This window comes from Methylomonas sp. AM2-LC (assembly GCF_039904985.1).
Classification (GTDB): Bacteria; Pseudomonadota; Gammaproteobacteria; order Methylococcales; family Methylomonadaceae; genus Methylomonas.
This window is the reverse complement of sequence record NZ_CP157005.1, coordinates 461,372-576,714: the sequence shown is the minus strand read 5'-3', so window position 1 is coordinate 576,714 and position 115,343 is coordinate 461,372. Positions and strand designations below refer to the sequence as shown.

Annotated in this window: 114 protein-coding genes and 1 other RNA gene (2 of these 115 running past the window's edge); 55 read left to right on the top strand and 60 right to left on the bottom strand. The window is 41.4% G+C overall.

The features are described from left to right. The 3 genes in view from ABH008_RS02720 to ABH008_RS02710 are tightly spaced (each overlapping or abutting the next) and all read left to right on the top strand, a layout consistent with a single transcriptional unit that may run on beyond the window. Window positions 1-746, top strand: the 3' portion of a protein-coding gene (locus tag ABH008_RS02720; protein ID WP_347988336.1) for an adenosylmethionine--8-amino-7-oxononanoate transaminase. The gene continues 625 nt to the left of window position 1, outside the view; the window shows 746 of its 1,371 coding nt (coding positions 626-1,371); its start codon lies beyond the left edge, outside the window; its stop codon occupies window positions 744-746. After that, window positions 746-1,474 (top strand): 16S rRNA (uracil(1498)-N(3))-methyltransferase, encoded by a 729-nt coding sequence (locus ABH008_RS02715; RefSeq protein WP_347988335.1) that lies wholly within the window; start codon window positions 746-748, stop codon window positions 1,472-1,474. Before ABH008_RS02720 ends, ABH008_RS02715 begins: the two co-directional genes overlap by 1 nt. Continuing rightward, window positions 1,474-2,367: a type II CAAX endopeptidase family protein gene (locus ABH008_RS02710; RefSeq protein ID WP_347988334.1), complete on the top strand. Its 894-nt coding sequence runs from the start codon at window positions 1,474-1,476 to the stop codon at window positions 2,365-2,367. Before ABH008_RS02715 ends, ABH008_RS02710 begins: the two co-directional genes overlap by 1 nt. A 14-nt stretch (window positions 2,368-2,381) precedes the next feature. On the opposite strand, the gene ABH008_RS02705 is transcribed toward ABH008_RS02710, so the two are convergent. Beyond that, entirely contained in the window at window positions 2,382-2,837 is a 456-nt protein-coding gene (locus tag ABH008_RS02705) for a GNAT family N-acetyltransferase (RefSeq protein ID WP_347988333.1), read from the bottom strand. A 314-nt stretch (window positions 2,838-3,151) separates the two neighbouring features. Here ABH008_RS02705 and ABH008_RS02700 point away from each other — a divergent pair, with 314 nt between their 5' ends. The 3 genes from ABH008_RS02700 (at window position 3,152) to tadA (ending at window position 5,836) form a co-directional block, all read left to right on the top strand. Then, window positions 3,152-4,165, top strand: a complete 1,014-nt coding sequence (locus tag ABH008_RS02700; protein ID WP_347988332.1) for a putative zinc-binding metallopeptidase — start codon at window positions 3,152-3,154, stop codon at window positions 4,163-4,165. Window positions 4,166-4,395: 230 nt separating this feature from the next. Further along, entirely contained in the window at window positions 4,396-5,364 is a 969-nt protein-coding gene (locus ABH008_RS02695; RefSeq protein ID WP_347988331.1) for an L-threonylcarbamoyladenylate synthase, read from the top strand. 1 nt (window position 5,365) lies between these two features. Then, a complete protein-coding gene (gene tadA, locus ABH008_RS02690; protein ID WP_347988330.1) occupies window positions 5,366-5,836 on the top strand; it encodes a tRNA adenosine(34) deaminase TadA in 471 nt (156 codons plus the stop codon). A 158-nt stretch (window positions 5,837-5,994) separates the two neighbouring features. Here the strand turns inward: tadA and pgi are convergent, their stop codons facing one another. Then, complete coding sequence (gene pgi, locus ABH008_RS02685; protein ID WP_347988329.1) at window positions 5,995-7,632, bottom strand: glucose-6-phosphate isomerase; 1,638 nt, start codon at window positions 7,630-7,632, stop codon at window positions 5,995-5,997. A gap of 309 nt (window positions 7,633-7,941) precedes the next feature. On the opposite strand from pgi, the gene ABH008_RS02680 reads away from it, so the two are divergent. From ABH008_RS02680 to ABH008_RS02660, 5 genes are all read left to right on the top strand, one after another. After that, window positions 7,942-8,535 carry a hypothetical protein gene (locus ABH008_RS02680; protein WP_347988328.1) on the top strand — a complete coding sequence of 198 codons (594 nt, stop codon included), beginning with the start codon at window positions 7,942-7,944 and terminating at the stop codon, window positions 8,533-8,535. Between the two features lie 96 nt (window positions 8,536-8,631). Continuing rightward, window positions 8,632-9,531, top strand: coding sequence for a copper oxidase (locus tag ABH008_RS02675; protein WP_347988327.1), 900 nt, complete (start codon window positions 8,632-8,634; stop codon window positions 9,529-9,531). A 142-nt stretch (window positions 9,532-9,673) separates the two neighbouring features. After that, window positions 9,674-10,099 carry a DedA family protein gene (locus ABH008_RS02670; RefSeq protein ID WP_347988326.1) on the top strand — a complete coding sequence of 142 codons (426 nt, stop codon included), beginning with the start codon at window positions 9,674-9,676 and terminating at the stop codon, window positions 10,097-10,099. A 46-nt stretch (window positions 10,100-10,145) separates the two neighbouring features. Further along, window positions 10,146-10,922: a hypothetical protein gene (locus ABH008_RS02665; RefSeq protein WP_347988325.1), complete on the top strand. Its 777-nt coding sequence runs from the start codon at window positions 10,146-10,148 to the stop codon at window positions 10,920-10,922. Between the two features lie 46 nt (window positions 10,923-10,968). Further along, the gene (locus ABH008_RS02660) at window positions 10,969-13,776 is read left to right on the top strand and encodes a valine--tRNA ligase (RefSeq protein ID WP_347988324.1); all 2,808 of its coding nucleotides are present in this window, start codon (window positions 10,969-10,971) and stop codon (window positions 13,774-13,776) included. 248 nt (window positions 13,777-14,024) lie between these two features. Here the strand turns inward: ABH008_RS02660 and ABH008_RS02655 are convergent, their stop codons facing one another. The 7 genes from ABH008_RS02655 to ABH008_RS02625 form a co-directional block, all read right to left on the bottom strand. Beyond that, window positions 14,025-14,702: a hypothetical protein gene (locus ABH008_RS02655; protein WP_347988323.1), complete on the bottom strand. Its 678-nt coding sequence runs from the start codon at window positions 14,700-14,702 to the stop codon at window positions 14,025-14,027. Window positions 14,703-14,734: 32 nt separating this feature from the next. Next, window positions 14,735-15,112 (bottom strand): copper resistance CopC family protein, encoded by a 378-nt coding sequence (locus tag ABH008_RS02650; protein ID WP_347988322.1) that lies wholly within the window; start codon window positions 15,110-15,112, stop codon window positions 14,735-14,737. A gap of 177 nt (window positions 15,113-15,289) precedes the next feature. After that, on the bottom strand, window positions 15,290-15,688 hold the full coding sequence (locus ABH008_RS02645; RefSeq protein WP_347988321.1) for a hypothetical protein: 399 nt from the start codon (window positions 15,686-15,688) through the stop codon (window positions 15,290-15,292). Window positions 15,689-15,833: 145 nt separating this feature from the next. Then, entirely contained in the window at window positions 15,834-17,078 is a 1,245-nt protein-coding gene (gene amoB / locus ABH008_RS02640; RefSeq protein ID WP_347988320.1) for a bacterial ammonia monooxygenase, subunit AmoB, read from the bottom strand. 92 nt (window positions 17,079-17,170) lie between these two features. Continuing rightward, complete coding sequence (gene amoA, locus ABH008_RS02635; RefSeq protein WP_347988319.1) at window positions 17,171-17,920, bottom strand: bacterial ammonia monooxygenase, subunit AmoA; 750 nt, start codon at window positions 17,918-17,920, stop codon at window positions 17,171-17,173. 116 nt (window positions 17,921-18,036) lie between these two features. Beyond that, window positions 18,037-18,789, bottom strand: coding sequence for a bacterial ammonia monooxygenase, subunit AmoC (gene amoC / locus ABH008_RS02630; protein WP_347988318.1), 753 nt, complete (start codon window positions 18,787-18,789; stop codon window positions 18,037-18,039). A 375-nt stretch (window positions 18,790-19,164) separates the two neighbouring features. After that, window positions 19,165-20,256, bottom strand: a complete 1,092-nt coding sequence (locus ABH008_RS02625) for a glycosyltransferase family 9 protein (RefSeq protein WP_347988317.1) — start codon at window positions 20,254-20,256, stop codon at window positions 19,165-19,167. An 80-nt stretch (window positions 20,257-20,336) separates the two neighbouring features. On the opposite strand from ABH008_RS02625, the gene msbA reads away from it, so the two are divergent. The 6 genes from msbA to ABH008_RS02595 all read left to right on the top strand — a co-directional run bounded on the left by msbA (window position 20,337) and on the right by ABH008_RS02595 (window position 27,625). Beyond that, window positions 20,337-22,103, top strand: a complete 1,767-nt coding sequence (msbA, locus tag ABH008_RS02620; RefSeq protein ID WP_347989943.1) for a lipid A export permease/ATP-binding protein MsbA — start codon at window positions 20,337-20,339, stop codon at window positions 22,101-22,103. 268 nt (window positions 22,104-22,371) lie between these two features. After that, window positions 22,372-22,953, top strand: a complete 582-nt coding sequence (sodB, locus tag ABH008_RS02615; RefSeq protein WP_347988316.1) for a superoxide dismutase [Fe] — start codon at window positions 22,372-22,374, stop codon at window positions 22,951-22,953. Between the two features lie 306 nt (window positions 22,954-23,259). After that, window positions 23,260-24,339: a 3-deoxy-7-phosphoheptulonate synthase AroG gene (aroG, locus tag ABH008_RS02610; RefSeq protein WP_347988315.1), complete on the top strand. Its 1,080-nt coding sequence runs from the start codon at window positions 23,260-23,262 to the stop codon at window positions 24,337-24,339. Window positions 24,340-24,342: 3 nt separating this feature from the next. Beyond that, window positions 24,343-25,320, top strand: coding sequence for a sulfur carrier protein ThiS (gene thiS, locus ABH008_RS02605; RefSeq protein WP_347988314.1), 978 nt, complete (start codon window positions 24,343-24,345; stop codon window positions 25,318-25,320). A gap of 126 nt (window positions 25,321-25,446) precedes the next feature. After that, the gene (gene trmB, locus ABH008_RS02600) at window positions 25,447-26,136 is read left to right on the top strand and encodes a tRNA (guanosine(46)-N7)-methyltransferase TrmB (protein WP_347988313.1); all 690 of its coding nucleotides are present in this window, start codon (window positions 25,447-25,449) and stop codon (window positions 26,134-26,136) included. 16 nt (window positions 26,137-26,152) lie between these two features. Further along, window positions 26,153-27,625, top strand: a complete 1,473-nt coding sequence (locus tag ABH008_RS02595; RefSeq protein WP_347988312.1) for an oligosaccharide flippase family protein — start codon at window positions 26,153-26,155, stop codon at window positions 27,623-27,625. Here ABH008_RS02595 and ABH008_RS02590 read toward each other — a convergent pair. Both ABH008_RS02590 and ribF read right to left on the bottom strand, forming a co-directional pair. Further along, window positions 27,571-27,798, bottom strand: coding sequence for a DUF1289 domain-containing protein (locus ABH008_RS02590; protein WP_347988311.1), 228 nt, complete (start codon window positions 27,796-27,798; stop codon window positions 27,571-27,573). The two genes, ABH008_RS02595 and ABH008_RS02590, sit on opposite strands and share 55 nt — an antisense overlap. Continuing rightward, window positions 27,795-28,733, bottom strand: a complete 939-nt coding sequence (ribF, locus tag ABH008_RS02585; protein WP_347988310.1) for a bifunctional riboflavin kinase/FAD synthetase — start codon at window positions 28,731-28,733, stop codon at window positions 27,795-27,797. The genes ABH008_RS02590 and ribF overlap by 4 nt, the downstream gene beginning before the upstream one ends. Before the next feature lie 271 nt (window positions 28,734-29,004). Here ribF and ABH008_RS02580 point away from each other — a divergent pair, with 271 nt between their 5' ends. The 6 genes from ABH008_RS02580 (at window position 29,005) to ABH008_RS02555 (ending at window position 36,063) form a co-directional block, all read left to right on the top strand. After that, the gene (locus ABH008_RS02580; protein ID WP_347988309.1) at window positions 29,005-29,997 is read left to right on the top strand and encodes a spore photoproduct lyase family protein; all 993 of its coding nucleotides are present in this window, start codon (window positions 29,005-29,007) and stop codon (window positions 29,995-29,997) included. Beyond that, window positions 29,997-30,698, top strand: a complete 702-nt coding sequence (locus ABH008_RS02575) for an SDR family oxidoreductase (protein ID WP_347988308.1) — start codon at window positions 29,997-29,999, stop codon at window positions 30,696-30,698. The genes ABH008_RS02580 and ABH008_RS02575 overlap by 1 nt, the downstream gene beginning before the upstream one ends. A gap of 9 nt (window positions 30,699-30,707) precedes the next feature. Then, window positions 30,708-32,312 (top strand): NAD-binding protein, encoded by a 1,605-nt coding sequence (locus ABH008_RS02570; RefSeq protein ID WP_347988307.1) that lies wholly within the window; start codon window positions 30,708-30,710, stop codon window positions 32,310-32,312. Then, window positions 32,309-33,013, top strand: a complete 705-nt coding sequence (locus tag ABH008_RS02565; RefSeq protein WP_347988306.1) for an NAD-binding protein — start codon at window positions 32,309-32,311, stop codon at window positions 33,011-33,013. Before ABH008_RS02570 ends, ABH008_RS02565 begins: the two co-directional genes overlap by 4 nt. Then, window positions 32,994-33,500: a disulfide bond formation protein B gene (locus ABH008_RS02560; protein ID WP_347988305.1), complete on the top strand. Its 507-nt coding sequence runs from the start codon at window positions 32,994-32,996 to the stop codon at window positions 33,498-33,500. The genes ABH008_RS02565 and ABH008_RS02560 overlap by 20 nt, the downstream gene beginning before the upstream one ends. A gap of 355 nt (window positions 33,501-33,855) precedes the next feature. Then, a complete protein-coding gene (locus ABH008_RS02555) occupies window positions 33,856-36,063 on the top strand; it encodes a primosomal protein N' (protein ID WP_347988304.1) in 2,208 nt (735 codons plus the stop codon). Window positions 36,064-36,128: 65 nt separating this feature from the next. Here the strand turns inward: ABH008_RS02555 and rimK are convergent, their stop codons facing one another. The 5 genes from rimK to rnpB form a co-directional block, all read right to left on the bottom strand. Further along, window positions 36,129-37,022: a 30S ribosomal protein S6--L-glutamate ligase gene (gene rimK / locus ABH008_RS02550; protein WP_347988303.1), complete on the bottom strand. Its 894-nt coding sequence runs from the start codon at window positions 37,020-37,022 to the stop codon at window positions 36,129-36,131. Window positions 37,023-37,038: 16 nt separating this feature from the next. After that, window positions 37,039-37,713 (bottom strand): acireductone synthase, encoded by a 675-nt coding sequence (mtnC, locus tag ABH008_RS02545; protein WP_347988302.1) that lies wholly within the window; start codon window positions 37,711-37,713, stop codon window positions 37,039-37,041. Continuing rightward, entirely contained in the window at window positions 37,710-38,267 is a 558-nt protein-coding gene (locus ABH008_RS02540; RefSeq protein ID WP_347988301.1) for an AraC family ligand binding domain-containing protein, read from the bottom strand. Before ABH008_RS02540 ends, mtnC begins: the two co-directional genes overlap by 4 nt. Further along, window positions 38,264-38,887: a methylthioribulose 1-phosphate dehydratase gene (locus ABH008_RS02535; RefSeq protein WP_347988300.1), complete on the bottom strand. Its 624-nt coding sequence runs from the start codon at window positions 38,885-38,887 to the stop codon at window positions 38,264-38,266. Before ABH008_RS02535 ends, ABH008_RS02540 begins: the two co-directional genes overlap by 4 nt. Window positions 38,888-38,916: 29 nt before the next feature. Further along, window positions 38,917-39,266: RNase P RNA component class A (rnpB, locus tag ABH008_RS02530), an RNA gene on the bottom strand. A gap of 135 nt (window positions 39,267-39,401) precedes the next feature. Here rnpB and ABH008_RS02525 point away from each other — a divergent pair. Continuing rightward, window positions 39,402-40,598: an MFS transporter gene (locus tag ABH008_RS02525; RefSeq protein ID WP_347988299.1), complete on the top strand. Its 1,197-nt coding sequence runs from the start codon at window positions 39,402-39,404 to the stop codon at window positions 40,596-40,598. A gap of 338 nt (window positions 40,599-40,936) precedes the next feature. On the opposite strand, the gene murU is transcribed toward ABH008_RS02525, so the two are convergent. Together murU and ABH008_RS02515 are read right to left on the bottom strand one after the other, a co-directional pair. After that, window positions 40,937-41,608: an N-acetylmuramate alpha-1-phosphate uridylyltransferase MurU gene (gene murU, locus ABH008_RS02520; RefSeq protein ID WP_347988298.1), complete on the bottom strand. Its 672-nt coding sequence runs from the start codon at window positions 41,606-41,608 to the stop codon at window positions 40,937-40,939. Further along, complete coding sequence (locus ABH008_RS02515) at window positions 41,605-42,606, bottom strand: phosphotransferase (protein ID WP_347988297.1); 1,002 nt, start codon at window positions 42,604-42,606, stop codon at window positions 41,605-41,607. Before ABH008_RS02515 ends, murU begins: the two co-directional genes overlap by 4 nt. Before the next feature lie 95 nt (window positions 42,607-42,701). On the opposite strand from ABH008_RS02515, the gene lptD reads away from it, so the two are divergent. The 4 genes from lptD to rnd all read left to right on the top strand — a co-directional run bounded on the left by lptD (window position 42,702) and on the right by rnd (window position 48,760). Then, window positions 42,702-45,677 carry an LPS assembly protein LptD gene (gene lptD / locus ABH008_RS02510; RefSeq protein WP_347988296.1) on the top strand — a complete coding sequence of 992 codons (2,976 nt, stop codon included), beginning with the start codon at window positions 42,702-42,704 and terminating at the stop codon, window positions 45,675-45,677. Window positions 45,678-45,690: 13 nt separating this feature from the next. Beyond that, a complete protein-coding gene (locus tag ABH008_RS02505) occupies window positions 45,691-46,974 on the top strand; it encodes a peptidylprolyl isomerase (protein ID WP_347988295.1) in 1,284 nt (427 codons plus the stop codon). Then, window positions 46,975-47,472 (top strand): DbpA RNA binding domain-containing protein, encoded by a 498-nt coding sequence (locus ABH008_RS02500; RefSeq protein WP_347988294.1) that lies wholly within the window; start codon window positions 46,975-46,977, stop codon window positions 47,470-47,472. It begins immediately after the preceding gene. Between the two features lie 139 nt (window positions 47,473-47,611). Then, the gene (gene rnd / locus ABH008_RS02495; RefSeq protein ID WP_347988293.1) at window positions 47,612-48,760 is read left to right on the top strand and encodes a ribonuclease D; all 1,149 of its coding nucleotides are present in this window, start codon (window positions 47,612-47,614) and stop codon (window positions 48,758-48,760) included. A 50-nt stretch (window positions 48,761-48,810) separates the two neighbouring features. Here rnd and ABH008_RS02490 read toward each other — a convergent pair whose 3' ends face one another. From ABH008_RS02490 to ABH008_RS02475, 4 genes are all read right to left on the bottom strand, one after another. Then, a complete protein-coding gene (locus ABH008_RS02490; protein ID WP_347988292.1) occupies window positions 48,811-49,470 on the bottom strand; it encodes a TMEM165/GDT1 family protein in 660 nt (219 codons plus the stop codon). Window positions 49,471-49,481: 11 nt separating this feature from the next. After that, complete coding sequence (locus tag ABH008_RS02485) at window positions 49,482-50,411, bottom strand: ZIP family metal transporter (RefSeq protein ID WP_347988291.1); 930 nt, start codon at window positions 50,409-50,411, stop codon at window positions 49,482-49,484. 256 nt (window positions 50,412-50,667) lie between these two features. Beyond that, window positions 50,668-51,552 (bottom strand): carbon-nitrogen hydrolase, encoded by an 885-nt coding sequence (locus ABH008_RS02480; protein WP_347988290.1) that lies wholly within the window; start codon window positions 51,550-51,552, stop codon window positions 50,668-50,670. Between the two features lie 31 nt (window positions 51,553-51,583). Further along, window positions 51,584-52,615: an agmatine deiminase family protein gene (locus tag ABH008_RS02475; protein ID WP_347988289.1), complete on the bottom strand. Its 1,032-nt coding sequence runs from the start codon at window positions 52,613-52,615 to the stop codon at window positions 51,584-51,586. A 545-nt stretch (window positions 52,616-53,160) separates the two neighbouring features. Here ABH008_RS02475 and ABH008_RS02470 point away from each other — a divergent pair. Further along, window positions 53,161-54,591 carry an IS66 family transposase gene (locus ABH008_RS02470; RefSeq protein ID WP_347985933.1) on the top strand — a complete coding sequence of 477 codons (1,431 nt, stop codon included), beginning with the start codon at window positions 53,161-53,163 and terminating at the stop codon, window positions 54,589-54,591. 27 nt (window positions 54,592-54,618) lie between these two features. Here the strand turns inward: ABH008_RS02470 and ABH008_RS02465 are convergent, their stop codons facing one another. Further along, window positions 54,619-55,176, bottom strand: coding sequence for a methyltransferase (locus ABH008_RS02465; RefSeq protein ID WP_347988288.1), 558 nt, complete (start codon window positions 55,174-55,176; stop codon window positions 54,619-54,621). A gap of 214 nt (window positions 55,177-55,390) precedes the next feature. Between ABH008_RS02465 and zwf the strand changes: the two genes are divergently transcribed. From zwf to yjgA, 3 genes are all read left to right on the top strand, one after another. Further along, complete coding sequence (gene zwf, locus ABH008_RS02460; protein WP_347988287.1) at window positions 55,391-56,881, top strand: glucose-6-phosphate dehydrogenase; 1,491 nt, start codon at window positions 55,391-55,393, stop codon at window positions 56,879-56,881. 496 nt (window positions 56,882-57,377) lie between these two features. Continuing rightward, window positions 57,378-57,560 carry a hypothetical protein gene (locus ABH008_RS02455; protein WP_347988286.1) on the top strand — a complete coding sequence of 61 codons (183 nt, stop codon included), beginning with the start codon at window positions 57,378-57,380 and terminating at the stop codon, window positions 57,558-57,560. Between the two features lies 1 nt (window position 57,561). Then, entirely contained in the window at window positions 57,562-58,107 is a 546-nt protein-coding gene (yjgA, locus tag ABH008_RS02450; RefSeq protein ID WP_347988285.1) for a ribosome biogenesis factor YjgA, read from the top strand. A 202-nt stretch (window positions 58,108-58,309) separates the two neighbouring features. Here the strand turns inward: yjgA and ABH008_RS02445 are convergent, their stop codons facing one another. From ABH008_RS02445 to ABH008_RS02420, 6 genes are all read right to left on the bottom strand, one after another. Continuing rightward, window positions 58,310-58,831 carry a YcxB family protein gene (locus ABH008_RS02445; RefSeq protein WP_347988284.1) on the bottom strand — a complete coding sequence of 174 codons (522 nt, stop codon included), beginning with the start codon at window positions 58,829-58,831 and terminating at the stop codon, window positions 58,310-58,312. A gap of 17 nt (window positions 58,832-58,848) precedes the next feature. Then, entirely contained in the window at window positions 58,849-60,147 is a 1,299-nt protein-coding gene (locus tag ABH008_RS02440; protein ID WP_347988283.1) for an NAD(P)/FAD-dependent oxidoreductase, read from the bottom strand. Between the two features lie 650 nt (window positions 60,148-60,797). Then, window positions 60,798-62,216 (bottom strand): dihydrolipoyl dehydrogenase, encoded by a 1,419-nt coding sequence (gene lpdA / locus ABH008_RS02435; RefSeq protein WP_347988282.1) that lies wholly within the window; start codon window positions 62,214-62,216, stop codon window positions 60,798-60,800. A 10-nt stretch (window positions 62,217-62,226) separates the two neighbouring features. Next, window positions 62,227-63,531, bottom strand: a complete 1,305-nt coding sequence (locus ABH008_RS02430; protein WP_347988281.1) for a 2-oxo acid dehydrogenase subunit E2 — start codon at window positions 63,529-63,531, stop codon at window positions 62,227-62,229. Between the two features lie 14 nt (window positions 63,532-63,545). Further along, the gene (gene aceE, locus ABH008_RS02425; RefSeq protein WP_347990021.1) at window positions 63,546-66,224 is read right to left on the bottom strand and encodes a pyruvate dehydrogenase (acetyl-transferring), homodimeric type; all 2,679 of its coding nucleotides are present in this window, start codon (window positions 66,222-66,224) and stop codon (window positions 63,546-63,548) included. Window positions 66,225-66,468: 244 nt separating this feature from the next. Then, on the bottom strand, window positions 66,469-66,810 hold the full coding sequence (locus tag ABH008_RS02420) for a zinc ribbon domain-containing protein YjdM (protein WP_347988280.1): 342 nt from the start codon (window positions 66,808-66,810) through the stop codon (window positions 66,469-66,471). Window positions 66,811-67,181: 371 nt separating this feature from the next. Here ABH008_RS02420 and ABH008_RS02415 point away from each other — a divergent pair, with 371 nt between their 5' ends. Further along, entirely contained in the window at window positions 67,182-67,994 is an 813-nt protein-coding gene (locus ABH008_RS02415) for a sulfite exporter TauE/SafE family protein (protein ID WP_347988279.1), read from the top strand. Between the two features lie 74 nt (window positions 67,995-68,068). Here ABH008_RS02415 and typA read toward each other — a convergent pair whose 3' ends face one another. The 4 genes from typA to ABH008_RS02395 form a co-directional block, all read right to left on the bottom strand. Continuing rightward, the gene (gene typA / locus ABH008_RS02410; protein WP_347990020.1) at window positions 68,069-69,886 is read right to left on the bottom strand and encodes a translational GTPase TypA; all 1,818 of its coding nucleotides are present in this window, start codon (window positions 69,884-69,886) and stop codon (window positions 68,069-68,071) included. Window positions 69,887-70,136: 250 nt separating this feature from the next. Beyond that, on the bottom strand, window positions 70,137-70,529 hold the full coding sequence (locus ABH008_RS02405) for a rhodanese-like domain-containing protein (protein WP_347988278.1): 393 nt from the start codon (window positions 70,527-70,529) through the stop codon (window positions 70,137-70,139). Then, complete coding sequence (locus ABH008_RS02400) at window positions 70,530-71,123, bottom strand: methyltransferase domain-containing protein (RefSeq protein WP_347988277.1); 594 nt, start codon at window positions 71,121-71,123, stop codon at window positions 70,530-70,532. Further along, window positions 71,120-72,025, bottom strand: coding sequence for a LysR family transcriptional regulator (locus ABH008_RS02395; protein ID WP_347988276.1), 906 nt, complete (start codon window positions 72,023-72,025; stop codon window positions 71,120-71,122). The genes ABH008_RS02400 and ABH008_RS02395 overlap by 4 nt, the downstream gene beginning before the upstream one ends. 492 nt (window positions 72,026-72,517) lie before the next feature. Here ABH008_RS02395 and ABH008_RS02390 point away from each other — a divergent pair, with 492 nt between their 5' ends. The 7 genes from ABH008_RS02390 (at window position 72,518) to ABH008_RS02360 (ending at window position 77,277) form a co-directional block, all read left to right on the top strand. Next, window positions 72,518-72,841 carry a phosphoribosyl-ATP diphosphatase gene (locus ABH008_RS02390; RefSeq protein ID WP_347988275.1) on the top strand — a complete coding sequence of 108 codons (324 nt, stop codon included), beginning with the start codon at window positions 72,518-72,520 and terminating at the stop codon, window positions 72,839-72,841. A 14-nt stretch (window positions 72,842-72,855) separates the two neighbouring features. After that, on the top strand, window positions 72,856-73,071 hold the full coding sequence (locus tag ABH008_RS02385) for a Sec-independent protein translocase subunit TatA (protein ID WP_347988274.1): 216 nt from the start codon (window positions 72,856-72,858) through the stop codon (window positions 73,069-73,071). Between the two features lie 9 nt (window positions 73,072-73,080). Continuing rightward, on the top strand, window positions 73,081-73,413 hold the full coding sequence (tatB, locus tag ABH008_RS02380; RefSeq protein ID WP_347988273.1) for a Sec-independent protein translocase protein TatB: 333 nt from the start codon (window positions 73,081-73,083) through the stop codon (window positions 73,411-73,413). Beyond that, entirely contained in the window at window positions 73,388-74,128 is a 741-nt protein-coding gene (gene tatC / locus ABH008_RS02375; RefSeq protein WP_347988272.1) for a twin-arginine translocase subunit TatC, read from the top strand. Before tatB ends, tatC begins: the two co-directional genes overlap by 26 nt. Further along, the gene (locus ABH008_RS02370) at window positions 74,121-74,813 is read left to right on the top strand and encodes a YggS family pyridoxal phosphate-dependent enzyme (protein WP_347988271.1); all 693 of its coding nucleotides are present in this window, start codon (window positions 74,121-74,123) and stop codon (window positions 74,811-74,813) included. The genes tatC and ABH008_RS02370 overlap by 8 nt, the downstream gene beginning before the upstream one ends. An 86-nt stretch (window positions 74,814-74,899) precedes the next feature. Then, the gene (gene argS / locus ABH008_RS02365) at window positions 74,900-76,660 is read left to right on the top strand and encodes an arginine--tRNA ligase (protein WP_347988270.1); all 1,761 of its coding nucleotides are present in this window, start codon (window positions 74,900-74,902) and stop codon (window positions 76,658-76,660) included. Beyond that, window positions 76,660-77,277, top strand: coding sequence for an SPOR domain-containing protein (locus ABH008_RS02360; RefSeq protein WP_347988269.1), 618 nt, complete (start codon window positions 76,660-76,662; stop codon window positions 77,275-77,277). The genes argS and ABH008_RS02360 overlap by 1 nt, the downstream gene beginning before the upstream one ends. Window positions 77,278-77,369: 92 nt before the next feature. On the opposite strand, the gene crp is transcribed toward ABH008_RS02360, so the two are convergent. Beyond that, window positions 77,370-78,023 carry a cAMP-activated global transcriptional regulator CRP gene (gene crp / locus ABH008_RS02355; protein WP_347988268.1) on the bottom strand — a complete coding sequence of 218 codons (654 nt, stop codon included), beginning with the start codon at window positions 78,021-78,023 and terminating at the stop codon, window positions 77,370-77,372. Between the two features lie 130 nt (window positions 78,024-78,153). Between crp and ABH008_RS02350 the strand changes: the two genes are divergently transcribed. Beyond that, on the top strand, window positions 78,154-78,573 hold the full coding sequence (locus tag ABH008_RS02350) for an OsmC family protein (protein ID WP_347988267.1): 420 nt from the start codon (window positions 78,154-78,156) through the stop codon (window positions 78,571-78,573). Window positions 78,574-78,577: 4 nt separating this feature from the next. Continuing rightward, complete coding sequence (speD, locus tag ABH008_RS02345) at window positions 78,578-79,357, top strand: adenosylmethionine decarboxylase (RefSeq protein ID WP_347988266.1); 780 nt, start codon at window positions 78,578-78,580, stop codon at window positions 79,355-79,357. A gap of 4 nt (window positions 79,358-79,361) precedes the next feature. On the opposite strand, the gene mtgA is transcribed toward speD, so the two are convergent. The 7 genes from mtgA to ABH008_RS02310 all read right to left on the bottom strand — a co-directional run bounded on the left by mtgA (window position 79,362) and on the right by ABH008_RS02310 (window position 85,539). Further along, window positions 79,362-80,105 carry a monofunctional biosynthetic peptidoglycan transglycosylase gene (mtgA, locus tag ABH008_RS02340; protein ID WP_347988265.1) on the bottom strand — a complete coding sequence of 248 codons (744 nt, stop codon included), beginning with the start codon at window positions 80,103-80,105 and terminating at the stop codon, window positions 79,362-79,364. A gap of 295 nt (window positions 80,106-80,400) precedes the next feature. Further along, window positions 80,401-80,604, bottom strand: coding sequence for a hypothetical protein (locus tag ABH008_RS02335; RefSeq protein ID WP_347988264.1), 204 nt, complete (start codon window positions 80,602-80,604; stop codon window positions 80,401-80,403). A 29-nt stretch (window positions 80,605-80,633) separates the two neighbouring features. Then, a complete protein-coding gene (gene pilQ / locus ABH008_RS02330) occupies window positions 80,634-82,715 on the bottom strand; it encodes a type IV pilus secretin PilQ (protein ID WP_347988263.1) in 2,082 nt (693 codons plus the stop codon). Window positions 82,716-82,731: 16 nt separating this feature from the next. After that, window positions 82,732-83,211, bottom strand: coding sequence for a pilus assembly protein PilP (locus ABH008_RS02325; RefSeq protein ID WP_347990019.1), 480 nt, complete (start codon window positions 83,209-83,211; stop codon window positions 82,732-82,734). A 62-nt stretch (window positions 83,212-83,273) separates the two neighbouring features. Continuing rightward, window positions 83,274-83,906, bottom strand: a complete 633-nt coding sequence (locus tag ABH008_RS02320) for a type 4a pilus biogenesis protein PilO (protein ID WP_347988262.1) — start codon at window positions 83,904-83,906, stop codon at window positions 83,274-83,276. Continuing rightward, entirely contained in the window at window positions 83,903-84,478 is a 576-nt protein-coding gene (locus tag ABH008_RS02315) for a PilN domain-containing protein (protein ID WP_347988261.1), read from the bottom strand. Before ABH008_RS02315 ends, ABH008_RS02320 begins: the two co-directional genes overlap by 4 nt. Beyond that, window positions 84,478-85,539: a pilus assembly protein PilM gene (locus ABH008_RS02310; RefSeq protein ID WP_347988260.1), complete on the bottom strand. Its 1,062-nt coding sequence runs from the start codon at window positions 85,537-85,539 to the stop codon at window positions 84,478-84,480. The genes ABH008_RS02315 and ABH008_RS02310 overlap by 1 nt, the downstream gene beginning before the upstream one ends. 306 nt (window positions 85,540-85,845) lie before the next feature. Between ABH008_RS02310 and ABH008_RS02305 the strand changes: the two genes are divergently transcribed. Then, window positions 85,846-88,107, top strand: a complete 2,262-nt coding sequence (locus ABH008_RS02305; RefSeq protein WP_347988259.1) for a penicillin-binding protein 1A — start codon at window positions 85,846-85,848, stop codon at window positions 88,105-88,107. Window positions 88,108-88,170: 63 nt separating this feature from the next. Here the strand turns inward: ABH008_RS02305 and rpmE are convergent, their stop codons facing one another. Beyond that, complete coding sequence (gene rpmE / locus ABH008_RS02300) at window positions 88,171-88,371, bottom strand: 50S ribosomal protein L31 (RefSeq protein ID WP_347988258.1); 201 nt, start codon at window positions 88,369-88,371, stop codon at window positions 88,171-88,173. A gap of 340 nt (window positions 88,372-88,711) precedes the next feature. Here rpmE and ABH008_RS02295 point away from each other — a divergent pair, with 340 nt between their 5' ends. Then, the gene (locus ABH008_RS02295) at window positions 88,712-89,104 is read left to right on the top strand and encodes a group 1 truncated hemoglobin (protein ID WP_347988257.1); all 393 of its coding nucleotides are present in this window, start codon (window positions 88,712-88,714) and stop codon (window positions 89,102-89,104) included. A gap of 91 nt (window positions 89,105-89,195) precedes the next feature. Here ABH008_RS02295 and ABH008_RS02290 read toward each other — a convergent pair whose 3' ends face one another. Beyond that, window positions 89,196-91,475: a DNA internalization-related competence protein ComEC/Rec2 gene (locus ABH008_RS02290; RefSeq protein ID WP_347988256.1), complete on the bottom strand. Its 2,280-nt coding sequence runs from the start codon at window positions 91,473-91,475 to the stop codon at window positions 89,196-89,198. A 380-nt stretch (window positions 91,476-91,855) separates the two neighbouring features. Between ABH008_RS02290 and ABH008_RS02285 the strand changes: the two genes are divergently transcribed. Continuing rightward, window positions 91,856-92,017, top strand: a complete 162-nt coding sequence (locus ABH008_RS02285; RefSeq protein WP_347988255.1) for a hypothetical protein — start codon at window positions 91,856-91,858, stop codon at window positions 92,015-92,017. A gap of 5 nt (window positions 92,018-92,022) precedes the next feature. On the opposite strand, the gene ABH008_RS02280 is transcribed toward ABH008_RS02285, so the two are convergent. The 5 genes from ABH008_RS02280 to ABH008_RS02260 form a co-directional block, all read right to left on the bottom strand. Continuing rightward, window positions 92,023-92,328, bottom strand: a complete 306-nt coding sequence (locus ABH008_RS02280) for a DUF3240 family protein (protein ID WP_347988254.1) — start codon at window positions 92,326-92,328, stop codon at window positions 92,023-92,025. Continuing rightward, window positions 92,325-95,387 (bottom strand): CusA/CzcA family heavy metal efflux RND transporter, encoded by a 3,063-nt coding sequence (locus tag ABH008_RS02275; RefSeq protein WP_347988253.1) that lies wholly within the window; start codon window positions 95,385-95,387, stop codon window positions 92,325-92,327. The genes ABH008_RS02280 and ABH008_RS02275 overlap by 4 nt, the downstream gene beginning before the upstream one ends. Further along, window positions 95,387-96,481, bottom strand: a complete 1,095-nt coding sequence (locus ABH008_RS02270) for an efflux RND transporter periplasmic adaptor subunit (RefSeq protein WP_347988252.1) — start codon at window positions 96,479-96,481, stop codon at window positions 95,387-95,389. Before ABH008_RS02270 ends, ABH008_RS02275 begins: the two co-directional genes overlap by 1 nt. Continuing rightward, entirely contained in the window at window positions 96,478-97,788 is a 1,311-nt protein-coding gene (locus ABH008_RS02265) for a TolC family protein (RefSeq protein ID WP_347988251.1), read from the bottom strand. Before ABH008_RS02265 ends, ABH008_RS02270 begins: the two co-directional genes overlap by 4 nt. A gap of 85 nt (window positions 97,789-97,873) precedes the next feature. Further along, the gene (locus ABH008_RS02260) at window positions 97,874-98,293 is read right to left on the bottom strand and encodes a hypothetical protein (RefSeq protein ID WP_347988250.1); all 420 of its coding nucleotides are present in this window, start codon (window positions 98,291-98,293) and stop codon (window positions 97,874-97,876) included. A gap of 143 nt (window positions 98,294-98,436) precedes the next feature. On the opposite strand from ABH008_RS02260, the gene ABH008_RS02255 reads away from it, so the two are divergent. Together ABH008_RS02255 and ABH008_RS02250 are read left to right on the top strand one after the other, a co-directional pair. After that, window positions 98,437-99,354: a transporter gene (locus ABH008_RS02255; protein WP_347988249.1), complete on the top strand. Its 918-nt coding sequence runs from the start codon at window positions 98,437-98,439 to the stop codon at window positions 99,352-99,354. A 9-nt stretch (window positions 99,355-99,363) separates the two neighbouring features. Beyond that, complete coding sequence (locus ABH008_RS02250; RefSeq protein WP_347988248.1) at window positions 99,364-99,981, top strand: class I SAM-dependent methyltransferase; 618 nt, start codon at window positions 99,364-99,366, stop codon at window positions 99,979-99,981. Between the two features lie 133 nt (window positions 99,982-100,114). Here ABH008_RS02250 and ABH008_RS02245 read toward each other — a convergent pair whose 3' ends face one another. Continuing rightward, the gene (locus ABH008_RS02245) at window positions 100,115-100,690 is read right to left on the bottom strand and encodes a hypothetical protein (protein ID WP_347988247.1); all 576 of its coding nucleotides are present in this window, start codon (window positions 100,688-100,690) and stop codon (window positions 100,115-100,117) included. Window positions 100,691-101,000: 310 nt separating this feature from the next. Between ABH008_RS02245 and cobT the strand changes: the two genes are divergently transcribed. The 3 genes from cobT to cobC are packed head-to-tail and all read left to right on the top strand — an operon-like array spanning window position 101,001 to window position 103,369. Beyond that, entirely contained in the window at window positions 101,001-102,044 is a 1,044-nt protein-coding gene (cobT, locus tag ABH008_RS02240; protein ID WP_347988246.1) for a nicotinate-nucleotide--dimethylbenzimidazole phosphoribosyltransferase, read from the top strand. After that, window positions 102,041-102,790 carry an adenosylcobinamide-GDP ribazoletransferase gene (locus tag ABH008_RS02235; RefSeq protein WP_347988245.1) on the top strand — a complete coding sequence of 250 codons (750 nt, stop codon included), beginning with the start codon at window positions 102,041-102,043 and terminating at the stop codon, window positions 102,788-102,790. The genes cobT and ABH008_RS02235 overlap by 4 nt, the downstream gene beginning before the upstream one ends. Then, complete coding sequence (gene cobC, locus ABH008_RS02230; protein ID WP_347988244.1) at window positions 102,791-103,369, top strand: alpha-ribazole phosphatase; 579 nt, start codon at window positions 102,791-102,793, stop codon at window positions 103,367-103,369. Window positions 103,370-103,476: 107 nt separating this feature from the next. Here cobC and cobU read toward each other — a convergent pair whose 3' ends face one another. From cobU to apaG, 5 genes are all read right to left on the bottom strand, one after another. Continuing rightward, a complete protein-coding gene (cobU, locus tag ABH008_RS02225; RefSeq protein ID WP_347988243.1) occupies window positions 103,477-104,001 on the bottom strand; it encodes a bifunctional adenosylcobinamide kinase/adenosylcobinamide-phosphate guanylyltransferase in 525 nt (174 codons plus the stop codon). A gap of 140 nt (window positions 104,002-104,141) precedes the next feature. Next, window positions 104,142-104,789: a 5,6-dimethylbenzimidazole synthase gene (bluB, locus tag ABH008_RS02220; protein ID WP_347988242.1), complete on the bottom strand. Its 648-nt coding sequence runs from the start codon at window positions 104,787-104,789 to the stop codon at window positions 104,142-104,144. A 153-nt stretch (window positions 104,790-104,942) separates the two neighbouring features. Next, window positions 104,943-105,953, bottom strand: a complete 1,011-nt coding sequence (locus ABH008_RS02215) for a Gfo/Idh/MocA family oxidoreductase (protein WP_347988241.1) — start codon at window positions 105,951-105,953, stop codon at window positions 104,943-104,945. Between the two features lie 36 nt (window positions 105,954-105,989). Further along, complete coding sequence (locus ABH008_RS02210; protein ID WP_347988240.1) at window positions 105,990-106,811, bottom strand: symmetrical bis(5'-nucleosyl)-tetraphosphatase; 822 nt, start codon at window positions 106,809-106,811, stop codon at window positions 105,990-105,992. Further along, entirely contained in the window at window positions 106,811-107,188 is a 378-nt protein-coding gene (gene apaG, locus ABH008_RS02205; RefSeq protein WP_347988239.1) for a Co2+/Mg2+ efflux protein ApaG, read from the bottom strand. Before apaG ends, ABH008_RS02210 begins: the two co-directional genes overlap by 1 nt. 71 nt (window positions 107,189-107,259) lie before the next feature. Here apaG and ABH008_RS02200 point away from each other — a divergent pair, with 71 nt between their 5' ends. Next, complete coding sequence (locus tag ABH008_RS02200; RefSeq protein ID WP_347988238.1) at window positions 107,260-107,814, top strand: ankyrin repeat domain-containing protein; 555 nt, start codon at window positions 107,260-107,262, stop codon at window positions 107,812-107,814. Then, on the top strand, window positions 107,811-109,181 hold the full coding sequence (gene mpl / locus ABH008_RS02195; RefSeq protein ID WP_347988237.1) for a UDP-N-acetylmuramate:L-alanyl-gamma-D-glutamyl-meso-diaminopimelate ligase: 1,371 nt from the start codon (window positions 107,811-107,813) through the stop codon (window positions 109,179-109,181). The genes ABH008_RS02200 and mpl overlap by 4 nt, the downstream gene beginning before the upstream one ends. A 20-nt stretch (window positions 109,182-109,201) precedes the next feature. On the opposite strand, the gene ABH008_RS02190 is transcribed toward mpl, so the two are convergent. From ABH008_RS02190 to ABH008_RS02180, 3 genes are all read right to left on the bottom strand, one after another. Beyond that, a complete protein-coding gene (locus ABH008_RS02190; RefSeq protein WP_347988236.1) occupies window positions 109,202-109,594 on the bottom strand; it encodes a PIN domain-containing protein in 393 nt (130 codons plus the stop codon). Beyond that, window positions 109,572-109,814: a hypothetical protein gene (locus tag ABH008_RS02185; RefSeq protein ID WP_347988235.1), complete on the bottom strand. Its 243-nt coding sequence runs from the start codon at window positions 109,812-109,814 to the stop codon at window positions 109,572-109,574. The genes ABH008_RS02190 and ABH008_RS02185 overlap by 23 nt, the downstream gene beginning before the upstream one ends. Window positions 109,815-110,111: 297 nt before the next feature. After that, window positions 110,112-110,249, bottom strand: coding sequence for a hypothetical protein (locus tag ABH008_RS02180; RefSeq protein WP_347988234.1), 138 nt, complete (start codon window positions 110,247-110,249; stop codon window positions 110,112-110,114). A gap of 356 nt (window positions 110,250-110,605) precedes the next feature. On the opposite strand from ABH008_RS02180, the gene ABH008_RS02175 reads away from it, so the two are divergent. Together ABH008_RS02175 and ABH008_RS02170 are read left to right on the top strand one after the other, a co-directional pair. Next, window positions 110,606-110,944, top strand: coding sequence for an HNH endonuclease (locus ABH008_RS02175; RefSeq protein WP_347988233.1), 339 nt, complete (start codon window positions 110,606-110,608; stop codon window positions 110,942-110,944). Window positions 110,945-111,106: 162 nt separating this feature from the next. Further along, complete coding sequence (locus ABH008_RS02170) at window positions 111,107-112,462, top strand: alkaline phosphatase family protein (RefSeq protein ID WP_347988232.1); 1,356 nt, start codon at window positions 111,107-111,109, stop codon at window positions 112,460-112,462. A 176-nt stretch (window positions 112,463-112,638) separates the two neighbouring features. On the opposite strand, the gene ABH008_RS02165 is transcribed toward ABH008_RS02170, so the two are convergent. From ABH008_RS02165 to ABH008_RS02155, 3 genes are read right to left on the bottom strand one after another with little or no spacing between them, the layout of a single operon-like run. Next, on the bottom strand, window positions 112,639-113,367 hold the full coding sequence (locus tag ABH008_RS02165) for a dinitrogenase iron-molybdenum cofactor biosynthesis protein (protein ID WP_347988231.1): 729 nt from the start codon (window positions 113,365-113,367) through the stop codon (window positions 112,639-112,641). A 10-nt stretch (window positions 113,368-113,377) separates the two neighbouring features. Then, a complete protein-coding gene (locus tag ABH008_RS02160; protein WP_347988230.1) occupies window positions 113,378-113,686 on the bottom strand; it encodes a rhodanese-like domain-containing protein in 309 nt (102 codons plus the stop codon). Between the two features lie 36 nt (window positions 113,687-113,722). Further along, complete coding sequence (locus tag ABH008_RS02155; protein WP_347988229.1) at window positions 113,723-114,298, bottom strand: hypothetical protein; 576 nt, start codon at window positions 114,296-114,298, stop codon at window positions 113,723-113,725. A gap of 567 nt (window positions 114,299-114,865) precedes the next feature. On the opposite strand from ABH008_RS02155, the gene ABH008_RS02150 reads away from it, so the two are divergent. Beyond that, window positions 114,866-115,343: the beginning of a phosphomannomutase gene (locus ABH008_RS02150; RefSeq protein ID WP_347988228.1), read on the top strand. 959 nt of this gene lie beyond the right edge of the window; 478 of the gene's 1,437 nt are visible here — the first part of the coding sequence; it begins with the start codon at window positions 114,866-114,868; its stop codon lies beyond the right edge, outside the window.

Sequence of the window (115,343 nt, the reverse complement as noted above, 5' to 3'; positions counted from 1 at the left end):
TCATGGAAAAAACTCTGGAACAACACGCTGATTCCGTATGCGCAGTCATTATCGAACCATTGGTACAATGCGCAGGGAATATGCGCATGTATCACCCGGTTTATCTCAAGCTGCTTAAAAAAGCCTGCCTGCACTACAATGTTCATCTGATCGCCGATGAAATTGCGGTAGGCTTTGGTCGCACAGGAACCTTATTTGCTTGCGAACAGGGCAACATCACGCCCGATTTCATGTGTTTATCAAAAGGCTTAACGGGGGGTTATCTACCATTATCGGCAGTCATGACCACCGATGGAATCTATCAGGCTTTTTACGATGATTACCAAAAACTAACGGGTTTTTTACATTCTCACAGTTACACTGGTAACGCCCTAGCTTGTCGAGCCGCCTTAACCACTATCGAAATACTCCAGCAACAAAACGTAATTACAAACAATCAACAACTGGCAAACCTGATGTCAAATGCAACTGCCGAATTTGCATTACATCCCAATATTGCTGAAGTCAGACAAACCGGAATGATTGTTGCCATTGAGCTTATTAAAAACAAACAAAAACGTGAAGCTTATCCTTGGCAGCAGCGCCGTGGCTTAAAAGTCTATCAACATGCATTGAGCCAAGGTGTATTATTACGCCCTTTGGGAAATGTGATTTATTTTATGCCCCCTTATGTCATCAACGAATCGGAAATTGCTTTAATGGCTGAAGTGGCCTGGCAAGGCATACAACTTGCGGTACGTGAATAATGCGAGTATCAAGAGTCTATATTGATACCGCCTTAAATGTAGGACAAGATCTTGCACTTAATGAGGAAGCAAGCCATTATTTGCGTAGTGTTTTACGTCTAAAAGCTGAACAGAGCATCATTCTTTTTAACGGTACAGGGGGAGAGTTTGCTGGCAAACTCACTGAAGTGAGCCGTAAAAGCGTTAGAGTAAAAATTGAAAAACTCCTAGACCGCGATGTTGAATCACCGCTATCAGTACACATCGGAATGGGCATTTCCCGTGGCGATCGCATGGACTGGTCCATACAAAAAGCCGTGGAATTAGGTGTAAATCAATTAACCCCACTAATCACTGAACGTTGCGTTATAAAATTCAATGATGATAAAAAGCTTCAGCGCTGGCAGCATTGGCTGCATATTATTCAACACGCTACAGAACAATCTGGACGTACACGCATACCCGAACTTGGCCAAATATGCCCAATGGCAACATGGGCGCACCAGCAACAGGGCCTAAAGGTATTTCTCGATCCCTTTGCCGAACAAACTTTAACCCAATTACCTGAAAAAACTCAACAAATCACCTTACTTTCTGGACCCGAAGGGGGATTTAGCGATCATGAACGCAAACTAGCCTTAGCCGCTGGCTTTATTCCAGTAAGGCTTGGAGCCCGCATTTTAAGAACAGAAACAGCAATACTGACAGCTCTAGCCGCAGTACAAACCCTATGGGGAGACTTTAATTAATGCGCCCTATTGTCTTTTCTCTATTACCGCTTACTTTACTTTTAACCGTAATTACTGCTGCAAGTTTAATTAGCTACGGTTTGTTGCAATTTACCGGCGACATACAGCCTATAGAAAAAATCATCAGTAAAACCACTGAAGTTTTACTCATACTTAGCATTTTTCCACTCAAAAGAATTCTAAAATTAAGTTGGTTTGATCTTGGCTTCTCTGCAAATCGCATTTTTTTTAAACAATTTTTACAAGGCTTTTTACTATCATTAATCACCTTACTTCCTGTGCTTTTTAGCTTGTATGCACTCGATGTGCATATTTTTGACGATACACGCCAATGGACAGTGGGGAAAGTTACTGGAAAAGTAAGTCTGGCCTTTTTATTGGCGTTATTAATTGCTCTCTCTGAAGAAATTCTGTTTCGTGGCCTGCTATTAAGTGCCTTGCGACAACGATTCAGTATTTTTTTCGCTATTGCTATCAGCTCCCTTTATTACGCAGCATTACATTTTTTGAAAAGTAAAACCAGCATTCCCTTTACTGAGTTATCCATCAACAGTGGCTTTCAGTTAATGCTGGAAGCCTTTGGCAATTGGTTAAATCCAGCAATACTGAGCGCCTTACTCTCTTTATTTGTAGTCGGCGTATTTTTATCTACTATCAGAAGCCTCATACCGCAAAGCTTAGGACTGTGTATTGGCTGTCACTGTGGCTGGGTTTGGCAAATCAAAACCAGCAAAGATTTATTCAATGTTAATCCTCAATCTGATTACCTGTTCCTGGTTAGTAACTACGATGGTGTAGTAGGCCCTATGGTTAGCCTTTGGCTAAGTCTAGCCATAGTTGCTTTTATAGGGTTAAACAAACGATATTTTTGCAAAAAGGAAAAACATCTCTAAAAAACTTAGGATGACTATCCAGCACCTAAATCCAGCCGCATCGGCACCATCCCTGATAATTTAAACCCCTGCCTGGCATAAAACCTCTGCGCATCCTGATTAACCTGATCAGTTAAAAGTGTAATCCGCTGACAGCCCTGTTGTTTTGCGAATAATATTGCCGCCTCAAGCAACTGTGTTCCTAATCCATGATTACGCTCCACTTCAGAAACGACCATATCTTCCAACAATGCCACACGCCCGCCTAAAGCGGTAGATACTGTAAACAACAGATTGACCATTCCAACAATACTATTCTGCCGTTGCGCCAGCAAAATCACCCCTAATTCAGGATTAGCAATTATCTTAGCCAGACCAAGATTTTGTAGAAAATGATCTGGTGTAAATTCTGATTCTAAGCTAAATAAATCATGCAACAAATTACACAGAAAGGGTATGTCAATTAATTGCGCAGGTCTAATCATCAACATTTAATACATTCCTCTATAAATTTCTGTTTCGGTTTCAGTCCAGCTATGCAGTAAACTGTTAACCCTATATAGCATGATCATTTTTAAATACTGTCATTTATTATTGAAACATGCCGTAAAATTAACTCTGACAAATTAGCAAACAATACACACTTCTTATAGAGGCAGATTCGCATCTGCCAGCGAATAAATAATGACTCATCCACCTTACTTATCCAAAATAAGGAGTTTAGATTGACTTTCAACCACTTTTTTTGCCATTTTCTGTTCGCTAAGAAAATAACACTCACCAGTTCATCTTTCTAATTATTGGTATGAAACGTTATTACTGTAATTGTGGCAATGAAATTTTTTTCGAAAACACCTTGTGTAAAGGTTGTAACGGTAGCCTGGGATTTATTCCAGAACTACAATCTTTGGTGCGTCACGAATTTTATGACAATTATCGCCCCTGTCAACATCGTACATTGCTGAATTGTAATTGGTTAATTAAAAACACCGACATGAACCCACAATGCCTGTCCTGTCGGCTAACTCGAACGATTCCAAATTTAAGTATCAACCATAATTTGCAACGCTGGTCAAAATTAGAGGCCACTAAACGGCGTACATTTTACATGTTACTTCGCTTACAACTGCCAATACCTAATCGAGGTATTCAACAAGAACAAATGTTATTATTCGATTTTTTGGAGGACAAACGCAGTAATCGTTTTAGTAAGCTTGACATGGTTTTTACTGGCCATGCCAGCGGCCTTATTACCATAAATGTTGCAGAAGCCGATGATAGCTATCGCAGTGCAGCTCAACAAAAGATGCAAGAAGCTTATCGAACTTTACTAGGGCATTTTCGCCATGAAATGGGACATTTTTACTGGTTACACTTTCAAAATAACAGTACCGGCAAGGCTGATTTAGACCATTTCCGGCAATTATTTGGTGACGAACGCCAAGATTATCAAGCAAATTTAAAATATTTTTATCGACATGGCGCTCCTTGCAACTGGCAAGACCACTATATCAGTGCTTATGCAAGCGCACACCCTTTAGAAGACTGGGCCGAATGCTGGACTCATTACCTGCATATTATTGAGACTTTAGAAACAGCAGCAGCCTTTGGATTAAGTACTACTGATCCTACTACCGACAGTTTTACTGATTGCCTTGCAGTATGGATGCAATTTTCAGTGGTGTTGAACAGCTTAAATCGTAGCATGGGTATTAGCGATCCTTACCCTTTTGTAATTAATACAACTGTGGAAAACAAATTACATTTTATTGCGGATTGGATAAAAAAAGCATTCCCAAATAAATTAAGCTCTAATTGATTGACTTAGCAAGTCATATCCCCCAATACGAGCGGCATACACCACCACTCCAATTTAGATTAATTTTGCACATCAGAGCTGACTAGGTATTGGCGTGCAGACAGAAATTACATTAGTCAGATTTCACTGCCGAAATAACAAATTTTGAGCTATAAAACAGATAAAATATAACAAAAATCTATAGCAATAGGTAAAATTAGCATTATATTTTTTAATTGGTAATTTTAACCTTGACTCCAATACCTGTAACCACAAAATCCATATCCCATGCAGTAGAGCTATTAAAAATAGGTCGTTTGGTGGCTTTTCCAACTGAAACAGTTTATGGCTTGGGTGCAGACGCATCGAATCCAGATGCTGTTGCAAAAATTTTTGCGGCCAAAGGCCGACCTATAGATCATCCAGTCATAGTCCATCTTGCTCGTGCAGCACAAATTTATGACTGGGCAGAATCGGTGCCGGATACGGCATTAATTCTTGCAGAAGCTTTCTGGCCAGGACCTTTAACCATAATTCTTAACAAAAATGCCCAAGTATCTTTAGCAGTCACTGGAGGTCAGAATACCGTCGCTTTACGCATACCTGCCAATCCAGTTGCCTTACAATTGCTGGAAGCTTTTGGCAATGGCATAGCGGCTCCCTCTGCAAACCGATTTGGGCATATCAGCCCAACTCAAGCGGGTCATGTTGCAGAAGAATTAGGTGATAGCGTTGATTGCATTCTGGACGGAGGACCGTGTAGCGTTGGCGTCGAATCGACGATCATCGATTTAACCGACACACATCCAACCCTACTCCGGCCAGGCAGAATTACGCGTAGCCAGCTAAAAAACGTTTTGCATACTGAAATTCGCTTATCCAGTCAAAACAAGATACGTGCACCTGGATTGCTTGCGGTTCACTACGCACCGCATACCATGGCTTTACTTTGCCCAGCGGAAACATTAATTGCCATGGTTGACGAAATGTGTTCCAAAGGCAAAAATATTGGCATTTTAGCTTTTAGCGATGTGATTGCTGCCCTTCCATGCCCTCACCTGATACAGCTACCGGAATGCGCAGAACATTACGAAACTGCGCTCTACAGTGCGTTAAGAGAGTTGGATAATCTTCAGTTGGATACGATTTTGATTGAACAACCACCCGATCATGAAGCTTGGGCTGCGGTTAATGACAGGCTAAACAAGGCTACCGTTTAATATGACAGATGAAGAGTGGATGCAACACGCTATTCGCTTGGCTCAAGAAGCTGAATTACAAGGAGAAGTACCAGTCGGCGCACTAATAGTTTATGCAGAACAATGTATTGCAGAAGGTTGGAATCAATCGATTCAGAACCATGACCCAAGTGCACATGCCGAAATTGTAGCGCTTAGAAAAGCAGGACACTACTTACAAAATTACCGACAACCCCATACAACCTTGTATGTGACTCTGGAACCCTGTGTTATGTGCATGGGAGCCATTGCACAGGCACGTGTTCAACGCTTGGTCTTTGGTGCTTTTGACCCCAAACGGGGCGCAGTATGTAGTGCCATGCAATTGAGTAAGGCTTCATTCCTAAATCATCATATTGATTGGACTGGTGGCATACAGGAACAAGCTTGCTCTGAAATTCTTACCGATTTTTTTAAAGCCAAACGAAAACACAAGAGTTGCGAATGCCATTAATAAATACGAATTTATAACTCAAGCGCGATCTCCAAAACGAGCATCAGCACTTGATCTGGTTTAGACAGCTCATCAGTTTTAACTAAAACACCACTTTACCAGATCTATTTGACCTAACGCCACGCTGAAAAACTGTCACCCAAAAACCCAAATTATTGCTATTTACGTAATCTTTTATAGGCATTTATCAAGCCGTTAGTAGAACTATCATGACTGCTAATAGTGTCTTCGTTCTTTAATTCCGGCAAAATGGCTTTAGCCAAAACTTTACCTAACTCCACACCCATTTGATCAAAAGAATTGATATTCCAGATAACACCTTGTACAAAAATTTTATGTTCGTAAAAAGCAATCAGAGTACCTAAAGTTCTTGGCGTCAGCTTCTTGAACAAAAATGAATTGGAAGGCTTGTTACCTTCAAAAATTTTTGAGGCAATCAATGCATCATCGAGATTAGGTTCATGACTTAAATCAATCCGCACTTCTTCCTCAGTTTTGCCACGCATCAAAGCTTCAGCTTGTGCCAAAAAATTGGATATCAAAATATCATGATGTCCGGGCAAATCATAATGACTTTGGGCTGCCGCCAAAAAGTCACCAGGAATTAATTTTGTACCCTGATGAATTAATTGAAAAAAAGCGTGCTGCCCATTCGTCCCTGGCTGCCCCCAGATGATGGGGCCCGTATTATAATCAACTTTCTCACCACTAATGGTTGCACTTTTTCCATTACTTTCCATATCACCTTGCTGAAAATAATCTGCAAAGTATTGTAAAGACTGCGCATAGGGTAAAATGGCATAGGTTTCGGCTTCGAAGAAATTGTTATACCAAATACCTAACAAGCCCATTATCACGGGTATATTTTGAGTGAAAGGTGTATACCGAAAATGTTCATCCGCTAAATGAGCACCCATTAATAATTCTTCAAAATTATCCATGCCGATGTATAAAGCAATAGACATCCCCACTACCGACCATAAAGAGTAGCGTCCACCCACCCAATCCCAAAATTCAAACATATTTTCAGGATCGATACCAAACTCGCGTACTTTTTCCACATTAGTAGAGATCGCCACAAAATGCTTCGAGATATGTGCGACATCCCCCGCGGCCTCCAAAAACCAGTTACGTGCTGAGTGAGCATTAGTCATGGTTTCTTGAGTAACAAAAGTTTTTGAAGAAATCAAAAACAAGGTCGTTTCAGGATTTAATGGTTTAAGCGTTTCAACTATATCTGTTTGATCGACATTCGAGACAAAATGCGCTTTCAGGGCATCTTTACCATAGGGTTTTAGGGCAGTATCCACCATCTTAGGCCCCAAATCAGAACCACCTATACCAATATTGACAACATCGGTAATTGCTTTCCCGGTGTAACCCGTCCATTCACCTGATCGAACCTGCTCAGTGAACACCCGCATTTTACCGAGTACTTTATTAATTTCGGGCATGACATCCTTACCGCGAAAGTAAACTGGCTTATTGCTTCGATTACGCAAGGCAGTATGCAGTACTGCGCGCTTTTCGGTGGTATTAATGATAGAACCGGAAAACATAGCTTCGGTCTTTTCACTTAGTTGTGCGCGTTCAGCCAAGTTAATCAATAAAGGCAAAGTTTCATGACTGATTAGATTTTTGGAAAAATCGAAAATTAGATCATCAAATGTAAGGGAAAATTTTGCAAAACGTTGCGGATCATTATCAAACGCTTCTTTTATACAATATTTTCTGGCAATTTCTTGATGATGTTGTTTAACGGCGTTCCACTCTATGGAATTGATTAATTTGGACATAATTTTAGTTATAACTGGAAAATGTCTTCAGAAATTCTGAAAAATGACTATGCTTCTGGCAAAAACCACTACACCATTATATGTATTGTAGAGTACCGAAGCCAAAAAATTTAAATTCATTATCATTGATCCCTTGATTGTCAAGCTGATAACAATATCAGTATTCTCTTTATTTGGTTGTGGTGATGTGCTAGAGTTAAGACTTGTTTTAGCCTTATTTCGAAGTATACTGAAGCTATAGCAGAAACAAAGCTTTTTACTAAGTGTATGAAAATAATAATAAATAAGTATTTTTAAGGGGGATGGTTCATGAGAAAAACACACATTTTAAAAAATAGTTTATTGGGTTTATTGGCACTACTTTTTTCAACGGCACTATGGGCTCATGGTGGTGCAGCTGGAACCGACACTGATCAATGTAAATTTGAATTGGAAAAAGATCACTGGCTCCATTACACTGCATACGAACCGAAAGCTTATCCGGCAGAAGAATTTTGCGGTAATTTACCTGATTTAAATACCTTAATTCAATTAGTATTTGACTATCAGGATCAACGCTATCGTAATATGGCAATTGAATTTGAAGTCACCAAAGAACCTGAAGGTAAGCGTGTTTTCTTTGAAGGCGCCAAAAAACATAAATCAGGAACTGTAGTACTTTCTCTAAATGACGGGGTTGCTGAAGCAGGTAAATATCTCATTCATATTACGCTTTTACAAGATAATGGCGAGCGTCTAGATGCACACATGAGCTTTAAAGCGGGTGCAGGTCAGCCTGTCAGTAAAGGAAATCTAGGATTATATGCTCTGGTATTATTAGCTGGTTTATATATAGTTTACTTATCCAATGCTGGCTTCAAACGTAAAGTTGATGAACTTTTGGGTAGAGCGAAAGAGTTTTAATTTAATACATAAAGTGTTATTCAGCTGTACATCATACAGCTGAATAACCCATCATTAGGCATCTTCCATCATTTCAGATACCGAGAAAACATTATAATGGACAAACTAGTAGCAATTGCTGTCATAATCTGCGCACTGTCTGTTAACCCAGTTTCCGCTAAAGAGTTTCAAAACCATACACAAATGATGTCACACGGTGACGGTCATCTGATGGACATGGATGGCGGCATGGTAATGGGGCAAAATACTGACACACTACCCGGTGGTTGTGAGAAAATCGCTGCAACCAAAGAGATAACCGTACGCGCTGGTCATAAATATTCGGAAAAATTTCCGGGTACTATGTACGCTTTTGACCAACAAGAATTTCATTTCGATCCCTGTACTAAATTAACAGTTCATTTTATTAATGAAGACGAGATTCGTCATCAGTGGATGATGCATGGATTACCTAAGTATCTTTACCCGAAAGGCATGTTTCATCTAGAAGTGAGCGGACCTGGCGAAGTATCAGGTACTCTAATCTTGCCACCCGGTGATAAAACCTATTTAGTGCATTGCGATATTGCCCAGCATATGGAAAAAGGCATGAAAGCCCAATTAAAAGTAGGCAAAGGCAGTGAAGAACTTCCTAGCATTCCTGGCTTAACTGCCAGCATATTTCCAGATGATTATAGTGGCAAACCGTATGTTGCAGAAGAATACTCTGCGCCGCTACCAACTCCTACGACCTTAACCGATACAGCTAAATCGGCTCCAGTAACAACGCAATCTCAAACTACCTCCGTTTTTTCTGGTGTCTCAATAATCGGTTTAGCGATAGGCCTTATTATTGCCCCATTGCTAGTGAACAGATTTAAAGGCATGAGCGCAAGTGAAATTGTGGCCAGTATAATAGAGCTTACATCCCATGGTATTGGAGTAATTATTGGACTGATTATGCGCTTGATTAAACAACTTTCAAGCAAAAAAATCATTCCTTTATCGGATAAATAAAAGCTTAACCTATACAGTTATACTTGTAACTCACTATAAATAAAGTTAAGCCGATTTCTATTTCACCCTTACTATTTAAGTTAAGCATTATCTAAAGCCTCTGAAATGCCTAATTCCAGAGGCTTTTTATGAGAAATGAAATATGCAGTTCGAATCATTAGGCTTAACTGGATTATTCTTAAGCGCTTTTATATCCTCCACCATCGCGCCTGGTGGATCGGAAGTTATTTTGGCTTATATGATCAATCGATCAGCAAACTCTATTTATGAACTGGTTATTATTGCTAGTATAGGCAACACATTAGGTGCAATTACTACGTGGGGAATAGGCATCTGGGCAGCAAAAAAATACCCAGCCGAAACTCTGCTTAGTTCTCGACAACAAAAAGCGTTATATACTGTTCGTCACTGGGGCGGTTGGGTATTATTATTCTCATGGCTACCCATAGTCGGCGACGGACTGTGTTTTGCTGGTGGCTGGCTCAAACTACCCCCTATTTCGTCGTTTATCGCTATTTTTTCTGGTAAAGTTTTACGTTATCTGGCAGTTGCATACGCATTCGTATAATATATCAGCGATTATTGTCATGATTTCAGCTTTTTCCAATGCGAAAATGAGTTTTATCTCTTTACCACATTTCCCCCCAAAAGATAGCATTGCCGACCATCGTTCACGCGACTATCGAATTGCTGTATTTACATTTGTAACGGTCACTATCTGCTTAACTACTGATGGATTTGCTCCACAAGCCATGCAGTATGTCTTAGCTTTTTTCGGCTGGGTATTCCTATTAGCCTTTTTACGCAAGGAATGTAAATATGTACGCACACAGGTTGCTGTAGCAGTTACCTTTGCCGTAATTGGTGAATATTTTGCTTCTATCTATATGCACGGCTATATTTACCGCTTTGGTAATTTACCCGCCTATGTTCCTGCTGGGCATGGTTTGGTATATTTAACCGCAGTTGCTTTAGGTCGCTCAGGCTTATTTCAACGCCACGCTCGCTACATTGCCATTTTTGTTGTCTGTATTTGTAGCCTGTGGACTTTGTGGGGTATTAGCAGCTTTAGCCAACGTCAAGACCTGATTGGTGCTGTACTATTCGGCGTATTTTTGCTTTATCTATTTAAAGGCAAATCACCTATGGTTTATTTGGGTGCATTCTTCATCACTTCATGGCTTGAGATAGTAGGTACAAGTGCCGGCACTTGGGCTTGGGCCACTATTGACCCCGCCACTAGGCTACCGCAAGGTAATCCGCCAAGTGGCGTAGCCGCTTGGTATTGTCTGGTGGATGCCGTAGCTATTGCTGGCGCTACCCCAGTTTTGATTGCCATTGAAAAAACGACCTATTATTTGCGTTACGGGCATAGTATGCCTAGCAAATAACGACTCAACCCACTTAAATTAGCTCATCTACCTATCTGATACTGTCATGGAAAAAACCTATTCCCCACATACCATAGAACAACGCTGGTACCATATTTGGGAAGCGAGCGGCTATTTTGCTGCTAATAGACAAGGCCCGTCCTATTGCATAATGATCCCACCACCCAATGTAACTGGCAGCTTACATATGGGCCATGCATTTCAGGATACCATAATGGATGCCCTCAGTCGTTATCATCGTATGAAAGGTTACAATACTTTATGGCAAGCTGGAACGGACCATGCAGGTATTGCTACACAAATGGTTGTTGAGCGCTTAATCAATGCTGAGGGTAAATCACGTCATGACTATGGACGTGAAGCGTTTATTGAAAAAATTTGGGAATGGAAAGAACAATCTGGCGGCACCATCACTAAACAATTACGCCGAATGGGCTCTTCTCTGGATTGGGATCGCGAACGCTTTACCATGGATGAGGGTATGTCCAAAGCTGTACAGGAAGTGTTCATTAAACTGTATGAAGAAGGTTTAATTTATCGTGGTAAACGTTTGGTAAATTGGGACCCTATTTTACATACTGCAGTTTCTGATCTTGAGGTACTTTCTGAAGAAGAAAATGGCTTTATGTGGTATATGCGTTACCCTTTAAGTAATGGAAAGGGCTATCTTCAGGTTGCCACTACTCGACCAGAAACTTTGCTTGGTGATGCTGCTGTTGCGGTTAACCCCAATGATGAGCGCTACCAACATTTACTTGGAGAATTTGTAGACTTACCCCTCACTGGACGACGCATTCCAATTATTGCTGACGAATATGTCGACCCTGAGTTTGGTACTGGTTGCGTCAAAATTACACCGGCTCATGACTTCAATGATTATGAAGTTTGGACAAGACACAAGCATATAAGCGCTATCGTTGATTTACCTCATGGTGGTCTGATTAATATCTTCACCCTCGACGCTGCTATTAGAGACAATAACGATGAATATACGCTTATCCCTGCCACCTATGTAGGTCTGGATCGCTTTGTAGCCAGAAAGCTCATTGTGGCTGATTTAGAGGCCTTAGGATTATTAGAAAAAATTGCCGATCACAAACTGATGGTGCCCCGCGGTGATAGATCTGGAGCCGTCATTGAACCTTTTTTGACTAATCAATGGTATGTTAAAGTTGCTCCTTTAGCCAAACCAGCCATTGATGCAGTTGAATCTGGTGCTATCAAATTTGTACCTGATAATTGGAAGAATACATATTTCGAATGGATGCGTAATATTCAAGACTGGTGTATATCAAGGCAAATTTGGTGGGGACATCGAATTCCTGCTTGGTATGACGATATTGGTAATATTTATGTGGGCGTATCTGAAGCAGACATTCGTATAAAACATGCATTACCAGCTGAGTATGCTTTGACTCAAGATCAGGATGTGCTTGATACTTGGTTTTCTTCCGCTCTTTGGCCATTTTCAACATTAGGTTGGCCAGACAAAACCCCTGAACTAGCTCAACATTACCCAACCAGTGTACTGGTCACTGGCTTTGATATTATTTTCTTCTGGGTAGCCCGCATGATTATGATGGGTTTAAAATTCCAAGGCGAGGTGCCTTTTCGAGAAGTGTACATTCACGGTCTGGTTCGAGATGCTGAAGGCCAAAAAATGTCAAAATCTAAAGGTAATGTCCTTGATCCAATCGATATTATTGATGGAATTGATTTACAGTCTTTAATAGACAAACGAATTTCTGGCATGATGCAACCCCATCTTGCCCAAAAAGTAGAACAGGCTACTCGTAAACAATTTCCTGATGGTATTCCTTCATTTGGTACGGATGCCTTACGTTTCACTTTTGCCTCACTGGCTTCCACAGGCCGTGACATTCGTTTTGATCTTGCGCGTACTGAAGGTTATCGTAACTTCTGTAATAAATTATGGAACGCCGCACGTTTTGTGCTGATGAACACCGAAGAGCAAGACAACGGTCTGGGCTGCATTGATTGTAGCTATAGCGCAGTGGATTTATGGATCATTTCGCGTTTACATCAAGTCATAGCAACCACTACAGATGCTATTGATCATTATCGTTTTGATCTAGCAGCACAATCAATTTATGATTTCACTTGGAATGAATACTGTGATTGGTATCTTGAATTGGCTAAAATTTCTTTACAGTCTGAAGATGAAGCTTTACAACGGGGTACGCGACAAACCTTATTAAAAGTTCTTGAAACGGTTTTACGCCTCGCGCATCCAATTATGCCATTCATTACCGAAGAAATTTGGCAACGTGTTGCCCCTATGACGGGTATTACGGCTGCCACAATTATGCTACAACCCTATCCTGTCAGTGATGCCGATCTCATTAATACAGCGGCCATCAATGAGACTGAATGGTTTATGGCTTTTATTCTTGGCATACGCCGAATCCGTGGAGAAATGAATATTGCGCCTAGTAAACCATTAAATGTACTACTACAAGATGGCTCTGCCAATGATAGACAATGTATATCTAACAGCTTGACTTACCTTTTAAAACTTGGCCGACTAGAAAGCATTACATGGTTAACCAATGAAGATATTGCCCCAGAATCTGCTATTGCTTTAGTTGGTGATTTAAAAATCCTAATTCCTATGGCAGGTCTGATTGACAAATCAGCTGAATTAGCACGTCTAGATAAAGAAATTCAACGTATTGAAAAAGAATTACCTCGTATTGAAGGCAAACTGAATAATCCTGCGTTTGTTGATAAAGCACCACCCGAAGTTATTGTTAAAGAACGAGAAAAACTGGCTGATTATATGTCAACTTTAAATAATCTGATAAACCAACAAACTAAAATAAAATTGCTTTGAATGGTGATAATTAAATAAGATTAGCATCTCTCAGTTATTGTTTTAACACAACGTTTGCGTAGTCCAGTCAATCACTAACTGGACTGCCGCAAATGCTGTTTTGTGCCACGATTAAGCTTTATGCACTTCAATAAAGCTATATTGGGTGCTTAACTAGGACTGAAAATAACAATAATAATGACTGTTTGATTCTCTTTATTTGAAAAACTATTAAAATTTCTTTTTAACACAATCAATAGCGTCTCTATTTACTCAATTTTGTCACTATTTTGCTTATTTTCTATATTAATTGCTTTGTGTTTATTTTTTTTACGATAAATCAAAGTAAAGATTACGATAATTATCAATAAACTAGCACCTGACACTATTATCCAATAGACAGGTAACGCATTTGGATCGACACCAACTTCTAAAGATATTTTAAATTTATCATCATCTTCGATTGCATCTCCAATTAATAAAATCAGTTGGTAATCACCATTCTTATCAATATCAGCTTGTGCTTCTACCGCACCTCTTGGATATAACTTAGCGGGTAAATCTACTACGGTACGTATTACCCGATAGTCATTTGGTGCTTTTTCTGTTGTTTTTTCAACTTCAACTAAGCGAATACCAATAGGCGTTGTACGTATATCTCGATCAATAAGATCAGCAGTAAAAAACATTCTACCGGCGTGAGGTATTTTTTGACAATAGGGCACAAACGCTGCTTTTGTATCTCCCACAGGTTCGCCTTTTACTGGCTGAATATAGGAACTGAAATGTACTGCATAAAAATCGTTTGCAATAATACAATCTAAGTCAGGTCTATTACCAAGGGCATTCGTTTTATTTGTATTGATCCCTAGTTTTTCACATGCGGATAATATTAGTAAGCAACTAATTAATATCTGGATACGCAATAACTTATAATTTATTTTCATATATTAATAACTAATTTGGCCCTTATTGCTGTTTAAGGTTTCACTGTAAAATCAAACTTTCCTGTAACGATATGCGTATCTTCAGATACCACTCTATAACGTACCGTATACACACCTGGGATTAGACTTTGCACTGTAGCATGTATGTTTGAGCCATCAGTTATACTCTGCTCAACATCGTGATTATCAACGCGTTTACCATTACTATCTATTACCGCTAAGGCTTTATATTCACCACGCACTGCATCGTTAAACCATAAATCAATTTGTTTGGGTGCCTGTGCCAACACTTCGTCTTTTGCTGGCTGAGACTTTACCAAAATTGCATGTGCCATGGCCGCAATTGGAGTAAACAACATACACAATATAATAACTGGCTTTATTATTTTTTTTATAGTCAATTTAGACATTTTCACCTCTCGAGTATCAAAATCAATTTAGTAATACGCTAAATAATTCTTTATAGCAAAAATTCATTTTAGCTAGTATTGTTTTATGCTCATAAATTATGGCTTCTTATACGCCATTATGGTTATTTATAATACGTGCTTATCACTAAACCTGCATTGCTCGCACTATTTACAACTTTATTTTACCAATTCTTTTTCATCACTAGTTACTAAGCCTGACATGCAGTTAAGCACACTTTCAGTGTAATTTGCATGTGCATCGGCTAATTTTTTGGCATCTCCGAAATCCGTTCTTAGTTCTTCTAATGTTTTTTTAGGATCGCTACTGCTATTCAGTTTAAGCATTTTTGTATAATTTTTATATGCGTTTAACCTTGTAGGATCAGCCGTAAATAAACCTGGCATATTGTTGGCGGTTGTTTGCACAACGCATTTTGCCATTTCCTCTGGCTCTATTTTATAATCCTTTATATCTTTTTCCTGTTTCATCTGTTCTACAACAGCTTGTTCATATTCTTGTTTTTCTGCACAACCTACTAATATCAATAAGGTGATATAGATTAGAATTTTCTTCATTTTTTTACTCTTCTTTTGATACTAAATTTATAAGCATTTTCTGCTTTTAAAACAATAATCGTAACCTAAAAAAAACCCCCGCTACCTCACGATAGCAGGGGTTTTTAACTCCTTATTCTAAGCTAAAGCGCTTAGAATACTTTCATTAGATGAAAGTTGGAATTAATGGAGCATCAATTGTTACCAATTGACGATTGCCATTAGCATCCCAGAAGAACAACAGACCAGCAAAACGGCTATCTGGATCGTATATCAAGTCAGCAAGACGATATACTTCCCATGCAGCGTCAGAAGCTGTAACTTCAACAGTACGTGACTCACCTGGAGCCAATGGGCTGTTGTCGCTAACAGTTAAACCTTCTTCTGCCAACAAGTCATCTGGGTAACCAGATTCGTCAACATGAACCGCAGGATCCAAGAAACGAACGCCAGCAGTGTTGAACTCGCCCAAACGAACTGGTGAATCACCATTGTTTGTAATAGTCAAGGTCATTTGCATTGCACGGCCTGGTACACGATAAGTTGCATCATCAACTTTAACAGTAACAGTTTGTTCTGGCATTTGATATGTTTTCATACCACGTAACAAACCTGCTTGCAGAGGAGTAGTTACAGGATATTTATCATTGGTTGTGCCCATAGAAGCAGCAACGATTACCAATGTACCAACACCGAACAAAATACCAACTTTTCTGTCAGTTGGAGTGATTAATGTATCAGCTTTACCAGTGCTCACAGCGATGTGACGTGGAACGAACAATGGTTTTTTGATCCAGTAACCCAACCAAGCTAAACCAATTGCATACCACAGAGCATGCCAGAAGTAGACGTTATCCAGACCATAATGTTCCAGATCAATTGTTTGACCTGTCAATGTAGTTACTGGGTTAACGAATTCGCTCATTGAACCAGTAATGGTTACCCATTTACCTGGACCAATAATTGGACCACCGCCTTTGACGTTCATCATAGCGTGAACGTGCCAGTCGCCTGGACGACGTGCTTTCAGCAGAACTTTGAACTCATAAACTTCGCCCAGTTCCAAAGAAACTGAACGTGGTACCAATTGACCACCGATCCAAGAACCGGCACGAATAAACACAGGACCAGGAATACCAACGTTCAAGAACGAGATTTCTGGTTTATCAACAGTTTCAGGCCATCCTGCGAAAACCAGGAATTTGCCGCCAATTGTCATTGTGTCATTAATAGCAACTTCTTCTTTTGACCAGTTCAGGTCAAACCAGTGAATAGTACGCATACGCATAAACGCAGCCTGTGACTTTTCACCATGAGCAGATGCTGTTGGAGCATAGAACATCGCTGCTGTCAAAGTGATCAGCAGTGCGACAAAGGACAGTTTAGCAACTTTGTCTTTTATTATTTTCATATTCCCTCCTCTATTACTAGAGAATCTTGTAATTAAGATCTTCTGGCACTCGTACTGCATATGCCAGCTGTCATTTTCAATCAAACCTTCAACTAGGTTGCATCATCAGAGATGAAATCGGTTTTAGCGAACCATCTGCCGAAGAAATGCCACAAGAAGTAAATGATGATAGAAACGAATCCAGAGAAGAACGCTGATACTGGAGCAACGTCTTTACCGAAAGTTCTTAATGTACCTTTCTCTACCATACGAATGTACTCAGGTGTACCAGTTCTAACATAGTGGTAACCTTGTAAGTCAGCCAGAGTCATCATCATGCCATTGTATTCAACAGGAACATGCAATGGAGCAATGATAGGCCAGTTGCCAGGATAGAACAACAAACCATAAGCCAAACCACCAACAACCGCAGTCAACGTCATGCTGTTACCCAGCATTAAAATAACGTCAAGAACGATAGCACCAGGCCACAGGTTAGATGGGAAGCAGATATTAACTGGGAAATATGTCCAACCCCAGAAGTTCATGTATCTGTTGATCCACTCACCTAACAGAAGACCAGCAACAGCAACACTAGCGCCGATTGGTAATCTGTATCTCCACCACAAGCATGCTTGAACAGCTGCAGGGAATGTAATTGAAACGATAGGTGCTACAGTTACCCATAGACGTCTATCTTTCCAGTCAGTCCAGAAATCCCAGTCACCACCAGTCAACATATAGTGAATGTGATAACCGCCCAGAACCGCTGTGAACAGTGTAAAAAGAATCATCCAGTCAAACGTACGAGAAACTTGTACCGCTTCCGCACGTGAACGTACAGCTGATTGAGATGCGCTCATTAGCTTACCTCCTAAAGAATTAAAATTATATTTTTTTTAAACTTCTCTCTTATCCTACTCTACCTAACAGCAGAGCAGGAAAGGAGATAGTATTTTTACTTTTATAGATTTGCTTATTAAGCTAAATCTTTTTTCAGCAATTTGGTAATTGCCATTACTTCGGTGTTTACCACACCCATTACAGCCAGAGCAGCCCAACCAAAGAATACGAAACCGTAATGCAATGGAGCAACAAACAACTCTTCCATAAACCAGAAAGTGTGACCCCACTCATTCAAACCTACGTTAGGCAGAATCATGAAAGGACCAATAACTGCAATCAGATACATCAGGTGCAAACCTTCATGGTATGTAGGCAGTCTTGTTTTTGCATACATGAATGAAGCTGAACCAGTGATGATGTAGATTGGGTATGACAAATAGAACTCAATGATGTGACTTGGAGTAAAGTCAGTATCACGAACGATCGTTTGGTGCCATGTACCATCTTGCTCTGTGAAGTAAGAAGCACCCCAGTAGATAGCCCAGCCGTAGCAAACCAACCAGATCCAATGTGTGAAATGTCTTCTCAACTCTTCACGTGGAGTGATAGACATCACTTTACGATCACGAGTTTTCCAGATATAACCGTTGATACCTGCAAACAACAGAACTTCAACAACTAGTTCGATGTACAGCATGTTCATCCAGTAAGTTTCAAACTCTGGTGCAAATGAGTCTAAACCAGCTGACCAGCCGTAGACACCTTCATACCAGCGAATGAATGAATAGAAACCCAAATAGAGCAAAATGCCCAATGTCAGGTTTGTTTTGTTTAAAAGCGGTGCTTCCGCAGCATCAGCTTTAACTGATTCAGTTGTAGCAGCCATTTCTACCTCCTAAAAGATTATCTAAAATTCCCAAATAATTGGGAGTTCTTTATTTTTCCCTTGTTTTCATTCTTCATCCGCTTAGCGGACTTCGAACATCGCCTTCCTTATAGGCGGAGGGCAGTGTACCAGCTCGGAAAACCTTGTCAAGACAAATTGTGTTTTTTTTATTCATACAAATGCTAAGCCCTTATCATTCAACATTAACCATTATGTGGACCGTATTTTGCTTAACAAATTGCCTTTTAACCTTACCTCACATTCCTATTCAAAAGTATTTACAGCTTTTGTGTATTGCGCCTATTTTTAACTTGACTTAAGCACCTTTAAGTATTTATAAATTATGATAATTTATTTGTTTAGACACTAATCTCATTACTTTCTTTCTTGCCATTCTTCGATTACTTTAATAACTGTTTGTGCTGATAATGCGTCCAAGCATGCACTAAAACTATGCCTATGCCTTTCACATCCTTCTAGCTGACAAGGAACACAACCACTTTCTGATTCACCCTGTATTAAACACACATTGTTTATTTTTTGTATCCCTTGTGAATTGAACGGCGCTGCATTCTGTGCATAGCCTTGAGGCCAAGGCGCCCATTTCAATGGGTCAGTTGGACCAAAAATAGCCACTGTTCGTACCCCTGTGGCAGCTGCTAAATGAGTGATTCCGGTATCTGGACCAATAAAAATACTCGCATGATTTATAATCTCGGTTAATTCTGCCAAACTTAATTTTCCTGCCAAATTGCAAGCAGAGGGCGGTAAGTAACTAAGCAACTCCTGCACCACATGCAATTCCTCTACCTGCGGACTTCCAGTCAACACTAACTGATACCCTTGTCGCTGTAAATAATATGCGAGCTTGATCCAGCCTAGCTGGTGCCATTGCTTATATTGCCATTGCGGCATGATATGTAGTACTGCATATTTCCCAGAAATGGATTTTAGAAACAGCGGATGCAGGAGTTTGGGTGGCGTCAACTTGTAGCAAGGTGTAATATTTAAGGCCTCACAAAAACGCAAGTTTTCCAACACAGCATGCGAATGTTGATCTGCAAATTCTAAAGCCCTGTCCAATAGTACTCGCTTCCAAAATTGTTTAACTCTACATCCCGAAACGAATCCCATTCGCCACTTTCCAGCAACGATTGCACAAATAATTGGCCTATCACCACCCTGCGTTGAAATTGCTAGATCATATTTCTGAAACAAACCACATAACAATTTTGCAAAGCTTAAAAAACCTTGCTTGCTATAAAACGGTATTAAATGACTAACATCTGTATTTCCCTCCAGCACACCTAGATTAGCAAAAGGCAGTAAAACATCAATTTCAGCCCGAGGATAGGCATTCCGCAAAGAACTGAGTAACGGGGTTACTAATAATGTATCGCCTAAATAACGTAGAGTTATCACCAAAATGCGTTTAGGCTGTATATTGATCGGTTGGTATACTTGCATATATCTGAGAAATTAAAACAGAAAAAACGTTATTTTATAGGTAATCAGCATTGAATACGCCAGCTAATCCTCACAAAATCATGTCTGACAGCGAAGTCTACAAACGCCTGATGCGCTTTGTCATGCCTTATTGGCGACTTTTTATTGTTAGCGCTTTTGGTTTCGCCATCTACGCCGCAACAGAACCCGCCGTGGTAATGATTATACAGCGCATTATTGACAGCTTTAGCAATGAAAATAAAGCCGGTATTGAATACTTGCCTTTATTATTTATTGGGCTATTTCTAGTGCGAGGTTTAGGTGCTTTTTTGGGAAATTACTATCTGGCCCGCATTTCCGGCAATTTGATACACAAATTACGCTGTGAAATTTTCAACCACTACACCCGCTTGTCTGTGCAATATTACGATAATCATAATAGTGGCTATATGATTTCCCGCATCACTAATAATATAGGTGAAGTTACCCGCGCCACTTCAGACTCCATACGCTCTTTTGTAAGAGAGGGTTTAACTGCAGTGGGTTTACTGTGGTACTTAGCCTACACCAATTTGCAATTGTCCCTAATATTTATTGCCATAGCCCCAATTGTAATTTTAATGGTGCGTTACGTTGGTAAACGCTTAAAACGGCTAAGTCGCAACATGCAAGATACTGTCGGCAATTTGACACATATCACATCAGAAATGGTTTCAGGTAACCGTATTGTCAAAAGCTTTGGCGGTGAAAATTATGAACGCGAACGATTTAAACAATGTAGCCTGGAAAATCGTAAACAGTACCGAAAGCTTATCATGACAGTTTCGCTTAATAACCCGATTATGCAAATGGTCATAGCTTTTGCTTTAGCAGGCATGATGTATTTAGCCTTAATCATGATGAAATCTTCTAGCGCGGGCGAATTTGTCGGCTTTTTCACTGCAGCGTTTTTACTACCTAAACCCATTCGCCAATTAAGCGATGCTAATAGCGAAATTCTGCGTGGCATTGCCGCAGCAGAATCACTCTTTGAAGTACTGGATGAACCCGCTGAAACCGACCTTGGCGATTACACAACATCCCGTAGCTTAGGTAAAATTGAATTTAGAAATTTGAGTTTCAATTATCCGAACAGCGAAAAACCGGCGCTACGTAATATTAATCTAACTATACAACCCGGACAGACAGTGGCACTGGTTGGTGCCTCAGGCGGTGGTAAAAGCACACTAATTAACTTGATCCCGCGCTTTTATGATTACGAAGAAGGTGAAATTCTAATTGATGATATTGAACTGAAACGTTATCGATTAACTGACTTAAGAAATCAAATTGCCTTGGTTACCCAAAATATCACTTTGTTTAATACTACTGTAGCGAATAATATCGCTTATGGCAGACTTGAAAATGCCAGCCGCGAACAGATCATTAAGGCGGCTACTGCTGCTTATGCCATGGACTTTATTAACAACCTACCGCAAGGACTGGACACTGACATAGGCGAAAATGGTATTAAGCTATCAGGTGGGCAACGACAAAGACTAGCATTAGCCCGCGCCTTATTAAAAGATGCACCCATTCTAATTTTGGATGAAGCCACCTCAGCTCTGGATACCGAGTCGGAGTACAATATTCAAGAAGCTCTGAATAGCGTCATGAAAGGCAGAACAACACTAGTCATTGCACATCGTTTATCGACTATAGAGAATGCCGATGTAATTCTGGTAATGGATAAAGGACGCATTATCGAACAAGGCTCTCATCAGGAGTTATTTGCCCGTGATAGTGCTTACGCAAGATTACATAAAATGGAATTTCAAGATAATGCTACCGAATTTGAACCCAGTCAAACACTGTCATTGGAGAGTTAACGCTTGCAGATAAAGCACTATCGAAGTTTTTTCTCCAGACATGTAGAGGTGGTTTTTATAATATGCGATGAAAAACTAAGAACATAGACTGGGTCGTTTCTGCATAGCAGAATTATTGACTTCAGTAACCAATTGATTATAAAAGCTTGTATACTAGCCATGCGGTTTCATCTACTGCGACATGGAATTCTTTATTATAATACTAGGTAATTAGGATAGAATCCTAGTACCCCTAAGTATTGCTGTTCACTCACTCTGGAGATTTAAGATGACTTTTGAATTACCTGCTTTACCTTACGCAAAAGACGCATTGGCACCACATATTTCTGTAGAAACCATCGAGTATCACTATGGCAAACACCATCAAACCTATGTTACGAACCTGAATAATCTAGTTCCTGGTACCGAGTTTGAAGGTTTATCTCTAGAAGAGATCGTAAAAAAATCCAGTGGCGGAATTTTTAATAATGCGGCCCAAGTTTGGAATCACACATTCTACTGGCACAGCTTATCGCCAAACGGCGGTGGAGCCCCAACCGGCGCTTTGGCAGAAGCCATAGAAAAGACTTTTGGTTCTTTTGACAAATTTAAAGAAGATTTCACCAAAGCTGCTGTTACAACATTTGGCTCTGGTTGGGCTTGGTTGGTTAAAAATGCAGATGGAACTCTTGCAATTACTAGTACCAGCAATGCCGCCACCCCTTTAACCAGCGGTCAAACGCCGTTATTGACTGTTGACGTTTGGGAACACGCTTATTACATTGATTTCCGTAATTTGCGCCCAAAATACCTAGAAGCATTCTGGGCATTGGTTAACTGGGAATTTGCCAGCGCCAACTTTACTGCTTAAACCTTTTAATATCCTGACAGGCCTATAGTCCTAGAAGGGGTAGCGTTAAACAAACCCTAGAAACTAAAAAACACGTCCCAATTGACAATATATTTTTAGTTATCTAGGCGTTTAAAACCGACCGCTTGGGTTTGATCAATATCCAACCCAAGCAACTAACCCACTATTGAACCCTTTATAACGGCTACCTCTACACCACATCCTCACAAAAATTTACTGTAAAAACATCTGCAGATAACATTAGATAGCTAAATTTGGTTAGAATAGCGGTTTATATCCCTTAATGAAAGCTAACCGCTTAGTGTCATGCCAACAAACTTTAACACCGATGATTTAAGAATTTGTGAAACCAAAGAAGTGGTAGCACCCATTCAGGTGCACGATGAAATTCCGATGACGAATATCGCTGCCACCACAATTTTGCAAAGCAGAGAGGCCATTCACAATATTCTGGCTGGCGTGGATGATCGCTTATTAGTAGTGATTGGCCCTTGTTCCATACATGACCCTGAAGCAGCTGTTGAATATGCTCGGCGCTTAAAATTGATGATGGATAAATTACATAACGAGTTAGTCATTGTGATGCGGGTTTATTTTGAAAAACCTCGTACCACAGTGGGCTGGAAAGGCTTAATTAACGATCCTGATCTAAATTCCAGCTTTAACATTAACAAAGGCCTACGAACAGCCCGGAAATTATTACTGGATGTTAACAATTTGGGTGTTTCTGCGGCCACAGAATATCTCGATTTGATTACACCACAATACGTGTCGGATTTAATTTCCTGGGGAGCCATTGGCGCCAGAACCACCGAAAGTCAAGTACATCGCGAACTTGCTTCAGGTTTATCCTGCCCAGTTGGCTTTAAAAATGCTACGGATGGCGGCATTAAAATCGCTATTGATGCTATCAATGCAGCCATGAGCCCTCATCACTTCCTGTCTTTAACAAAAGAAGGGCGCTCAGCAATATTTTCTACCAGCGGAAATGAAGATGCCCACATTATTCTCAGAGGCGGCAATAATCGCCCCAATTATGACGAAGTCAGCGTTGATCAGGTTGCAGAAGGCTTGCAACAAGCAGGGTTGCGTCAGAATATTATGATCGATTTTAGTCACGCCAATTGCCAGAAAAAATATGAACGACAAATGCATGTAGCACAAGACGTAGCTGGACAAATTGCTGGTGGTGACACTCGTATAATGGGTGCAATGGTAGAAAGCCACCTGGTGGCAGGTCGACAGGATGTCGAAGACAATTGCTCTCTAGTTTTTGGTCAAAGTATTACAGATGCCTGCTTGGGTTGGGATGACAGTGTAAAATTACTCAACGAATTGGCTGAAGCGGTTAAACGCCGCCGTTCCGTTTTACAGAACAAGGTTTAAAGCATGAAAATACAAGTTAATGGCGATACCCGCGAATATGCAGAGCATTGCACCGTGGCTGATGTTATCGCCGATTTGGGATTATCAGGTAAGCGTATTGCCATAGAATTAAATAAAGAAATTTTGCCATTCAACTTGCATAGTACCCAGCTTTTGCATGATGCAGATCGGCTGGAAATCGTACAAGCCATTGGCGGAGGTCAAGACGATTTTTTTACCTTGGCAGGAAAAAACTATCGTTCACGGTTGTTGGTTGGCACGGGCAAATACCGCGATTTAGAAGAAACCCGTTTAGCAATAGCTGCTAGTGGTGCAGAAATTGTAACGGTAGCTATTCGCCGCACCAATATTGGTCAAAATCCTGGCGAACCTAATTTACTGGATGTGATTTCGCCTGAAAAATACACCATTTTACCCAATACTGCTGGCTGTTACACCGCCGAAGAAGCTGTTAGAACCTGTCGTTTAGCGCGTGAATTGCTGGGGGGGCATAAGCTGGTAAAACTGGAAGTATTGGCCGATCAACTAACCTTATTCCCGGATGTTGCGGAAACCTTTGTAGCGGCGGAATTACTGGTCAAAGAAGGCTTCGATGTAATGGTGTACACCAATGATGACCCAATAGCCGCAAAACGTCTTGAGGATATTGGCTGTATTGCAGTCATGCCTCTAGCAGCGCCGATTGGCTCAGGATTAGGTATTCGCAACCCGTATAATATTTTGACTATCGTCGAAAATGCTACAGTACCTATTCTGGTAGATGCCGGGGTAGGAACCGCTTCGGATGCAGCGATAGCTATGGAACTGGGTTGTGATGGAGTTCTAATGAACACAGCCATAGCCGCAGCTAAACACCCAGTATTGATGGCTTCGGCCATGAAAAAAGGTATTGAAGCTGGACGAGAAGCCTTTCTGGCTGGACGCATGCCACGCAAACGTTTTGCCTCAGCATCGTCACCCATTGATGGTTTGTTTTTATAGATTGATTTCTATGTTACCCGTATGCGGCATTAGCCAAATACGGGCGATGAAAGTATCAAACAGACTCACAACCCATAGTCTGTTTACAGTTTCCTGATAACCTAGTCTGCTTTTTTTGCATTATCCATGACCACTTCACTAAAAATTGATCCTGCTAGAATCCGTAGCTATATTCGTCGCCAAGGTCGGGCTACAGCAGGACAAAAGCTGGCATTGGAAAGCCACTGGCAAACCTATTGCTTGCCCCCCCAGAATGAAGCCAATTTTAATCAGATTTTTGGACGACAAGCACCGTTAATTGTTGAGATAGGTTTTGGTAACGGCAGTAGTTTGGCAGATATGGCGGCTGCCAATCCAGATATTAATTATTTAGGTTTAGAAGTACATAAGCCAGGTGTAGGGCATTTAATGATGTTGCTCGCTGAGCGAGGTATCAATAATGTCAGAATCTACCATCACGATGCTATTGAGATTTTGGAGCAAAAAATACCGGATCACAGTTTGGCAGGAGTACATTTATTCTTTCCTGATCCATGGCAAAAGCGCCGCCATCATAAACGCCGAATTGTACGCCCCAGCTTTGTAGAATTACTCACTAAAAAACTAATGCCTGGCGGCTACTTTCATGCCGCTACCGACTGGCAACATTATGCTAAGGATATGCTGGAAATTTTGTCTGCAGGATCAGGCTTGTGTAACAATAGTCCAGATAATACCTATTGCCCTAGGCCGGATTATAGACCTTTAACCAAATTCGAGAACCGGGGACTGGCTTTAGGTCATGGCGTCTGGGATTTAATTTTTCGCAAGCTTTAAAGTAACATCCCAACACTTGAAGCCCTTACGCCAACTTATTTCCCAAACCGCTATTTACGGCCTGAGCAGTATTGTCGGCCGTTTTCTAAATTATTTGCTGGTACCTCTGTATACCTACATCTTTAATACCAGCGAATATGGGGTAGTCTCGGAATTTTATGCTTATGCGGGATTTTTTTCGGTAGTACTTGTCCTTGGTCTTGAGACGGGTTATTTCCGCTTCCGACAGCAACAAAAATTTGCACTGCCTGCTATTTATAGCAGCGCCTTAGGTTTTTTAGTTTTGTTTAATCTGGTTTTTTTAACTTCGGTGGTTATTTGGCAACAACCACTGGCGATCTGGCTAAGTTACCCTCAGCATACTGACTATCTATTGTGTTTTGCAGGCATTCTGGCGCTGGATGCCATTACTGCATTACCTTTCGCTCAATTGCGTGCCGAAAATCGTGCTTGGCGTTTTGCTGGCATCAAAATCACTGAGATTATTATCACCATTCTGCTCAATGTTTTCTTTCTGGTGTGCTGCCCGAAACTCGTGGCGCTATGGCCACAATCTGAATGGTCGTTGCTTTACAACCCCAACCTGGGTGTCACTTATATTTTTCTGGCCAATTTAATCGCCAGCATCATCAAATTATTGCTGTTAACTCCACAGTTTTATGGAATTCGTCTGCAGATTAATCCCATCGTTTTAATGCCCATGCTGCGTTATTCATTACCGATGGTCGTAATTGGCTTTGCTGGTATGATCAATGAAATGCTAGATAGAGCTATTCTTAAAGTATTATTGCCATATGATGTGTTAACCAATTTAAGCCTATTAGGTATTTATGGTGCCTGTTACAAATTATCGATTTTGATGAGTTTGTTTGTCCAAGCTTTTCGTTATGCAGGAGAACCCTTTTTTTTCGCTTACGCCGGTCGAGAAGATGCCAAACGTACATATGCCTTGGTTATGCAGTACTTTGTTATGGCTGGGGTATTCATTTTTCTATTAGTTACCTTATACCTGGACTTTTTTCAATATTTTATAGGCGCCGAATTCCGAGCAGGATTAAGAGTGGTACCCATTTTATTGCTAGCCAATTTGTGTCTAGGTATTTATATCAATTTATCCGTTTGGTACAAACTTAGTGATCGCACGGGTCTGGGTGCATGGGTATCACTGGCGGGCGCAGGGCTAACGATCTTGTTGAATGTGTTATGGATACCCGAATGGGGTTATCTAGGATCAGCCTGGGCAACATTAGCCTGTTATTTTTTCATGGTGTGTGCTTCCTGGCTCCTGGGCCAGATATATTATCCAGTTAAATATCCGCTGGGTAGAATTTGTTTTTATGTAATTCTGGGGGTGGCCCTGTATTTTGCCAAACTCTATCTAGTCACTGAGCAAGGCTGGAATGTCTGGTTGAGCGCCACTTTGTGTTTAATGTTTTATTTATTGATGGTGGGCATTACTGACATTAGACCCTTACTAATTCGTAAGTAATGCATCTTGCGTTGTGCCGCTTGGTTAAGAATTTTCTTGCGCATCTGTGGATCAGCTGCCAGCCATTGACAAATTTCGTCCACATGTCGATAACAGCCGAGACAAATATCCTCTTCATTTAAACAACAATTTCTAACACAAGGTGACTGAATAACCGTTCCAATTTCTGTCATGGTTTTAAATGTTCTAAAAATTGCTTACTCATTTGGATATCTTCCTGAATTTGGCTTTGTAGTGCCTCAAACGATGGAAACTTAAGTTCATTCCGAATTTTCGCTTTAAAATGTACTTCTACATAACGGCCATAAATATCGGCATTAAAGTTAAATAAATGCGTTTCCAGAATTGCTTTAGCACTGCCCTTAAAAGTAGGACGCGTGCCAACATTTGCAACACCCTGATATTCTTTACCATCCAAGCCAGTTAAGCTGACGGCAAATACTCCTGCTATTGGCGCAATTTTGCGAAACATATCTACGTTAGCAGTAGGAAAACCCAATTGTCTGCCACGCTTATCCCCATGTGCAACTCTGCCGCACACTGAATAATCTCGGCCTAACATAATACGCGCTTTATCCATACTACCCTCTTGCAAGGCATCACGAATTAAAGTACTACTAATTCTGAGACCCGCCAATTCGAAAGATTGACTGTTTTCTACCGTAAAGCCGTAATCCTGCCCCTTACTTTGTAATAAGCTAAAATTACCACGCCGTGCTTTACCAAAATGAAAGTCATCGCCAACCACCACATGCTTAACATGCAGGCGCTTAACCAAAATATCATCGATAAATTGTTCAGCATCATAATCAGACAATTGCTGATTAAACGGCAACACCAATAATTGATCTACAGGTAACTTAGCAAACTGGATGACCTTCTCGCGCAAACGAGTCAGACGTGACGGCGCATGCTCCCCCAAAAAATATTCTAAAGGTTGCGGCTCAAACACCATGACCACAACAGGCAAATTTAAACGCTTACCATGCTCTGCCAATTTTTTTATCAACAACTGATGACCTAAATGCAGTCCGTCGAAATTACCAATGGTCAATATACAACCATCGCCAAACGCATCTAGATGATTTAGACCCCTGATTAAACGCATGATGTTAAGCTGACTAAAAAGTGGAAATTCTAACAGTAAGCAGCAGATAGGCCTATGGACATTTCAAAAAAGCACCTAACTTCTGGCACCATTAGAATAGAGATAATTAATTATCAACAGTTTACCTATACAAGCTTATTCGGTCAAAGCATCTCAGAAAATTTTTATGCCTGCCTAAATATAGTCTTAGCACATCAAATATGACCTGCTGTGCGTATAATGCTATTGCTCACAATTGATGTACTCCACTTTCCGGTTCTTAATCTTAAGCATGATAGACACTCTTTACATTGAAACAGCAGTCCAGAATCACCCACAAGTCAAGGCAATATGCAATCGACTGCCAAAAGCAAGAATTATTAATTGTGAGCGTTATAGCGAGGTATTTAATCCCAAAGCGCAGAATTTTCGTTTACAAAAACAGCACCCTGCATTAATTTTAGCTGAAAAGTTTCAAAAGTTTGTATTGCCAGCGCCAAGCGGATATGGTTTGGGTGGAAATCATAATTATTATTTTTCACATATGCTAAATTGCGTATATGATTGCCGATATTGCTTTTTGCAGGGTATGTATCAATCTGCCAATTATGTATTATTTGTAAATTTCGAAGCTTATCAACAGCGCATCAGAGAAATTTGCCAGGAAACACCTGATACGGATATCTATTTCTTCTCAGGTTACGATTGTGATAGTTTGGCTTTTGAACCCATTACCGGTTTTGCCGAACAGTTTCTTCCTGTCTTTTCTGAATTGCCAAATGCCTGGCTTGAGTTACGCACCAAAAGCACACAGATTCGTAGCCTGTTACAAAGACCACCGCTGCCTAAATGCATTGTAGCATTCAGTTTATCTCCAGAAGGAGTGGCTGAGAAAGTTGAAGCCAAGGCACCCACTGTTTTGAAACGTATTGAAGCGGCAGCAAAATTACAACAACTAGGCTGGCCTATTGGTTTACGCTTCGACCCTCTGATTTATCAAACAGATTATCGGCAACAATACCAGAAATTATTTGCACAGGTATTTGCAGCGATTAATGCTGAAACCTTACATTCTGTCAGTCTTGGCGTATTTAGATTGCCTGAGCAATATTTTAAAAAAATGCATAAACTTTATCCCGATGCAAAATTGTTTGCCAGTCCACTGCAAACAACCAACGGTATGGTGTCTTATCATACAGAACTCGAACAACGCATGATGGCTGATTGCCAGGCCATGTTGTTCGACTATATTCCACCTAACAAATTTTTTCCATGCAGTTTCTAATGCGCACGGTACTGGTAAGTGGTGCCAGTTCAGGCATAGGCCGTGCAATTGCCATACGTTTGCTCAAGGAGGGTCATCGGGTTATTGGTATTAGCCGGGATAGTCAGCGTTTTAGTCATACCCACCCAAATTTCAGCAGTTTGAGTATGGACTTTGCAAAATTGAAAGATATTCCCCCCATAGCCAAACAGCTACAACACGATTTTCCAATGCTGGATACGGTGGTTTTTGCTGCAGGGTTTGGACAGTTTTCCCACCTGGAACAGTTTTCATATCAGCAAATTGAAACTTTGCTGACGGTTAACTTTACCGGACAAGTATTTTTAACACGTGCACTACTAGCAAAATTAAAACAAAAGTCTCTTAGTAATCTAATATATATAGGTTCTGAAGCCGCACTAAAAGGCAGCCGTCAAGGATCTATTTATTGTGCTAGCAAATTTGCTTTGCGAGGATTTACTCAGGCTTTACGTGACGAGTGTGGCAAAAGCTCTGTGCGGGTATCTTTAATCAATCCAGGCATGGTGAACACGGATTTTTTTACTGATCTGGCATTTGCCCCCGGCAAACAAACCAGTCAGGCATTGCAAGCCGATGATATTGCCGATGCAGTTGCTTATATTTTACAAGCTGGCGCTTTTTGCGCCATTGATGAAATTAATATTAGCCCTCCTAATAAAGTGATTGAATTTAAAAAATGACTTATAAACATGCTATCTAAATTCATTGTTTATTCCTGCTATTATCTAAAAGCCTCTCCGGATTATAAAAACCGAAAGCTATTTTTTTATAATTTATTGGAAAATCCGAAAAGTCCGTTAAAAAAATATTTCGACAGACTAATGATGAGCCTCATAGTATTAAGTATTTTCTTCTTACTATATGATGTTGAGCATGAAACCGGTGTTACAGACTATTATTTGGAAAAAACCATTCTGATTATTTTTGTTTGTGAATACCTATTAAGACTATGGCTATATTCAGATACACATATCATTCTTTTGGAAGACCATGAAAAAGCATTATATTTAAATATAAAATTCAGCCTGTTTCAGTCAATTAAAAAATCCGTTGCCAAAAAAATAGAATATATACTCTCGCCATTTGCCATAATTGATTTACTGGCAATATTACCCAGCTATGACCCCTTAAGTATTTTGCGGGTATTTCTTATTTTCAGGTTATTTAAATTATTCAGATATTCAAATAGCGCCAAACTATTCTCAGATATTCTGGCAAGTAAGCGTTTTGAATTGTTAACATTGATGATTTTCACCTTTTTATTGGTGTTTATTGCCAGTATATCTGTCTATATTTTTGAGTATCCAGAACCGAATAGTCAAATCAGAAATTTGTTTGATGCCTTTTATTGGGCTATTGTCACTATGGCCACGGTAGGTTATGGCGATATTGTACCCCTCACAACTGGCGGTCGCTTAGTTACCATTATGCTAATATTGACCAGTTTGGGTGTCTTGTCATTTTTTACCTCTATTTTAATTGCTGCTTTCAATGAAAAAATACCGCTTCTACGTGAAAATAAAACGTATGCCGAATTAGATAATTATAAAAATTTTATCATTATTTGTGGTTACGGCCGAGTTGGTCAGGAAATTGCAAAGCAATTAAGTAAGGATAAAAAAAAGTTTATCGTCATTGATAAAAAAGAAGCGAATGTTGAATTGGCAAAGCAGAATAACTTTTTGGTCATTCAAAATGATGCCAGTAAAAATGATGTATTGCTAGCCGCAGGCATTTGCCGGGGAGCTTCAGCCGTTCTATGTATTACAGGGGATGACGTCACCAATGTCTATGTCACATTAACCAGTCGACGTTTGAACAAAGATGTTCGTATTATTTCCAGAGCCAATAGGCATGACAATTATAATAAACTGTATCAGGCCGGAGCTGATCATGTCATTAGACCTTTTGAAATTGCAGGCATGCTGGTCGCTGAATTTTTAGGACAACCAGTTGCTTTTGAAGCCATCGCAGGCATTTTGCAAAATCGATCCGACATAGTCATGGAAACAATTTTAATTAGCGAAGGTTGTTCGCTTGAGCATAAAGAAGTCCTGCAATTAGAACTGTCGCAAAAAAAACTAACTTTGTTAGGCGTAATCAGCGCCAACCCCATACACCTTAAGCATAAAAACAAATATCAAGTAAAACAACAACATTTTTACTTTAATCCTGACCCCAAATTTATTCTACGCTTTGAAGATATTTTGGTAGTGTTTGGGAGAAAATATAGTATTGACCATTTTCGTGACCAAATCGAACAGCATCGTTTATTAAACAGGAAAATGTTATGAAACAGGTAGCTATATTTGGGTATAACCGTTTATCTTTTGAGGCTGCCAGCCGTTTAGACCAGAATGTATATAAAATTACCATTATTGATCACAACCCCGTCCAAATTGCACTAGCTCGCGACAACGGTTTTGACATTAGCATTATCGACTTTCGTAGTGATGACGATTTAAAATCTGTTGGCATTGGTTCCTATATTGATATTTTGTTATGTTTTTTTGACCAGGACTCGGAAAATGTGTTTTTAACACTATCTGCCAGAGCTCTGGATAAGGAACTAAATATTATTTCTATCGTCGATAGTCCTGAATCTGCGGAAAAACTACTGGCTGCGGGAGCTAATAAAATTATTGATCCCTACGAAATTTGTGGTCGCAAGATTCATGACATGTTGAAACGACCTGACATAACCGATATTTTTGACCATACCGTTTTTGGCAACCACGATCTGAATCTAGCTGAAGTTGTGGTTCCAGAAAAAAGCTATTTGGTAAACAGTTATGCCAGCCAGTTGGAATTAAGCTCTCATTACAATCTAATTTTAATAGGGGTTGTGAATAAACACATTAGTGGTGATCTTAATTTTGTTGCCGAAGAATTTGATCGCCTCTTAAATGTTGGTGATATTCTGGTTATATTGGGCCCCTCACGGGAAATTAGAGCTTTCAAAAAAGATGTAGAAAATGTATTTTGTAAAAATTAGTCCCCGTCTAAGTTTTTTTCTTGGTTTTGTTGCTTGTGTACTGTTATTGTCAGTAGGCGCGTATTTACAATTTGTAGAAGAACTGGAACCATGCCCACTATGCATCTCGCAACGCTTGGCGATTTTGGCTACTGGATTGAGTTTTTTAATAGCCGCTATCCATAACCGTGGACATAAAATTTATGCTGTTGTGACGAGTATGACAGCAATCGTTGGTGCATGTATTTCGGCGCGGCATATCTGGATACAGCATCTGCCACCCGATGAAGTACCAGAATGTAGCCCTGGACTTGAGTATGTGTTTCAGCATTTTCCTTTAGCCGATACCATTAAACTAATGCTGACCGGAACAGGAGAGTGTGCAAAAGTTGATTGGACTTTACTAGGATTTAGTATTCCAGAATGGACTTTAGTCGCATTTTTATCGCTAGCCGGTTTTGCCCTGTTACAATACTTCAATGCAAAGAATTACCAATCTATCGATTAAACTATAACTAATTACAACAGACTTACATCTTGACTAATTACATGCACTATTTTAAGCATTAATGGCACCATGATTAAACAATTTATGCACAAAATTGGTTCGCATTTTCCTGTAAGCAGCCTTTACAGTGATTAATGATACACACAACCTAAACACAAGACCAAGCCATTGATAAATAAGTAAATATTTAGTTGCATGAATTTTGTTCAATTTAACAAAACTGTAACAAAAACCGTCACTAAGCACAGTTCTACAAATACAATCCACAGAGTTATCCACAGATTTTGTGGGTAACTCAAATTTCTTAACGCTCGTAAAGACTTAGCAGCGCAACATCAAAAACACATCACAAGGCATGGCTAAATGCGACACACCTCACAGTCTTTTTCTGCAAGTAGCAATTGCTGTTCCGCTGGATCGTTTATTTGATTACTTGGCACCCGATAATTGCGATGCAACTACTTTACAACCTGGAGTACGTGTTTTAGTCCCTTTTGGAAAAAGTCATAAAATTGGGATTTTGCTGGCAATCAATGAACATTCTGAGTTTGATAAGCAACGACTTAAACAGGTTGAACAAATACTGGATAACGAACCGCTTTTATCAACCGCAGATCTTAAGCTATTGCAATGGGCCAGTCATTATTATCATCACCCTCTTGGCGAAGTACTCGCTTGCGCTTTTCCTGTTGCACTTAGACAGGGAAAACCTGCCGTTTTAGAACATGCTTTAAGTTATTCGCTCACTGCATTAGGACGCGAAACCCAACCAGAAATGCTAAAACGTGCACCCAAGCAATTAAAACTAATGAGTCTGTTCCATGCACAATCAGAAGCACTTAGCCAAACTGATCTGCTTGAGCATAAATCGGCATTAAAACTATTACTCCAAAAAGCAATGGTTGAGGAGCACAAAACACCCACAGCGACCAAGAATATTATTCGAGGCTCCCTCCTAGAGGCTAACAATGAACAAAAACAAGCCATTTCCGCCATTAGTGCCAATTTAGGCCGCTTTTCAGTTTCGCTATTGGAAGGCGTTACTGGCAGTGGTAAAACTGAAGTGTACATGCAAGTAATCACCACTGCGCTAATTAAAGGCTTGCAGATATTGGTATTGTTGCCAGAAATTAGTTTAACTCCGCAACTTGAGCAACGCTTTCGGAAACGATTTTCGGTACCCATCGTCACTTTTCATTCCAAACTAACTGATAAGCAACGCCTTAACGCTTGGCTAAGCATGCAACAGGGTCATGCATCTATCATGCTAGGCACACGCTCTGCCTTATTTACTCCTTTGCACAAACCCGGTTTAATCATTCTTGATGAAGAACACGATACTTCTTTCAAGCAACAAGAAGGATTTAGATTCTCGGCACGAGATGTCGCTATAATCCGTGCCAAACATTTATCCATTCCAGTGGTATTAGGCAGCGCCACCCCATCGCTGGAAAGCTTGTTCAATGTCGACCAGAAACGTTATCAGCTATTGACTCTCGCAAATCGCGCAGGAAATGCATTGGCACCCGAATTTAGGGTACTTGATATTCGTAACAAAAAAATGCACAGTGGCCTTTCTGACCCATTGATTAATGAGATACATGCCACACTAGCACAAGGTCAGCAGGTTTTATTATTTTTAAATAGGCGTGGTTTTGCACCTGTACAAATTTGCCATCAATGCGGGGGAATATCACGTTGTCAGCGTTGTGATGCTAATTTGGTGATTCATGTACAAGAAAACGTATTACGCTGCCATCATTGCTACTCTGAACAGCAACTGACAAAGCAGTGTAAAGCGTGTAAAACGGGTGAATTACAAGCGCTTGGTTTAGGCACTGAGCGTATAGAACACATCCTGACTAGCTTGTTTGCCGGAAAAAAACTGGTCAGATTAGATAAAGATACTACGCAACGAAAAGGCTCTCTGGAAAGTTATTTAGAGCAAATTAATCGAGGTGAAGTTGATATTATTCTTGGCACACAAATGCTGGCTAAAGGCCACCATTTCCCCAACGTAACCTTGGTTGCAATTTTGGATATTGATAGCGGTTTATTCAGTATTGATTTTAGAGCGGGTGAAAAACTAGCGCAAATGATTGTACAGGTAGCGGGTCGAGCTGGTCGGGCAGATAAACCCGGTAAGGTAATATTACAAACACGCCAACCCCAACATCCCTTATTAATGACTTTATTGAAGCAAGGTTACCGAGCTTTTGCACAGGCTGTATTACAGGAACGTCACCAGGCCTCACTCCCACCTTTTAGTTATCAAGCACTGTTTCGGGTACACGCCACTAATCAGGAAGCACCACTGGCATTTTTAACAGCATTATGTCGCTTACTTAAGCAAAACAATGATGGGAAAATCCAGATTTTGGGGCCTGTAGCCGCGCCCATGCTGAAGCGGGCAGGGCAATTTCGCTTTCAACTTTTATTACAAAGCTCTAAACGGCAAGACCTGCACAGCTTGTTGGATACCATTTTACCTGGCATACCCAAGCTGAAAGAAGCTAAAGGAGTGCGCTGGACATTGGATGTTGATCCAGTGGATTTGTATTGAAACAAATGACGAGTTACTAACTCCGACAAAAATCAAATCGCAAAAAGTATGGCTGTTAATCCGTTCTACAGACCACAACTTACCTTATTTATATTTTTCTCTATGAATTCAATCATTAGACTGGCTATATCTTTGCCACACACTTTTTCTATGCCTTCAAGTCCAGGTGAGGAATTGACTTCCATGACCAATGGACCACGATTGGAACGCAGCATATCTACACCACAAACACTCAAACCCATAATTTTGGCGGCCTGTACAGCAGCTGCTCGTTCTTGCGGACTCAAGCGAACTTGAGTTGCGGTGCCACCGCGATGTAAATTAGACCGGAATTCACCCTCTCGACCTTGCCGCTTCATAGCTGCGACCACTTTATCGCCCAATACAAAACAGCGGATATCACTACCCTCTGCTTCTTTAATAAATTCCTGAACCATTATATTGGCGTTTAACCCCATAAAAGCTTGGATGACACTATGTGCAGCATTATGCGTTTCAGCCAGAACCACACCGACTCCTTGAGACCCTTCTACTAGTTTAATAACTAATGGCGCACCACCTACCTCATCAATCAAATCTTCAATATTATCCGGGTTATGAGCAAAAGCAGTAATGGGCAAATCGATACCTTTACGGGCCAATAATTGACTGGAAGCCAATTTGTCACGCGAACGACTGATTGCTGCAGAATTATTAAGCACAAAAGTATTCATTACTTCAAACTGCCGTAATACCGCCGTTCCGTAAAAGGTAATGGAAGCACCAATGCGCGGAATTACCGCATCGTAACCCAATAAGTTTTCACCCTGATAATGGATTGACGGTTTCATTGAAGTAATATTCATATAACAATGGGTTGGATCAAGGACACTGACATCATGCCCACGCGCGGTGGCGGCTTCTACCAATCGAACACTGGAATATAAGGTACTATCGCGAGAAAGAATGGCGATTTTCATGCACTAAATACTGTCATCAAAGTTTAATTTCTTTAAAATCGGCTACTTGTCTATGGCTTGCTTGCGGATCGGGAATTTGCCCTCGTACTAGCCAATAAGTGGCAAAACCTGCTTGTTGAGCTGCATCCAGCTCTTCTTTGATGTCTGACAAAAACAGGATTTCTAAAGGAGCACACTGAATTTGTTCAGCAATACGCTGATAGGAGGCTACTTCACGTTTATTTCCAATATTGGTATCGAAATAACCAGAAAACAAGGGTGTTAAATCGCCAAATTCGCTTTGAGAAAACAGCAGCTTTTGCGCGTATACTGAGCCAGAAGAGTATATAAAAAGTTCGTAACCGCTGTCTTTAAACAACTTTAACTGCTCAGCCGCATCAGCATAAATATGGCCTTTAAAATCACCTTGTAGATAACCTGCTTTCCAAATTAAGCCTTGCAGGGCTTTTAAGGGTGTAATTTTCTGATCGGCATCCAACCAATCCAGAAACTGATTGATCAGTTGTTCAATATTAAGCTCTGCACCGGCGATTTTCTTAGCGTCCGCTAACAGAGCAACCATTTCATCATCATGCTGTCGGGTACGGATATAATCCGGTAGGTGGCAACGTGCATAAGGGAACAATATATCCTTAACAAAAGATAAAGATGACGTTGTCCCCTCAATATCCGTAACTATGGCTTTAATCATATTGATTGCTTATATTGTTCCAGGGTGGGGAAACTTTCCCCAATTTTATTGCCAGTAAATTCTGCCAACCAACCTTCTTCAGTCGTAAAAAAACGAATACATTTAAAATCGGGTTCGGCGCCCATATCAAACCAATGCCGAGTATGTGCAGGAACACTGATCAAATCGCCCTGTTCACAAAGTACAGCATAAACCTGATTTTCTAGATGTAAATAAAATAACCCCTGTCCTTCTACAAAAAATCTAATTTCAAAATCGTCGTGTACATGTTCGGAGAGAAATTTTTGTCGTAATTGCTCTTTATTAGGATGATCGGGTTTTACGTTTATGACATCCACCGATTGAAATCCATAGCTTTGTTTAAGCTGGTTAATAGGTGCTTGATAAGCATCTAGCACTGTTTGCGCATCGGCATCTGCGGCAAATGCAAAATCCGCGGTCCAACGCTCGAACTGCACACCTACCGCCTTTAAGGAAGTGTTAATCGTTGCAAAATCTTGGCTAATGGTAGGGTTTAGGGCTTGTTCGGCAGGATAGATACTTAAAACACTCATAATGATTTGATTCCGTATAGTCGTATTTCACATTCAAATAAAAACTCCAACGCTTCCAAATGACGCAAGGCGTCTGCAACCGTTGGCCCCCAAGTATAAAAACCATGACTGGCAATAATATAAGCGTAGATATCCTGATTTTTATCCAAATATTGATCGACTTGTGCGCTTAGACGCGGAATGTCCTGATCATTGGCAAAAATTGGTATCTTAATACGTGTTTCGTGAGTAGTGATACCCACTAAAGCTTTCAGTAATTCGTAATTTTCCAATACAATCTGATGTTTAAATAATCGAGCAGCAAGTGTGGCATTTATAGAATGCGGATGCAGTACGGCGTTAATCTGGGGGAAGCGCTCATAAATTGCAGTATGCAAGAGAGTTTCTGCCGAGGGCTGCTTACCATCAAGAGATAACCCCTTGTCATCGATTAACATAATGTCATCGCGCTGCAAAGAGCCTTTATGCCGACCTGATACAGTAATTGCAATGGTGCCGTTGTTAAGGCGTGCTGAAAAATTGCCACTGGTAGCTGGCACCCAGCCTTTACTGTCAATAAATCGACCCGCTGCAATCAGCTCATCGGCTTTGGTATAAAATTCGTTGGAATATAAAGTCATCTGGATACGCTTTGCGGATAGCAAAAAGAAGAAAGAGTTGGCCTGTAAGCCGGGTTCTGTCGAGAACAGCCATTCATCTAGGCGACAGGTCACCCTGTCGCTCAAGCAATCTACCCAGGAGCCGCGCGGGCCACGCGTATGCTCCTCTATTTGATCTTGCTCCGGGTGGGGTTTTCCATGCCACGCCTGTTACCAGCCGCGCGGTGCGCTCTTACCGCACCATTTCACCCTTACCGAATTTCGAAAAACCAGGCGGTATATTTTCTGCGGCACTTTCCGTAGGCTCACGCCCCCCAGGCATTACCTGGCACCCTGCCCTGTGGAGCCCGGACTTTCCTCCCTTTTATTTACATAAAACGGCGGCTGCTCGGCCAACTCTGCAGATGATTATACAGAACTTTTTTTGTACTTGTGTGCTATAAAATCAGTTACAAGAGATTTTGCTGCCATTCAGGTCGTAGAAGTTGTTAGATTAACGCACATAAATAATATTGAATCCTTCAAAGAATAAGCAATGAATAACAGTAGCGATAAGCCCCTATCACAGCCCGTCTGGCGGCAAATTCCCAAAGGGGTTTGGGCTCTGGGTTTTGTTAGTTTATTAATGGATATTTCTTCGGAAATGATACATAGCTTACTGCCATTATTCATGGTTACGACCTTGGGTGCCAGTGCGGTAAGTATTGGTTTAATTGAAGGCGTAGCCGAAGCAACAGCCCTAATAGTAAAAGTTTTTTCGGGTGTCATTAGCGACTATCTTGGCAAGCGTAAAACCTTGGCTTTATTGGGTTATACGCTAGGAGCAATAACTAAACCGTTATTTGCCATAGCTACCGGTAGTGGCATGGTATTAGGCGCCAGACTGATCGATCGAGTAGGCAAGGGTATACGTGGAGCTCCACGCGATGCACTGGTAGCTGATATTACCCCTGCTGAAATTCGTGGCGCAGCTTTTGGTTTACGCCAATCACTTGATACTATCGGAGCGTTTTTAGGGCCGTTATTGGCCGTTGGTTTAATGCTACTGTGGCAAAATGATTTTCGGTCGATATTTTGGGTGGCGCTAATACCTGGAGTTCTCGCGGTATTAGTATTGCTGGTGGGCGTAAAAGAACCACTGACGCCGACCACCCAAAAGCGTAGCAATCCTATCAGCAGTGTAAATTTGCAACGCCTAAAGGGCGCTTACTGGCGGGTAGTTGGAATAGGTGCAATTTTTACCCTTGCCCGCTTCAGCGAAGCTTTTTTAGTATTAAGGGCTCAACAAAGTGGTATCCCTATGGCTTTGGTGCCACTAGTGATGGTAGCCATGAATGTGGTTTATGCTGCCAGTGCTTATCCCTTTGGCAAATTGTCAGATAACATTTGCCCACGTAAATTACTGGCCTGGGGATTATGCCTGTTATGCAGCGCCGACCTAGTTCTGGCAAATAGTCATAATTGGGGATTAATAATCGTCGGAGTAATGCTCTGGGGCATACATATGGGCTTGACCCAAGGCCTGTTAGCGAAAATGGTTGCGGACACCAGTCCAAACGATTTACGTGGTACCGCTTACGGCTTTTTCAATCTGGTCAGCGGCATTGCCATGTTGATAGCCAGTATATTGGCTGGCGTATTATGGGAATTCTATGGAGCTGCCGTTACCTTTTATGCTGGCGCTGGATTTTGTGTTTTAACCTTGATGTTATTGCTAATAGGTCGACGATAATAATTTCATCGCGTCCTACCATTTCTTTTAGTCAATTTGACCATCAGGCTTCGCTTTCATAATAATTGTCTGCTTTTTGTGTTTAAACTATATGCACCCAATGCCGCCGAGTAGTTTAATAGACTGGTGAGTACACTGGATTTGGCACTTAATAACGCTTTTTAAATATACGTCAAAAATGACGTATATTGAAGAGCCTGAAAATTAGCGCATTTTTTACACCTAAGCCATTGATTCAGGATACTGGATTGCATTCGTACAACGAAAAATACACTAGAGAACTAACCCTCAGCAGTTAAATTCCTCTGCCAAACCACATCAATCTGAATTGCTTATATTCATTTGCTTACGCGTAACAGATTATCAATTTCTGTCAAACGTTGCGGGGTACCAATATCCATCCAAATGCCTAAATATTTTTCACCGCTAATGCGATTTTTCTGAATAGCTTGATCTAAAACCGGACGCAACTTCAAGGGCCCGACTGGCAGATTTTGAAACATATCAGGATGATATACACCAATGCCACTAAAGGTAAATTTCTCGCGCCCATCTGCACTTAATAAACCATCGCTAGTCAGACTAAAATCACCTTGTGGATGATGTACTGGATTTTCGATTAATACCAAATGCGCTAAATCGATTTTGCGATTACGCAGTGTAACCAAGGGATAATCGCAAATAATATCGGCATTAACGACCAAAAAAGGTTTTTCACCCAATAACGGCAATGCATTGGCAATACCACCGGCGGTTTCCAGTGCGGCATCACCTTCATCTGTATAATCGATACTGACATTCCAGCGCTCACCATTGCCACAATACTCTCTAATTTGTTGCCCCAAATGAGCCAGATTAATCACAATCTGTTTAAATCCGGCTAGCTGTAAATTTTCAATTGTGTGCTGAATGAGAGGTTTACCACCTACTTTCAACAGAGGTTTAGGGATAGTATCAGTTAATGGCCGCATACGTTCGCCTCGACCAGCAGCGAGTATCATCGCTTTCATAAAGCCGACCGGTAAATTGGTGCTATTTGTTGCTGCAAATAACGGTTAAATTCTGATAATTCAGCATAGTTTGCACAGACTTCACTGATATAACTCAGAGTACGTGGAATATCATCCAGATAAGCCGATTTACCGTCGCGTAAATGTAATCGGGAAAAAATGCCAATAGCTTTTAAATGTCTCTGCAAACCCATCAGGTCAAACCAACGTTTAAATTGTCCAAAATCAACTGCTAATAGTTGCGTCTGGATGAGTTGCAGATAATATTGGTAAATCCAGTTATCAACCTGTTCAGTTGGCCAGCGAATATAACAATCGCGTAGTAAGGATGCTGCGTCGTAACTAATGGGGCCAATAACCGCATCCTGAAAATCAATGATACCTAGCTCACACGAATTAATTAGCATTAGATTACGGGAATGATAATCGCGATGCACACAAACTTGCGGCTGCGCTAAGGCTGACTGGATTAAAATATCGTGGAGATCGTTTTTTATGCCGACAGGCAAAACTAAACCTAACAGGTTTTCTAAAAACCAGTCGTGAAAAACACCTAATTCTCTTTCCAGTAACAATGTATCGTATGTCGGTAATGCACACTTATTGATATCTATACTCGTTTGTAATTGTAATAAACTTTGTAATGCCTGCTGATAAAGCTGATCGACATTTTTGGCTGCCAAACAATCCAACAAGCTGCTTGAGCCAAAGTCTTCCAATGCGATAAATCCCTGTTCAATATTGGTGAAATAAATGTCGGGAACGCGCAAATTTGCCGCTTTAAAAAGCGCTGCGATTCGCAGGAATGGCTCAGTATTTTCTTTATCAGGGGGGGCGTCCATAACAATATGACAGCCCGATGGACATTTAACGCGAAAATAACGCCGGAAACTGGCATCACTAGAGGCAATTTCAAGCTGTTGAATATCAAGCGAAAGACTGTTGGATAACCAATTAATCAACGCAGAAACACGTAAATCTGAATGAGGTAAAGACATTATTTGATAAAGCAAGCCAAGCTTAAGGTAAAATAGTTTTCATATTTTATTCGATTTCCATCCTGCTAAGTCAATTTAGCCGCTATTACTTATACATGAATTTTCGGTTTTATTATATTTGGTTAGCCTTTTCATCTGTTTCTGTAGAAGCCCATGCTGCTGGCAACGGTGCGTGGAATTGCGAGCAGAGCAAAAACGGCGAATGGACTTGTTTAAATCAAGATGCTGCTGCTGCGAACAGTACCAGCACGCCTCCCGTTATCAAAACGCCGAATGCACAAACGGCTCCACAAGCTTCGACACCAAACAGTCAGACACAACCCACTTTAACGCCACAGACGACAATACCCACTGCCAGCACCTCACCAGTAATCAGTGTACCGCAACCAATGACCTCGGAAACGGCTGCGCAACCCGCGGCTAAATTACCGGCTATTCCATTACCGACAGCGTCATCGCCCCCCGCTGTCGTCAGGTCAACTACTGACAATACAGCGACTGAATCGACTCATTTGATCGAACCAGTGCTCAGTGAACAGCCAAAACCACAGGTGCATGTAACGGAAACCAAGCATCCTCAGTTACAAAAAGTTGATCCAGCACCTGAACAGACTGCCAGCTCTCCAAAACAACCCGGTTGGACATGTCAATCAGGTACCGAAAAGCAAAATTGGAATTGTAATCTGGTTGGCGCCGACCCCAAAGGAGAGGCTCAACCTCTAGCAAATGTAGAAAAGAGTTCATTTTCTTTACCGCCTGCATTCACAAATAACCAGGAAAGAACCTTTCAGACACTACGCGCAAATTATGCACAAGACCCATGGCTAAATTGTGAAAATTGGGCTATCAAAAAACCCAAAAACAAAGCACCGTCTATGGCAGACCGCGAAAATGCAGTAACTGATGTAATGGCTGATTTCTCGGAATCCTACCAGGGCGAAGTGCTTAGTTTTGCCGGAAATGTGGATCTAACCAGAGCTGATCAGCATCTACTCGCTGAAAAAGCCAGTTATGATACCGCTGCGGGCAATATGGATGCTCAGGGCAATGTAATGTATAGCGAAAGCTCTATGGCTTTGGCCAGTCAGAGTTTATCCATGAATTTAAACAGTGATGAAGCCAGAATCCGTCAAGCCATGTTTATTGCTGGCGACGGACCCTTACGCGGTAATGCAGAAACCATTTATCGCGACAATAAATATTTAACTCGCTATAACGACACTTCTTTTACAAGTTGTCCACCCGGCAATCAAGATTGGGTAATGCATGCCTCTCGCTTAAAAATCAATCGGGATACAGGCCAAGGTTCAGCCAAAAATGCCTGGTTAGAATTTAAAGGCGAGCCCATTTTTTATACACCCTATATCTCCTTTCCTACCGATAATCGGCGATTATCAGGGTTTTTAGCGCCTACTTGGGGAAGCACCCAGCAAGCAGGTTTTTATGTCGCGGCGCCTTTTTATTGGAATATTGCCCCTAACATGGACTCGACTATCACCCCGCGTTATTTCTCTGGGCGTGGTGAAATGTTAAGCGATCAATTCCGCTATTTGACCGACATATCGAAAGGCAGTATCGGCGCAGAATATATGCCTAACGATAGAATTTTTAATAAACCACGTTACTCATTCGGTATAAAAGATAATACGACTTTTACCTCGACTTTAAAGTCACAAGTAGATCTTAATCTGGTTTCTGACAAAACGTATTTCAACGATTTAAACAACGCCTTGGGATTTCAACGTAACAGTTATCTGCCTAGTAAGGCCACTATCAATTATAATCCAAACTCTGACGTTACTTTTTCTGCCGGCATGCAGCATTATCAATCAGTAGATCCTACGATACTGAAAACATCCATGCCCTATGACTTGTTGCCAAGAGTTGACTTTAATGTCTCACATGATTTTTCTGGCATGCCTTTAAAGCTAAGTATGAATAGTCAATACAGCGACTTTTCACACCCGACTTTGGTAAACGGTCAACGTTTGATGATATGGCCATCAATTTCTACCCCTTTCGAATCGACCGCAGGCTTTTTTATTCCCAAGTTATCGGTTCAATCCACCCAGTATCAATTGAGCAATCAAAGTGTTGGCGGATTACCAGAAAGTGTTAATCGCACCTTACCCATTTTTTCCGTGGATAGTGGTATGAGTGTGGAAAAACAAATGGCGTTTAATGATAATGCCTATAACAACATTATTGAGCCTCGCTTGTTTTATCTCTATATCCCCAGAAAGAATCAAACCGCGATTCCTGTCTTCGACACATCTGCTTACGATATCAATTTCAATAGTTTATTTCGTGAAAACAGCTATAGTGGATATGATCGCTTACAGGATGCCAATCAGCTTTCTTTGGCTGCTACTTCAAGGTACATTGATGCTAAAACAGGCCTGGAACCCCTTAAAGCCAGTTTTGGTGAAATCATGTATTTTCAAGACCGCACAGTAACACTGACATCCACCAATCAACCGCTACAAGTTCCGGTACCTGTACAAACCAGTAAAACATCGAACTTGATTGGCGATATAAGCGGACAAATCAATCAAAACTTGTCCTATGTTACTGGTGCACAATGGAATACTGAGCACAATAGTTTTGCGCGTGGGCAAGTAGGTCTAAAATACAGAGACCAGCCTGACCGTATTTTCGATATTGGTTACCGTTACCGCAGTGCAACAGCTAACCCATTGGTTGCCCCCAGCCTTGTTCCAGGAACTACAACTACACCAGCAACCATCTCAATGACCGATGTATCATTTCGCTGGCCTTTGTTTTACGAATGGTATGCATTAGGACGTTGGCAATATTCTTTGAATTTCAATAAAACTCTGGAAAGCTTTATTGGTCTAGAAAAAGAAAACTGCTGCTGGCGAGTGCGGCTCATCGCCCGACGCTACATCAATGGCGCAACCACTAGCTCTACTGGTATTGCTGAAAATCTTGATCCAGTAAACGCCTATTTTGTGCAATTGGAACTTAAGGGGCTATCTGGACTAGGCGACGATGTTGACACTTTCTTACAGACTTCTCTGAACGGCTACCGTAAAGCCGGTAACTATTAATATCTAAAGCATAATGAAGATTTTTTTTATTGTTATATGGCTTTTTGTCGTGTTATTTAACTCTGAAGCTCAGGCACGGGTTCTAGATAGAATAGTGGCTGTAGTTGAAGATGATGTTATTTTGGCACACGAACTTAATCAAGAAGTAGCGGCCATTACCGCCAAGCTGAAAAGCACCAATGTCATGATGCCACCTGAACAAATATTGCGTAAACAGGTCATTGAACGCATGATTATTGATAAATTACAGCGCCAATTAGCCGCCCGCTCAGGCATACAAGTGAGTGATGAAATGCTGCGTAACTCTGTCAGTGACATTGCCTCCCGAAATGGTTTAAGCGTGGAAGCTTTTCATAAAGAATTAACCAAACAAGGCATGGATTACAAAGGTTTTGAAGAAAATCTGCGTAATGAAATCATAATCAATCAACTGAGAGGCAGGGAAATTGGTAGCCGCATAAAAGTGACCGACGCCGAAGTTGAACACTATATGGAAACACAAAGTAAGGCGGGCCTGAGCAACTCCCAATACCATCTTGGTCATATTCTTATTTCTGTTTCCGAGGCTGCATCCTCTTCTGCCATACAAAAAGCCAAAGATAAAGCTGACCAAGTTGTCAGCGAGTTACGCTCAGGCAAGGATTTTAATCAAATGGCGGTGAGCGTTTCAAACGATGATAATGCGCTTAAAGGCGGTGATTTAGGGTGGCGTAACCTTGGCCAAATTCCAACTTTATTCGCAGACTCAGTGACCAGCATGGGACGCGGCGATGTTTCTGACCCTATCCGCAGTCCCAGCGGTTTTCATATCATAAAAATACTGGACATTGAGGGCGCTGGTCAGCATATCGTCACTAAAACCAAAGTTCGGCATATATTATTAAAAACAAATGAATTGATAGACGATTCGGATGCGCAAAAGCGCTTACAAGCATTACGTGACAGAGTAATAAATGGCGATGATTTTGCAACGCTTGCTCGCGCTCATTCCGATGATAAAGGATCAGCCATTAATGGCGGCTCACTGGATTGGGTAGTTCCAGGAGCCTTGGTGCCGCCATTCGAAGAGGCCATGAATAAACTCGCTATTAATGAAATCAGTCAACCCGTACAAACTCAGTTTGGTTGGCACATAATTCAGGTTCTTGATAGAGAAAATCAGGATAACAGCGAACAATTTAAAAAAGATAAAGTTAAAGAAGAAATTAGAAAACGCAAAATAGAGGAAGAAACCGAATTATGGTTGAGACGTTTACGGGATGAAGCTTATGTTGAAATCGATATGGATAAACTGTAAATGCATACTGACAACTCTGCCAGCGATGACTTGATACATTGCCTTGATTTGCACTTACAACAGATTATTGATACACAAAATCTGGATACAGAACGCAAGGCGATAAACGCTATGGCAATTCGCATCAATAGAGACGTATTGGATTGCGCAGCAGCATTACTGTTTAGACAACAGTCACAAATTGCATCACCACCCTTAATTGTAGCCAGCTCCGTTCCTGAATCTGTTAAAGCAAGATATCGTTTTGTACGCTATCGACTGGATGTAGGCAGTCAGCATCAAGTCGAAAAAGAACAAATTGAAACAGTGTTGATACAAGAGTCAGGTGTTGATAAAAAAAGAATAGGTAAAATAGATATTCGACATAATTACACACTGGTAGAATTGCCGGATGGGATGCCAGCCGACATTTTCCAGCTACTTTCAGAAGCCAAACTTGGCGAACGAAAACTAGCTATCAAACGCGTTAAATCCAACCGCAAAACAAACAAAACTTAGCAAAGCAAGCTCTGGTTGCTCTGCAAAATTAAAAAAGCAGTTCACATCAAGAGCCTGAAAATTAACCAACTACCCGATCAGTAGTAGAATGCCTTGTTAAGCTGGTGAACCGATCAGCCTCCCTTTTTTACCATTTACTATGACCATTCAATATATAAACAATCCCGACCAACTTGATGCACTTTGTCAACTGATTAGTCAGCAGCCGTGGATAGCACTAGACACTGAATTTCTGAGAGAAAAGACCTATTATCCCAAGTTTTGCCTATTGCAAATTGCCTCACCCGATTGGGTAGCTTGTGTAGATCCTTTAGCCATTAGTGATTTAACACCATTACTGGAAGCAATATACAATCCGAAGATTGTTAAAGTACTCCATGCATGTCGACAGGACTTAGAAATTTTTTATCAAATTACTGGCAAAATTCCCGGACCAATATTTGACACTCAAATTGCTGCACCTTTACTTGGTTTTCAGGAAAATCCTGGCTACGCCATGCTGGTATCCAGTTTTCTGAATATTAATTTAAACAAAGCCCATACCCGTACCGATTGGTCGGAAAGACCATTAAGCGCCGATCAGATTCAATATGCCGCAGATGATGTAATTTATTTATGTAAAATTTATACATTGATGTGTGAACAACTGGAAAAACTGGGACGTCTTGATTGGTTAAACAGTGATTTCGAATTATTAAATAACTCAGAGCTGTATCAAATTTCGCCAGAAAATGCATGGTTGAAAATTCGCGGCAAAAATAAATTGACTGGCAAGCAATTGTCTATTATGCAAGCCTTAACAGAATGGCGAGAACAGACTGCACAAGAAGAAAATAAGCCACGTAACTGGTTGCTGCAAGATGATTTTCTACTGGAACTGGCAAAACTACAACCGATAACACTGGGTGAGTTGTCCAAAATACGCAATATGAGCGAACGTACGGTAAATCGCTACGGAAAAGTCTTGTGTGAATTGGTAGCAACCGCTAGACAACGCCCGCCTAAACCTTTTTCTGAAAAAGAGCGATCAAGTAAAAAAACTCAGCAACATGAAGCGATATTGGATGTATTAAGTGCTGTTGTCCGCATACGCGCGGAAGAAAACTCTTTAAATCCAGTGATTCTGGCTACGCGAAAAGATTTAGAGGCGCTTTTATTCGATGATGAAGATTGCCTGCTATTACAGGGTTGGCGCTATAACATGGCTGGACGTGAATTACAGGGGTTATTACAAGGAGAGTTTGTATTGAGCCTAAAACCGGATACAGTTGTCATTAGTAAAGTGTAAAACCAAATACCTAGAATTGTCAACGCTTTAACTCTGGTAAGCGTTGACATCTAAAACAGCCAAGCAGATAGCAACTTGGCTTCCAGCAAGCCGGTATAGGTTTTATAAACAGCGACACAAGCTAAAAGCAGAAAAATGCCACCACTCATTTTATGTAATAAGCTTAGCGGTATTTTTTGTAAAAATTTACGACCGGCAACAATCCCCAGCATTGCGCCTGAAATGAGCGCCAGAGAGGATCCTAGCCAAATGGCCAGCGGTTGAGCCGTACTGCTCAGTGCAACTACGGCCAATTGGGTTTTATCGCCAAACTCAGCAACAGTGATCAACAAAAACGTACTAAAGAAAATATTGTGATTACTTTTTTCGGGCAAACTAGGATCGTCTTCCCCGTCATCTTGCCACAGTGCATGCAAACCAAACACTATAAACAATAATGCAATGCATGCAGCTACAATGTAGTCTGGTAACCAATTGGCAATTGCAGTGCCAAATATTACGGCCAAACTATTTAAAAACAGAAAAGCGGCACTTGCACCACTAATTACGGGTAGGGTTCGATAGCGTGATGCCAGCATCACGCACATTAACTGACTTTTATCACCCATTTCTGCCGCTGAAATCAACGCAAAACTACTGCACGTCGACACAAAAAACTCTTTGATATCGGTATGCAAGAAAGGTTTTATTATTTCACTGAAAGCATCCATTGTTTATATCACTAGGTCAAAATCCGATCCAAAATCATCATAATAATAAAACCGATCATTAACGAGAAGGTAGCAATACGCGAGCGCCCATTGACATGTGTTTCAGGAATGATTTCTTCGGTAATAACAAAGAGCATGGCTCCTCCGGCAAAACCTAACGCAACAGGTAAAATTGAAGAGAACAGCGTAACCATGGTGATACCCAGGAATCCACCAACAGGCTCCACCAAGCCTGTCAGCGTTGCCAGACCAACGGCACGCCATTTGTTATAGCCCAGCCCCACCAGTGGCAAGGCAACAGCCAAACCTTCTGGTATATTTTGCAAGGCAACCGCAATAGCAAGTACCAACCCATTTTTAATTTCACCCGAACCAAAACTTACACCAACAGCCATACCTTCTGGAAAGTTGTGGATAGTAATGGCAATGATAAATAAAGAAATTTTTTGTAAAGATTCTAAGTGATGATTAGGTACACTATCAAAATGTAAATGCGGTAAACGTTTATCGGCAAAATGCAAAAAAGCCGCGCCCAGTAGCATACCCAAAGAAACTACCCACAAACCTTTTTGCGGCCAGATCTGATTGCCATATTCGATACCGGGCAATAATAAAGAAAATGCGGTAGCGGCCAACATGACACCTGCCGCCATGCCTAACATACTGGCAAACAAACGTTCAGAAATCTGTTTAAAAAACAAAGCGGGCAGAGCACCAACACCCGTTGCTAAGCCGGCCAAAATACTGGCGATAAAACCAATAACTACAGTTTTACCGAACAACAGATACAACAATCCAAAAAATAGCAACTGTGACAACAAAAACACACCGACTATCACCGCCCAGCGCTTTAAAGGTGGCAATTCCATGAGTGTCTGATACTGTGGCATTGCTACCAACCGCTGATACTGTTCTACAATGTATGACTCAATCACCTGCATGTTGCTCTCCCCATCTTATTATTATAAAAGCTTGAGAGGCAATTATACTGAAGCTGCACAAATATACGCTGATAAGTTTGCGAAGGCTGGCAATTAAAGGTTTCTTACAACGGGTAACCTCATTTGTAATACCTTAATGATAACTATTCATTGTAAAGGCAAGTTTTTATAGAATGGATGACCGATCAGGTCAGACACTCCGCAGTTGCTTCAACACAGCCCACTAGCTGTACAAATTTAGACTGAATAGCGACTCTTAATCTATATAACGCCTGACTAAATCTGCATAATTATCGATACGTCTATCACGTAAAAATGGCCAGATTTGCCGAACTTGTTCACTGCGAGAGGCTGTCAAAGTGGCAAACAACAAAGTGTCTTGCATATGATCAGCGCTGGTGATAATTTCACCCTGTGGACCCGCAATAAAACTATTTCCCCAGAAATCGATACCACTACCCTGATCTGGTGCTGATTCAAAACCAATGCGATTACAGGAAATAACGGGAATGCCATTCGCTACTGCATGACTACGCTGAATAGTAATCCAGGCATCCAACTGTCGCTGTTTTTCTAATGGGTCATCGTAGGGATTCCAGCCGATCGCAGTTGGATAAATCAATAGCTCTGCTCCGGCCAAAGCCATTAATCGTGCTGCTTCTGGATACCATTGATCCCAACAAATTAACACTCCCAACTTACCAATTGAAGTCGAAATAGGCGTAAATCCCAAATCCCCAGGGGTGAAATAGAATTTTTCGTAAAACCCCGGATCATCTGGGATATGCATTTTTCGAAAAGTACCGGCAATACTACCGTCTTTATCAAATACTACCGCCGTATTGTGATACAGGCCTGGCGCTCTTTTTTCAAAAATAGTGGCAACAATAACAATGTTATGTGTTTTAGCTGCCTCAGCCAACACAAAACTACTGGGGCCTGGAATGCTTTGCGCAAGATCAAAACAAGCAGTATCTTCACTTTGACAAAAATAATGGTCAAGATGTAATTCCGGCAAAACCACCAAGTCTGCTTGTTGTTGTGCTGCCAACTCAATCTGCTGGAGTGAATAAGCAAGATTACGTTCCCGACCACTATTGCAACTTTGTTGCACTGCGCAGGCAATAAGAGAGTTTTTCATAAAAAACGAGCCTATCTATAATATCTTCGACTTAAAAGTTTAAGGTTACAAAAGCCGGAATCTGCATGCTGGCGCAATGCAAACTGCCATACTGATGGACTAAAGCCCGACAGGGTATAGGAATGATTTCATGCGAGGGAAAACAGGCACTTAAACGCTCCACAGCCACTTTATCCATATCATCCTCATAAACAGGCACCAACACCGCACCATTTATAATTAAAAAGTTAGCATAATTAGCCGGTAAAGGTGCGCCTTGCTCATCGACAATGGGCTTAGGCAAAGGTAAAGGGACCAATTGATAGGCTTCCCCATCGCAAGTGGTAAAAGCTTTTAATTGTGCTTCCATGCTTTTAAGCCCCAAGTAATGCGGATCGTTCTCATCATCACAACAGGTATAAGCAATGGTATGGCTATCGACAAAACGTGCTAGCGTGTCGATGTGCGCATCGGTATCATCACCCGCCAGATTATTCTGTTCTAACCATAAAATACGTTTAGCTCCCAGATAATTCTGCACTTGACTGCTTATCGATTCTGCCGATAAGGAGGGATTACGGTTAGGATTGAACAGGCAGTTTTTGGTAGTCAATAGTGTTCCCGCACCATCCGACTCGATACTACCTCCCTCCAAAACCAAATTAACTGTCGCAGTAGGATGCCCCTTAAAAAGGGGATGGGCAAACAATGTCAGATTTAAGGCATTATCTGCTTCATGAGGATATTTATTACCCCAGCCGTTAAATCTAAAGTTAAGCAATTGCAACTTAGCTTTGGGATGCTGCCATTCCATACTTAAAAACACGGTATCCCGCAACCATATATCATTATATTCAGCATGAATATAATGAATAACCGGATTATTACCTAACTGGGCTTGAATGTGCTCTTGATGCTCACCATTTTTGCACAAAATAAGCAAGGGCTGAAAGCGGCTGATGGTGGTGGCTATCAACTGATAATTGCTTTCTACCGCCGACAGATTAGTAAAGTCGCCGCTTGTATGCGGCCAAGCGATAATGACTGCAGATTGCGGTTCCCATTCAGCTGGAAAACGGATCATGTGTGACTCCCTGAATATAATTAGTTATAGTGGCATATTGTACCAACAAGCCAGCGGCATGCACACGATATGTAAATCTGTTTAATAACTATGATTGGGTAGTGCTGATTAGGCGACTATCAGTTTCATGTTTTACAATTTTCGACATAATCTGATAAATAACATGTTCGCCTGCTTCGTTTTTAGTACGAGCTTCAATTGATACAGAAAATCCATATTCTGGAGCAATCAATAATGGATCATGTTCTGGACCAACGAATTTAGAGTAAGGAATATAAATCGTAACTATTCAGCGTAAATAATTAAAAAAAAGCTTGACAAGGTTTTTGGTCGAAAAATAAAAAATTCAGTGAACTGCCAGCTTGTAGTGGAATGACGTATTTAGCTACGCATTCGGCAACTACAATTCCTCAATTGCAACATTAAATAGAAGGGTAGTGACTCTTGGTCGTTCGTGGCCTACATCGCAACCTCGAAGGCAAAAATCGACTTTTAAAACTGGCCTTATAATACCGCTAACAGTAACGGTTTAGCGGTATATTAGTTTGACTGTCGATAATATCAACATTGAAGACACCATCAAAAAAGTTCAGCAACTGATCGCTGATGAAGAGCATATGTCATCAGCTTTGCGTGCGACCTTAGAAGTCATGATCATGCTGATTCAAATAATGGCTAATCGTTTAAGCCTGACTAGCCGAAATAGCAGCAAACCGCCTTCTACGGATCGTTTTAAAGATCAAGACAAAGTCAGTGGCGATGACGAGAACAAAGGCAAAAATAGAAAGCGCGGTGGGCAGTTCGGTCGGATAGGTACAACTTTAAAAAAAGTGGACGATCCCGATGAAATTGAAATTCTGGAATTAGATCGGGCGACTTTACCACCAGGGAACTATCAGGAAGTTGGTTTTGAGATCCGCCAAGTATTTGATATTGAGATTCAGCGCCTTGTGACCGAATACCGCGCTCAAGTTCTGGAAGATCAATTTGGCAAACGTTTTACAGCCTCTTTTCCGGTTGAAGTCACTAAAGCGGTGCAATACGGGAATGGCGTCAAAGCACAGGCCGTGTATTTGTCTCAATATCAACTCATTCCCTACCAACGTGTTCAAGAGCAATTTCAGGATCAATTCCAACTACCGATCAGTGTCGGCTCAATCTTTGAATTTAACCAGCAAGCTTATCATTTGCTCGAACAATTTGAATTGAAACTCATCACGAAAATACTCGCCTCGTCCCTATTGCATTCCGATGAGACCGGGATCAACATCAATGGGAAAAATCATTGGCTGCACTGTATTTCGAACCAGCAATGGACGCTCTTTTACGCCCACGCCAAACGCGGCATGGAAGCAATAACCGCTATGAATGTTTTAACCCGTTTTACAGGTATTCTCTGCCACGATCACTGGAAGCCCTATTTCCAGTTGAACTGCCTGCATGCCTTATGTAACGCTCACCATTTGCGCGAGCTGACCTATGCCGAAGAACAAGAGAACCAAGCATGGGCTAAGGATATGCGAGAGTTGCTTGTTTCTATCAATGAGGCTGTTAAGGCCCAGGGCGGTGTTTTATCCGATTCTATAGCGGCAGGCTATACCGATCAATATCGGGCAATTCTTAAAGAGGCTGAGCAGGAATGTCCTCCCCCGCTCCCAGAGAGAAAGGAAGGACAACGGGGACGACTTAAACGCAGTAAATCGCGAAACTTATTGGAGCGGTTAATCAACTTTGAGCAGCAAACCTTAAGGTTTATGACTGATGCCAAGGTACCCTTTACCAATAACCAAGGAGAGAACGACATCAGAATGACCAAGGTTCACCAAAAGATTTCAGGCTGTTTTCGTAGTCAGGAAGGTGCTGATATTTTTTGCCGTGTTCGAAGTTATTTATCAACATGCCGGAAAAACAACATATCAGCCAGCGAAGCGTTGACACTGCTCTTTAATGGCAAATTGCCGGATTTTATACGGTGACGACCAAAATTCGCTGAGCGTGATAAATTACGCTGAATAGTTACTATAAATCCTAGAATTGCTATCAATGTAATCTATAACTTGTGAAAAAAATCTTTCTAAGATTTCCCTTCCACCATCTGCATTTAATCCGAACACCCCATTTGACGGGTAATAATTAAAATTGAATACAATGATGCCAAATCGGTTTAATGGCACTGATTTGAATAAATCACTATGAATAAAAGTAATGGGCTGCAACGCTGGATTTAATGCGGCATTCGCAATGGCACAATTTATAGCATCTTGATTAAAATCTACGCCAACTACCGATGTACAGCCTATTTTTTTTAACAGGAAAGCAAAATAGCCACTACCACAGCCCATATCTAAAGCACTATTAGTTGCTTTTTGCTGCAAAATGTAATGTCCGAAAAATGAGCTGGTTATACCAAAATCTGAGGGGAAAACGTTTTTGTCTATGTTTAAAGCGATACCATCCTGCTCTATCACATAAGGCTGCCGATCCAAATAGGAGGCTAATTCATCTTCTCTGGCCAAGATATCCATATAGTCACCTGTCAATGCAATTTTGTATTTTAACATACTCCAACGACTTACAACTTAGCGTTAGAGTCACTTTCTGTCACGTACACTTACTTTATATCCCATCAGCATCTATCAATATTTGCTTATTAGGTTTTTACAATTAAATCAATAACCTGCAATCTCTCTCCCAGCATAAACTTGCAACCGCTTGCACCGCCCCGCCACTACAGCGTAAAGTAAGCTTTCATCTACTCACTGCTTGAGAGACGCTATGACCAATACCGATGCTTGTACCTATGTGATTTTCGGCGCAACTGGTAATCTGGCGCGACTAAAGCTAATACCTGGTTTTTATCATCTTGATCTGGAAAATAAATTGCCGGAAGGCACGCGCATTGTTGCTGTGGGGCGACGACCTTGGGATACGGCAGACTGGCTAGCAGAAGTTAAAACCATGCTCAATGAAAAGGAAGGGGCAAATCTTGATCCTGAAGTATTTGCTCGTTTTAGCGCCCGCCTAGATTATCACCGCGGACAGTTGAATGAATTAAGCTGCTATGAAACGTTGACTGATACCTTGCAAGACCAACGATTTTCTAAAAACATGGCATTTTATTTAGCCATCAGTCCAGATGATTTTGGTACGACAGTAGAATTGCTGAGCCAGGTCTCTTTATTTAATGAAGAATATGGCTGGCGGCGAGTGATAATAGAAAAGCCGATTGGTTACGATCTTGATAGTGCCAAAGCGTTGCAAAAAAGCCTGGAACGCTATTTAACTGAGCAGCAAATTTACCGTATTGATCACTATCTGGGCAAAGGTATGGTGCAAAATGTTTTGGTGTTTCGCTTTGCTAATGTCATGCTGGAACCTCTGTGGAATCGCAATTACATTGATCACATTCAAATTACCCACGCAGAAGATATGGGTATAGGAAGTCGTGCTGAGTATTACAACAGCGCAGGAGCCTTACGTGACATGCTGCAAAGCCATTTGTTGCAATTATTGACATTAGTGGCCATGGAGCCACCTGTTTCCATGGATTCTGAAGCGTTAAGAGATGAAAAGGTAAAAGTTTTAAAGTCAATAAGGCCTATACCCAAATCTGCGGTACATGCCCAGGCATTTCGCGGTCAGTATGCCAAAGGCACCATTAGCGGCCAAAAAGTAAAAAGTTATTTGGAAGAGGATAATATTCCTGTGGGTAGTACCACGGAAACCTTTGCCGCCATGAAAGTTCTAATTGATAACTGGCGGTGGCGTGGTGTGCCTTTTTATCTACGTACCGGCAAACGCATGGCTGCGGGACAATCCAGTATTGCTATTTGTTTTCGGCATCCGCCGTTACAGTTTTTTCGCGATACGCATGTCAGTTGCATGAATCCTAACTGGGTTTTGATGGGTATACAACCGGAAGAATGTATTCGCATGGAGATGACAGTTAAAGAATCCGGCCTGGAAATGCGTACACGTACCACTAGTCTAGATGCCAGTTTTCGCCATCCCAATGAGCGTAAGGTTGATGCTTACGAAGATTTATTACTGGATGTGATGAAAGGTGATCGCTCGTTATTTTTGCGTTTCGATGAAGTAGAGTACGCGTGGCGTATAGTAGACCCGATTTTGCAAACCTGGGCAATGGAGCGTGAATACATTGCCACATATCCAGCAGGAACCTGGGGGCCCTCTGAAAGCCAGCGCTTATTTGAAAAAGAAGGCCAGTTCTGGCGGAACTCGTTAATGCCGGAATGCTCAACTTGAGTTGATGATGATACTAAGTCAACAAATTGAGCAATAACTTTTGCTGACCGCTTTCATACATATAAGTTAATGCGACACATTGCCAGTAAGCTTAAATAAACGAAATTTGTTGATATCAATCAAAACGGTTATGCACACATCTATTTTGGAAATTAATATTAAAAATGCTTGACAAAATAAGCTATTGAATTACAAGGAATTAAGCTAAGTCATTGATTTTCAATAATTAGAATACTGTATAAACTTTATACAATCTAACAAAAAGCCAATAAATTACAGTACTAAGACTCCATTAATAGCGTTAATCCACAGAGTTATCCACAGCTTTTGTGGTTAACTCTATTTTTACTTGTTAGGTTAGCCACTTAGCAGCTAAACTGCTACATATGGCTTAAGAATCTCCGCTTAGTCAATAGCATAAAATAAAGCAAGCCGATACTAATCTGCCAGGTTTGCTAAAATACTTTACCTGCAAATTTATACCTAAGGATAACGCATGCTTCCTGACTGGGAAAAACTGATAGTCGGAACACTGGCAATGTTGTTACTGTTCTTAATGTGGCCCGGCATTAAAGCAGCAATGGCGCGCAGCAAAAACGCACCATCTGACTGGCCTAGCCTATTAATACCGTTAGCTCTGGTAGTTATATTTGTGGTCTTTTTAATAGCAATGGTCTGAAATGAACGAAGAATTATACGCAGAAGAAGCCGATGATGGCGACGAAGTAGAATATTATGCAATACGCCCCAACAAAACACGGATTAAGCAGGAAATTGCGGGAGTACATGCCATGGCAGAAGAAATTACCCAATTATCTGCCAGCCATATTGCTGAATTTGAGTTACCGGAAAGCATAGAGCAGGCTTTGTTGGAAGCCGCCAAAATGGGGCAGAATTCGGCCAGAAAACGCTTACTAAAATATATTACCGCCCAGTTGCGTAATATTGATCTTGAGCCCATACAGGAAAAACTGGCTCGGATGAAAAATCAAAGTGCGCATGCTGTCCGTGAGCATCATCAAATTGAACGCTGGCGCAATGTGCTGGTGGCTGATACGGGTACACAGCAACTAACCAAGTTAATAAGTGAGTTTCCTAACGCAGATACTCAACATATTCGGCAATTACAACGTAATGCCCAAAAAGAAGCAAAAGAGGCCAAACCGCCCAAATCTGCACGCTTGCTATACCAGTATTTAAAGGAATTAATCAGCGGCGTGGAATAATGCAAACTGATTATAATCCGACTTGTTTATGAGGTTGAGTACCGGCCGACCGGCTCACCCGCTTTTCAAACCGCAGGACCGGTATTTTATTAACGAACAAGGCTGGTGGTTTTATACGGTGGATAAAATTAGTGGTCCGTATAAAACCAAAGCAGAATGTGTCAGTGCGTGCCGACTGTACATCCAACGTCGGGACGGCTTATTACCCTAAGCGCTCTATCATACCCTCTGCCTGCTTAGCGAAGGCTTTAAGATCACCTTTGCTAACCGTTTCGCGCGGAATAACCAAAGCAGCATCAATATCCACGTAAATAAATACATACTCTTTATGCTTTTCTACCCTGAGTATTTCTGCCCAAGGCGTTTTGTGTTTACCGCCTGGCGATTTTTCCAACAAACATTCAGGTTCTATGGTTAGATTGTGAATACCGAACATGGCTTTCTTTTCGGCTTCTGTGTATTTATTAAAAAACTGACGGCGCATATCCATTTTCATAAAATACGGCGAACTCAAGCCCCATACTATTGCCAACAATGTAATATAGGCTGTCGTCATCATATCGACATAGTAAACATAATAGAACATACCAATTGCCAACATAACACCCGGTACAAACAAACGGTTTTGACGGATTTTCTTCTGTAATTCGCGGTCATTGGCTAACCTGAGCTCGTTGAAGTGCAACAGGTCTTTTTCGCGGAATTCGTATTCAATTTCTAACATTTTAATTTACTCGGTAATTAATGCATTTTAATTTTAGCGTGGGTACTGCGCCGGAACAGATTAGACAAACTCAGCATAGCGGTGCGGAAATAGCCGTGTATAGCAATTTGGTGCATTTTATATAAGGATAAATAGACAACATAGGCAACAAAACCACCCACACTGACGGTACCCATCAAACTACCCATTAAACTACCCACAGTACTGTATTTACCCAAAGAAACCAGTGAACCATAGTCATGATAAACAAATTTGACTGCTGGTTTGTTGTATTGACGGTTAATCAATGTTTTAGCAACTGCCGAAGCTTGTTGATGCGCAGCCTGTGCGCGTGGTGGAACATTACCTGTATGGCCTTCCCAAACACAAGCGGCACAATCACCAATGGCAAAAATATTAGGATCGCTGGTTTGCAAGGTTTGATCAACGACTAATTGGTTCAAGTGGTTGGTTTCCAGACCATCCAGATGCTTCATCCAGTCAGGTGCTTTAATGCCCGCCGCCCACACTTTCAAATCCGCCTCAAACACTTCACCGTCGTGGGTATGTACTGCAGTTTCGGTCACTTCAGTAACACGACGCCCCAACTTAAGATCAATACCCAGTTTCACCAATTGTTGCTGGGTGGCATTGGACAAACGCGGCGGCAGGGCTGGTAATAATTGTGTTGCTGCTTCAATTATGGTAATTTTGACTTTATCCGAATCTTCTAGACCATAAGTTGCCAGAAGCTTGGTTACTTGGTGTAACTCTGCTGACAACTCAACCCCAGTTGCACCAGCACCCACGATTACTATGGATACTGGTTTGTCTTTCAGACTGTTTTGGCCGGCATAGGACTTGATGTAATAGGTTTCGACCAGTTGTTTTTGAAAGCGGTAGGCCTGAGTGGTGGTATCGATAAACATACAGTGCTTATCAACGCCTTTAATACCAAAGGTATTACTGACACTGCCAACGGACAATACTAAGGTATCGTATGTAAAGGTACGGCGCGGAATTAATTCAACACCTTGATCATTAAGAGTCGGGCTGACATAAATTTCTTTTTTTTCACGATTTAAGCCTTCCATTCGTCCTAAGCGAAACAAAAAATTGTTTCGGTGCGCTTGAGACAAGTACTCAATTTCTTCAGCTTCAGCCAGTGTGCCAGAGGCCACTTCATGCAGCAAAGGCTTCCAGATATGTGTTGAGGTTGCATCCAGCAGGGTAATCTCTGCCAATGCCTGTTTACCGAGTTTATGCCCCAAATGGGTTGCTAATTCAAGCCCGGCAGCACCGCCACCAACAATCACAATTTTATGCATATCAGTCATTACTTTCCCCTATCAGTCGTTCGCATGGCGAACCAGAAAATCGATCCCTGTTAATCAATCACCCTGTTTTGGGTATTATAACCAATCAGACTAATACTGATTGATTTTGACTAGACTTGATTAACCAACCTGTTGTTTATGCTCTAAAAACTAAATGGCAAACAAGCTTTCTTGATTTGGGATTGCTCTTTAAGTCTGTTGAATAGCACAGAAAGACGATATCTCCCGCTAAAAAATCTATCTTCAAGTTTTAAACCGCTAATACGCTCAAACTCGCGCAAGTTATGGGTAACGAGAGTTGCATTTGTAGAAAGCGCATGCAAAGATCATTGGCACCAATAGGCGTTCCGGCTTCTTTTCGTTGCGTGAATTGTGTCGCATAGTGTTTGCACCAGCTAAGTTTGGTATCTTATTTGACAGGTAAGTATTCGCTATGCCGTAAAACATTTGTTTTACAACAGATGTTTTAGGAAAAGGAATTTGTTTTTTAGTGGCAATTGATAGCTTCGATGCTGGATTTCGTTAACTTAAACAAGCCTACGAGTTCGCGCATTTGTTACATTGCAGCGCACAGTTTTCATACCATGAACGGAATATGCGGAGTTGTAGGCGGGGTCCAGGTAATAAATCCCCGCCTATGTCATTATTTTCTATTTCTTGATATACAAATCGGTAATGGTACCTTCTATCATTTCCGCAGCAAAGGCAAACGATTCTGATAGGGTTGGATGCGCATGAATAGTCAGACTAATGTCTTCTGCATCGGCACCCATTTCCAGGGCTAATACCGCTTCTGCTATCAGTTCACCTGCACCTGGCCCAACAATACCCGCACCTAGAATACGTCCAGTGTCTTTATTGGTAATAATTTTTGTTAGACCTTCATTACGCCCCATACTCAAAGAACGGCCACTGGCGGCCCATGGAAAGGTAGCTTTTTCGTAGTCTATACCTTGCGCTTTTGCTTGAGTTTCGCTTAAACCCATCCAAGCCACTTCTGGATCGGTATAGGCTACTGAAGGTATGGTTAAGGCATCGAATCCGGCTTTAATACCGCTGATTACTTCGGCGGCAATTTTGCCTTCGTAACTGGCTTTGTGCGCCAACATGGGGTTGCCGACAATATCGCCTATGGCAAAGATATGACTAACATTGGTACGCTGTTGTTTGTCGACTGGAATAAAACCTTGTTCATCCACAGTAACACCCGCTTTATCGGCATCGATCAATTTGCCGTTTGGTCTGCGCCCCACGGCTACTAATACCACATCAAACAGGTCTGATTCGGGTGCATTTTTGCCTTCAAAACTGACTTTTAAGCCTGCTTCGGTCGCTTCTATAGATTTTACTCGCGTCTCTAACCAGAGATTGTCGTATTGTTTTTTAATACGGCGTTGTAACGGTGTAACCAAATCCTTGTCGCAACCAGGAATGATTTGATCCATTAATTCGACTACGCTAATTTTTGAACCCAGCGCATGGTAGACAGTTGCCATTTCCAAACCAATAATACCTCCACCTACGATCAGCATTTTTTGTGGTATCGTTTTCAATTCCAAGGCATCAGTTGAATTCCACAAACGTTCGTCGTCATTGGGAAATACCGGAATTTTGGTCGGATGTGAGCCTGCTGCAATAATGGCTTTATCAAAGCTGATGGTTTGTTGACCCGTTGCCGTGTCTACCACTAGGCTGTTGGCTGATACAAATTTGCCTGCACCTTGTATCAGAGTAATATTGCGTTGTTTAACCAGTTTTGCCAAACCTTGATTTAGGCCCTGACTGACACTTTTTTTCCAGTTTCTAATAGCATCCAGATCAATACTTGGCTTACCAAAGCTAACACCATGTTCGGCTATTGCGTCTGCTTCATGTATGATATGCGCTACATGCAGCAAGGCTTTAGACGGTATACAGCCAACGTTTAAACAGACCCCGCCTAAAACGGGAAAACGTTCTACCAGCACTACTTTTTGACCCAGGTCAGCCGCCCGAAATGCGGCAGTATAGCCGCCGGGGCCACCACCTAGCACCAGTACTTCAGTATGAATTGCGGAATTGGCGTCCATACATTTGCTCCTAGAGTAATAATCGGCGAATATCGCCCAGATAATTTTTAAGTGCTTCCATAAAGCGTGCACCTTCTGCTCCGTCGATCACTCGGTGATCGTAGGTTAAATCCAACGGCAGCATTAATTTCGGTTCAAATGCAGAACCATTCCAAACCGGTTGCATTTTGGCACGGGTGACGCCTAATATTGCCACCTCTGGCGCATTGACAATTGGTGTAAAGGCCGTGCCGCCAATGCCGCCTAAGCTGGAAATAGTGATACATCCACCTTGCATTTCGTTGGGTTTAAGTTTGCCTTGGCGGGCTAATTCACTTTTTTCGGCAAGTTCAGCCGTTAACTGTAACAGGCTTTTTTGGTTAACATCACGTATAACAGGTACAACCAAGCCATTGGGTGTATCAACAGCAATACCAACATGGAAGTAGTGTTTAAAAATCTGTTTCTCGCCATCAGCCGATAAAGAGCTGTTAAAAGCAGGATATTTTTGCATGGCTGCCACTAAAGCTTTCATAATGAAAACTAAACCAGTCACTTTAACCGCGTCTTTTGCTAAACCAGCATTGACCGATTTACGGAAGTTTTCCATTTCATCAATCGACACTTCATCGTGGTAAGTCACCAAAGGCAGATTTAACCAGACGCGGGTAAGATTTTGTCCGGTTAAACGTTTTATTTTACTTAGTGCTTTTTCTTCGATTGGACCAAATTGAGCAAAATCAACGGCCGGGATAGATGGTATACCTGCACCTGTACTGGCAGAGCTTGCAGTAGCTAAGGATTTTTTAACAAAGTTCTTAACATCGTCTTTTAGTATCCGGCCTTTATGCCCACTACCATTGGCTATTTTGCTCAGATCTACACCTAATTCACGGGCAAACAATCGTACGCCGGGTGTAGCATGTGGTTTGAATCCCAAGTTACTTTCCGAGCTGGGCGTAGCTTCTACCACTACTGCCTGTTTTGGTGATTCTACAACGGGAGCAACTGTTTGCGGAGCAGTCGCAACTGCGACAGGTTCGTTACTTACAACGGGGGCAGCTTGCTCAGCTTTACTAGGTGATGCAGCTTCGTCACTAACTTCCAAAGTAGCCACCAAAGTACCTTCCGCCACTTTGTCGCCTACCTTAATATGTACCTGTTTAATTTTACCAGCAACACTGGCGGGTAAATCCATGGTGGCTTTGTCAGTTTCCATGACTGCCAGCGTTTGCTCCAGCACCACTTCATCGCCTGGTTTGATTAAGACATCAATAATATCAATGTCAGCGACATTTCCCAGATCAGGGACTTTTATTTCAATTAAAGAACTCATGTCGTATCTTTCCGTTAAACCAGCCAAGGAGAGCTTATATTGGGGTTGATATTGTATTTCGCGATTGCCACATCAAGCTTAGTGGCTTCAAATTCACCTGCTTGCACCAAGCCATAGAGAGCTGCAATGGTAATATGGTAACGATCCACCTCAAAAAAACTACGCAAATTTGCACGGGTATCGGAACGTCCAAAACCATCGGTACCCAGTACAATATACGATCTTTTTACATAGGCACGAATCTGCTCTGCAAAAGCCCGCATATAGTCAGAAGCAGCAATCACAGGCCCCTTAGTACCAGACAAACAGGTTTCAACATGCGAAATACGTGGCGTTTCGGTAGGATGCAGGCGATTCCAACGTTCGCAGCTTTGGCCATCTCTGCCTAGTTCGGTAAAGCTTGGGCAACTCCAAATATCAGCATCAATACCCCAATCTTCGTCTAAAAGCTTGGCAGCCGCAATCACTTCCATAAAGATGGTGCCTGAACCCAACAGTTGCACACGAGGCTTTTTAGTGTGCGAACCTTTTTTGTACAGGTACATGCCTTTTAGAATATTGCTTTCGGCTCCCTCTGGCATAGGGCTTTGTTCATAATTTTCATTCATCAAAGTGATGTAATAAAAAATATCTTCCTGTTCGACAAACATTCGGCGCAAGCCATCTTGAATGATAACAGCCAACTCACAAGCAAAAGTTGGATCGTAAGAGTAACAGTTCGGAACCGTAGCAGACATTAGATGGCTATGACCATCTTCGTGTTGCAAGCCTTCGCCATTTAGAGTGGTTCTACCAGCAGTGCCACCTAGCAAAAAGCCACGTGTACGTTGGTCAGCTGCTGCCCAAATTAAATCGCCTACCCGTTGAAAGCCAAACATTGAGTAGTAAATAAAAAACGGTATCATGGGTACGCCATGTGTGGAATAGGCTGTACCAGCCGCTATCCAATCACACAAACCACCTGCTTCGTTAATACCTTCTTGTAACACTTGACCGTGCTTGTCTTCCTTGTAAAACATTAATTGTTCGGCATCCTGTGGCGTATATAACTGACCGACTTGCGACCAGATACCCAATTGTCTGAACATGCCTTCCATACCAAAGGTACGCGATTCATCTGGTACGATAGGTACGATTCGTTTACCAATTTGTTTGTCTTTTACCAGTATATTAAGGATACGTACAAAAGCCATAGTGGTGGATATTTCATGGCCTTCGCCAGTACCTTCCAATAAGGCTTTGAAGGTTGCTAAGGGTGGAATTTCTAGTGGGTAGGCTTTAGTTCTACGCGCCGGCAGATATCCACCTAAATCAATACGACGTTGACGTAAATATTTTAATTCTTCAGAGTCTTCGGCAAAACGCAAATAGGGCAAGTTAACCAATTCATCATCACTAACCGGTAATTGGTAGCGGTCACGAATGCGTTTAATGGATTCCGGACTCATCTTTTTTTGCTGATGACTGGTGTTCTGAGCCTGACCAGAATCACCCATACCATAACCTTTAATGGTTTTGGCTAAAATCACGGTTGGTTGACCACGATGGTTTACTGCAGATTGATAGGCAGAAAAGACTTTGATGGTATCGTGACCACCTCGATTAAGCTCCCAAATATCGTGATCGGTATAATCTTTAACCAGTTCCTGTAATTCCGGGGTGTTAAAAAAACGCTCGCGAACGTAAGCGCCATCTTTAGACTTGAAAGTTTGATAATCACCATCCACGCATTCCATCATGCGCTTCACAATAAGTCCTTTAGTGTCTCTGGCCAGGATTGGATCCCAACGTCGCCCCCAAATCACTTTGATTACATTCCAGTTGGCACCACGAAAATTGCCTTCCAGTTCCTGAATGATTTTGCCATTACCACGTACAGGACCATCCAATCGTTGCAGATTACAATTGACTACAAAAATAAGGTTATCCAGCTTTTCGCGGCCAGCCATGCCGATAGCACCCAAGGTTTCTGGTTCATCAGTTTCGCCATCGCCCAAAAACGCCCAAACTTTACGTCCTTCCGTATTGGTAAAACCCCTATCCTGCATATAACGCATAAAACGGGCTTGATAGATGGCCATAATGGGTCCTAAACCCATGGAAACCGTTGGAAATTGCCAGAAATCAGGCATCAGCCAAGGATGCGGATAAGATGACAAACCATTGCCACCCACTTCCTGACGGAAATTATCCATTTCCTTATCAGTTAAGCGACCCAGTAAAAAAGCATTAGCATAGGTACCCGGCGCAGAATGCCCTTGAGAGAAAATTAAATCGCCACCATGTTTATCGCTAGGCGCATTCCAGAAATGATTTTGTCCTACATCATAGAGGGTGACCGCCGAAGCAAAACTGGCTATATGTCCACCCACATTGGTGTATTTATTGGCACGTAACACCATCATCATGGCATTCCAGCGCACGTAAGAACGAATAGTCCGCTCTATATCGGTATTACCTGGGTATTTGGGTTGCTTATCGACCGTGATGCTATTGATATAAGCAGTCGTTGCAGAAAAGGGTATATTCGACCCCCATTGTCTGGCTGTACTAACCAGCTTTTCGATCAGAAAACTAGCTCGCTCGTTGCCTTCTTTGGCAATGACCGATTCGAGAGATTCCATCCATTCTCTGGTTTCGTCAGGATCAATATCTTGAGTTCCGTTAACGTCGTGGTTTAAGCTGTTGTTCATTACGGTGCCTAGTTTAAAATCGTTGGACAAACTATGAAAAAGGATACCTGAAAAGGCTGCTTTGAGCATGTTTTTTTCCGATTTACACGTTTTGAAACAGCACAGCAGCTAGGCGTTACGCCAACTTTAAGGCAGTTAACAATAAATTAAATAAGAAGTCAGCATTTTTAGCGATAAAAAATTGTTGCTACACATCAAAACCTGCCTCTTTCTTGAACTTGGTTTTGCTAATAAAAATTGATACTTAGACTTTTTTTACAAACTCTGATTTCAATTTCATGGGGCCAATGCCGTCTATTTTACAATCAATATCGTGATCCCCATCGACCAATCGTATATTCTTAACTTTGGTGCCAACTTTAACAACTAAAGAAGAGCCTTTTACTTTCAGATCCTTAATAACAGTAACAGTATCACCGTCTTTCAGCTCATTACCATTTGCATCTTTAAAGGTAGTAGTCAGTAATTCTGCTTCATTCGCTGCTGATTTTGGCCATTCATGAGAGCATTCAGGACAGATATACATTTCGGCTTCTGCATAGCTATATTCAGAGCCGCATTTTGGACAATTTGGTAAATCACTCATGCTTTAATATTTCCTGATTTTATGGGTGTATTTTGTTCGTATACCGAATTTATTCGGTTATTCCAGAATTGACGATGGCTATTGCAAATATGCTTTAGCGCAAAGGAGTGGAGTTTGAAACTGGGACAAATGGCTTTGATAGTGCACCTGAATAATTGCATTTTTGTAATAAACCGCAAATTTTGTCTATTCTGTGGACAATTATATACCAAAAAACCTTGGCAATACTGCTTAACACGCAGAGTTTATATAAAAAACCTCAAATATCTTATAAATAGATAAGCTTATCGTTTAATGTCATAAATTAACGAACAATCACGCTGGCATAATATCCACTCTTATCGAATATATAGAAGAAAAGGCATTTATCAATGAATTTATTATATACAGCCTCCGGATTTGCTGTCGGTCTATTGGTAGGTATCACTGGGGTGGGTGGCGGCTCTTTAATGACACCTTTGCTGGTATTTTTGTTTGGCTTTAAACCTGCGGTAGCTGTTGGCACAGATTTAATTTACGCAGCACTCACCAAATCTGTAGGCGTTTTTGTACACCATGGCAAACATCGCTCAGTTGACTGGAGAATTGTGGGTTTATTAGCGCTAGGCAGCTTACCTTTTGCTGGATTGACTCTGTATATGCTTAACAGCTTTATTGCAAACGGCAAGGAAATCAGTCACGCCATGACCTTTACTTTAGGTGTCGCTTTACTTCTTACTGCATTATCTTTATTAGTCAGAAGCATCTTAATGCGTAGAGCATCCAAAGAAGCAATTGTTGATGACCAGCTGAGTACTGTTGAAAACAGTGGCAGATTCTCACCACGCTGGGAAAAAATTGCCACGGTAATAACTGGCGCTATTTTAGGCGTATTGGTGACATTATCTTCAGTAGGTGCAGGGGCACTGGGTACTGTAGCCTTACTGTTTCTGTATCCGCGCATGTCCACTTTAAAGATTGTGGGAACTGATCTGGCACATGCCATTCCATTGACCGCCGTCGCAGGTTTGGGACATTTAAGTATGGGAAACTTCGATTTGGATTTACTGCTGAGCTTACTACTTGGATCGGTACCCGGAATTTGGATAGGCAGTCATTTGAGCGCTAAAATACCCGAACATTATCTGCGACCTGTATTGGCAACACTGTTGCTAGTCATTGGTACAAAATTTGTTCTACAATAACTTCCACTAAACTGACTCAGGACACCAAAAATTCAGTTTGCCGAATTCTTGGTATCCTGAGTACATTTTAAGAATTATTCTCCAGATCTTGATGCGCGCTTACGGTCATTCTCACTTAGGAGTTTTTTACGTAAGCGTATAGACTGAGGTGTGACCTCAACTAACTCGTCTTCATCAATAAATTCCAATGCTTGTTCAAGGGTCATTTTTTGAATTCGGGTTAAAATCAAGTTTTCGTCGGTTCCGGCTGCACGTATATTAGTAAGCTGCTTGGCTTTGGTGGGATTGACAACCAGATCGTTAGCACGTGAGTGAATACCCACTAACATACCTTCATATACTTCATCAGCATGTACTAAAAATAATTCACCCCGCTCCTGCAAAGCAAATAAGGCGTAAGCCAGTGCTTTACCTTGCACCATAGACACCAAAACCCCACGTTTACGCATACCAATAATACCGGGTTTTACAGGTCCATAATGGTCAAATACATGGTAAAACAAGCCAGAGCCTGATGTCGAGGTCATAAATTCGGTTTGAAACCCAATCAGGCCGCGCGAAGGTACCATATATTCTAAACGAATTCGGCCTTTACCATCAGGCACCATGTTAATCAGATCGCCTTTACGTTCGCCCATTTTTTCCATGATGGCGCCTTGGTGAGCATCTTCTACTTCGATGGTCACCATTTCAAACGGCTCACTCATTTCACCATCGATTTCCTTAAGAATAACTTCTGGACGCGAAACACCCAGTTCAAATCCTTCGCGACGCATATTTTCAATTAGAATGGATAAATGCAGCTCACCACGACCTGACACTTTAAATTTATCTGGATCTGCCGTGTCTTCGACCCGTAACGCCACATTATGTTGTAACTCTTTATTTAAGCGATCTCGAATTTGTCTTGAAGTAACGTATTTACCTTCTTTTCCAGCAAAGGGAGAATTGTTAACCTGAAAGGTCATGCTTACGGTCGGCTCATCAACTTTTAGCGGAGGCAAAGCTTCGACGGTATCTTGCTGACAAAGTGTGTCGGAAATTTCTAATTTATCAATACCGGTAAAAGCAATGATATCGCCAGCCTGTGCTTGCGATACTTCTACCCGCTCCAAACCATGAAAACCAAAGATTTGTAGCATACGTCCATTACGCGTAGCACCTTCACGATTGATCAGCGTTAACGGCATGTTGGTTTTTACCGCACCACGTTGAATACGCCCAATACCAATCACGCCTACATATGAATTGTAATCGAGACTGATGACCTGCATTTGAAAAGGCCCTTCCAAATTTACAGCAGGAGGATTAACTTTATCAACGATAGTTTGGAATAGGGGAGTCATATCACCTGAGTCGATATCACCCGTTAATCCAGCATAGCCTTTTAAAGCTGAAGCGTAAACAATCGGAAAATCCAGCTGTTCATCAGTAGCTCCCAAACGATCAAACAAATCAAATGTTTGATCTATAACCCATTCAGAACGCGCACCAGGCCGATCAATTTTGTTAATTACTACAATGGGCTTTAAACCTAAGGCGAAGGCTTTTTGTGTCACAAAACGGGTTTGCGGCATAGGTCCATCGACCGCATCAACCAGTAGCAACACTGAATCTACCATAGACAGTACTCGCTCTACTTCACCACCAAAGTCGGCGTGTCCAGGAGTATCAACGATATTGATGTGATAACCATTCCAGTCGATTGCTGTGTTTTTAGCCAGAATGGTAATACCACGCTCTTTTTCCAGAGCATTAGAGTCCATGACTCGCTCATCGACCTTTTCGTGGGCATTAAACGTGCCTGATTGTTGAAGTAATTGATCGACCAGCGTAGTTTTACCATGATCAACGTGAGCGATAATTGCAATATTTCGAAGTTTTTCTATCACAGGATTTATTTGATGTTTTAAAAATAAAGTGGTGAATAAGACCATGCTTAATTCGACCAATGGAATTGAGATCAGGTTGATTTATACTTCTCGCATGACAAACTTTGTTCTACAAAAAATATAAAAAACACTCCTGTTAAGCTTAAGCGGGTATCCTGCCAGCTAAATCTCTACCTAAAAGCGTTGTTTAAAATTCTAGCTTGTTAAAACTTAATATGCTGAGAGTATATATCAACTTGATTTGTATAAATTAACTTTGTTCCCAAGGCAAGCCGTGAAAACGCCAACCATCAATGTTGCCACGATGTTTATCAGCATCAATTTGCCCTTCAAATCCTTGGGCAATATTAATGAGATGCTGATAACCGACAACATCCAGGGCTTTGGCCGCCTCTACCGATCTGACACCAGTTCTGCACAGTAATAAAACTGGCGTAGCTTTGTCGACGACTATTTGTTGAACCTGTTGCACAAAGCCAGTGTTCAACTGCATACCTGGAAACTCTTTCCAGGGTATATGCTTCGCACCGGGAGGATGACCGATAAAACTATGTTCTATAAAAGTTCGCACATCAATCAGTATTGCAGCAGGATTATTCTGTAAGAATGCCCAGCATTGTTTAGGCTCAAGATTTTCTATCATTTAGTTCTGCTCCGAAAATAATTTCTGTCCGATAAAATACGCCATATTTCTATTGCCGCACTGTAAATTACCTGTGCGTGCATATTCTTGATAAAAAATTAGCGTTAATGGTGCAAACAATCGTAACAATTCGTTACTTGCTAATAAATAATCTGGATTGTTTGGCCCTTTTTCATCCAGTTTGCTGCAATTAAATGTTTGATAAAACAGTAAGCCATCCACATTCAAGGCTGCCATTATCGCATTACACAGAGCCCGGTCAAGAAAACGACTGATGACAATGACATCATAACGCTCAGAACAGAGTATTTCTGACGTGATTAGGCATTGTCGCGTATTGATATTAAGAAGCCGATTCTGCGCCTCAGACTGCAAAATATTTAAAGCTATAGCGGAAATATCCCAGGCATCCACTGCTAATCCAGTTTCAGCCAGAAATAAGGCATTGCCGCCAGTGCCACAAGCCAAATCCAAAGCTTTTCCCTGCCGAGGAAGCAAAAACTGATGATCGGTAAGTACGACAGAAACACCGTTATCGTTATATTGAGTCTGTTTGGCATAATGTTTATCCCATTTTGCCTGCAATTGCATCATGGCGGATTCATTCCTATTCTACCTGGCAGCCACACCTGAATAAATTCAAGAAAAGAGCGAACTTTTGCTGATAAATATTTCCGATGCGGGTAAACCGCATAAACTTCCAATGGGCTTATACCATATTGTTCCATTACTACCTGCAATCGACCCAACTCTATATCACGCCCAACTATATAGCGGGGTAACATAATTAAACCTAAACCATTCACAGCCGCATTACGAATTGGATCAGCCATATTGGCCTGCATCCTGCCAGTGACAGTAACTGTGCGCTCCCCCAGTATGCCTTTAAAGCGCCACTTATTACGCGGAGGAATTGCCCAATTGATCAAACAGCTATGATCTTCAAGATCTTCAGGATCTTGAGGAATGCCATGTGTTTTTAAATAATCCGGTGATGCACAAACCACTAATGATGAGTTAGCCAATTTTCGCGCAACCAAACTTGTATCATTTAACTGTCCCAAGGAAATAGCAATATCAACCCCTTCATCAACCAGATCGACCTGTCCGCCTTTCAATAACATTTCCACCGATAAATCTGGATAATACTTAAGATATTCAGTTAAAGCCGGGGAAATATGAGTCGCCCCAATAACAGGAGGTGCACATATTTTCAATATACCGCGTGGCTCGGTTTGCAGCTTTGTAACGGCTGATTCCATTTCTGAAACATCAAGCAGTACTTGCTGACAGCGTTCCAAATATTCTTCACCTGCTTCGGTAAGACTCAAGCTACGAGTAGTGCGATTAAACAAACGGGTATTCAATTCGCTTTCAAGCTGCATAATGTGCTTGGTTGCCATGGCTCTAGAAATATCCAGGTCTTTTGCTGCCTTGGCAAAACTACCGGCTTTTGCAACACGCACAAATACATTCATACTGGTTAGTTTATCCATGACGGCCCCCAAAGTGCACTAAGACAGAAATAATTACTATTGTTTCCTAATTGTATACAAATTGTTTAGCAAACACCTAATTGTAAACTTTTTTTTATCCTGTATAGTAAACAGCAAGTGAGTAACTACGGCATTTCACTCAGTCAAGACATATATATTAAATTTAGAACACATGAACACTTTAAATAAAGACATTTTAATCAGCATTTTATGCATACTGGGCGTATTTAGCTTTGTTTCCGGTCTTTTTATCTGTTCTACACTGATTTTCGCTTGCTCAGCCCTCTTGAGCAACCTGATTTTTGCCGTTCCAAACTTAACAGCTAATTCATGAATTTGTAACTACCTCCTGGTGTTGTAATAACGAGCGGAACCTCCTCATCACACTCCGCTTGGTTTTTTACCTCCCTCTGCGCAAGCATTGGGAGGTTTTTTTTTTGTAATACCGGCAACGTGATATGATTTTTACGTTATTATCAAGAGTGTTAATTCATGTCTGACGTTTTACAACAATTAGCTGAAATTTTAGAACAACGCAAACTGGAATCTGCAAATGAATCCTATGTTGCCAGCCTGTATGCCAAAGGGCTAGACCACATTTTAAAAAAAATAGGCGAAGAAGCGACTGAAACCGTCATTGCGGCTAAAGACGGTGACAAAGCTAAAATTGTCTATGAAACTGCCGATCTTTGGTTTCACTGTATGGTTATGTTGGCAGATCAAGGCCTGGGGCCTGAACATGTTATTAATGAATTGCAGCGCCGCTTTGGCTTGTCTGGTTTACAGGAAAAAGCGCAACGCACAGTAACTGAATAAATCTGGAGTATATAATGGGCTTAAGTATCCCCCATCTACTAGTAGTTTTAGCCATAGTGATTTTAGTTTTTGGCACCAAACGCCTAAAAAATATTGGTTCCGATATTGGTGATGCCATAAAGGGGTTTCGTAATGCCGTTAAAGAAGGCGAAGAAACTAAAACCACTCTCAGTAAAGAAAGTGAAATTCTTGAAGGTGAAGTGACTCATAAAGAAAAAGACAAGGTTTGAGCCTGACTTATGTTTGATGTTGGATTTTCCGAAATAGTCATGGTCGGCCTAGTTGCTTTATTGGTCATTGGCCCCGAAAAGCTGCCTAAAGCAGCCAGAATTGCTGGGTTTTGGATTGGCAAAACCCGTAGCACTATTGCTACTGTTAAAGCAGAGATACAACATGAGCTGCATGCCGAAGAAATGCGGCAAATGCTAAAGCAACAAATTGCCAACCAATCATTACAGGAAACCATCGACGCCACCGAAACCGCTATCAGTGAAATAAATACTGCCTTGGAAACTCTTTCGACCGACACACATAAAGAACCTATCGATGATCAATCAAACCGAATCGGGTGAACCCACTTTTTTAAGCCATTTGGTTGAACTACGTGATCGCTTATTAAAAGTAGTACTGTGTGTATTACTGATTTTTCTTTGCACCGCCAGTTTTGCTAACCAAATATACGCTTATCTGGCTGAACCATTGTTAGAGCATTTGCCAAAAAACAGTAGCATGATAGCGATTGATGTCGCATCTCCATTTTTTACGCCTTTTAAACTCGCCTTTGTAGTTGCCGTTTTTGCTGCCATCCCTTTCATACTTTATCAATTTTGGGCATTTGTAGCACCGGGCTTATATCAACATGAAAGAAAAATGGTTTTACCACTATTGATAGCCAGTACTTTTTTATTTTATGCAGGGGCTGCCTTTGCTTATTTCTTGGTTTTTCCATTAGTCTTTGCATATTTAACTGCCGCCGCACCGATAGGCGTTACAGTAATGACGGATATTTCAACCTATCTGGATTTTGTCTTAGCCCTTTTTTTTGCGTTTGGTGTATCATTTGAAATTCCAATTTTTACGATAGTTTTAGTCTGGGCGGGCATTATTACACCACAAAGCCTATCTGAAAAAAGGCCTTATGTCATTGTTGGTGTATTTGTTGTCGCCATGTTTTTGACCCCTCCAGATGCCTTATCGCAAACCTTACTAGCAATCCCCATGTGGATGCTGTTTGAAGTGGGATTACTCTTCTCACGCTTATTTGAACGCAAGATCGAAAATGACTGATATCGCCGAACGCTTTCAGCTGGTTCGCTCACAAATCCGGCATGCCACCCACATTGCTGGTAGACCCCGAAACAGTGTTAGGTTACTGGCCGTTAGCAAAACCAAATCCAGCCAAGATATTGCGAGTCTCTATCGTCTGGGGCAGCGGCATTTTGCTGAAAATTATGTTCAGGAAGCCATACAAAAACAACAAATACTTACAGGTTTTAATATTACTTGGCATTTTATCGGGCCTATCCAATCGAATAAAACCAAAGTCATAGCCAGTCACTTTGCATGGGTACATAGCGTTGACCGTTTAAAAATTGCAGAACGCCTTAGTGAACAGCGCCCAGTGCATTTGCCACCCTTAAACATTTGTTTGCAAGTTAATATTAGTCAGGAAAATAATAAATCAGGAATTACGCTTGAAGAGCTGCCATCTTTGGCTGCCTCTGTCAATTTATTACCCCGACTGCGTTTACGTGGAGTAATGGCAATCCCCGCACCTATCGTTAACTATCATCAACAACGTCTGCCTTATCGCCAGCTCTATCAATGTGTGCAGCAACTCAACAATCCCGAACTTGATAGCTTCTCGTTTGGTATGAGTGGCGATTTGAAAGCAGCCATCATGGAAGGTGCAACCTTAGTTAGAATTGGCACCGCGTTGTTTGGTGAGCGCAACTATACGCAAAAGGATTGAAGTAGTACTGGCTATCAGGTAGCTATTACTGCTTAATTGGTGGATAATAAACTCTATTTTATTACTGACTTTTCTATTGCCCGACAATGAAACATAAGCTCGAATGCCTACTGCAACATGCTATTACTACCCTTAAATCACAAGGCATTCTTGAGCAAGAGCTGGCGGTGCAAATTAATCTGGAACGCACTCGCGACCCTCAACATGGCGATTTCGCCACTAATCTATCCATGCTTTTGGCTAAACCTGCCAAACTTAATCCCAAACAATTGGCCGAAAAAATTGTCGCTGCATTACCCCAAGATAGTCTAGTCGCTAAAACTGAGATAGCTGGTCCAGGTTTTATCAATTTTTTTATAAACACGGACACCCAATTTCAAATAGTTGAGCAAATATTAACATCAGGCCAAAAATTTGGTTTAAATACCAGCTGTAAAGGTAAGCGGGTACAGGTTGAATTTGTTTCAGCTAATCCAACAGGCCCTTTACATGTTGGACATGGTCGGGGCGCGGCTTACGGCTCGGCAGTTGCCGATTTACTTGAAGCCATCGGTTATGACGTGGAACGTGAATATTATGTGAACGATGCAGGCAGACAAATGGATATCTTGGCTACCAGTGTCTGGTTACGCTATCTGAACGAATGCGGAGTCGATTTACCCTTTCCAAGCAATGGTTATCGTGGCGATTATGTGCGCAACATTGCCATTGAATTGCATAATACTGTGGGCAACAGTTTGCAAAAAACGGCTGAAAGCGTCTTGAGCGAAATTCCTGCGGATGAGCCGCAAGGTGGCGACAAAGAAAAACACATTGACGCCTTGATTGATCGAACAAAAACTTTACTTGGACCCCAAAATTATAGTCATGTGTTTCAGGCCGGACTAAACGAAATCCTGATCGACATTAAAGATGATCTTGCTGAATTTGGCGTTAGCTACCAAGAATGGTTCTCTGAACGACAACTTATGGACGATGGCTCTGTTCAAAAAGCTCTGGATCGTTTACAAACCGCTGGTTTCTTATACCAACATGAAGGCGCTATCTGGTTTGCATCCAGCCGTTTAGGTGATGAAAAAGACCGGGTTGTGGTGCGTGACAATGGTCAAACCACTTATTTTGCTTCAGACATTGCCTATCATATGAATAAACTTGATCGAGGTTTCGATCACATCATCAATATCTGGGGTGCCGATCATCATGGTTATATACCAAGAGTAAAAGCAGCCATGCAAGCTTTGGGTGCAGATGAATCTAAGCTAAAAGTTTTATTGGTACAATTTGCAGTACTGTATCGGGGTGACGAGAAAGTTCAAATGTCTACCCGATCGGGTGAATTTGTCACTCTGAGACAATTACGTAATGAAGTAGGAAAAGATGCTTGCCGTTTTTTTTATATGATGCGTAAATCTGAACAGCACATGGATTTTGATCTTAAACTGGCAAGCTCTAAAAGCAATGAGAATCCTGTTTATTATGTTCAATATGCTTATGCACGAATTTGCAGTGTTTTGAGACAAATTGACGAAAAAAATCTGCAACGTGATCTACAATTAGGATTAGACAATCTAAACTTACTAACCACAGAACAAGAAACAGTATTGCTAACTACGCTTTCTAAATACCCAGAGGTGCTAGATAGGGCTGCCAAACAGTATGAACCGCATCAATTAATTCATTATTTACGTGAATTGGCTAATCAGTTTCATAGCTATTATAACGCTCATCAATTTTTAGTGGATGACGCTAAATTGTGCAATGCGCGCATAAATCTGATCTGTGCTGTCAAGCAGGTGCTAGGCAATGCTTTTCAATTGTTAAAACTCAATACGCCAGAAACGATGTAATGGCCAGAGATTACAAACATCGCGTCGAAAACGACAGATATAAAAAGAGTCGACAACGTAAGGTAGCGCCGAATAAGCTTTGGCGCTGGTTGGTTGTGCTTGTACTAGTCATTGCCTTTATAGCTGCACTTAACATGATTAGCAAGCTAGTTCCTACTCTTTTTTCTGGAAAACAGGAGTCAAGCAGTCAGCATATTGACGACAAGGTTAAACAGGATGTTAGCATCAAAGCAACGCCTCCTAGTGTTACAGAACAAAAACCTGTGGTGCCTGAGGAGCCTACCTATGATTTCTATACCATTTTACCCCAAGCGGAAACAGTCATTCCAGATTACGAAATCAAAACTCGAGTTCGTGAAGAATTAGTCGGCAAAATAAAATCGGCTAAATATGCTATGCAAGCAGGTTCGTTTCGTGACGCTGGTGAAGCAGACCATCACAAAGCCAAGCTGGCTTTATTAGGTATCGAATCTCATGTAGAAAAAGCCAAGGTTGGCAATTTGGTGTGGTATCGGGTAAAAATTGGACCCTATGACAACCCCTCTAGCGTTGCCACTATTAAGGATTTATTACAGAAGAATGGCATAGGCGTTATTGTTACTGAAACAGGACAATAATACGCTTTCCAGCTTTAACATCGTTTTATCTGGATGATGACCGGCGTAAAAACAAACCCGGTCTCTATTATCGTTTTAACCGCTTATCTAACTCAACGAGTACCAAATACAACAATAGTTTTACCATGGGCGGTAATTAACCCCTTATCTTCCAATTCTTTTAGAACTCTCCCTGCCATTTCTCGGGAACAACCTACTATACGTCCAATTTCCTGACGAGTTATATGCAATTGCATACCATCAGGATGGGTAATAGCATCAGGCTCTTTAGCTAAATCGAGTAAGGTGCGGGCGATACGTCCTTCAACATCCATAAAAGCCAAATCACGATATTTACGGTTGGTAATCAACAATCGCAAAGAAAGCTGTTCACCCAATACCGTTAAAATTTCAACAGCATGATCCCGCAACTCTGCATTCAAAAGACCTTTAAACCGATCATAACCAATTTCAGCCATTTGGCAACGAGAGCGTGTTTTTACTAGAGCACTTCTGGATTCCGTGGTTTTAAATACACCTATTTCACCAACAAAATCATGTTTGTTTAAATACGCCAGTATTAATTCGCGGCCTTCTTCGTCCTCAACGCTGACGCTTACCGACCCATCGACGACAAATAACAATTTATCTCCGACATCGCCTGGCCGAACTATAGTCATTTTAGCGGGATAGCTACGAATATGACAAAAATGTAAAAACGCAGTTAGGGCGGAAGGAGAAATTTGATTGTGTTTAACAAAGCTCATATTTTAAGACTAATTTATGTTTACTAGAACACTACCCTAACCAATGTTAAGGAATTTTGCAAAAAAATTCAAAACAAATAATCGTACCATTGTAAAATTCAGTCCAATTTTAGTTTTTATGGATTTTAAAATGCAAGCAATAATTAAATGGGTTGATGGCAGAATGTTTGTTGGCGAATCCGGCAGTGGACATACGATTGTGATGGATGGCCCTATAGATCATGGCGGACGTAACATCGGAGTAAGACCTATGGAAATGATACTTTTGGGTGTAGGTGGTTGCTCTGCATTTGATGTAATTGATATATTAGAAAAAGGAAGACATAAAATTTTAGATTGTACTGCTGAACTTACTGCGGAACGTGTAGAATCTATTCCTAGTGTTTTTAGTAAAATTCACCTGCATTTTAAGGTGTCTGGAATAAATCTGCCAATATCTGCTGTAGAAAGAGCGGTTAAACTTTCCGCAGAAAAATATTGCTCTGCCTCCATTATGCTTGGCAAGGCAGGTGTTGAAATTAGTCATGACTTTGAAGTTATAGAAGGATAATACGTTGAGCAAATTACAATTACATGGTTTTAACAACCTTACCAAGTCACTGAGTTTTAATATTTACGATGTTTGTTATGCGCCTAAAGAACAGGAAAAGGCATACATCGAATATATTGATGAAGCTTATAATGCCAAAAGATTAACCCAGATCCTGAAAGATGTTGCCAACATCATTGGTGCTCAAATTTTAAATATTGCTCATCAAGATTACGACCCCCAAGGTGCTAGCGTTACTATGTTAATTTCTGAGGGCGCGGTGATACCAGCAGGAATGAATTCCGAATCGCCAGGCCCTTTACCCGATACGATACTGGCGCATCTGGATAAAAGTCATATTACTGTACACACTTATCCAGAAAGTCATCCAGACACCGATATTTGTACTTTTCGTGCCGACATTGATGTTTCCACCTGTGGTCAAATTTCGCCACTCAAAGCTTTGAATTACTTAATTCACAGTTTTGAATCAGATATCGTTATTATGGATTATCGAGTGCGTGGATTTACACGTGATGTTTCAGGTCAAAAAATTTATATTGATCACAAAATCAATTCTATCCAGAACTACATTGCAGAAAGTACAAAAGAGCTTTATCAGATGATTGATGTCAATGTCTATCAGGAAAATATTTTTCACACCAAAATGCGACTAAAAGAAACAGAATTAGAAAATTATTTATTTGAAAAGGAAAGTAATTTCAGTGAAGATGAAAAGGATGAAATTCAATCCCAGTTACATGAAGAAATGGCGGAAATATTCTACGGCAGAAATTTTTCTTAAAACATTATGAAACATTGAGCTCAATATGCCGCATTTGATTTAATATCCAACTTTGCCGTTTGAAAAGATATGCACTTGGTTGATTAGCCTTTAATAATAAAGGATTAGGCAACGTGGCTGCGAGCATTGCCGATTGATCAACTGTTAATTGTTTGGCAGGGACGCCAAAATAACGACGACTAGCGGCCTCTATACCAAATATATGATCTCCAAATTCTGCGATATTCAGATAGACCTCCAAAATGCGTGTTTTACTCCACATACTTTCTATCAGAACAGTAAACCAAACCTCCAATCCTTTGCGAAAAAATGTTTTATCCGGCGTTAAAAACAGATTTTTTGCAACTTGCTGACTAATAGTACTAGCACCTCGCAATCTGCCACTCTCAATGTAGCGATTTAAGGCTGTTTGTATCGCATTAAAATCAAAACCGTTATGTTGATAAAAGAGTTGATCTTCAGATGCAATCACTGCAGTAAACGCATGTGTTGAAATTTCTAGATAATTCACCCATTGTTGATCGATGGGTTTATAGCCTTTACCATCCATCATGTCTACCCAGTGTTGATGCAGCATAAATGCCGAACTGGACACAGGCAAATAACGCAAGACACCTACGGTCAACACAGAGCCCAAAAAAAACACGACCAGCAACATGCCAAAGCCTTTAGTTATTTTGCGCAGTGTTGATGCATTATGAGGCTTTAAATGCCGATAGTAACGAGCTGGATGACGAAAATGCTTCACGTTTAAAAATCAAGCCCAAAAAAGTTGTGAAAAATTGCGAGCTATATTCAATAGTCTATCAACTGCCATTACCAAAAAATTAGAAAGTATTAATTTTTTCTATTTCTTAAGCTCATGCCTGCAACTAGCATGGAAAAGTGCTTACATTGACAGGCGGATTTAAAATTGCTGAAGAATTACTGATTTATATCTTCAGTTGACAAGGAAAATCCGAGTAAAGACAAAAAATGACTTTTACTCGGATAGACCAATGAGACTAGTCAGTATAAATTTACCGATTTTGAAATAAGAGTATTTATTTGGCTTTCAATGAACTCTTTACTATTTTTGGCGTTACAAAAATCAATAACTCTTGTTTATCGTCCTTTTTCTGGTTAGATCTAAACATCCAACCCACTCCGGGTAATTCTGAGAACCACGGGATTGAGTTAGTTGCATTATCGTAGGTAGATTCGTATACACCACCTAGCACCACTGTCTCACCATCTTCAACTTGCACCTTGGCTGTCAATGCTTTTTTGTTAATAGCTACGCTTTGATTACCCCAGTAGTTACAACCTGTCCTTGCGAATCATCATTGATAACCAGATCCATAATCACACTGCCACCCGGAGTAATTTGCGGAGTTACATTTAATTCCAAAACAGCGTCGACAAAATTGGTATTAATTTGTGTACCTGTTTGAATTGTATAAGGAATTTGCACACCTTGTAAAATTGTTGCTTTAACCCTGTCGGTAGTCATCACGCGAGGGTTGGCTATTTGCTCACCTTTGTCATCCGTTTGCATTGCCTCTATTTCCAAATCCAGTAAATGATTGGCACCTGCCGCCAATGTCATACCCACTGTCGATGTTCCTCCAGTTGCAGCCGCTAACGCACCATTCATGGCATAACCCAGCTCTTTTAGACCTGGATAGGCACCGGATTTCTGACCCGCATTTGTAGCCTGAGTCTGTACACCAAAATTAGCACCGAGCTGTCGTGCAAAATTAGTATTGGCAATTACAATACGCGTTTCGATCATAACCTGCCTAACGGGTACATCTAACATTTTTATCATTTTACGCACTTCATCCAAAGCCTTAGAGGTATCTTTAATGATAATGGTATTCGTTCTGGCATCGATAATAGCGACGCCTCTAGAAGACAGCAATCTTAAGGAACCAATATTATTTCCACCGTGACCACCGCCACCTTGCTGCTGCTGTTGCTGACTATTAATTCCCGAGCCACCGCCGCATCCCGCTGAGCTCGAGGTAGTACTTGAACCACTACCAGATGATGTTGCTCCTGCCTGATTAATACCGCTACCGCCAGATTGACCACCAAGATTATTATTACCGACCCCCATTAATACATTACAAATTTCAGAGGCTTTAGCATAGTTAATCTGTACATATTCGGTTTTCAGCGGCTCAAGTTGCTCATAAATCTGCTGTGAGTCTAATGCATCCTGCTCAATTTTCATGATTTCAGCTAACGGAGCAACCATGACTACATTTCCATTTTGCCTTTTTCCCAAGCCTTTCGATTTTAATATCAGCTCTAAAGCTTGATCCCAAGGCACATCATTCAAACGCAGGGTAACATTTCCAAGCACCGAATCGGCTGCAATAATATTCAATTCAGTAAAGTCGGCCAATATTTGTAATACAGACCGGATTTCAATATCCTGAAAATTTAACGATAATTTTTCTCCAGAATAAGGAAACTTCTCCTTTTTAAGCTCTTCTTTTTCTGCTGGTGTTAAAGGTCTAAATTCGACGGTTAAAATGTTATCAGATTGATAAGTCGAGTATTCATAACTGTCATTATTGGGCGTTATGGTGATATCGACATTTTCACCTTGTGGACGAGCTTCAAATTTTTGTACCGGCGTAGCGAAGTCTGACACATCATACGTTTTAGTTAACGATTCTGGTAGTCGGGTGTTCAAAAAATTTAAGTTAACTTTGCCAGCCTTTTGCTTGGCATCAATCACGGTATTGGCGGCAGATAATGTTATTAACAAGCGCCCCTCGCCATTTGAGCCGCGTCTAAAATCAACATTTTTTATTCCCTGCTCAGGGAGAAGCTTACTAATTGCCAAGTCTTTTACCGGACTTGGAAGAGATTTGCTTCCCATAGCCGATGTATCAGCAACCCGATTATCAGTCGTTACTTTACTGGCGGCTACAAGGCCATTTGCAGGTTTAAGTAACAAATAAAATTTATTGTCGGCGATTTTAGTTTCATAGGGTACTTTTTCAAGCAGATTGACAATAACACGGGTACGCCCAACTGCTTCAACCACGAAAACTGTTCCAGCTGCTCCTTGGTTAATCGGAAAGCTTTTTTTTGCCAAATTACTTTTCACTCCTGCAAAATCTATCGCTATTCTGGAAGGATTATCAGTCTGAAAAATTTTTGGCTCCGTTACCTGACCATCCAAATCCAACTGTATTTGCAATTGATTGCCAGTTAGAGTCGAAAACTCTAAATTGTTAATAGCTACTTCATCCGCATAGACTTTAGAAAATTGTAAACTAAGAATCACAAATACAGACAACCAGAAACGTGTACTCAGCCCATATACAGCTGGATAATTGTTATTTTTCATAATACTCATTGTTGTACCCTTAATGTTAATCAGCCAGTGCCAGTGATGTCTGTTGTTCTCGCCATGTGCCTGGCTTATCAGGTACGATTTCCATTAATTCTATTTTATCTGGCAAAATGCGGATTATTTTGCCGTAATTTTGTCCCATATGATTCCCCACCTGAACTCTATGAATAGTGCCATCTTTTGCCTTTATTAATGCCCACAAGCCCTTGTTATTACTCAAAGTACCTGCCATTCTTAATGTATCCAGTGAGTAGGCTTCCAATTCTTCTTTTCTGCGCTCAGTGTCTGGCTTAATGCCATTTGCGCCAGCAACATCCAAATTACTTGTATCATTAACTTTATCTAAAGGTTGAAAAGGGTCGCGCAAACCTTCTGGCTTAAAAACGAAAGGCTCAACTACTTTGATTTCTGGTAAGGGCTCTATCCCACCTTTGGGTCTGGCTTTAACTTCCTCAATGTAATTATTAAGATCAGTAACATCATCATTACTGCAAGCCATCAAAGATAGGAAAAATAAAACCAGAAAAAATTTTGTTAAATCTATAGATATACAGTGTCCTTTCACGGCGCTCTCCTTTTTTTACTGCCAGAAGCATCGTCAACTATACCTTCGTTGTAGGTTTTGATAACCGCCGTCATGCTTATAGCATTTTTGTTATCCTTATTTGAGGACGACACATTTATAGGCGTCAAATTAACATCATGAACTGTCACAATTCTGGGCAAAGATGCCAAACCGCTAACAAATAGTCCTAATTCCTCGTATTTCCCTACCACTTGAATATTAATTGGTAATTCGGAATAAAACTCTCTGCGAATTTCTGAACTTGGCTGAAAAAGTTTAAACTCCAAACCACTCGCCAATCCAGTTTGCGAAATATCCACTAATAGACTGGCCACTTCAGCTTTTGTTGGCATCTGTTTAAGCATTTCGGACAATGAGTCTTCGATTTGATCAAGCTGACTACGATAATCTCCCAAATTAATTGCTTTTTTCTGTTTGGCCTCAAAATCAACTTTTAAACTGGATTCATTCTTTTCCAGGACTTCTAATTCATTAAGCTGTGGCAATGTAACAAAATAAAAACTTCCAATGGCAACAAAAATAGATACAATCAATATTACTACCACTTTTACAGGGGTAGGCCAGCTACCCGCAGCATTTATATCCCAATTTATTTCAGAAAAGTTCATTTAGCCCCACCTGCCTGAGTCTTGTCAGCTGATTTTTTACCTTGCTTGGCTGTTAAGGTAAAATCGTATAACTCTCCATTACTATGACCTTGACCTTTGATTACATTTAAAGAAGAAGTATTCAGCCAAGGCGAGTTATCGATTGCTCGCATAAATGCCGATACTCGGGCATTGGATTCAGCTTTCCCATCAAAATTCAAGCTACCACTAGTTTGGGTAAACTTGTTGAGATAAATACCTTCGGGAGTAATTTTTGACAATTCGTCAAACAAGTGGACAATTTCAGGCCTACTTTCCTGAAGTTGTTGAATCAAATCTATTTTTGTTAGCAATTTATGCTTTTTATCCTCAATATCTTTGATTTCTTGTATTTTTTTATCAAGAACCACAATTTCGTTGCTTAACAAGGTATTTCTGCGTACTTGATAGTCTTTTAAACTTTCAACATACATATAAACCATTACTAAAACCAGCAAGGTCATCAAAACACCTGCGCCAATACCTTGAAAAAACTCATGCTGCTTTTGTTTTCGCAGCTCGTCTCGCCAAGGTAGTAAATTTATTTTCACCATTAATCAAAACTCCGAAGCGCTAATCCACAGGCAATCATCATAGAGGGCGAGTCGTTTCTTAAACTTTGCGGTTTCACGCGATTGGATAATGACATATTAATAAAAGGATTTGCGATATAGGCTGGAATACCTAGATCACGTTCAACCAGCTTGTCCAAACCAGGTATGGAGGAACAACCACCCGCTAAAACCATGGCATCTATACCCCGATTAGCACTTGACGATACAAAAAACTGTAATGATCTAGCAATTTGTTGCAACATAGCATTTTTAAAAGGCTCAAGCACATCGGTATCATAGTTGTCAGGCAAACCACCGTGTTTTTTTGCTAATCCGGCCTCTTCATAAGAAAGTCCATAACGACGTTGAATTTCTTCGGTAAGTTGTTTACCTCCAAATCCTTGCTCACGTGTATAGACTGTTCTGCCTTCATACAAAATATTGAGCGTTGTCATTGTTGCACCAATATCAGCAATTGCGACTGTTTTGTTTTCAATTGCGCCGGATAATTGATCGGAAAGAATGGTTGCGGCATTTTCAATGGCAAAAGCTTCCACATCGACAATGGCGGCTTTTAAACCAGCATAAGATAAAGCGGCAACCCGATCTTCAATATTCTCTCGTCGGCAGGCAGCAAGCAACACATCGACCATTTCAGGATTATTTTTGGTCGGGCCTTGTATTTCAAAATCGAGATTTACTTCATCCAATGAATAAGGGATGTATTGATCAGCTTCAACCATGATCTGCTCTTCCATTTCTGCATCTGAAAATGAAGCCGGCATTACAATGACTTTAGTCATCACCGAAGACCCAGCTACTGCGACACAGGCCTGCTTGGATCGTGTACCTGATTGTTTGACGACCGATTTAATTGCATTCCCAATTAACTCGATATTTGCAATATTTTTATCAATAACTGCATCCTGCGGCAAAGGAACGACAGCATAACTTTCAACTTTATAACGTCCAGCATCCTGACTGAGTTCCAATAATTTCACAGATGCCGTACTAATATCAATACCAAGCACAGCTGACTGCTTTCTGTTAAACCAGTTCATGAATAAAAACCTTTAGAATCGTGAAAACGCCAAGTTGATCAACAATACATTTTATTCATGTATGCAGACTTTATGCAATTATTATAATGCATAGTTTAAATTTATGTTTTTCATTACCCATTTCTGTTAACTTAAATTTTGAAGTTGTTCTTAATTTCAAAAACAGGTATTTTGACAATAGCTATTTTTTTATCTCTCTTTAAAAACTTGACAGTGTCCAATAGAAAAAAACAAACGCTAAAATCAACACTTGCAGGGCTTTGCAAATGGTTGGTTTTTATCACATTAAGTCTTTTGAGTACGTTTTTGATCGCTTGCTATTTTTTTCTGCTAGAACTTGATAAGGAATTACCTGATGTAGAACAACTTCAACATGTTCAATATCAAACTCCACTGCTTATCTTCAGTCAGGACAATTTGCTTATTGCACAATTTGGTGAAAAACATAGCATTCCCCTGCCTATTGAAAAAATTCCAGCACAGCAAGTTAACGCGTTTCTTGCCGCAGAAGATGACCGATTCTATCAGCACAATGGCGTTGATTTTAAAGGATTACTAAGAGCCAGCACCCAATTGATTATTACCGGAAAAAAATTGCAAGGAGGTAGCACCATCACCATGCAAGTTACCCGTAATTTCTTGCTCTCAAATGAAAAAACTTATTTACGTAAACTCAAAGAAATCATGCTGGCAATGAAAATTGAACAGCGGTTTTCAAAAAATCAAATTCTCGAACTGTACCTTAATAAAATTTATTTGGGTCAAAGAGCTTACGGCGTAGCAGCTGCAGCAAAAACCTATTATGGGAAAGATATCAATAATTTAAATCTATCCCAATACGCAATGATTGCCGGATTACCCAAAGCGCCCTCAATTTTTAACCCTATTTCCGACCCCAAAAGAGCTTTAGAGAGACGTAATTACATACTACATCGAATGCTGGAATTGCAGTATATAAATATAACCGATTACAAGCTGGCCGTTGCAGAACCCGATAACGCGGCACTTCAAACGGTTAATGTTGAGTTATACGCACCATACATAGCAGAGATGGTCAGACAGGAAATAGTCAATAAATACGGAGAAGACGCATATACTCTCGGATTAAAAGTACACACGACTATTCCCAGTAATCTGCAAATTGCAGCTGATCATGCTCTACAACAAGGATTACATGAATATGATGAGCGACATGGCTACCGAGGCATTGTACGTAAAAACAGCGCCCATCCCTCTCCGCTGGCAAATGGCAGTATTGGCGATTGCAAACAAGCCATGATCACCGAACTTAACTTTAATACAATAACGGCAAAACTGGTTGATGGTACAAAGCTATCCATCCCTAGAAAAAATACTCTTTGGGCTCAACCTGAAAGCCCTCGCAATGACAAAAACTCATTTTTAGAAGTCAATGACTCTATCTGGGTACGACAACTTATCGATAATAGCTGGGCTTTAACCCAAATTCCCGCTGCTGAAGCCGCTTTTGTGGCACTCAACCCCCATAACGGAGCCATTTTGGCTTTGTCAGGTGGATTTGATTTTCTGCACAGTAAATATAATCGTGCAGTCCAATCAAAGCGCCAGCCAGGCTCTGGCTTTAAACCTTTTTTGTATACCGCCGCACTTGAAAAAGGCTTTACGTTGGCCAGCATTATCAATGATGCTCCCATCGTCATAGAAGACCCCTCACAAGAAAATGACTGGCGGCCAGAAAATTATAGTCGGCGTTTTCTCGGTCCCATACCCTTGAGAGTTGCTCTTCGAGAATCAATTAATCTTGCATCCATTCGTTTATTACAGGAAGTGGGTATCACAGACACAATTGCCACCGCTATGCGCTTTGGCTTTGATAAGGAACAATTACCAAACACCATGTCACTAGCACTCGGCAGCGGTTATGCCTCTCCATTAAAAATGGCTGAAGCCTTCGCAGTATTTGCTAATGGCGGATTTGCAATCAAATCATACTTAATTGAGCGCATTGAAGACCATAACGGTAATTTATTATTTCAGGCTAATCCCGAAATTATTTGTAGCGATTGCCCTGCAGATAAAGCTCAACCTAATACACCTCCCAGAGTTATTACTGAAAAGGTCAATTTTTTAATGAATAGCTTATTAAGAGATGTTGTACAACGCGGCACTGCAACCCAAGCAAAACAATTAGGTCGTAACGATTTGGCTGGCAAAACTGGAACTACCAATGAACAACGAGATGCTTGGTTCAATGGATTTTCTGCTGATTTTGTGGCATCGGCTTGGCTTGGCTTCGACAACTCCGCCTCTTTGGGTCAAGGCGAAACAGGTGGCAAAGCAGCATTACCTATTTGGATTTCGTTTATGAAAACTGCGTTAAGTGGCCTGCCTGAAAAACCCTTAATACCACCGTCAGGTATTGTTTCAGCCTTTATTAACCCAGAAGATGGGCTTTTAAGCAGACCTAACAGCAAAACGGGTATTTGGGAGTTTTTCAGTGAGGAAACTGTACCTACAACTTTTTCTGCATCTAGGCCAGAAATTAAAACATCAGATCCTGAAATGGACAGCGAAGAAACTCTGTTTTAAATTTAAAGCCACACAATAGGTACTATTGGAGATCTATATCCCCAAAAAACCGCAGGATACTTTTTATTTGCCAAATTTCTTACGGAATTTGTCAACACGTCCAGAAGTATCAACTACTCTTTGCTTGCCGGTATAAAACGGATGGCAAGAAGAGCAAACCTCTATGTTTAAATCTTTAACCAAAACTGAACCGGTTTGGAATGTATTTCCACACCCGCAAGTAACAGTTATTTGTTTATATTCAGGATGAATTTCTGGTTTCATAATGCTCACATACCCATACCGGGCTACATACAATATAGAGAACTGCGTATGATACGATCACAATGAAATAAGCGCAAATTTAATTGCGCTTATTTCTAGTAACTTTGCCAGAATGTCACGTAGCTATCGTTAATTTTAATAATAGCAAGCCAACTTTGCCGCCTTAAACTACCACAATACATCTTCTACTAAAACTTAGAAATCACATCAATAGTTTTGCATCGAAACCATCATGGAGTATTATCACATCCGCTCTTATGGCTTCACACTTAGCAAGCATGTTGATTCATAAGAGCTTCCAGTATACATAAATAAAAATAACTTTAGTTGAGGAGAAGATATGAGCGGTTCTAATGATCAAATACAGGCAGACTCGTTATATGAAAGAATAGGCGGCGAAGCTGCAGTAAACGCAGCGGTTGATATTTTTTATGACAAAGTATTAGACGATTACCGTATCAATCGGTTTTTCGGAAAATCCGATATGGCTAAACAAGCTGCCCACCTTAAAGCATTTATGACAGTTGCCTTTGGCGGACCCAATGAATATACAGGGCGTTCTTTACGTGATGCTCATGCCCGCTTGGTTGATCTCGGGCTAAATGACTCGCACTTTGATGCCGTAATGGAACACCTTGGCGCCACCTTACAAGAATTGAACGTGCCTGCAGAACTAATAGGCGAAGCAGCTGGACTTGTTGAAAGTGTCAGAAGCGAAGTATTGGGAAAATAATATATTAGCATCCTAATCACCAAATTTAGGGCTTAGTAGGGGCAAAAAACAGTTTGCCCCTACGTCATCTTGCCAATCCCACATACCTGCGTCAGTCATTCGAAGCAGATGTCGTCATCCAATATCGCCTTTGCTTATCTCTCTCTGTTTCCACTAACATTTCCTTATCGCCATAAATACTAATAGCGCCTTGCTCTGCCGTAGTCAACCACGGCAAATTCAACTGTTGATACCGAGCAAGCACCGGCTTGTGAGGAAAGTGGAAACGATTTAGGTAACCGACTGAAATCAAAACCAGCTGAGGATTTACCTGTTGCAGAAAATAATAACTGGATGACGTTTTACTACCGTGATGAGGTGCAATCAATACTGTACTTTGCAATTGTTTAGCATAGTGCTGAACCAGCCAATCTTCTGCGGGCTCCTCAATATCACCTGTCAGCAAATAGCTTTGCTTACCAGCCTGAACTTTCAGCACACAGGAGTTATCATTTTCACTGGCAAATGCACTTTCTGGTGGCGATAGGATGGTAAACTCTACTTGATCCCATTGCCAATTCTGCCCTGCCCGACAGTATTGCTTACCGACCCCCTCTGCCCATGTTGCGGCGCTACTCATCATAGAATCAACAGACATTTCAGCCTGTAACGATGCGACACCACCACTATGATCATTATCAGCATGACTCACTATTAATGTATCGACATGTGTCAATCCCTGTCGATGTAAAAAGGGTACCAAAACCGCATCCCCCATATCCCGTTCTTCTGAGAATTTGGCACCCGTATCAAACACCAAAGCATGCTCTGCAGTTTGCACAACCACCGATAGCCCTTGTCCAACATCCAGCAAGGTAACCCTGACATTACCTAAAACGGGCTTAACCGTATCGACAAAAAACAGCGGCAGAAACAGAAAAGTACTTAAGTATCGCATTGGGAACCCCTGAGGCGTCAACAGTAGCAATACAGCTATTCCCGCAAACAACAAGGCATACCAAGGTGGCGGTAGACAATAAATACTGGCTAAAGGCAAGACTGATAGCTTAACCAAGACCCACCACAAACCTTGCAGAATATAGTCTGTCAATTTTAGAAGTCCACTCGCCAAGGGTTGGGCAACAAACAATAAGCCTACGGACAATAAAGCCAATGGCGTGACCAAAACCCCGATAACGGGTACTGCAACCCAGTTAGCAATAGGCGCAATCAGAGACACTTGCTGAAAAAAAACGATCAACAAGGGTGATAAACCAATAAAAGTTGCCAATTGAGCCGAAATACTTTCACGCCAAAAGCTACCTCGTCCCAAACGACCCACAGACACATAGATTAACAGCGCTACGGCCACAAACGACAACCAGAAACCCACAGACAATACCGCCAGTGGATCGAATAAAAGCACAGCTATTAATGCTAAGCACAAAATCTGCAAAGCCGAAGTATTCCGCTGCCAAGCGATTGCTGCCAGAGCAACGCTCAGCATAATAATTGCGCGTAATGTGGGAATTGAATACCCCGCTAACCCCGAATAAAACAATGCGGCTAACCAAGCAAAAAAAGCGGCCACTCGTTGCGGAGAAATACTCAGAATTCCAAGCCATGCCCATCCACGTTTAACCCACACATAAACCAATCCCGCTATCAAGCTGATATGAGAACCAGAAATGACAATTAAATGAGTTGTCCCCGTTTCTCTAAATACATTCCACTGATTTTTACTAATCGTATCTTGTGTACCAATTGTTAACGCTTTAATAACGCTTAATTGCATACCCTCAGGCAAAGCCTCATCCAGCCTAATGGCTATAGACTGACGCCAACGGGAAAAATATTCAAAAACACCAAGAGTATCGTCCAATTGTTGTGGCATTGGCTTGTTGCGCACATAACCGGTAGCACCAATTTGGTTTGCAAACATCCAGGATTCAAAATCAAAACTGCCAGGATTCAAACGACCATAGGGCGGCTGAAGTTTAACCGTGAATTTCCAGTTTTCTCCCGCTCTAAGAATTTGTTTCGGAGTATACCAATTGAGGTGTATTTTTTTGGGGAAATCTTTAGCCGGATAGGTAACCGTAAAATCAAAACTAGATCGACCTTGCTGGTGCTGGGGTAAGCTGCTGATAAAACCTTGTATATTTACATCGACATTTTGATAGGCGACTGGCAAGGGCTCAGCTAAACGCCAAATACCGATTAAACAGGCCCAAAGCAAGCCCAGAATTAAAAATAACATCACATAATGCCGCTTATAAAGCAATAACACAGCACCCATAGCTAATAGCAAGAGCTCCCAAGTTGCGGGCAAAGCGGATAGCTGCTGAACGGCCACGATGCCGAGCAAAAATGCCAGACTGTAAGCTATCATGTTGCCGTAACAGAAAATTGAATGGGCAGATCCATGCCTGTTACCTGGAAAAAAGACTAGTTAACAGTATAATGATTTTTTGGGCTGGTTCAACAACAAGTTCTAATTAGTGGCATAGCTTTATTAGAAAACTGACGTAAAATTTAACAACTGGTATCTTATAAACTTAGGGCGCTTTCTTAACTGAATTGATTCTTTAAGTCTAACTGCAAGACTTGTCTAAATCTAGCTTTTCAGTTTAGAATACTGATGAGATATTTATGGGTTGGCACAACTCAGGAACATTCTCAAGATAGCAAGAAAAGCATTTGACTCATCCAAATGTCTTTATTTACAAAACTCAAAATCACCACTCACTCAATACACATAAAACTTGTATCATGGAATTGAAACGCCCCTCGCAATCAGAACTCGATCAAACCAGCCCAGCCGAAAAAGACATGCTTATCTACATGTTATTTGATGCATTGAATGACTTGGGCAAACGTGTAAAACAGCTGGAAAATAAAACGGGTAATGTCTCTGGAAAACCCCGGTTTTGAGTAGTTCAAATTTTTCCTTGTTCAATTATAGGCATAATCCAATACTCAAGATTAGCGCCAGAAAACCCCTCTTTCAAACGAGTTAGTACCAAACCTATGGTGTTTTTTTCAACATGCAGCTCAAAGCGAATTTTCCGTTGCCGCCCCATCACCTGTTCATCCACTGAAAAATTTTGATTGAAGGGATCATGAGCACTGACGCGAAAACTGGTAAAGTTTTGAGCATTTTCGAGTGTAAGTAAACAATCCACCATAGACTCTTCAAGACTAGGAGGAATATTTATAATGATTAAATATTTTTCATGACTCATGACGGTACCTTACTAGATTGACCATATAATCTATATAAAATTGGCAATAAAATCAGGGTTAAAAGAGTCGAAGAAACCAATCCACCAGTCACTACGATGGCGAGCGGCCGCTGAATTTCCGAACCAGGACCTGAGGCAAACAATAAGGGTATCAAGCCAAAAGCAGCGATACTAGCGGTCATCATAACCGGACGTAAGCGCCGACCGGCACCAATTATCACGATGCGGGATATATCCATACCTGTAGCATGGAGTTGATTAAAATAACTAACCAATACCACCCCATTTAAAACAGCTATCCCTAATAATGCAATAAAACCCACAGAAGCGGGTACAGACAGATATTCGCCAGACAATCCCAACGCAAAGACGCCACCTATCATAGCTAACGGAATATTGGACAACACTAAGACAGCCTGTCTTAACGAACCAAATGTAGAAAATAACAGTAGAAAAATCAATCCTAATGAAACGGGTATTACCAAACTCAGACGAGCGGCAGCACGTTGCTGATTTTCAAATTGACCACCAAACTCCAGACGAAAACCGGAGGGCAAACTGACTTTTTCCGCAACCACCTTACGCGCCTCATCCACAAAACCAACTAAATCTCGACCTTCAACATTAGTGCGTATCACCACGAAACGTTGGCCTTTTTCACGACTTACCGATACCACACCTTCTACCGGTTGTATTTTAGCTATAGCGGTAATGGGAATATGCTCCCCATTAGGCAAAGCAATTTGCAGATTATCAAAATTGGCGGTATTACTCGATCCGCGCAATAACAGAGGGGTGCGCTTAATGCCTTCTTGGACTATACCCAATTGCAGACCCTCAACCTCGGTCCTTAATAAAGTTTCAATGCTATTGCTATCCAGGCCAAAACGACCGGCAGCCAAGCGATCAATTTTTACTTGCATGAATTGCATGCCTTCGTTTTTGCGCATAAACACATCACTAGAACCATGTATCGATTTTAGAATCGCTTCAATTTCCTCGCCCTTACGATTAAGTTCGTCCAAATCAGTGCCAAATAACTTAATAGCAACATCTCCCCTAGTACCAGTTAACATCTCGGAAACGCGCATTTCAATGGGCTGAGTGAATCCATGAGCGATACCTGGCGTGTTAGCCATCACTTTACGAATATCTTCGATCAACTCCTCTTTACTGTGCATGCGCCAAGATGATTTGGGTTTTAATATCAGAAAAGTATCTGTTTCATTCAACCCCATAGGATCTAAGCCTAACTCATCAGTACCCACTCGAGACACTACTGAAGCCACCTCTGGTATATGTAGCAGAATGTTTTTTTGTACCTGCCCATCCAAAGCTACCGAATCTAATAAACTGATGGAGGGTAATTTTTCCAACTGCACAATAATATCGCCCTCGTCCAGTGTCGGCATAAAGGTACTGCCTAATTGCGTAAATACCACTAATGCGGCAATTAATAGTGTTCCTGCGGCAATAAATACCTTTTTACTGTTATCCAAACACCAACTTAATACCGGCAAATAAATTGCCAACATTTTGCGAGGTAACCAAGGTTCTTCATGAGAAACTTGCTTAAGTAAAAATGAAGCTAATACGGGAATCATGCTCAACGACAAGATCAATGAACCGCTTAAGGCAAATACAATAGTCATTGCCACCGGACTAAACAATTTTCCTTCCAACCCCTCCAGACTGAGTAGCGGCAAAAATACAATAATGATAATCAAAATACCCGCGGTCACCGGTAAAGCAACTTCACGTGTAGCCCGATAAATTAAATGTAAACGCGGCAAACGTTCGGCCTTTTTATGGTCGGCTAACTGGGTAATAATATTTTCAACCACCACCACGGCACCATCCACCAGCATACCGATAGCAATCGACAAACCACCCAAGCTCATTAAATTAGCGGACATTTTAAACAAATGCATCAGAATAAAAGTAATTAATGCTGCCATAGGTAATGCAAAAGCAACAGTCAATGCCGCGCGTAAGTCACCTAAAAATAAAATCAGCAGTATCACAACCAAAGCAATCGCTTCAAATAAGGCCTTGGTTACCGTGTTGACTGCCTGCCCTACCAAAACACCACGATTATAGAAAACATTGATATGCACACCAACTGGTAAGCTGGGTTGTAATTCGGCTAGCTTGATTTCGATCTGCTCTATGGTTTGCCTTGCATTGGCACCACGCAGACTAAGCACCACAGCCGTTACTGCTTCACCATTACCATCTTTACTAACCGCCCCATAGCGCGTTAACGATCCAATTCGTACTGTGGCAATGTCTTCGACTTTAACCGGTAAGCCATTATGTTCAGCTACAACCGTGTTTTTAACATCCTGTTCGTTTTTAATACGACCTTCGACTCTGACAATTAAAGTTTCCTCTCCTTCAGTCAAGCGCCCAGCACCATCATTACGATTATTGTTCTGTAAAGCATTAACTAATTGTTCAGTGTTTATATTTCTGGCTGCCATTTTGACATTATCTGGAATGACTTCAAAACTGCGCACCAGACCACCTAAAGCATTAACATCCGCAACACCCTTTACTGTCCGCAGAGTTGGACGAATAACCCAATCCAACAATTCCCGGCGTTCCATCAAACTGAGATCCCCTCCCTCTATGGCAAACATGAACATCTCACCCAGCGGCGTTGTCATAGGAGCAATACCGCCAGTGACACCTACAGGCAAACTGCCCCACAGCGCATTGAGTCTTTCAGCTACTTGTTGTCGAGCCCAATAGATATCAGTACCTTCTTCGAAGTCTAAAGTAATATCGGTGATAGCATATTTTGCCAGAGAACGCAGCATAGTCTGATGCGGGATACCCAACAACTCCACTTCTATTGGTGCCGTGATACGAGATTCAACTTCCTCAGGCGTCATCCCTGCGGCTTTAACGATAATTTTTACTTGTGTGGGTGAAACTTCTGGAAACGCATCAATAGGAATTTGTTTAAATGCGTAATAACCACCACCACTCAATAACAACATTAATAGCATGATGAGCAAGCGCTGCATTAATGCAAAACGGAGCAGGGTAGACATTATTCATAGCCTCCCAAACCCAACCAGTTTGCTTTTAAAGCCACAGTACCTTTGACAGCAATTTGTTCCTTACCGGTTAATTCAACATTGATTAAGGATTCCTCACCCTGCTTACCAATGATATTAACCTCAGTGACTAGAAAACCATCTTTATTACGGACAAAAATATAATTATGTCCCTCATATTGCGAGATGGCAGCATTGATTACCTTAAAACCTGCTTGCTGACTGTTTTGCATAATCTGCACATTTACATTTTGACCTACTTTGAGTTGCGGCTGTTTACCCTTAATCACGCCACGCGCCAACACCGTCTGATTTTCTCGATTAACACTCTGTCCTAGTAGGCTGATATTGGCCGTTATTGTTGTATTTTCAATTTGCACCAGATCACCAATAATAATAGCGTTAAGGCGTTCTTGCGGAATATTAATTTCCAGCCACAATTCAGATAAATCGGCAAGCCGATACAAAGGCGCTTGCATATCGAGACGAGCCCCCAACGTCACAAAACGTTCCAGCACAACACCGCTAGCAGGTGCATGTAAATTCAATAAACTACTAAGTTTACCCGATTGTTTAAGCTCGGAAATTTCGTTGCCAGACATACCTGCCATTTGCAGCAATTGCCGAGCAGAGTCGAATTGTGCAACTTTGCTATGGTGTAAGGTTTGAGTTTGCTGCCAACGGCGATCAGCAATCACCCCTTCCTCAAGTAATTTTTCGTCGCGTTTATAATCCAGTTCAGATAGCTGCAATTCATTAGCCACAGTTAAGAAGTCGCGTTGCAAATTCAATAACTCTGGACTATTGATAGTAGCCAATAACTGATTTTTTTGCACACTATCACCAATATTGGCATGCAACTGGCTGACCAGACCGGGTTGAGGGCTACTGAGCAAATACTCATGATAACCGGGCACCACCACTTTGGCAGGCGCATACAATAGCGGAACTTGGTGGGTAAGTTTTAATGTATCGAGTTTGATGGCCAGTTTATCAATTTGATCTTGAGTAATTTTGATCTGCATATCCTGCGCATATACTAGTGTCACAGTGTTTATCAACAACAGGTACAACAGAATTTTTTTCATGGTTGCACTCCAACAGCCTGATTATAGAAGGCTATATTGCGCTGTAATTTGACTTCCTGCTCTTTAGCATTTCGCATGGCTTCCAAACTACGTGCCTGAATTTTCAGTAAATCTAACAAGTTAATTTCTCCTGCAGAAAAACTGGTCTCAGTCATTTTCAAGTGCGTTTCGGCAATTTGTTTAAGTTCATTGCCAATAGCAATTTCACTGCGTGAAATTTCCAATGCATGCTCGGCTTCGTGAAGAGTTTTCTCTAAATGCCGGATTATATGTTCGCGTTGCGACAATGCGCGATTTAACTCCAAATGTGCTGCCGCTATTTCTGGAGCATCGTAGGTACTGTGTCCGAACGGAATGACGACACCAATGCCGGTAGTTTGAGAATTACCACTCCCCATGGGATCATGACTTATCGTAGCACCAACATTGATTTTCGGTTGATTGATGGTATCAGTGTTTTTTGCCCATTCTATGGTGGATTGTTTACGAGCTATAATGGAATTTATTGCTTCTAGCAAGGGATGATCAGGCAAGATAATGTCGATAGGACTCAACTGCTCCCGATAATTATCAGGCACATGATTAGTGCGCGTTAGATTGGCATAACTTTTGCGGCTGTGCATAAGTTCTGCTTCAGCTTGCGTATACAGACTGCGATTATGCAAATGCTCACTATCAGCTAGTAATAAATCTGCACGTGCCAAATCACCTAGCTCTACGCGCCGCCGAACTTTTTCCAGCAATTGCGCAGAAATATCTAAAGCATATTTAGCCTGCTGAAATCGATTTTCTGCTAAAGCCATATCCCATAAAGCTTCTCTGACCAAACGAGCTACTTCAAGCTTTAAAGCGACTGATTGTTTTTCTGCAGAAATCTGAGCATGATCGGCGATATTTTGTGCGGCCTCACGCTGTCCCCAATTCCAGGGTGTAAATTCCATTTCTACATTACCTTCTTGATAACCTCGATTATTGGTAATTTTATCGTCATTATACGTGAGCGCTAGCTGGGTAGAACCTGCAAGCCAACTATCACTTCGCACATGTAAAGCTTCGGCTTCTGCGGCTAATCCCTCATTGATCAATCGATCTGGATATTTTTCCAGAGTTATTTCTACCAATTGTGACAATGTCAGCCCGGCATCGACTTCAATGGTATCGATATGCTCGTTAGCTAAAGCGTCGGCGCTGGCAGATTCTTTAGATGAGCTTGTTGATCTGTGCAAGCTGGTTTCAGCAAGGCACAAAGGTGCTATCAGTAGAAAGCCTACTGACAAGGCATAGTAAATATGCCGGTATTCAGTCATATTGCACTCCAATACAATCTTTAAGTAAGGCGTGATCTGTTTACAAGGAAACAGAAACAAAAAGTGATATGCTCAAAGAGCTTATTCAACGCCGGACAGGCGAATCTACAACCCTGATGTAATAAGGGGGGGCGCGCGTGTTGTTTGCAGTAAGAATAGGTTGAGAGATACAGTTGTCAAGTAGTGGCTCAGATATAATGATCCGATACCGATTGTTATCAAAAAAAACTTCTCTACTGTAATACTGGGTAAAAAACCAGCTTTGATATTTTTGCAAATTGGGTTTTATGCCTACACCCACATTAATGATAGCACTTTCTGTAGATAGAACAGATTTACTACCCATCATGGAGTGCGAGTGTAAAACATTATGCAAAGATTCAAATTCGTACAAATGCAAGCCGCTTTCCATCTGCGAAACTCCGGCATGAGCATGTACTACTGGTGATCCATATTGCAACAGCACTAATATCATAACCAGAAATTGACGAAAAAATGCAACCATTTATAGTATGTAATGTCAGAAGTTTGAAGTTTATCTTTAAGCAATAGTTGTATACAGGACAACGAAACGCTATTCTAATTGATAACGGTGATTGTAGTTCGAGTATCCGTCTGCATTTTCCATTTTTTTAAGGTAATTATTTTATGCACAAGAAAAACAGTATCATTATTAGCTTTTTAGTCGCCATGACCTTAATGTTGGCCAGTGTACATGAAGCTGAAGCCAAACGCTTTGGTGGCGGTAGCTCGTTTGGCAGCAAACCCAGTTATAGCCAGCCTTATCAAGGATCAGGCAGCTCAAATTCTTTCAGCCAACCATCTCGTTCACCTGCGCAACCTGCAGCCGCAGCCAGCCAAAATCAGACGGCACGACAAGGCTTTGCTAATCGGGGAGGGTTGATGGGCATGCTAGGTGGTCTGGCGTTGGGTGGCTTACTCGGCTCGATGTTTTTTGGCGGCGCGTTTGAACATATCAACTTTATGGATATGTTGCTTTTTGCTGGGGTTATTTACTTGCTCTACCGTGTATTTGCGGCCAAAACTGCTCGACAAGCACAACCAGTAGCTAATGCCTATGCCCGAAATAGTGTTCAAGAACATGAAACTGTATACAATCAAGGTTCATCAGCATCAAGTCGTAACTTTGATACCGATCTGTTATTCAGAGGTAAAAATGCTGCGCCTGTTAGTGTGCCTGCCAGTTTCGATCAACAAGGTTTTTTAGCGGGTGCGGAAAGAGCATTTCGCCATTTGCAAGCGGCCTGGGATGCACGAGATTTAGCGGCCATTCGCGGCTTATCAACCGACAAAGTTTTTGCAGAAATCCAAGATCAATTACGTGCAAGTAGCTCTAATAAAACAGAAGTACTTAAAGTTCACGCTGAATTATTAGCTGTTCGTGAAGTCGGAAATGAACTGGAGGCAACGGTATTATTCGACACGCTGATGCGTGAAGACGAAAGCGAAGCCGAACAAGTAAAAGAAGTATGGCACTTCGTAAAACCAGTAAACAGCCAGCAAACTAAATGGTTTCTGGACGGTATTCAACAAGTTCAAAACTAAAACAGCAATATGTATAACGAAGGCGAAAAAATCCGCCGACGCTATGACCGTCTTGCCCCGTGGTTTGACGGTCTGGAAGGATTTATGGAAGGCTTGTTTTTTCGCCGCTTCCGAAAAAAATTGTGGGCCGAAGCAACAGGCCCACATATATTGGAAGTAGGGGTTGGTACCGGCAAAAACTTCGATTTTTACCCACGCTCAGCCTACATGACAGCTATCGATTTCAGCCCAAAAATGCTGGTTCAAGCCCAAAGAAAACGCGATAGAAAACAAATATTTGTCGATCTTGCACAAATGGATGTGCAATCTATCTGCTATGCAGACAACAGTTTTGATACGGTGATAGCCAGCTTTGTATTTTGCTCAGTACCACAACCCAGAAAAGGACTGAAAGAGTTACATCGGGTATTAAAACCGGGTGGCCAATTACTATTGCTTGAACATGTATTAAGCAGTCATAAAACCATAGCTGGTATTATGAATATGATGAATCCATTAATCGTGGCCCTTTTTGGAGCCAATATTAATCGGCAAACCGTTAAAAATGTGCAAGCTTGCCCATTTCAAAAAATCTTTATAGATCCCGCCAGCACCGATATGATCAAGCTGATACGAGCAGTTAAGTAGGTTTTATTCTAGTTTAAAGTGACGCGTTGGGCTACGACCGAGGTCTCACCCAACATATGTCTATAAATAATTCTTTATCCGAGCGTCCTCAGCTTAGAATCGATTTACTGAAGTTAACGCTTTCTAAATATTTTTAAACTGCTTCGTGGCTATCCTTTTCCTGTAGGATTAATTTCACCACAGCCACCAAACCAATAATCATAACGCCATACAGTAAAGCACCACCTAAATAAGAGGGGTAATACTGACCAACACGCTGAAAATACTCTGCCACAGATAGTTCTGCAAAACGCCCAGATAACAAATAAAAACTGCCGTTGGAAATCATAAATGCCACAGAAGTACTTCCCATTAAAACTAAACATTGTTTTAGTGCATTTGATATAGACCACGCTTTGAATTGGCGAGAATACTGACCACCCAACCACATTGCAGCATAAGTAGGAATCAAAAATACATAAGCAGGTGAAACACAATAATCGCTAACCCCCAGCTGAGTAATAGCCAAATAATCAATTACACCAGCTTCCAACAGCAACGCTGCAAAGAAAAAACGCCCACCCAACCAAAAAGCAGCCAAAAAGAACACCGCTAAAGATGCATCTGGCAAGGCAAACGCAGTACCAAAATGGTGGAAACGAGTAGCGGCCATCAATAGCATTAAAGCAAACATACCTGGCTTGATAGTCAGGACTGATTTTAAAGTCATTATTTAATCTCCGATTTGAATAACTATAGTGTATCTAAAAAAAGAAGTATCTACCGAAAGTCGTATATTGGCAAACCATAGATAGCAGTTTGTTCAACAAATTATTGGTTTAAACCTTGTCAAAAAACCTTCTATGGCTCTTAAAAAGCTGGCAATTCTAAGCAGATTAAACAAATTAAGCACGCAAAAAATACCTTACCGCTGCGTTTGTGTATTTCGAATAGCGTTTAAACGGGGTGTGGGGCATAATTCTAAATCTGCACACCACTTGTTTTAGCTCCATAACCTTAACTCCGGCAAAATCAATCGTATGTTTACCATTGCAAGTTTGGACAGCGCACTTAAAACTGCACTGCTGGACAAAATAAACAATAAAACCAAACCACTGGGATCACTGGGACAGCTTGAAACTCTGGCCTTACAGCTAGGACTCATTCAAAACACCCTTAGCCCAACTCTCAATCAGCCAGTAATGATGGTATTTGCTGGCGACCACGGCATCGTCGAGGCCGGTGTAAGCGCCTATCCGCAAGCGGTAACACAACAAATGGTTGGCAATTTTTTACAAGGCGGTGCTGGTATCAATGTCTTTGCCAAATTAAATGGCATGCAGGTGCGCATAGTCGATAGTGGGGTTAACTATGTATTTCCGGCACACCCTAAGCTGATTAATGCCAAAATTGGCATGGGTACTTCTAACTTTCTCACCAAACCGGCCATGAGCCTGACACAATGTGAACTAGCCTTACAACAAGGCGCAATTCTGGCCCAGGCTGAAATTGCTGCCGGCAGCCAAGTATTAGGGTTTGGCGAAATGGGGATAGGCAATACCACTTCGGCAGCAGCATTAATGGCGATTTTAACTAGCTTACCAGTCTCTCACTGTACAGGACGAGGAACTGGGTTGGATAATGCAGGATTGCAAAAAAAGACCACTATTATTACTCAAGCTATCAAACAGCACTCGATTGATGCAAACGATTATGTACGCGTATTAGCTACATTTGGCGGCTTTGAAATCGCTATGATGGCAGGAGCCATGTTGGGAGCCGCTGCAAAAAAAACAGTCATCCTGATTGATGGATTTATCGCCAGTGCCGCCTTATTGGTAGCCACTAAAATGCAGGCCAATTTATTAGATTATTGTGTTTTTGCGCATTGCTCAGATGAGGCTGGACACCGATTATTACTGGACTATTTACATGCCAAACCTTTGCTGAATTTAGGCTTACGTTTAGGTGAAGGTACAGGTGCTGCTCTGGCATTACCTTTGTTACAAGCCGCTATCAGTTTTTTAAATGATATGGCCTCTTTTGATGCGGCACAGGTCAGTCGGGGCTTAAACTCAGCATGAAACAGGAATGGCGTTATTTATTGCTGGCGGTGGGCTTTTTTAGCCGCATTCCGGTTCCGGCACTGGCTGACTTTAAAGAAGCAGAGCTTAACCGCGCCGCTAAATTTTTCCCTTTAGTCGGACTACTAATCGGTAGCATAACTGCCTTTAATTACTGGCTAAGCGCTAAATTTTTCCCAACCGATATTGCCGTTATTATTAGCATGATCAGCAGTATCTATATTACTGGTTGTTTCCACGAAGACGGGTTAGCCGATTGCATTGATGGGTTGGGTGGTGGCTGGAGTAAAGAACAAGTATTGCAAATTATGCAAGATTCACGCATTGGCAGCTATGGTGCAACAGCACTGATGTTAATACTGTTGACCAAATTTATAAGCCTTAGTCATATTTCGCCAGATTTGATACCCTGGGTATTATTGGTCGCTCATAGTTTAAGCCGCTATGCCGCCATTCTAGTTATGATGACACAATATTATGTTCGTAGTGAAGGCAAAGCCAAACCACTGGCAACAGAATTAAGCAGTAGCGAATTTTTGCTTGCCAGTGTGTTTGGGTTACTACCTTTAATAATATTACCCGTGCATTTATTATGGGCCTTATTACCCGTAACGCTGATCTGGCTATTTTTTAGTGCCAAACTAAAAAAACGCATAGGTGGCTATACAGGCGATTGCTTAGGTGCCATGCAACAATTAACCGAAGTGATGTTTTATCTTGGCATATTGGCCTGGAGTTTGCCATAAATGGAAATCTATTTAGTTCGACATACCACACCCGCTATTAGCCCCGGCATTTGTTACGGACAAACCGATATAGAATTGGCGGACAGCTTTAGCGAAGAATTTGCCCGCTTGCAAAATAAACTTAAGCATTTGGAAAAGCCCTTAGTGTATTCCAGCCCCTTAAAACGCTGTTTGCATTTGGCCGAAAACATGACACAGGCTTTAAATTTTGACACAGTGACTCAGGATGCGCGCCTGCAAGAACTCAATTTTGGTAGCTGGGAGATGCTGGCCTGGCCACAAATCCCTAAAGCCGAATTGGATGCCTGGACAAAAAACCTCACTGGCTATGCCCCGCCCCAAGGTGAATCCGTTCAAGATTTGCATGCACGTGCCCAACACTTTTTAGCTGATCTTTGTGCAGCGAATAACATGCAAAGCTGTATTCTATTTACTCATGCTGGTGTGATACGCAGCCTGTTAGCACAGATATTGTATGAAGACTTACAACAAGCTTTAAAAATACAGATTGCTTATGCCAGCGTAACCAAGCTGATTGTTAATGGGCAAGACGTGCAGGTGGAGTATCAGAATCAATAACTAACCCACCACAATAATAAAAAGTAGGATGTGGTGAGCGAAAGCGAACCGCATCAATCACGACAAAAACTCCACCTAGGCTGGTATATTCTCCAAACCTGAACTGTTTATTTTAGTTGCAATGGCAAACCCGCAGCAACGAAAGTCACTTGATCGCTAATCTCGGCCAAGGCCTGATTTAACCAGCCAGCCTGATCCTGGAATTGCCGATTGATTTCTCCCAACGGCACTATTCCCATACCCACTTCATTACTGACCATAATGATTTTGCCTGGTAGGTTTGGCAAGTTTTCTAATAATAAACGGCGCTGAGCAGGCCAATCGATACCTTCCGGCGGCAGACAATCTGGACAAATACATTGGGCCAACCATAAGGTCAGACATTCCACTAGCAAACACTGACCTTCGGCTGCATTAGCTTGTAAACATGCTGCCAAATAATGCGGCACTTCTAAGGTTTTCCATTCAGCTGGTCTTTGCGCTTTATGTCTGGCTACTCGTTCCCCAAATTCATCATCATATACTTGAGCAGTCGCGATATAGGTCACCGGCATACCAGAAGCCAGTGCCAACTTTTCTGCGTAACGGCTTTTGCCAGAACGAGCACCACCCAGTATTAACTGTACAGACATCTTTACTCCAGATAGTATGAAAATAGTCTGTAGGATGTGCCGTGCAACGGGAAGCGCATCGATAACGATTGATGCGGGTCGCTATCGCTCACCACATCCTACTCTATTGATTTTTTATGCTTTTAATTTTATTGAAACCTTTAATCTCTTTTCCAGGTATTCTCAGATACCAGCTCGGATAACGGCTTTTCCTTACTCCAGCCAGTTTCCACTAACATGGGAGCCTGATAAAAAGCATCAACGTGCCCCAAACACAAAATCGCCACTGGCTTGGCATCGGCAGGCATTTGCAATAATTTAGCCAGACTTTCGGGTTCGAACATAGATACCCAGCCGAGTCCCAAGCCTTCTGCGCGTGCTGCCAGCCATAGATTCTGAATTGCACAACTGACCGAAGCCAAATCCATTTCCGGCAAAGTGCGGCGACCAAAAATATAATCTTGGCGCTGATCACACAAGGCCACCACCAACACTTCTGCGCATTGCATTATGCCTTCCACTTTTAAGCGCATAAACTCATCCTCACGCTCACCTAACGCCTGAGCAGTATTTAAACGTTCTTCCTGCACCAAATCATAAATATGTTGACGCAAATTAGCATCAGTAATGCGAATAAAGCGCCAGGGCTGCATTAAACCAACGCTAGGGGCATGATGCGCAGCAGCCAGCAGTTTAGCCAAAATAATTGGATCAACTGCATCAGGCTTGAAATGACGCATATCACGACGCTCGGCAATTACCCGGTAGATGGCGGCAATTTCGGAATCTGAATAACGTAACGAGCTCATTGATTCGCGGAATGGAGGCTTATAAGGGGGTTAGCGCGCCCCTCTCTAAAAGACTTATTGATGGCGCACACTGATTTTTTATCTACCTCAACGCGGATTGGCAAAACGCAGAAGAACCGTTGAACTTTATGGTCAACCGAATTACTCCTACCACTAAATCTCAACCCGCCGCCCCGTAGCTGCCGATTGCAAAGCGGCAACAATAACCTGACAGTTTTCTCTGGCATCGGCCAATGACAGAGCGGGCTGTTTGCCTTGCAACACACAATCACTAAAATGCTCTACTTCCAGCCGGAAATGATTTGAAGCGGGTAAACGTTCCTCGCCAGAGCGACCGTCTTCATGCCACCAGGAAATAACCGGCACATCGCCCGGTAATTGCCACACCACATGACATTTTATGCCGCCTTGAGTACCAATAATTTCGTACTCACAACGTCTGGCACGTTCAAAACTAAAATCGAACTGGGCAAATTTGCCATCACCATAATCCAGCACGCCGCTCGTGGAAATATCGGCACCACTTTCCACGTATTTGCTTAGAGCAGTGACGGCTTGCGGTGGATGCTGAAAAAATTGACGCAAGGAATGGATGGCATAGCAGCCTATATCCCACATTGCGCCACCACCGTGCGAGACATCCTCGGCCAACCGATACATGCGCGCCGGGCGCATCATAAAAGAATAACAGGCACGTACTGAACGAATTTCGCCAATTAAACCACTATCCAGCAACGCTTTAACGCGCTGATGTTGCGGGTGGAAGCGATACATAAAGCCTTCCATAACGGTAACATTATGCTTTTTGGCAGCCTGTTCAATAGCATCGATATCTGCGACAGATAAAGCCAATGGCTTCTCGCACAACACATGTTTGCCATGTTCTATGGCACGTAAAGTCCAAGCAGCATGTTCCTGATTAGCCATGGGGACATACACGGCCTGAATATTTGGATCGGTGAGTATGGCATCCAGTTCATCATAAGCTTTAATTTCTGGATAGCAGGGGGCATATTTATGTAACGTTTCTGCAGCGGCACCCGCACGGCGACTGCCAATAGCAATAAGTTGCGCATTATTTGCTTCAATAATGGCCGGCATCAAACGTTCGTTGATACGGGCAGCGCCGAGTATACCCCAGCGAAGCTGAGCATTATTAGTCATGATTTCCCCTGTTTGACCTTGATTGATAGGCCCTAATTAAAATGGATTTTGCGCAGCCTGACAATCGATTGCATAAACTTGCGGTTGCTCACCCAACTTTAAGGCGGTTAACTGCCCACCCCATAAACAACCTGTATCAATACCATAACAATTATGGCCTTGATAAAAGCCCAGCGTTGACCAGTGACCAAAGATAATACGCATATCCAGACTTTTACGACCCGGCACGGCAAACCACGGTATTAATCCAGTGGGCTGGCTACCCGGCGGGCCTGATTGCGAAAAATCCATCACACCATCCGCCGTGCAATAACGTAAGCGCGTTAAACAATTAATGGTAAACCGCATCCTATCGGTTTTATGCAAATCATCCTGCCAAACAGCGGGTTTGTTGCCATACATGCTTTTAAAAAAGCGTTCGTAATCGCTACCTTGCATAGCCTGCTCTGCTTCTTTAGCCATTTTCTGGGTAAGCTCAAAATCCCATTGTGGTGGTAAGCCTGCATGAAACATACAAAATTGCTGATTGTGATAAAACAGAGGTTGACGTCTTAACCAATCGATTAATTCAGCACAATCGGCTGCTTGCAAAATGGGCGTTAAGGTATCTTTTTTTCCAGATTTTCCCATTGCAACGACAGTCGCTATCAAATGCAAATCATGATTACCCAATACCGTAATCGCTGACTCACCCAAACCTTTAACAAAACGCAGGGTTTCCAGTGATTTAGGGCCACGATTAACCAAATCGCCTGCTAGCCAAATTTGATCAACCCCTGGATCAAATTTAATTAAATCCAACAGGCGTCGTAATTCATCGTAACAACCCTGCACATCACCAATCGCATAAATCGCCATTAGTGTAAAATTCGCGGAATAGATAACGTAAACTTGGGAATGAGTGCACTAAAGTTTTCGCCATTATCAGATATCATCTGATATTTACCTTGCATCACTCCCACCGGGGTTTCTATCATTGCCGCGCTGGTATAGCGGAAAGAATCGCCGGGGGTAAGATAAGGTTGTTCGCCAACAACACCTTCGCCATTGACCTCCTGAATTTTGCCATTGGCATCCGTAATCAGCCAATGCCGGGTTAACAACCGTGCAGGAACACCACCTACATTGGTGATGGTAATGGTATAGGCAAATACATAACGATTTTGATCGGGTGAGGATTGTGCTTCTATGTAATAGGGAACAGCCTCAACTAAAATTTTGTTTTTTTCGCTCATTGATAGATGATGTGGAATTCAATAAGGCTATTTCAACGCAACTTATGCCTAAACGCAAGAAACCAAATACTATGACCCAAAAAACAGCACTGTTTTCATTCTTTTTACTGTTGTCTCCCATTGTGTTTGCAGCCGATGCCAAGGAGTTATTTGCAGCTGCCATTGCCGGCAAACTGGAACGCGTCGAAAACATGCTGGCTTCAGGACTCGATGTTAACAGCAAGACAGAACTGGACAGAACCGCCTTGATGGCTGCCAGTTTTAATGGCAATGTACGCATAGTGAAAACCTTACTGGCCTATGGTGCGGATGTAAACCTGGCTGACAAAGCAGGTGCTACTGCGTTAAGTGATGCCGTGGTTTTTGGTAGTCCGGATATTGTTAATTTGCTAATTGCCGCAGGAGCCAATGTTAATGCCGCGGATTTGCAAAATGTAAAAATCATGGACAAAGCCAAAAAACTGGGCCGTGATAATATCATTAAATTATTGGAAACGGCTGGCGCTAAAGGCACAGAAACGAAGACTGAAACCAAACCAGAAGGCGAACAAAGTACTGAGGGTGAACAAAAACCCGCCACAGAACCAAAAACCGAAACCCCCACTACAGAAGATAAAATTAAATGACAGCGCAGCCCAAACCCCTACACATTCATATTCTTGGCATCTGCGGTACGTTTATGGGCGGGCTAGCCTTAATTGCCCGCGAACTGGGCTATCAAGTCAGTGGTTCTGATCAAAATGTCTATCCACCCATGAGTACCCAGCTAGAAGAGCAGGGCATTCAATTACTCAGTGGTTATAAAGCAGAGAATCTTAATTGCCAACCGGATTTAGTGGTGATTGGTAATGCGTTATCGCGCGGCAACCCAGAAGTGGAAGCGGTGTTAAATCGCGGCTTGCCTTATATATCCGGCCCACAATGGTTAGCCGAACATGTACTGCAAAAGCGCTGGGTTTTAGCGGTGGCAGGCACACACGGTAAAACCACCACCAGCAGCATGTTAAGCTGGATATTAGACTATAACGGCTTTAAGCCCGGCTTTTTGATTGGCGGCATTCCGTTAAATTTTGGTATTTCTGCGCGGCTTGGCGAGTCGGATTTTTTTGTAATTGAAGCCGACGAATACGATTGCGCGTTTTTCGATAAACGTTCTAAATTTGTGCATTATCGGCCACGTACCGCCATTTTAAATAATCTGGAATACGACCACGCCGATATTTTTGAGAACATCGATGCTATCAAAAAACAATTTCAGCATTTACTGCGTACCATTCCCGGTGAAGGTTTGGTAATTGCCCCAGATTGCGAAAAACATATCACAGATGTTATTAACACGGGTTGCTGGACACCGGTAGTAAAAACCGCCATAGACGCCCCGGCAGAATGGCAAGCGCATTTAACTAAAGCCGATGGCAGCCAGTTTAGCATCCGTTTTAAAGGTGAAAGCCAGGGCAGTGTTGATTGGTCCTTGACCGGGCAACATAATGTTTACAACGCCTTGGCGGCCATTGCCGCTGCCCGGCATATTGGCATCCTACCGGCACAAGCTATAGAAGCTTTACATCAGTTTCAAAATGTAAAACGGCGTATGGAGCTGATCATCAGCAGCCAGGGGGTTAAAGTGTACGACGACTTTGCCCATCATCCCACCGCCATTAAAACTACCTTGGATGGTTTACGCAAACAAGTCGGTAACGAGAAGATACTCGCCATAGTCGAGCCACGTTCCAACACCATGCGCTTGGGCGTACATACCCAATCGTTGGCAGAATCACTGCAACAAGCGGATGTTGCCATTGTTTACCAACCCGATAATCTGGGCTGGGATTTAACCCAGTTATTGCAATATGCGCAGAATATAGAAATTTGTAATAGTTTGGATGCCATTATCGATAAAATTCAAGCTGAAACGGGTGGTATTTGCCATGTATTATTGATGAGTAATGGCAGTTTTGGCGGGATTTATCAGCGGCTAAAAGAGGTGTTGTGAGGTTAGGAGCATCAGGTAAGTTATTTTCGCAGAAATTTTTGAAAATCTTTGTCGAAACTAACTAGCTCCCATTTATGGTGCCGTGCAGTTGCGTAAACAATTGCATCAACAATATCAACATTATGATCGGAGAACAATACTAGACTGTCCAAGAGAACTGAACTGTTTTCTTGATTGATACCCTGATACTTTAAAAACTGGATCAAAATATCGCAGACTTTAGACTTAGGTACTTTGTATACTTTTAGAAGCACATAAACGCATTCAGCCAACACACTTTCTGGAACATATGCAATTGCCTCGCCGCATTTTATAGTTTGCATAAACGCACTGGCTATTTGAAAATATTTTGGGTGGTCATTTAGCAAATAACGCAGAATAACGTTTGTATCAAGTACGGTTGTATTTTTCATCTAGAGTGAGTTGCCATGCCTGTTGCTTAACTTCTTCGGTGGGTACATAAGAGGAAGCATAAGCCTCTAAACTGCCTGCTATGTCATTTACTTGTGAGCTTTCAGCTTTTTGTTCGCTACTTATACCTAGACGAAAATAATGAATTAGATCGTAAATTTCTGCAAGTTTTCCTTCCGGAATGCTTTCTAGCTCCTGCATAATCCGCTGTTGCATGTGCATATTAATTACCTTATTAAAAAACGATTGCTGCTTACTCTGGTTAAATTTTACTGTGTTTGTCGCTTTTGCATAAAATAAATTCAAAGTCTGATTTCACTTCTCCACATTCAGTGTCAACACTTTACCGACTTTGAATGTTCGTTGCGCAATTATTCAACGATCCTTTACTAGGTTTTTTGCGTAAAATAGATGAGATAGGAGTTTGTATTATCTGTATACAATTCGCAATCAAAATATACAAAATACTTATTCAGGCGCAATTACATCTCGAAATCTAATCTCTGAACATTACGAAAATTAGTGATGCGATTCCAAATATCTACACAATGATTCAATTACTATTTCTTGAACATTAGCGGCCCAACCCTGTTCTACCAATGTTTGCGTCTGTTGCCACAGTTGATCATGTACTTCAGCGTGAATAGTGCTACTCATTGTTATACTCCAGCGTTACTCTAATCATACTTTACCATTCACCACATAAATTATTTCTGTTATGTGCAATGTATTTAAAGTATGGCTTAGTTATAAAATTTTTATATTATTTGCTCCATTACCTTCATTGTGCAAAGATAAAGACTTAAATTATGGCGTTACCGATAGATATAACCTAAATTTTTAGGGTATAAAAACATCAAATTGATAAAAATCCATGCTCGATCATTGGTTAAAAAAACTTACAAAGTTACGCGTTGATCGAGCAACCAAAAGCCCTGCTCCACATAAGCCACTATTAATACTTGCCATTCTTGATCAAATTGAAGAAGGATTAATTATATAGATACGCTTGTTTGCTTTGTAATGTAAAAATGCTATTGCCATCGGGAGTTGCATTAGTTGAAGCAGTCCATATTCACCAATTCGCTAATAGTAAAAACGATAATATATCTAATGGATTGGCATTATGCCGTAATCATCATTGGGCTTTTGATCAGGGACTATGGTCAATTGGTGATAATTTTGAAATATTAGTAGCTAACAACATGTTTTCTGAGCAATCTCCTAACCAAGTTGCGTTGACAGAATACCATACAAAGCAAATAAACTTATCTTGGATAAAACCAGAATATAGACCTAATCAAAAGCATTTGGAATGGCATAGAAAACATAGATTTATTGGAATTTACTAGCCAAATATAAATGTTAGTTGTCAAAAAACTTTTCTATCCCAACAAATCAAAATTTAACTTACTAACACTACTTATCCGCAAAGAATTTACCGAAAAAATAAATCCAGTTTATTATAACCGCACCCATTTCTTGTTTTAGCTACTGTCCAAACGGAATAAATTATGACGCCCGTTAAAACCGCATTCCTTTTCAGTTCCTTAGCCTTATTGTCTCCAATTGCAAGCCATGCGCAGCCAAAAGGCTTGGAAAACATCGAACACATTGTGGTGATCTATCTTGAAAATCGCAGCTTTGACAGTTTGTATGGTAAATTTCCGGGAGCTAATGGTTTGGCTCAGGCCAAAAATGCACCGTTACAGGTGGATGAATTTGGTCGGCCTTATAAAATTTTGCCGCCAGTGATGGATGGCAAGAATATTGACAGCCATTTCCCAGCAGATTTGCCCAATAAGTCGTTTAATATTGCAGATTATATTAAGCCTGATGAAAAGCACCCCGATTTAACCCACCGATTTTTTATCCACCAAATGCAGATTAATGCAGGACGTAATGATAGGTTTGCGCAATTATCCTCTGCGGGCGCATTAAGCAAGGGTTACTATGATGTAACGGGTACAGCCATGTGGAATTATGCCAAGCAATATACGCTGGCAGACAATTTTTTTCAGGCCGCTTTTGGGGGATCGTTTCTCAATCATCAATGGTTAATTTGTGCCTGCACACCCGAGTTTAAAGATGCACCACCCGAATTACGGCAGTGGAAAATTGATGCTACTACTGGTAGACCTACGGGTGATCCATCGGTTACTTCCGATGGTTATGCAGTTGGAACTATTCAACCCACTTATCCACCTTACGATACAGAACATGCCAATAATCGCTTGCCTTTGCAATATCAGGCCACTATTGGCGACAGGCTAACTGCCAAAGGCGTTTCCTGGGCTTGGTATGCGGGTGGCTGGGGTGATGCTGTAGCCGGGCGTAAATCGGATGATGATTTTCAATACCATCATCAACCGTTTGTGTTTTATGCCAATTACGCACCAGATTCGGCAGCACGCGCGGAACATTTGCTGGATAGAAGCCGGTTATTGTCTGATTTAAAGGGCAATTTCCCGCAAGTGGCCTTTTATAAACCAGTTGGTGCTAAAAACGAGCATCCTGGTTATTCGAGCATTTTAGCGGCTGATCAGGAAGTTCAGGAAATTGTTGAAGCGGTACGTAGTAGTGCCATTTGGCCGAGTACGGCTATTATTATTACGGCGGATGAATACGGCGGTTTGTGGGATCATGTGGCACCGCCTGTTATTGATCGCTGGGGGCCAGGTACACGGATTCCGGCCATTATTATTTCGCCTTATGCTAAAAAGGGGTTTGTCGATCATACCGAATATGACACCACCTCTATTCTTAAGCTGATCGAAACCCGTTTTGATTTGGACCCACTAACAGATCGAGATGCTAAGGCAAATGATATGTTGTCTGCGTTTGAGTTTAAACATAAGGGTGCAAAATAGGCTGTTAGGCCATTCTTATGATTTATTAGCTGAATATCGGACACTCTTAAGTCTTAGGCAACTTAGCAGTTTACTTATGACCACGGTGGGAAAGCTGAAAACTTGGAGGTTATAGCGTGCGGTATACCCTTCATGGTTCGACAAGCTCACCACGAACGGTATACCGCAGATGTAAATTATCCTTCCGCTTTTACATCGTCTTCATGATGTGAAAAACGTTTACGCTCTTCTGCGGTTTTACCCAATACTTTTGCCATCCAAGGTGGCGGCGCGGCAAATACTTTTTGAAACTCGCGTAACTGTGCCGTGGCTGCAATCACCTCTGGCACTTTGATAGGGTAAATGTCGGCACGGATAACTTTTGCTGCTGCCGGCCCACCAATAGATTGTACAAACAACACCTGACAATCATTGATTAAATTAACCCTAAACAAGTTTCTATCATCAGCACTATCAGCTTCTACAGTAGAACGAATGTCGATTAAGCGCATATCGTCCTGACTTAGCTGATAAATTAAAAAGCGAATGCAGGAGCCAAAATGTCCATTCAGCAAAGAGCCACTGTTTGAAGCAATGGCAATACGAATGGACTCTGGAATATCGCCAGTTTTGTAGGCTTGCACCTGCGGCAAATCTTCATCGCCTTCTTCTTCGCCCCATAAATAACGTACTGCCAGCTTGATATTTTCCAGGCCGATGCCAATATCTTCACCATCTTCTTCACCGTCTAAACTACCAATGCCGGTTTTGAGATTGGTTACCGTAATTGATTTGAGTTTTTCATCATCCAGTGGCGAACCCACTTTACTATGCAAAATACCGATAAGTCTTTGCACATCAACACCAGGCAGTACGCGTGAAGCCAGGGCAATACGCAAAGCCGAGTCTCTTGATAATTGTTGCATAACATCACCTTTAAACTGAATTATGTTGTTTCCACTCGGCGTATCCACCCGCCAGACTATATACTTGCTGAAAACCGAAATCTCCAAACATTTCTGCCAGATGTTCGCTGGCATGGCCGTAATAGCAATAAATCAGCAAGGGTCTGTGTTTATCGCCTTTCTTCAATAAACTATCGCGTAGTTGCTCGTGCACATGCATGGCGTTGTCGATATGTCCGGCTTTATAGTCTTTCAAATCGCGACAATCCAGTATCATGGGTTGCTGTTCGGCAATCAGCTGTTTTGAAGCGGAAACAGCAATAACTTCGAATTTTTTCATACGGATTAACTCTCTATAAAGTCGCGGATTCAGTATTTAAACCGGGCCGCCGCTTAAATCTTTTTTAACTTCTATGGTTTGACTTAGGCCGTCTTCAAGACTGATGGGTGCGGTTTTAATTTTGAAGCCTTTAGCTTCGTTGTACATAGTAATCACTTTATCTTCTGCGGTTTGCCCTTTCAGATCGGCTTTTTCAATATACAGTGCTTCCAGGGTTTCATTCCAGACCATACCCTCTTTATAAGGCAATAATTTAAAGGTTATATCTGCATAAACTATCTGCATGGGGATAGTAATGTTTTCCACATATAACAAGGCCACGGTATCGGCACTTAAGGCATCTTTATATTTCTCTACAAAGATTGGCAGATGTTCCAGCTTGTAAAATAAGCCATTAATAAACAGAATTTTGTCACTATCTGCTAATACCGCAGCCTGATTAATAACCAACTCCGGGGTTTTTCTGTCGTGTACGTTGGTTGAACCTTCGTGTAACGCACCTTCAATTATGATCAAATCGCCACGAAATGCTGAAAGTCCGGGTGTTGTAGTTTTGCCCACTAAGGTGGTAATCCATAACAGCCCTTGGCTATTGTATTTTTCTAGTAACATGCGCTCAATTCCCCTGTAAATTCTAATGATAAAAGTATTTATTGTTTATAAAGCAAAACACTTGCCAGTCTGTTTAAAACCGTACAAAGCCCAAGCTAAACAAGGAATAAGCAGATAAACAATTTGCAGATTTTATGTGGTTTTTAGCGTCCATGTAGCAAAGCCGACAATTATCAGTTTACAGGGATAGAACTTTTGTCAGTTTTAATACTAAGTGACTACTTATAAATCTACTAGCCTTACTGATGACTAGTAGTGAATGAATTTGCTGAGTTTCGGCTATCGCCAGCCAACGCAGACTGACAATTGGGTTAATAGTATCGGGAATGTATAAGAGTCGATATAATTACTGTATTTGCAAGTTATCACTAAAAATGGACAATACTTGGGAAATTGTAACTATTCGGCGTAAAGTTAAGTTTTTATAGGATTTGCCGAAACTAATAGGCGCATCAATCACGATAGAGGCGCTTCACTTCGTGAAGCACATCCTACAGTCCATTGACATTTAACAACAGGCCTGCGCTTCTCACCTTATTTAACACAAACCCAGCACAAACTAAAGCTATGAAAACAATCAATATTCAAGAAATGATGTCTCAAAGCGGGGTATCTTTTGGCACGAGTGGCGCACGCGGTTTAGTGACTGCCATGACCGATGAGGTATGCGCTGCCTATACGTTGGCTTTTATACAAGGCCTTGATTTAGGCAAACCTGGGCAAAAAATTGCTTTAGGTATGGATTTGCGCCCTTCCAGCCCTAAAATTGTCAAGGCTTGTGCAGAGGCTATTCGTCAGGCAGGATGCATAGCAGATTTTTGCGGGGTATTGCCTACCCCTGCACTGGCTTGGTATGCCTTATCTAAAGGTATTCCGGCAATAATGATTACCGGCAGCCATATTCCTTTTGATCGTAATGGTATTAAATTTTACCGGGCTGAAGGTGAAATCAGTAAAGCCGATGAAGTGGCTATCAGTGCTGCCGTGGTGGAAATAGCAAGCAATACAGGGGATACCGAACTACCCACGGTTAATCCCGCTGCAA

Bases quoted from the DNA above. Each gene is read 5' to 3' on its own strand.
- ABH008_RS02700 (WP_347988332.1), top strand. From the start codon at position 3,152: ATGAAACGTTATTACTGTAATTGTGGCAATGAAATTTTTTTCGAAAAC.
- rimK (WP_347988303.1), bottom strand. From the start codon at position 37,022: ATGAAAATCGCCATTCTTTCTCGCGATAGTACCTTATATTCCAGTGTT.
- pilQ (WP_347988263.1), bottom strand. From the start codon at position 82,715: ATGAGTATTATGAAAAATAACAATTATCCAGCTGTATATGGGCTGAGT.
- ABH008_RS02710 (WP_347988334.1), top strand. From the start codon at position 1,474: ATGCGCCCTATTGTCTTTTCTCTATTACCGCTTACTTTACTTTTAACC.
- murU (WP_347988298.1), bottom strand. From the start codon at position 41,608: ATGAAAGCGATGATACTCGCTGCTGGTCGAGGCGAACGTATGCGGCCA.
- ABH008_RS02405 (WP_347988278.1), bottom strand. From the start codon at position 70,529: ATGATAGAAAATCTTGAGCCTAAACAATGCTGGGCATTCTTACAGAAT.
- ABH008_RS02570 (WP_347988307.1), top strand. From the start codon at position 30,708: ATGCTATCTAAATTCATTGTTTATTCCTGCTATTATCTAAAAGCCTCT.
- ABH008_RS02575 (WP_347988308.1), top strand. From the start codon at position 29,997: ATGCGCACGGTACTGGTAAGTGGTGCCAGTTCAGGCATAGGCCGTGCA.
- ABH008_RS02265 (WP_347988251.1), bottom strand. From the start codon at position 97,788: ATGACTGAATACCGGCATATTTACTATGCCTTGTCAGTAGGCTTTCTA.
- ABH008_RS02430 (WP_347988281.1), bottom strand. From the start codon at position 63,531: ATGAGTTCTTTAATTGAAATAAAAGTCCCTGATCTGGGAAATGTCGCT.
- ABH008_RS02370 (WP_347988271.1), top strand. From the start codon at position 74,121: ATGACTGATATCGCCGAACGCTTTCAGCTGGTTCGCTCACAAATCCGG.
- ABH008_RS02560 (WP_347988305.1), top strand. From the start codon at position 32,994: ATGTATTTTGTAAAAATTAGTCCCCGTCTAAGTTTTTTTCTTGGTTTT.
- ABH008_RS02315 (WP_347988261.1), bottom strand. From the start codon at position 84,478: ATGGTGAAAATAAATTTACTACCTTGGCGAGACGAGCTGCGAAAACAA.
- ABH008_RS02280 (WP_347988254.1), bottom strand. From the start codon at position 92,328: ATGAGTCATGAAAAATATTTAATCATTATAAATATTCCTCCTAGTCTT.
- trmB (WP_347988313.1), top strand. From the start codon at position 25,447: ATGACCACTTCACTAAAAATTGATCCTGCTAGAATCCGTAGCTATATT.
- ABH008_RS02480 (WP_347988290.1), bottom strand. From the start codon at position 51,552: ATGAAAAACTCTCTTATTGCCTGCGCAGTGCAACAAAGTTGCAATAGT.
- cobT (WP_347988246.1), top strand. From the start codon at position 101,001: ATGTTTACCATTGCAAGTTTGGACAGCGCACTTAAAACTGCACTGCTG.
- argS (WP_347988270.1), top strand. From the start codon at position 74,900: ATGAAACATAAGCTCGAATGCCTACTGCAACATGCTATTACTACCCTT.
- lpdA (WP_347988282.1), bottom strand. From the start codon at position 62,216: ATGGACGCCAATTCCGCAATTCATACTGAAGTACTGGTGCTAGGTGGT.
- ABH008_RS02170 (WP_347988232.1), top strand. From the start codon at position 111,107: ATGACGCCCGTTAAAACCGCATTCCTTTTCAGTTCCTTAGCCTTATTG.
- ABH008_RS02555 (WP_347988304.1), top strand. From the start codon at position 33,856: ATGGCTAAATGCGACACACCTCACAGTCTTTTTCTGCAAGTAGCAATT.
- rpmE (WP_347988258.1), bottom strand. From the start codon at position 88,371: ATGAAACCAGAAATTCATCCTGAATATAAACAAATAACTGTTACTTGC.
- ABH008_RS02310 (WP_347988260.1), bottom strand. From the start codon at position 85,539: ATGAACTGGTTTAACAGAAAGCAGTCAGCTGTGCTTGGTATTGATATT.
- ABH008_RS02445 (WP_347988284.1), bottom strand. From the start codon at position 58,831: ATGTTAGAAATTGAATACGAATTCCGCGAAAAAGACCTGTTGCACTTC.
- cobU (WP_347988243.1), bottom strand. From the start codon at position 104,001: ATGTCTGTACAGTTAATACTGGGTGGTGCTCGTTCTGGCAAAAGCCGT.
- msbA (WP_347989943.1), top strand. From the start codon at position 20,337: ATGTCTGACAGCGAAGTCTACAAACGCCTGATGCGCTTTGTCATGCCT.
- ABH008_RS02185 (WP_347988235.1), bottom strand. From the start codon at position 109,814: ATGCACATGCAACAGCGGATTATGCAGGAGCTAGAAAGCATTCCGGAA.
- ABH008_RS02235 (WP_347988245.1), top strand. From the start codon at position 102,041: ATGAAACAGGAATGGCGTTATTTATTGCTGGCGGTGGGCTTTTTTAGC.
- ABH008_RS02500 (WP_347988294.1), top strand. From the start codon at position 46,975: ATGCATACTGACAACTCTGCCAGCGATGACTTGATACATTGCCTTGAT.
- ABH008_RS02655 (WP_347988323.1), bottom strand. From the start codon at position 14,702: ATGAAAATAAATTATAAGTTATTGCGTATCCAGATATTAATTAGTTGC.
- ABH008_RS02385 (WP_347988274.1), top strand. From the start codon at position 72,856: ATGGGCTTAAGTATCCCCCATCTACTAGTAGTTTTAGCCATAGTGATT.
- ABH008_RS02505 (WP_347988295.1), top strand. From the start codon at position 45,691: ATGAAGATTTTTTTTATTGTTATATGGCTTTTTGTCGTGTTATTTAAC.
- crp (WP_347988268.1), bottom strand. From the start codon at position 78,023: ATGAGCTTTGTTAAACACAATCAAATTTCTCCTTCCGCCCTAACTGCG.
- ABH008_RS02320 (WP_347988262.1), bottom strand. From the start codon at position 83,906: ATGAACTTTTCTGAAATAAATTGGGATATAAATGCTGCGGGTAGCTGG.
- ABH008_RS02180 (WP_347988234.1), bottom strand. From the start codon at position 110,249: ATGAGTAGCACTATTCACGCTGAAGTACATGATCAACTGTGGCAACAG.
- ABH008_RS02540 (WP_347988301.1), bottom strand. From the start codon at position 38,267: ATGAGTGTTTTAAGTATCTATCCTGCCGAACAAGCCCTAAACCCTACC.
- ABH008_RS02255 (WP_347988249.1), top strand. From the start codon at position 98,437: ATGCACAAGAAAAACAGTATCATTATTAGCTTTTTAGTCGCCATGACC.
- ABH008_RS02490 (WP_347988292.1), bottom strand. From the start codon at position 49,470: ATGGATGCTTTCAGTGAAATAATAAAACCTTTCTTGCATACCGATATC.
- pgi (WP_347988329.1), bottom strand. From the start codon at position 7,632: ATGTCCAAATTAATCAATTCCATAGAGTGGAACGCCGTTAAACAACAT.
- ABH008_RS02420 (WP_347988280.1), bottom strand. From the start codon at position 66,810: ATGAGTGATTTACCAAATTGTCCAAAATGCGGCTCTGAATATAGCTAT.
- ABH008_RS02395 (WP_347988276.1), bottom strand. From the start codon at position 72,025: ATGGATAAACTAACCAGTATGAATGTATTTGTGCGTGTTGCAAAAGCC.
- ABH008_RS02245 (WP_347988247.1), bottom strand. From the start codon at position 100,690: ATGACTTTAAAATCAGTCCTGACTATCAAGCCAGGTATGTTTGCTTTA.
- cobC (WP_347988244.1), top strand. From the start codon at position 102,791: ATGGAAATCTATTTAGTTCGACATACCACACCCGCTATTAGCCCCGGC.
- tatC (WP_347988272.1), top strand. From the start codon at position 73,388: ATGATCAATCAAACCGAATCGGGTGAACCCACTTTTTTAAGCCATTTG.
- ABH008_RS02455 (WP_347988286.1), top strand. From the start codon at position 57,378: ATGCTTCCTGACTGGGAAAAACTGATAGTCGGAACACTGGCAATGTTG.
- tatB (WP_347988273.1), top strand. From the start codon at position 73,081: ATGTTTGATGTTGGATTTTCCGAAATAGTCATGGTCGGCCTAGTTGCT.
- yjgA (WP_347988285.1), top strand. From the start codon at position 57,562: ATGAACGAAGAATTATACGCAGAAGAAGCCGATGATGGCGACGAAGTA.
- amoA (WP_347988319.1), bottom strand. From the start codon at position 17,920: ATGAGCGCATCTCAATCAGCTGTACGTTCACGTGCGGAAGCGGTACAA.
- ribF (WP_347988310.1), bottom strand. From the start codon at position 28,733: ATGCGTTTAATCAGGGGTCTAAATCATCTAGATGCGTTTGGCGATGGT.
- ABH008_RS02260 (WP_347988250.1), bottom strand. From the start codon at position 98,293: ATGGTTGCATTTTTTCGTCAATTTCTGGTTATGATATTAGTGCTGTTG.
- ABH008_RS02580 (WP_347988309.1), top strand. From the start codon at position 29,005: ATGATAGACACTCTTTACATTGAAACAGCAGTCCAGAATCACCCACAA.
- ABH008_RS02680 (WP_347988328.1), top strand. From the start codon at position 7,942: ATGAGAAAAACACACATTTTAAAAAATAGTTTATTGGGTTTATTGGCA.
- ABH008_RS02285 (WP_347988255.1), top strand. From the start codon at position 91,856: ATGGAATTGAAACGCCCCTCGCAATCAGAACTCGATCAAACCAGCCCA.
- amoB (WP_347988320.1), bottom strand. From the start codon at position 17,078: ATGAAAATAATAAAAGACAAAGTTGCTAAACTGTCCTTTGTCGCACTG.
- ABH008_RS02215 (WP_347988241.1), bottom strand. From the start codon at position 105,953: ATGACTAATAATGCTCAGCTTCGCTGGGGTATACTCGGCGCTGCCCGT.
- ABH008_RS02275 (WP_347988253.1), bottom strand. From the start codon at position 95,387: ATGTCTACCCTGCTCCGTTTTGCATTAATGCAGCGCTTGCTCATCATG.
- bluB (WP_347988242.1), bottom strand. From the start codon at position 104,789: ATGAGCTCGTTACGTTATTCAGATTCCGAAATTGCCGCCATCTACCGG.
- ABH008_RS02400 (WP_347988277.1), bottom strand. From the start codon at position 71,123: ATGATGCAATTGCAGGCAAAATGGGATAAACATTATGCCAAACAGACT.
- ABH008_RS02415 (WP_347988279.1), top strand. From the start codon at position 67,182: ATGAATTTATTATATACAGCCTCCGGATTTGCTGTCGGTCTATTGGTA.
- ABH008_RS02565 (WP_347988306.1), top strand. From the start codon at position 32,309: ATGAAACAGGTAGCTATATTTGGGTATAACCGTTTATCTTTTGAGGCT.
- thiS (WP_347988314.1), top strand. From the start codon at position 24,343: ATGAAAATACAAGTTAATGGCGATACCCGCGAATATGCAGAGCATTGC.
- ABH008_RS02250 (WP_347988248.1), top strand. From the start codon at position 99,364: ATGTATAACGAAGGCGAAAAAATCCGCCGACGCTATGACCGTCTTGCC.
- ABH008_RS02325 (WP_347990019.1), bottom strand. From the start codon at position 83,211: ATGGCTTGCAGTAATGATGATGTTACTGATCTTAATAATTACATTGAG.
- ABH008_RS02155 (WP_347988229.1), bottom strand. From the start codon at position 114,298: ATGTTACTAGAAAAATACAATAGCCAAGGGCTGTTATGGATTACCACC.
- ABH008_RS02360 (WP_347988269.1), top strand. From the start codon at position 76,660: ATGGCCAGAGATTACAAACATCGCGTCGAAAACGACAGATATAAAAAG.
- sodB (WP_347988316.1), top strand. From the start codon at position 22,372: ATGACTTTTGAATTACCTGCTTTACCTTACGCAAAAGACGCATTGGCA.
- ABH008_RS02665 (WP_347988325.1), top strand. From the start codon at position 10,146: ATGAGTTTTATCTCTTTACCACATTTCCCCCCAAAAGATAGCATTGCC.
- ABH008_RS02200 (WP_347988238.1), top strand. From the start codon at position 107,260: ATGACCCAAAAAACAGCACTGTTTTCATTCTTTTTACTGTTGTCTCCC.
- ABH008_RS02350 (WP_347988267.1), top strand. From the start codon at position 78,154: ATGCAAGCAATAATTAAATGGGTTGATGGCAGAATGTTTGTTGGCGAA.
- aroG (WP_347988315.1), top strand. From the start codon at position 23,260: ATGCCAACAAACTTTAACACCGATGATTTAAGAATTTGTGAAACCAAA.
- zwf (WP_347988287.1), top strand. From the start codon at position 55,391: ATGACCAATACCGATGCTTGTACCTATGTGATTTTCGGCGCAACTGGT.
- ABH008_RS02190 (WP_347988236.1), bottom strand. From the start codon at position 109,594: ATGAAAAATACAACCGTACTTGATACAAACGTTATTCTGCGTTATTTG.
- ABH008_RS02675 (WP_347988327.1), top strand. From the start codon at position 8,632: ATGGACAAACTAGTAGCAATTGCTGTCATAATCTGCGCACTGTCTGTT.
- ABH008_RS02645 (WP_347988321.1), bottom strand. From the start codon at position 15,688: ATGAAGAAAATTCTAATCTATATCACCTTATTGATATTAGTAGGTTGT.
- ABH008_RS02465 (WP_347988288.1), bottom strand. From the start codon at position 55,176: ATGTTAAAATACAAAATTGCATTGACAGGTGACTATATGGATATCTTG.
- rnd (WP_347988293.1), top strand. From the start codon at position 47,612: ATGACCATTCAATATATAAACAATCCCGACCAACTTGATGCACTTTGT.
- ABH008_RS02705 (WP_347988333.1), bottom strand. From the start codon at position 2,837: ATGTTGATGATTAGACCTGCGCAATTAATTGACATACCCTTTCTGTGT.
- ABH008_RS02210 (WP_347988240.1), bottom strand. From the start codon at position 106,811: ATGGCGATTTATGCGATTGGTGATGTGCAGGGTTGTTACGATGAATTA.
- ABH008_RS02290 (WP_347988256.1), bottom strand. From the start codon at position 91,475: ATGATAGCTTACAGTCTGGCATTTTTGCTCGGCATCGTGGCCGTTCAG.
- lptD (WP_347988296.1), top strand. From the start codon at position 42,702: ATGAATTTTCGGTTTTATTATATTTGGTTAGCCTTTTCATCTGTTTCT.
- ABH008_RS02650 (WP_347988322.1), bottom strand. From the start codon at position 15,112: ATGTCTAAATTGACTATAAAAAAAATAATAAAGCCAGTTATTATATTG.
- aceE (WP_347990021.1), bottom strand. From the start codon at position 66,224: ATGAACAACAGCTTAAACCACGACGTTAACGGAACTCAAGATATTGAT.
- amoC (WP_347988318.1), bottom strand. From the start codon at position 18,789: ATGGCTGCTACAACTGAATCAGTTAAAGCTGATGCTGCGGAAGCACCG.
- ABH008_RS02515 (WP_347988297.1), bottom strand. From the start codon at position 42,606: ATGTCTTTACCTCATTCAGATTTACGTGTTTCTGCGTTGATTAATTGG.
- ABH008_RS02660 (WP_347988324.1), top strand. From the start codon at position 10,969: ATGGAAAAAACCTATTCCCCACATACCATAGAACAACGCTGGTACCAT.
- ABH008_RS02625 (WP_347988317.1), bottom strand. From the start codon at position 20,256: ATGCAAGTATACCAACCGATCAATATACAGCCTAAACGCATTTTGGTG.
- ABH008_RS02715 (WP_347988335.1), top strand. From the start codon at position 746: ATGCGAGTATCAAGAGTCTATATTGATACCGCCTTAAATGTAGGACAA.
- ABH008_RS02270 (WP_347988252.1), bottom strand. From the start codon at position 96,481: ATGAAAAAAATTCTGTTGTACCTGTTGTTGATAAACACTGTGACACTA.
- tadA (WP_347988330.1), top strand. From the start codon at position 5,366: ATGACAGATGAAGAGTGGATGCAACACGCTATTCGCTTGGCTCAAGAA.
- ABH008_RS02475 (WP_347988289.1), bottom strand. From the start codon at position 52,615: ATGATCCGTTTTCCAGCTGAATGGGAACCGCAATCTGCAGTCATTATC.
- ABH008_RS02165 (WP_347988231.1), bottom strand. From the start codon at position 113,367: ATGCAACAATTATCAAGAGACTCGGCTTTGCGTATTGCCCTGGCTTCA.
- mpl (WP_347988237.1), top strand. From the start codon at position 107,811: ATGACAGCGCAGCCCAAACCCCTACACATTCATATTCTTGGCATCTGC.
- ABH008_RS02535 (WP_347988300.1), bottom strand. From the start codon at position 38,887: ATGACTTTATATTCCAACGAATTTTATACCAAAGCCGATGAGCTGATT.
- ABH008_RS02440 (WP_347988283.1), bottom strand. From the start codon at position 60,147: ATGACTGATATGCATAAAATTGTGATTGTTGGTGGCGGTGCTGCCGGG.
- ABH008_RS02295 (WP_347988257.1), top strand. From the start codon at position 88,712: ATGAGCGGTTCTAATGATCAAATACAGGCAGACTCGTTATATGAAAGA.
- apaG (WP_347988239.1), bottom strand. From the start codon at position 107,188: ATGAGCGAAAAAAACAAAATTTTAGTTGAGGCTGTTCCCTATTACATA.
- ABH008_RS02390 (WP_347988275.1), top strand. From the start codon at position 72,518: ATGTCTGACGTTTTACAACAATTAGCTGAAATTTTAGAACAACGCAAA.
- mtnC (WP_347988302.1), bottom strand. From the start codon at position 37,713: ATGATTAAAGCCATAGTTACGGATATTGAGGGGACAACGTCATCTTTA.
- ABH008_RS02485 (WP_347988291.1), bottom strand. From the start codon at position 50,411: ATGCAGGTGATTGAGTCATACATTGTAGAACAGTATCAGCGGTTGGTA.
- ABH008_RS02160 (WP_347988230.1), bottom strand. From the start codon at position 113,686: ATGAAAAAATTCGAAGTTATTGCTGTTTCCGCTTCAAAACAGCTGATT.
- ABH008_RS02590 (WP_347988311.1), bottom strand. From the start codon at position 27,798: ATGACAGAAATTGGAACGGTTATTCAGTCACCTTGTGTTAGAAATTGT.
- ABH008_RS02670 (WP_347988326.1), top strand. From the start codon at position 9,674: ATGCAGTTCGAATCATTAGGCTTAACTGGATTATTCTTAAGCGCTTTT.
- ABH008_RS02525 (WP_347988299.1), top strand. From the start codon at position 39,402: ATGAATAACAGTAGCGATAAGCCCCTATCACAGCCCGTCTGGCGGCAA.